Here is a 111,093-nt window from a genome sequence, read left to right on the forward strand (position 1 = left end):
GAGGCCCGGTGCCAGCTGGCACCGGGCCTCCCGTCCGTCAGGTGCGTGCGTCTAGAGCGCGGCGAGCGTCGCGTTCAACGTGGCGGACGGGCGCATGACCGCGCTCGTCTTGGCGTCGTCCGGGCGGTAGTAGCCGCCGATGTCGGCCGGGTGGCCCTGCACGCCGTTCAGCTCCTCGACGATCTGCTGCTCCTGCGCGTCGAGCTTGCCCGCGATCTCGGCGAACGACGCTGCGAGCTCGGTGTCCGTCGTCTGCGCTGCGAGCTCTTCCGCCCAGTACTTCGCCAGGTAGAAGTGGCTGCCGCGGTTGTCGATCGAGCCGAGCTTGCGGCCCGGGGACTTGTCCTGCTCGAGGAAGGTCCCGGTGGCACGGTCGAGCGTCTCACCGAGGATCTTCGCCCGCTCGTTGCCCGTCACACCGGCGAGGTGCTCGAGGCTGACCGCCAGGGCGAGGAACTCGCCGAGGCTGTCCCAGCGCAGGTAGTTCTGCTGCACGAGCTGCTGGACGTGCTTCGGGGCGGAGCCACCGGCACCGGTCTCGAACAGGCCGCCGCCACCGAGCAGCGGGACGACGGAGAGCATCTTCGCCGACGTGCCGAGCTCCATGATCGGGAACAGGTCCGTCAGGTAGTCGCGCAGGACGTTGCCCGTGACGGAGATGGTGTCCTCGCCGCGGCGGATGCGCTCGAGCGAGAAACGCATGGCGTCCTCCGGCGAGAGGATCTCGATCTGCAGGCCCTCGGTGTCGAGCTCGCCCAGGTACTGGCGGACCAGACCGATCAGGTTCGCGTCGTGCGCCCGGGTCTCGTCGAGCCAGAACACGGCCGGGGTCTCCGAGGCGCGGGCACGGGTGACGGCGAGCTTGACCCAGTCGCGGATGGCGATGTCCTTGGTCTGGCAGGCGCGCCAGATGTCACCGGGCTCGACGTCGTGCTCGATGACGACGTCACCGGCGGCGTTGGTCACGCGGACGGCGCCGGCGCCGGGGACCTCGAAGGTCTTGTCGTGCGAGCCGTACTCCTCGGCCTTCAGCGCCATGAGGCCGACGTTGGGCACGGAGCCCATCGTCGCCGGGTCGAAGGCGCCGTTGACGCGGCAGTCGTCGATCACGGTCTGGTAGATGCCGGCGTAGCTCGAGTCCGGGATCACGGCGAGGGTGTCGTGCTCGTCGCCGTCCGGGCCCCACATGTGGCCGGAGGTGCGGATCATCGCGGGCATCGAGGCGTCCACGATGACGTCGCTCGGGACGTGCAGGTTCGTGATGCCCTTGTCCGAGTCGACCATCGCGAGCTCGGGGCCCGCGGCGATGCCGTCGGTGAAGGCCTGCTTGATCTCCGCGCCGTTCGGCAGGGCGTCGAGCCCCGCGAGGATCGAGCCGAGGCCGTCGTTCGGGGTGAGTCCGGCGGCGGCCAGGTCGGCACCGAAGCGCTCGAACACCGACGGGAAGAACGCCTTGATGACGTGGCCGAAGATGATCGGGTCGGAGACCTTCATCATCGTCGCCTTGAGGTGCACGGAGAACAGGATGTCCTCGGCTGCGGCGCGCTGGATCTGGTCCTGCAGGAAGGCCTCGAGTGCGGCGACGTGCAGCACGGTGCCGTCGACGACCTCGCCCTGCACGACGGGGATCGACTGCTTGAGGACCTGGGTCTCGCCGCCCTCGGCGACGAACGTGATCGTCAGGACGTCGTCGGCGGGCGCGATCCAGGACTTCTCGTTCGAGCGGAAGTCGTCGACGCCCATCGTGACGACGTTCGTCTTCGAGTCGCTGCTCCACGCACCCATGCGGTGCGGGTGCTTCCGGGCGTAGTTCTTGACGGACAGGGGAGCGCGGCGGTCGGAGTTGCCCTCGCGCAGCACGGGGTTGACGGCGCTGCCCTGGACACGGCCGTAGCGGGCACGGGCGTCGCGCTGCTCGTCCGTCGTGGGCTCGTCCGGGTAGTCGGGGAGGTCGTAGCCCTGCGACTGCAGTTCCTTGATCGCGACCTTGAGCTGCGGGATCGACGCCGAGATGTTCGGCAGCTTGATGATGTTCGCCTCGGGGGTCTTCGCGAGCTCGCCGAGCTCGGCCAGGGCGTCGTCCACGCGCTGCTCGTCGGTGAGCCGCTCCGGGAACTGGGCGATGATCCGGCCGGCGAGCGAGATGTCGCGGGTCTCGACGTCGACACCAGCGGTGCCGGCGAAGGCCTGGATGACCGGGAGGAAGGAGTGGGTGGCGAGGAACGGTGCCTCGTCCGTGAGGGTGTAGATGATCTTGGCCATGCTGGCGGGTACTCCCTTGTTCGACCGTCGGTACGTCCACGCTACTCGTGGTGCGGGATGTCTCGACATCAAGATACATGGTCCGGCCTGCGTCCGGCAGGTACTCGGCAGACGTCCTGGAGGCGCACTGTCGGCTCATAGGAACGCTCGGTGGACTGGTCTTCCGCAGTTCCAGAGCCGCAGGAGGGCGATCATGGCGACGACACGTGTGACACCGGAGGACTTCGGGTGGGCCGCGGAGGACCTCCGCTCGGCCTACGCCTCGGACGGCAGCGGCCCGTACCGGTACGCGCCGGATGGCAGCGGACCGTTCTCGTACGACGACGACGGTTCCGGTCCGTGGCTCGTCGGGCCGGAACCCCGCCGCGGGCTGGCCCGGTTCGCCCCACGCGACCGCGGTGGACGCTCCCGACTCCGCCGCATCGGCACAACGGTGAGCGCCGGGGCCATGGCGCTCGGGCTCGCCGTCGGCAGCGTCGCGGTCGTCGCCCACGTCGCTCCTCCACACCCTTCGGTCCAGGCGGGGTCTCTCCACAGCCCGGACCGAAGGGACCTGATCGCGCGGACGGTCGCGCCCACCGCACCGTGCCGGTTCCGCCGTTCGGTGCGAGGATGACCGCCGCGTGCGCGCCTGCTGCGCCGCACCGCGCGGCCAACCGCGCACGGGATGACGACGCACGCACCGTGCGGACAGGAGGCACGCGGCCACGCCGCCACGGGCCTCCCGTCCGTCCGGCGGTCGCGCCCACCGCACCGTGCCGGTTCCGTCGTTCGGTGCGAGGATGACCGCCGCGTGCGCGCCTACTGCGCCGCACCGCGCCACCAACCGCGCACGGGGTGACGACGCACGCACGGTGGTGCCACGCTGGGCCGGTGACCGAACTCCTCGTGGTCGGCGTCATCGCCGTCATCGCCATCGCGGGCGCCGCCGTGCTCGGGCCCCGCATCGGGGTCGCGGCGCCACTCGTGCTCGTCGCCGTCGGGGTCGTCGCGAGCCTGCTGCCCTTCATCCCGAACGCGGAGATCGAGCCCGAGTGGATCCTCGCCGGAGTCCTGCCGCCGCTGTTGTACTCGTCGGCGGTGTCGATGCCGTCGATGAACTTCCGGCGCGAGTTCGGTGCCATCAGTGGGCTGTCGGTGCTGCTCGTCGTCGCGAGCAGCCTCGTGCTCGGGCTCTTCTTCGCCTGGGTGGTCCCGGGCCTCGGCTTCTGGTGGGGGATCGCCCTCGGTGCGATCGTGAGTCCCACCGACGCCGTCGCGACGTCGATCGTCAAGCAGACCTCGGTGTCGCGCCGGGCGATCTCGATCCTCGACGGTGAATCGCTCCTCAACGACGCCACCGCACTGGTGCTCCTGCGGACGGCCATCGTGGCCGCTGCCGCGTCGTTCTCGTTCTGGGGAGCGCTCGGCGACTTCGCGGGCGCCGTGGTCATCGGCTGGTTCGTCGGCTGGCTGAACGTGTTCGTGCGCTCCCGGGTGCCGAGCGCAGCGGTGAACACGGCGCTGTCCTTCGCGGTGCCGTTCGTCGCCGCGGTACCGACCGAGCACTTCGGCGGGTCAGGACTCGTCGCCGCTGTCGTCGCGGGGCTGTTCACCGGCATCGTCGGACCGCGCAAGCTCCCGCCGGGGCACCGACTGTCCGACGCGCAGAACTGGCAGACCATCGAGCTCGTGCTCGAGGGCGCGGTGTTCCTGACGATGGGGCTCGAACTCGCGACGATCCTCCGCGACGTGCAGGAGGACCACTCCGGCATCGGCCCGGCGCTGCTCATCGCCGTCGGCGCCCTCGTGCTCACCGTGCTCGTCCGGACCGCGTACGTCGTGCCGCTCCTGTTCGCGCTGTCGGCGGCCGCCAAGCGCGGTGAGCGGATGCAGGACCGCTTCGCCGAGATGCACGCCGGCGACCGCGACGCGATGAGCGAGGTGATCCGCGAGCACCGACCGGGCAACCGGGCGCCGTCGGAGCGCGAACTCGACCGGTTCACGACACGCGTCCGGCGAACCCTGGCGGACATCGCGTACTACACGACGGCACCGCTGGGCTGGCGCGAGGGCACGGCGGTGGTCTGGGCGGGCATGCGCGGCGCGGTGACCGTCGCGGCGGCGCAGACCCTGCCGACGGACACTCCGGAACGGTCGCTCCTGGTGTTCGTCGCGTTCGCGGTGGCCCTGCTCTCGCTCGTCGTGCAGGGCAGCACGATCGGCCCGCTGCTCCGTCGGATCGCCGCACCGGTGCCGGACACCGCCGCGAAGGACACCGAGGAACGCGGGCGGTTGCTGGAACTCATGCGGACCGCGGCGGAGCAGGTCCCCGGTACCAGCGAAGCCGGCCCCCGGACGCGCGAGGAACTGGAGGCAGCCGATCCGGCGGAACTCCGCGCGTGGATGGGCCGCGAGAAGGCACGGCGGCTCGCCGTGCTCGAGGCACAACGCGCCGCGATCCTCGACGCCCGCGACGACGGCACCTTCGACGCCGAGGTGCTCGAGTCGATGCTGCAGAACCTCGACGCCGAGCAGATCGCCCTCGAGCTCCGTGGAGCACCTGCCCGCTGACGGCAGTCCCGTGCCCGCTGACGGCAGTCCCGCCGGTCAGGTGCCGATCGACACGCGGAACACCCGGACGCCGGCGGCCCGGAGTGCTGCGAGCCCGAGCCGCATGCGCATGCTGCGGAACGGCCGCTCGAACCCCGACGGCGCGGATGCGGCATCGATCTGGTGGAGCACCTCGGACGTCAGGGTGCGCTCGACCTTGGGCGCGAGCCGTGTCAGTCCCGAGACCGTCACCACGATCCGGACCGCGTGCGGCACGAGCAGCGGATCGATGAGCTCAGCGGCCGCCTGCGCACGGTGGAACGCGGGGTCGTCACCGGGGCGCCGGATCGCGATGACCGCGAGTTCGGCGTCCCAGGTCTCCTCCGGGTCCGGCAGGTCGTCGACCCCGATGACCCGCATGCGGGCGGCGTCGATACCCGCGCGCACCGCGGCGGCGCGGAGCACGGGCAGGAGTTCCTGGGTGCCGGCGAGCACGACGTCGGCGGTGCCGAGGTCGACCTGCGCGGGCCGCTCTCGCGGCGATCGGGCCATGGTGCGGGTCCTTCCGTCGCTTTCCCACGACGGTACCGATGTCGGACCGTCGGGGGACGTCGGGGCCCGCGGTGATCAGGTGCCTCCCAGCCCCGCGGTAACGAAAAGATCACGGTGAGGCCTGTACAAAGCGACAGAGTCGTGCAGAATGGTGGGCGGCCATGACGACTGCACCCGAACTCGACCAGCACCCGGAGACCCCGGTGGTGCACCTGTCCCGTCGCGCTGCCCTCGAGGCCGAGCGTGCCGCAGCCCGGAAGCCCCAGCGCCGAGCGGAGAAGCCCGCCAAGGCAGTGAAGGTCGCGAAGCCGGCCAAGGTCGCGAAGCCCGTCGGCCGCCGCGCCACCGCAGCCCGCGCGACGACCGAGCACGTCGACACCCGCATCACGCGCGTGGTCCGCCGTCCCGCTCCCACCGTGACGAGCGTCACGAAGGCCCCACGGGCCTCCCGGTCCGGTCGTGCCGGACGGATCACCCTGACCAGCGCGGCTGCGGCGATCGCGATGTTCGCCGCCTCGGCGATGCCCGCCCACGCCAGCGCCGGCACCTCGATGGCGACCTCGACCATCGCGCCGATCGTGCGCACCCAGGACTACGCGGTCACCCAGGCGGTCACCGCGACCGGGCTCGACCGCGACGGGTTCACCGTCGGCGGCGGCACGACGCGCCGGATCGTCACCACCGGCGGCACGGCCGACACGAGTGGCATCGCGGGCGAAGCCGTCTCGTACGGCGGCGCGGTCCGCTCCCCGTTCCCCGGCCCGGTGCAGATGAGCTCGGGCTTCGGCTACCGCTCGGCACCGTGCGGCGCGTGCTCCTCCCTGCACCAGGGACTCGACTTCACGCCCGGCATGGGCACGGCCATCGGTGCCGTCGCCGCGGGCACCGTCCGGATCTCGGGCACGTACTTCTCGTACGGCAACGCCGTGATCATCGACCACGAGATCGACGGCCGCCAGGTGTCGACGCTCTACGGGCACATGATCCCGGGGTCGTCGCCGCTCAAGGTCGGCGACCAGGTCGAGGCTGGCGAGTTCATCGGACTCGTGGGGTCCTCCGGCGTCTCGACCGGTGCGCACCTGCACCTCGAGGTCCTGATGGACGGCGTGACCCCGATCGACCCCGAGGCGTGGCTCGAAGCCCGCATCGGCCGCTCACTGACGACGTAGCCCCCGACACCACCCACTGCGGACGCACAGCAGACGTCGAGCGCTGGTGGGGTGACGTCCCAGCTGCCCTGTGCAGACTCACAGGCATGGACGATCACCACAGACCGCCCGCCCGTCGTCGATCCGAGGAAGCTGCCCGCTGATGGGCGCCGACACCTGGATCGCCTTCGGGCTCGTCATCCTCTTCGTGCTCGTCGGCGGGGTCTTCGCCGCCGCCGAGATCGCACTCGTCTCGCTCCGTGAGTCGCAGCTGCAGCAACTCGAACGCCGGGGCTCCCGTGGCTTGCGGGTCGCCGAACTCGGGCGTGACCCGAACCGGTTCCTCGCGGCCGTGCAGATCGGCGTGACCGTCGCCGGGTTCTTCTCCGCCGCGTACGGCGCCTCGTCGATCGCGCCCGACGTCGCACCCGTGTTCACCGGGCTCGGGCTCGGCCAGGGAGCTGCCGAGACGGTCGCTCTCGTGCTGATGACCCTCGTCATCGCCTACCTGTCGCTCGTGTTCGGCGAGCTCGTGCCGAAGCGACTCGCCCTGCAGCGGGCCGAGGGCTTCTCGATGCTCGTCGCACCGACCCTCGACCGCTTCGCGACCCTGATGCGCCCGGTGATCTGGGTGCTGTCGGCCTCGACGAACCTGGTCGTCCGCGCACTCGGTGGCGACCCGAACGCCCGCAGTGAGTCGATGAGCACCGAGGAGCTCCGCGGCCTCGTCGACGAGCACACCGGCGTCGACGAGCAGGGCCGCCGGATCGCCCGGAGCGCGCTGGACGCCGGTGACCGGATCCTGCGCGAGTCGATGCGCCCCTGGTACGACGTGTCCACGATCGACGCCGCGCTGACCATCGCCGAGGCCACCGACCACGCGATCGAGGTCGGGCACACCCGGTACCTCGTGACCTCCGGCGGACGCGACGAGGTCGACGGCTTCGTGCACCTCCGCGACCTGCTCCGTCCGAGCGACCCGTCCGCACCGGTGTCGACCCTGGTACGCCCGGTGCTTGCACTGCCGGAGACGAAGTCGCTGTCGAGCGCGATCGCGGACATGCGGACCGACGGGCACCAGATCGCCCTGGTGGTGGACGAGTACGGCGGCAGTGCGGGCATGGTCACGCTCGAGGCGCTGCTCGAGGACCTCGTCGGCCGTATTCGCGACGAGTACGACGAACCCACGGCCGAGCACGACGGCGTGGACGGGTCCACGGTGCTCGAGGACCTCGTCGCCGACGGCGGTCCGGCGCTGCCCGACGGTGACTACGAGACCGTCGGCGGCCTCGTCCAGGTCCACCTGGACCGCGTGCCGGAAGTCGGCGACGTCGTCGCCGCCGGTGGACACCGCCTCGAGGTGACCGCCATGGACGGTCACCGCGTGGCGCGCGTCCGGATCACGGCCGACGTCACGCTCTGAACTCCGCGCAGCTGACCTGGAGGCCCGTGGCGGCGCCGCCACGGGCCTCCCGTCCGCCCGGCGGGTACCGCCAGTGCCTGCCGGACGGACAGCGCCGCCACGTACGCTCTCCCCATGGGTATCGACGTGCGCAACGAGATCCGCGACTTCCTGTCCTCCCGGCGAGCGCGGCTCACCCCCGAGCAGGTCGGCATGCCGTCGTTCGGCGGCGGGGTCCGACGCGTCCCCGGGCTGCGACGGCACGAGGTCGCGATGCTCGCCGGCGTGAGCGTCGACTACTACACACGGCTCGAGCGTGGATCGCTCAAGGGGGTCTCGGACAGCGTGCTCGAGGGCCTCGCGAGCGCCCTGCAGCTCGACGAGGACGAGCGCGTCCACCTGTGGGACCTCACCCGACTGGCGAACTCCGGCGTCAAGACGATGCACCGCACCGTCCCCACCCGGGTCCGCCCCGGCGTCCAGCGCCTGCTCGACGCCATCACCGGCGCGCCTGCCTGGGTGCGCAACGAACGCGGTGACGTCGTCGCGACGAACGAGCTCGGTCGCGCGCTGTACTCGCCGATGTTCGCCGGCCCGGGGCGTCCCGTGAACACCGCACGCTTCACGTTCCTCGACCCCGCTGCCCGTGACTTCTTCCCGGACTGGGCGCAGACCGCGAAGGACGCCGTCGCCGTGCTCCGGGCAGCCGCGGTGTCGAACCCGTGCGAGCCCGGACTCATCACCCTGGTCGGGGAGCTCTCCACGCGCAGCGAGGAGTTCCGCGGCTGGTGGGCCGCGCACGACGTCCGGCTGCAGCGCGCCGGCGGGAAGCGCATCGACCACCCGATCGTCGGCGAGCTCCGGTTGTCGTACGAGGCGCTCGACCTGGTCGCCGACCCCGGCCTGACGTTGTTCACGTACTCGGCCGAGCCGGACAGCGAGTCCGAGCGGTCGCTGGCCCTGCTCGGCACCTGGGCCGCGACGGAACGGGCCGAGCAGTACGCGGCCCTGCGCGCGGCGGAGTCCGAGTCCGAGTCGATCGACTGAACCGCTGGTCGGCCCGGCGCACGGTTCGTAGGCTGGGGACGTGACGAGGACGACGGACGGATCAGCGGGGGACGCCGACTACGCCCGCATCGGCCAGGACTACCGGCAGTACCGCCGCCCCGAACCGACGTTCGCCCGGGCGATCGCGAAGGCCCTCGGCGACGCCCGCACCGTCCTCAACGTGGGTGCCGGTGCCGGATCCTACGAGCCGACCGATCGCGACGTCACGGCCGTCGAACCCTCGACGTCGATGCGCGCCCAACGACCGGCCACCCTGTCGACGGCGATCGACGCCACCGCCGAGGACCTGCCCTTCGACGACGACACGTTCGACGCCGCGATGACGACGTTCTCGGTGCACCAGTGGGGCGACCTCGAGCGCGGGCTGGCCGAGCTGCGCCGGGTGACCCGGGGTCCGATCGTGATCCTGACGTGCGACCCGGCCCGCGTCGAGGACTTCTGGCTCGCCGAGTACGCACCCGAGGTGATGGCGACCGAGGCCCGGCGCTACCCCGCGCTCGACCGCATCGCCGCCGCACTGGGCGACGACACCGTCACGAACACCCCGCTGCCGATCCCGTTCACGTGCGTCGACGGCTTCTCCGAGGCGTACTACGCCCGGCCGGAGCGCCTGCTCGACCCCGGCGCCCGGAAGGCGAACTCGGCGTGGAGCTTCGTCGACGAGCTCACCGCACGGCGATCGGTGGCCGCCCTCCGTACCGCGCTCGACGCCGGCGAGTGGGACCGGCGGCACGGGGCGCTGCGGATCCGGCCGACCTACGAGGGCGCCCTCGTCCTGGTGACGGCCGTCCCCGCGCTTGACACGTCGACGTAGGCTGTTGGCGTGAGCTTCCAGGAGGTGGTCGGCGCCCGTTTCGCCGGCATCAGGGCGTGAGGCCCCCGGTCGTGCCCGCAGGCACGGCCGCCCTCGTCGAACCCTGACCTCCCTTCGCCCGGCGCGGTGTGCGTCCGCACGCCCCGGGCCCGCTCGAAAGCGATGCACCATGCTCCCCATCACGGAGAAGACCCTCCGCACGTCCTTCGTCAACGCCTCCCGCAAGGAGACGACCGACATCACGCTGCCCGCCGACTTCGAGGCGATCGACTGGGACGCCCTCGACTTCCTGGGCTGGCGCGACCCGAAGATCGGTCGGCGTGCGTACGCCGTCGTGCCGACGCTCGAGGGAACGCTCGTCGGCATCGTGTTCCGGCAGGCCGAGGCCTCGTCGCGCTCGCGCGCCCAGTGCTCGTGGTGCCAGGACGTCAAGCTGCCGAACGACGTCGTGTTCTACAGCGCGAAGCGGTCCGGCAAGGCGGGGCGGAACGGCGACACCGTCGGCACGCTCGTCTGCCAGGACTTCCAGTGCTCGCGGAACGTCCGGAAGCTGCCGCCGCCCGCCTACGAGGGCTACGACGTCGAGGCCGCGCGCCTGCGGCGCATCGAGGACCTGCAGCTGCGCGCAGCGTCCTTCGCCACGGAGGTCTGAGCCGCCGAGGTCTGAGCCGCCGGCGTCTCGCGTCCGCAACGCGACGGACGGCGGACGGGAGGCGCGGGGCGGGGCCGCCACGGGCCTCCCGTCCGGCAGACGCGACCGTTTCAGGGCCGCGGGTCGCGTTGCGGGGGAAACCGCCCGGTAACGCGGGTGAAACGGTCGTTCCGTAGCCTCGCCACATGGACCTCGGCGACCTCGACGACGCGACCGCCCCCGACGCCGCGGCGGTGATCCGGAGCTGGGCCGACGTGCCCGCCTGGGTCGACGCCCTGGTGGCCGCGCGCCCCTTCGGCTCGGTACCGGCGCTGCTCGACCGGGCACGTGCCGAGTCGGCGTCGTGGGGTGGGCCGGAACTCGACCACGCCCTCGCGCAGCACCCGCGGATCGGGGAGCGGACGACCGATGCCTCGTCCGCCCGCGAACAGTCGTCGATGCGCACCGCCGGCGACGAGGTGGCCGGCCGGATCGCCGACGGCAACGTCGCGTACGAGCAACGGTTCGGGCGGGTGTTCCTGGTGCGGGCCGCCGGTCGGACCCCCGAGGAGCTGCTGGCCGAGCTCGACCGGCGCCTCGCGGGCGACCCGGCGGTCGAGACGCGCGAGGCCGCCGCTGCCCTGGCCGACATCGCCCTGCACCGCATCCGTGCGACCTTCGCCGTGCCGCACCTGACCACGCACGTGCTCGACGCCACCACCGGCACCCCGGCGGTCGGCGTCGGCCTGACGCTCAGCACCGTGGACGGTGACGTCGTCGCGACCGGCTCGACCGATACCGACGGCCGTGCGGCACTCGGCCCCGACGTGCTCGCGCGCACCGACCACGTGCTGCGCTTCGACACCGGCCCGTACTTCGCCGCCGCCGGGGTGCCGACCTTCCACCCGTTCGTGACCGTGGCGTTCCGCGTCACGGGAACCGAGCACCTGCACGTCCCGCTGCTGCTGAGCCCCTTCGCCTACAGCACCTACCGAGGGAGTTGACCGCCATGTCGGAGACCACCGTCCACCTGGGACCGAACAAGTACGGCAAGGCCGAGAACCGCCTGGTGCGGGTGACCCGGCACGGCGACCGGCACGAGATCGCCGACCTGACCGTGACGTCGCAGCTCATCGGCGAGGCGTTCGCCGGGTCGTTCACCAGCGGCGACAACTCCCGGATCGTCGCGACGGACACCCAGAAGAACACCGTGTTCGCCCTGGCGAAGGAGCACGGCGTCGGAGCTCCGGAGGACTTCCTCGCACTGCTCGCCGACCAGTTCACGAGCGAGTTCGACTGGGTCGAGGGCGGGCTCTGGCAGGCGGAGGTGCACCCGTGGGAACGCATCACGGTCGACGGACAGCCGCACGACCACTCGTTCCGACGCACCGGCACGGGCACCCGCCTGGCGACGGTGCACGTCGAGGGCGGCGAGCGCCACGTCACCGGCGGGGTCAAGGACCTGGTCGTCCTGAAGTCGACCGGCTCCGAGTTCCACGGGTTCCCGCGGTCGCGGTTCACGACCCTGCCGGAGACGACGGACCGGATCATGGCGACCGAGGTCACGGCGCGGTGGCGGTACCTGCCGTCCGCCGTCGAGGCCGGGATCGACTACGACGCCCTGTACGAGGAGGTCGTCGCCGTGATGCTCGAGCAGTTCGCCACGGTGCACTCGCTCGCCCTGCAGCAGACGCTGTGGGAGATGGGGCGGGCGGCGATCGAACTGCGGCCCGAACTCGCCGAGGTGCGGTTCGCGATGCCGAACAAGCACCACTTCGTCGTGGACCTGTCGCCGTTCGACCTGACGAACGAGAACGAGGTGTTCATCGCGGCCGACCGTCCCTACGGGCTGATCGAGGGGACGGTCGTCCGCGACGGCGTGGCCGAGGCGCCCCGAGCGTGGGAGCACCTGCCCGCCTTCGTCTAGGCCGAGGGCTCCTCGCGCGGCAGTGCGATCGGCGCCGTCGACCGCACCCCGTCGTACGAACCGACCGCCGGGTCCTCGCCGTACCGCTCGGCCACGGAACGCGACCCGAGCAGCAGGTTGAGCAGGATCGCCGCGACGGCGCCGGCCGAGATCCCCGAGTCGAACACCAGCGTGAACCAGGTCGGGAACTGCCCGTAGATCTCCGGGGCGACGGTCGGCAGCAGCGCGATGCCGAGCGGCAGCGCCACCACGAGGACGTTCCGGTTGTCGAACCGCACCTTCGACAGCGTCCTGATGCCCGACGCCGCGACCATGCCGAACAGCGCGACACCGGCACCGCCGAGCACCGCGTGCGGGATCGCCTCGACCACCGCGGCCACCTTCGGCACCAGGCCGAGCACGACGAGGATGCCGCCAGCCGCCGTCGCCACGTACCGGGAGCGCACGCCGGTCAGTGCGACGAGCCCGACGTTCTGCGCGAACGCCGTGTACGGGAACGTGTTGAACACCCCGCCGACGACGGTGCCGAGTCCGTCCGCGCGCAGACCGTCGGCGAGCGTGCGCTTCGACACCGGGCGGCCGGTGACCTCGCCGACCGCGATCATGTCGCCGGTGGTCTCGGTCATGATCACGAGCCCGACGACGAGCATCGACACGATCGAGGCGAGGTCGAACGTCGGCAGCCCGAAGTGGAACGGCGTGACGAAGGCGAACCAGCCCGCGTCGCCGATGCCCGACCCGTCGACCATGCCGGGGACGAACAGCGCCACGACCGTGCCGAGCAGCAGTCCGAACAGCACCGAGACCCGGGCGAGACCGCGCGGGGCGAACCGTTCGACCAGGACGATCGCGAGCAGGACCCCGACTGCGAACGCGACGTCGAGCGGGTCGGCAGCACCGTCCTTGCCGCCGTCGGTGACCCAGCCGGCGGCGACGCTCATGAGCGACAGACCGATGATCAGGATGACCGTGCCGGTGACGATCGGTGGGAACAAGCGGACGAGCTGCGCGAACCACGGCGCGACGACCACCATGAACACGCCGCACGCGATCGTCGCCCCGTAGACGGCGGTGATGCCGTGCTCGGTGCCGATCGCGATCATCGGGCCGACCGCGGCGAAGGTGACGCCCTGCACGAGCGGCAGCCGGACGCCGAACCGCCAGAAGCCGACGGACTGCACGATCGTGGCGAGGCCCGCGACGAACAGGTCGGCACTGATGAGGAAGGCCAGGTCGGCGCTGTCGAAGCCGAGGGCCCCACCGACGATGAGCGGGACGGCGATCGCGCCCGCGTACATCGCGAGCACGTGCTGCAGGCCGAGCGGCAGGAGCCTGGCGAGCGGTGGGACGGAGTCGACGCCGTCCTCGGTCGGTGTCGCGCGCGGTATCTTCGTGGTCGTCATGGCGTCCCCTTCGAGCGGTGGTTTCCCTGTGCTCCGGACGCTATGCACCCCGTGTTTCCCCGGGATGACGGGCGTGGGTCGCGTCGGTCACCGGACCAGCGCCCGAAACGCACGCAGAGACGGCCGGGAGGCCCGTGGCGGATCCGCCACGGGCCTCCCGGCCGTCATCCGGTTGCGTCAGCGACCGATGGTCGACATGTCGGGGTAGCGGTCGCCGCTCGGGACCGGGAGCGCCGACAGGCGCGTGACCTGGTCCGCGGTGAGGGTCAGGTCGGCGGCACCGACGTTCTCCTCGAGGCGCGACACGCGCTTCGTGCCCGGGATCGGCACGACGTCGTCGCCCTGGGCGAGCAGCCAGGCGAGGGAGACCTGGGCCGGGGTGGCTTCGGCCTCGGTCGCGATCGCCTTGACGGCGTCGACGATGCGCATGTTCTGCGCGAACGCCTCTTCCTGGAAGCGCGGGTTCGCCAGGCGGAAGTCGTCGGAGTCCAGGTCGGACGGCTTCGTGATCGCACCGGTCAGGAACCCGCGGCCGAGCGGCGAGTACGGCACCAGTCCGATGCCGAGCTCGCGCAGAGTGTCGAGCACCGCACCCTCGGGGTCGCGCGTCCACAGCGAGTACTCGCTCTGCAGGGCAGTGATCGGCTGCACGGCGTGGGCCTTGCGGATGGTCTCCGGACCCGCCTCGGACAGGCCGATGTGCCGGATCTTGCCCTCCTGCACGAAGCCGGCGAGCTGCCCGATGACGTCCTCGATCGGGACGGCCGGGTCGACGCGGTGCTGGTAGTACAGGTCGATGTGGTCGGTGCCGAGGCGCCGCAGGGACCCCTCGAGGGCCTCGCGCACGGACTCCGGTGCGGAGCTGATGCCGCGGCCGGTGGCGGGCGTCTCCTCACCGGCGGTGTGGGTGATGAGGCCGAACTTCGTCGCGATCACGACGTCGTCGCGGCGGTCGGCGAGGGCCCGGCGGAGCAGGTCCTCGTTCGTGTAGGGGCCGTACGCCTCGGCCGTGTCGAACAGGGTGACGCCGAGGTCGATCGCGCGGTGGATCGTGCGGATCGACTCCGCGTCGTCGGTGCCGGCGCCCGTGTAGAAGGCGCTCATGCCCATGGTGCCGAGGCCGACGGGTCCGACCTCGAGGTCTGCGAGCTTGCGTGTCTGCATGGTGCAGGTCTACTCCGGGAGCACCGCTCGGAGGAAGGCACTGCCTGTGCCGGTCAGACACGGGCACCGTTCGTGTGGATCCTCCAAGGTCCACGCGGGGCAGCGCGGCCTTCTGGTGTGATCGGGGCGTGAACCTGTACTTCCGGCTGTTCCTGTTGCGCCTGCGTGTCCGGCTCCGCCCGACGACGGGTGGACGGCGGCCGTCGCTCTGGGACGAGGCACGCACACCGTTCCGCGTGACCCTGACCGACCTGGACCCGCTGCGGCACGTCAACAACGGGAAGTACCTGTCGATGCTCGACCTCGGGCGGCTCGACCTGATGCTGCGGTCGGGGTTCTGGAGCGCGATCGCGGAGCGCGGCTGGTACCCGGTCGTCTCGGCGCAGACCATCACGTACAAGCGGTCCCTGACGCTCGGGCAGCGGTTCGAGCTCGTGACCCGGGTGCTCGGCGTCGACGACCGGGCCGTGTACCTGGAGCAGACGTTCGTCCGTCGCGGAGCCGTCGTCGCCCGTGCCGTCGTGCAGGCGCGGTTCCTGCGACGCTCCGGCGGGACGGTCCCGATGACGGACCTGCTCGACGCCGTGGGCGGAGCACCGGCTGACCGCGAACTGCCCGAGTGGGTGCACGGGTGGGCGGGCGCCGTTCGGATCAGCAGCGCGGCGTAGTCACGGCGGCGGTACGCTCGGGGGACGGGGTGGACGCCCCGGGACGGAAGGGGAACGTCATGGTCGTCGTGTGGATCGTCATCGGAGTGGTCGTGGCCATCGCCGCGCTGCTCACCGTGCTCGAGGTGCAGAACCGCCGTCGTGCGAAGCGCCTCGCCCACCTCGAACCGGTCGACCCGACACTCGGCGCCCGCTCCCTCGCCGACGCCGAAGCGGCGCACTCGATGACCGAGGGCCTCGCGAAGTCTGCACACCCCGGCATCACCGGTGCCAGCGGGGGACTCGCCGGCTCGTGAGCCGCACGTCGACCCGGCGCGCCCTGCTCGCCGGGGGCGTCGGACTCGGGCTCGCCGGGGTCCTGGCAGCGTGCAGCCGGCCGGGTCCCGCTCCGTCGGGTTCGCCGAGACCGACCGCCAGCAGCTCGCCCGAGCCGACGAGCACGCCGACACCCGGTGGCCCCGACTCGTGGGACGCCCTCGCCGCCGCCGTCTCCGGCACGGTGCTCCGGTCCGGGTCGAACGGGTGGGACAGCGCGCGCGTGCTCGAGAACCCGCGCTTCGACGACGCCGACCCGCAGGGCATCCTGCGCGTCGCCGGGGTCGCGGACGTGCAGGCCGGTCTCGCGTTCGCGCGGAACACCCGCACCCCCGTCGCACTGCGAGCGGGCGGGCACTCGTACACGGGCTGGTCCGCCGGCGGCGCACCCGGGACCGACGTCCCGCGGTCGCTCGTGATCAGCACGCAGGACCTCGACGACATCGAACTGCACGACGACGACACCGTCACGATCGGCCCGGGTGCGCAGCTCGGTGACGTCTACGCCGCGCTCGCGAAGGCCGGACGGGCGATCGGCGCCGGCTCCTGTCCGACCGTCGGCATCGGCGGGCTCACCCTCGGCGGTGGGGTCGGCGTGCTCGTCCGCTCGTTCGGGCTGACCTGCGACCAGCTCACCGGCGTGACGCTCGTCACTCCGGACGGCGCCGTGCACGAGGTCTCGACGTCCAGCGAACCGGACCTGTTCTGGGCCTGCCGCGGTGGGGGCGGTGGAACCGTCGGCGTCGTGACCGCACTGACGTACCGGACGCAGGCCGCGCCTCCCGTCCTGCTCTTCACAATCACGTTCGCGTGGTCGGCCGCCGCTGCCGTGGTGCGCGCCTGGCAGGACTGGGCGCCCACCGCCGACCCGAAGCTGTGGTCGACGCTCAAGCTGCTGAACGGCAGTCGGCACACCGCGCCGACGGTCACCGTGACCGGCGTGTGGACCGGATCGAAGACCGGCGCCGACACCTCCGTCGACGGTTTCATCGCCGCCACCGGTGCGAAGCCCCTCGCCCACACCGGGCAGGTGCTCACCTACGGCGCCGCGATGTCCGCGCTGGCGGGGAAGCCGCAGCGGGTGTCCGAGGCAGCGACGTCGTCGATCGGATCGGTGAAGCTCACCGACGCGCAGATCGACGTGCTCGTCGCCCGGGCGGCCGCGGCGGGCGACGTCGACGGCAACCTCGAGGGCGGGGTCGCGCTCGACGCCCTCGGCGGCGTCGTGGCGGACATCGGCCGGACCGACTCGGCGTTCCCGTGGCGATCCGCGCTCATGACCGTGCAGTACACGGCGGTCTTCGCCGACGGCGCGGACCCTGCACCGTTCGACGCGTACGTGCGGGGGTTCCGACGGGCCATGCGGCCGGCGTGGGGCGACGCGGCGTACGCGAACTACTGCGACGCGGCGATCACGGACCCGTCGGCGTACTTCGGGGACAACACCTCGCGCCTGCACCGCATCGCCGAACAGGCCGATCCGACGGGCGTGCTCGACCAGCCGAACTGGGTCTGACGCCGCACGAGTCTCGGCCCGACGCACGCGAGTCTCGGTGTGGGCGACAGTTCTCGTGGCGCGCACCGCGCGGACTGTCGCCCACGCCGAGACTCGGGCAGGAGCCGGGGCCGGCCGGCCGGGCCGGGGCCGTCCTACGATGACCGCATGGACATCGTCGACCTGGTGCTGCCGGACGTCGGCGCGTGGCGCGCGTGGCTCGACGCGCACGAGGGCGACGCCGACGGGGTGTGGCTCGTGCTCGCGAAGAAGGGCGTCACCGAGCCGACGACCCTGACCTACGACACCGCCCTCGACGAGGCACTGTGCTCCGGGTGGATCGACGGGCAGCGGCGTGGGCGGGACGACACGACCTACCGCCAGCGGTTCACCCCGCGGCGGAAGGCCTCACTCTGGTCGCAGCGCAACCTCGGACTCGTCGCGACGCTCATCGCCGACGGCCGGATGCGCGAGCGCGGGCAGGCCGAGATCGACCGGGCGAAGGGCGACGGCCGGTGGGACCGCGCGTACGCCGGGCCGGCGACCGCCACCGTCCCCGAGGACCTGCAGGCCGCGCTCGACGCGTCACCCCCGGCCGCCGCCCTGTTCGCCGAGCTCGACGGCACGAACCGGTACGCCGTGCTGCACCGGATCACGACCGCGCCGAGTGCGACCTCGCGGACGAACCGGCTGACGAAGCTCGTCGCAGGGCTGGAACGGGGCGAGACGCCGCACCCGCGTCCGGACCGGTCGGAGCGGCGGGGGACACCGACTCAGGGACCGGCAACGCCTCCGGCGTAGACCGGGGACATGACCACTGGCACCGACACCACGAACCGTCCGGCCGCCGCCTCCGGCACCTTCCGCATCGGCGGCGACCTCGAGGTCCACCGCCTCGGCTACGGCACCATGCAGCTCACCGGCCCCGGCGTCTGGGGACCCCCGAAGGACCACGACGAGGCCGTCCGCGTGCTGCAGCGCGCCGTCGAGCTCGGCGTGGACTTCTTCGACACCGCCGACTCGTACGGCCCCTACGTCGCAGAGGAGCTCCTGCACGAGGCGCTCCACCCCTACGGCGACGACGTCGTCATCGCGACGAAGGCCGGACTCACCCGGACCGGCCCGAACGAGTGGCCGCCGGTCGGCCGTCCGGAGTACCTGCGTCAGGAGGCCGAGATGAGCCTCCGCCGTCTGGGCCTCGAGCGCATCGACCTGTTCCAGCTGCACCGCATCGACCCGAAGGTCCCGCTCGAGGACCAGGTCGGCGAGCTGAAGAAGCTGCAGGACGAGGGCAAGATCCGGCACATCGGCCTGTCCGAGGTGTCGGTCGACGACGTCAAGGCTGCCCAGGAGATCGCGACGATCGTCTCCGTGCAGAACCTGTACAACCTGCAGAAGCGCGACGCCGAGGAGCTCCTCGACTGGTCGACCGAGCAGGGCATCGCCTTCATCCCGTGGTTCCCGCTCGCGACCGGCGGGCTGACCGGCGAGGACTCCCCGCTCACCGAGATCGCGTCGCGGAAGAGTGCGTCCCCGGCGCAGCTCGCCCTCGCGTGGCTGCTCAAGCGCTCGCCCGTGGTGCTCCCGATCCCGGGTACCTCAAGCGTCTCGCACCTGGAGGACAACCTGCAGGGCGCGACCATCGAGCTGACCGACGACGAGTTCGAGGAGTTGTCGAAGCTGGGTTCCTGACCCCGGGGTCGCGGACGCGACCGAAACGGCGGACTGGAGGCCCGTGGCGACACCGCCACGGGCCTCCAGTCCGTCTTCTGGTTGCGCATGCATACGCGGTATGGGCATACTCGGTATGTCCATGGTGGACGAGAGACGGGGGAAGTGTCATGAGCGTACGGATGGGCGTACTCGCGCTGCTGGTGGGGGGACCCGGGTACGGGTACCAGCTCCGGGGGGAGTTCGAGCACCGCACCGGCGGGAGCTGGCCGCTGAACATCGGCCAGGTCTACACGACGCTCGACCGCCTGGAACGCGACGGCCTCGTGGCCCGCGGCGACACCGACGACGACGGCCACGTCGTCTACACGGTGACCGACGCGGGTCGCGGGGAAGTGGCGCGCTGGTTCAGCGAGCCGGTGCCCGCCAAGCGCGGGCGTGACGAGCTCGCGATCAAGTTCGCCCTGGCCGTGACGGTGCCCGGCGTCGACGTCGCGCGCCTGGTGCAGGTGCAGCGCGGTGCCGCGATCCGGAACCTGCAGGACCTGACCCGGCTCAAGCGCACGACCGATCCCGCGACGGACCTGGCGTGGTCGCTCGTGCTCGAGTCGATGGTGTTCCAGGCCGAGGCCGAGGTGCGGTGGCTCGACCACGTGGAGTCGACCGTGGCGCGGTACCGGCCGGAGGAGCACCCGGCGGCCGACGCTGGCTCCTCGTCCCCGACCGCCGCCGACACCGCGCGGAGTGCACGGTGAGCGCCGCACCGCTCCTGCAGCTCGACGCCGTCAGCGTGCACTACGGCTCCGGCGCGAAGGCCGTCACGGCGCTGGCCGGCATCGACCTGGCCGTCCAGCGCGGCGAGATGGTCGCCGTCATGGGGACCTCGGGTTCCGGCAAGTCGACGCTGCTCGCCTGCGCCGGCACCCTGCTGCCGCCGACGAGCGGCGAAGTGCTGATCGACGGCGAGTTCGTGTCCGACCGGCCCGCCAAGGAACTCGCGGCCCTCCGCCGTCGCCTCATCGGGTTCGTGTTCCAGGACTTCAACCTGATCCCCTCGCTCACCGCGGTCGAGAACGTGGCGCTGCCGCTCGAGCTCGACGGCTGGAAGGCCTCGCAGGCCCGCCGCGCCGCGGAGCTGGCACTCGACAACGTCGAACTCGCACACCGCGCCGACGCCTACCCGGACGACCTGTCGGGCGGCCAGCAGCAGCGCGTCGCGATCGCCCGGGGCGTGGTCGGCGAACGTCGGCTCGTGCTGGCGGACGAACCGACCGGCGCCCTCGACTCGCAGACCGGTGAGGTCGTGCTCCGCATGCTCCGGCGTCACGTCGATGCCGGAGCCGGAGCGCTGCTCGTCACCCACGACGCCCGGCACGCTGCCTGGGCGGACCGGATCGTCTTCCTGCGCGACGGTCGCGTGGTCGACGAGACCGTGTACTCGGGCGTCGAGCTCGCCCTGTCGGACCGGACCGCGTCGTGAGCCGGCGTCGGCGTCCCGGTACCGGCCGGACGCCGTTCGCACTCCGACCGGCGCTCCGTCTGGGGCGTCGGCTGGCCTTCGCGAAGGCCGGTCGGGCGGCGCTGATCATCGCGCTCATCGGCATCCCCACCGCCGGGTTCGCCGCGGTGGCGGTCGTCGTGCAGTCGACGCAGCCCACCACCGCGGAGTCGCTGGACTACGACCTCGGCAAGGCAGCGGCGCAGATGCGGGTCTCCGGCCCGGACCTGCCCGGCATGCGGCAGGACCCGGTGCAGTGGCAGTTCACCGACGCGAAGCGGAACAGCCCGGTCACGGAGGCCGACGAGGACCCGCCGTTCGCGAACGTGCTCGCCCACGTGCCGGACGGTGCGCTGTCGATCCCGGTCGGCGGCACGCCCGTCGTGGTGCAGGGCCCCAGGGGACCTGTCGGCCTGGCCGCGGTGGAGGGCAGCGTCTGGGACCCGTCGCTCGACGGCCACTGGCGCGTCCTCGACGGGTCGGCGCCGACCGCGCGCAACCAACTCATGGTCACGCCGGCGACGCTCGACCGGCTCGACGCCCACATCGGTGACACCGTCGACATCACCGATCCCGTCACGAAGCGGTTCACGATCACCGGGACGATGCGCGACCTCGGCTCGGCGCCCAGCGAGCAGGGCGTGTTCCTGCCGTGGGGGACGACCCTGTCGACGACCGAGACCACTGACGACGCGGGTCTGACCGACGTCACCGTCTACCTGCCGTCGGACGCGCCGAGCTGGTCGGAGATCCGGCAGCTCAACGCGCACGGCATCGTCGTGCAGTCCCGCCCGGTCGTGCTCGATCCGCCGGATGCCCGCTTGCCCGGCGGCCAGATGAGCTCGTCACTCGGCTGGTACCTCGGCGCGATGGCACTGCTCGGGGTCTTCGCGATGTTCGAGGTCGCGCTGCTCGCCGGGGCCGCGTTCCTGGTCGGCACCCGGGCGGACACCCGTTCGTACGCGATCGTCACGAGCGTCGGCGGGGACAAGCGGTTCGTCCGGACGATCGTCGCCGGGTCCGGCCTCGTGCTCGGGTCCATCGGCGCCGTCCTCGGCGTCGCGGTGGGCACCGGGATCGGCGTCGCGGTGTTCCGCCTGATCGACAACGGCGACGTCGTGTCGTTCCCCGGCTTGCACGTGCCACCGCTCCTGCTGCTCGTGGTCGCGGCCGCCGGCGTCCTGGCCGGGCTGGTCTCCGCACTCGTCGCCGCTCGGGCCGCCACCCGCATCAACGTGCTCGCGGCGCTGCGGGGTTCACTCCGACCCGCGCCCGTCGACCGTCCTGCTCGTCGTCGGCGACGCATCTGGGGGCCGGTGCTCATCATCGCGGGTGCCGTGATGACGCTGGCCTGCGGCGCCGGGGTGCTCATGCTCAACGACCGCCGGGTGCAGGACGACCACTGGGCCTGGGTTGCCGGTGCCGGGGTCGCGCTCGGGCCGTGCCTGATGCAGCTCGGCATCGCGATCTGCTCGCCGTGGCTCCTGGCCCTGGTGTCCCGGATGTCCGCACGCCTGGGCCTGTCGGCTCGGTTGGCCGCCCGCGATGCCCGGCGCAACCCGGTCCGGACGGTGCCGGTGCTCGCCAGTGTGATGAGCGTCGTGTTCGTCGCGTCGGTCGTGATCACGTGGAGCGCGTCGAGCCACGCGCAGTACGTCCGCGGGTACGAGTACACGACGGCGGTCGGGGTCGCGACGTCCGAGGTGCAGCTGTCCAGCGAGGACGGTGCCGCCAGCGGGCACGACGCGGCGTTGACCGCCCACGCGGCGAAGGTCGTCGCGCGGGTGCTCGACCACGACCGGATCCGGGTGCTCGGCGTGGCCGAGGGCTGGGCGGGCGACACCCCGTCGTCCGTGACGATGCCGCACCGGTGGACGGACTTCGACTGCGACGGCTACGACTCCACGTCCTGCTCGTACTACCTCGACACCGCTGACGCGACCGTCCCGCACATCTGGACGGGCACCGTCGACGACTACGCGGTGCTCACCGGACACCGACCTACTGCTGCCGTGCGGGATGCACTCGAGGGCGGCAAGGCGGTGTCACTGTGGCCGGAGTACGCCCACGACGGTGCGGTCCGCATCGACACCTTCCACGACCGCACGTGGGAGAGCCCGACGATCACGACGACGACGAAACCGGACGCCAGCGTGTCGATCCCGGCCGTGCTCGACGTGCAGTCGCCGCGGATCCAGGTCGGCGTCTTCATGACGAAGGCGACCGCGGCGCAGTACGGGGTCCGCGCCGTCGACGGCATGCTCGTCACGACGCTGCCCGGGGACATCGCGCCCGAGCAGTGGGACGAACTGAGTTCCGCCTGGCAGAGCTTCGGCGGCGCGGACCGCGCTCGGTGGGACGGCCCGCAGTTCGCCTACGAGGCCGGCCCGGTGGACAACGGCGCGCTGATCCGGGCGATCGTGCTCGCGCTCGCTGCGGCGGTGACGATCGGTGCGACGGCGGTGGCCATCGGGCTCGCGCGGTCCGACGGGCGCCGAGACGACGAGGTGCTCGACGCGATCGGTGCCGCACCACGACTGCGGCGTCGGGTGTCGACCTGGCAGGCGGCGATCCTGGCCTCGGTGGGCGCGGTGATCGGCACCCTGCTGGGGCTGCTGCCGATGCGGGCACTCACCCTGCGGTTCACGGAGCCAGCGGTCGGGTCGAACCACATGCCGTTCGTGCCGGACTGGTCGATGCTGGCCCTGCTCGGAATCGGGTTGCCGCTCCTGGTGACGGCCGGGGCATGGCTCACCGCGCACGGCCGACGCCGGGTGGCGGTGCGGCGGGCGCACTGAGGTACGGGGCGGCGCTGCACGTGGCGCCGTCCCGGTGCAGCCTGGTCAGGCGCCGGGCTGCACCACCATGAGCACGGCGACGACGACCCACACCAGGTTGAACAGGCCGACCAGGGCCGCGAGCTTCCGCGGCGAGCGCTCGGTCCCGTTCCCGCGCAGGACCTCGCGCTGCTCCGGCAGGACCCCGAGCGCGAGGATCCCCGCAGCCACCGCGGTCAGACCGATCGAAACGAGCAGCCATGCCTCGTCGAGTGCCCCGACCTCGAACGCCAGGGCCATGCCGAAGGTCGGGACGGCGAGCGAGATGATCGAGTACACGTGGCAGATCCGGTGCAGGACCCTGGCGACCGCTCGGGCCCCCTGGTCGCCCGGATCGACGACGAGCGCGCGGGCCGGCTTCGGGAACATGCTCCCGGCGACCGCGACGGGCCCGAGGGTGAGCAGCGCCGCCACGACGTGCACGGTGAGGAGGACGCTGGACATCGCTTCCAGCCTAGGGCGCGGTACTTCGTGAGCAGGAATGGTCGGGTGGCCGTCGGCGGACTCGACCATTTCTGCTCACGAAGTGGTCACACGTTCGGGATGGGCACCTCGGCCAGCACGACCTCGTCGTCCATCGGGATCGGACCGCGCACCCGGGGGACCCCGTCGACCCACTCGACCGGCACCCCCGCAGCTGCGAGCCCCTCGACGCTCAGGTCGATCCGGAGCAGGGGCAGCGCGAGGTCGCCGTACCGCTCGGTGACGACCTCGGACACCCGGTCGGGCGTGGTGGCACGGACGTACCCGCCGGGCTCGAGCGGCACACCACGGGTGGACACCTCGTACTCGCCGAACCCGCGGCTCATCTCCCAGTCGTCGGCGATCGCCACGTGACAGACCACATCGGTCATGGACCCTCCTCGGTAATGAAACGGGAGCGTATCATTACCGTTAGGATGGGTCCGTGAACAAGCTTGGACGTCCGACCGCCGACGAGCGGATCGCCCGTGACGAGCGGATCCTCGACGTCGCGACCGAGCTGTTCCTGGAGCACGGGTTCGCGGGAGTCGCACTCGACCGCGTCGCCGCAGAGGCGGGGGTCACGAAGCGCACGCTCTACACGGCGTTCGGCGACAAGCCGGCGATCCTCCGAGCGGTCGTCCGGCGGCAGCACCCGTACGCCGCCCAGCCCACCGGGGACCTCGTGTCCACGGCCACAGCGATCGGCAGCGCGTTGCTCTCGGACCGTGCGGTCGCCCTGCACCGACTCGTCATCGCCGAGTCGACGCGGTCACCCGAGCTCGCCCGCGAGTTCCACGAGGCCGGACCGCTCGCCGCGCAGCAGGCCCTGGTCCGCGCCGGAGCCACTCCGGAGACCGCCGCCGAACTCTTCACCCTGCTGCTGGGAGAGCTCCACCGCGAGCGCCTGCTCGGCCTGGCTCCGGCCCCGACGGCGGCCGCGGTCGCCGCACGCGCCGCGCGTGCCGTCGCGGTGCTCTCGACGTGACCCCAGTGGCGGACGGGAGGCCCGTGGCGGCGTCGCCACGGGCCTCCCGTCCGCCACTCCGGACATCCGCCACATGGTGAGCAGAAATGGTCGGGTGGCCGTCGCGGACCCGACCATTCCTGCTCACGAAGCGGCGAGCGACGCGGCGCGAGCGGCGAGCGACGCGGCGCGAACCGCGCTCAAGCGGGGTCGGGCAGCGCCTCCGCGTACGTGCGGAACTCGCCGCGCTCCGAGTGGATGGCCCACAGACGATCCGCGATGGACTCGCCGGAGTGCTCCGGCTGCCCGTCGTCGATGCCGAACGGGATGATGAGCTGACCGACGTGGACCTGCTCGTCGCGCACGGCGTCGTGCAGGAGCTGGGCGTAGGCGCTCTCGGCAGCGAAGGCGACCGAGGTGCCGGTGACCCGGGCACCGGGACGCACCGCACTGCCGCCGTTCACGTACAGGATCGTGCCGTGGCCGATCGCGCGCATGCCGGGCAGCACCTGGCGGACCGCGTTGACCGAGCCGTAGACCGAGAACTCGATCGGGCCGACCAGGTCGTCGGCGGTGGTCTCGAGCACCGGACGCATGTACTCCTTGGCGGGGAGCGGGCTGTACTGCAGCACCTCGATGGGGCCGAGCTGCTCGGTCGCACGCTCGAGGGCGCTGCGGAGCGAATCGCCGTCACGGACGTTCGCGGCGAACCCGGCGGCCGTGATGCCCTGCTCGCGCAGCGACGCGGCGAGGCCGTCCAGGCGGTCCTGGTTGCGGGAGACGAGGGCGATCGAGAAGCCCTCGCGGCCGAAGCGCTCGGCGACGGCGAGACCGAGGCCCTTGCCGGCCCCGATGATGGCGATGGTGGTCATGCGGAGTACTCCTCGTCGGTGACGTGCTCGAGCCAGGTGGTGGTGGTCGCCGGGTCGTCGGCGAGGTCGAGCATCGCGAGGTGCTCCATGTAGTCCGTCGGGGTCGCACCGTGCCAGTGCTCCTCACCCGCAGGCGTGTAGACGGTCTGGCCCGGCTGGACCTCGACCACGCCGCCGTCGCGGGTGCCCATGCGCGCGACACCCTCGGTGACGTGCAGGGTCTGGCCGTTGGCGTGCGAGTGCCAGGCGGTGCGGGCGCCGGGCAGGAACCGGACCTTCGCGACGGTCATCGACTGGCCGGCTTCCTTCGGGCTGGCGATGGCGTCGAGGTACACGTCGCCGGTGAACTGCGCGGCCGGGTTCTTGACGGTCGGCTGCTTCGGTTGGATCTCCATGGCCCCGACGGTAGGCCGATGTGCGCACCGGAGGGAGGTGCCGGCCGTACCCCTCAGCCGTTTCCCGAACACGACATGTGTGATCGACGCACGATCCGGGAGGACCACCGTGGACAGCAGCGAACACCCGACCCAGCAGCCGAGCCCGACCCGCACCCGACGCGGCTGGTCCGCTGCGGGCATCGCCGCCGTGGCCGCCCTCGCCCTGAGCGGCTGCGCCGATGCCGCACCGGACGACGACCGCGGCTCGTCGGCGAGCGCCCGCGCCACCGCCCCCGCCGACCTGCCCACCGGGCAGGTCGCGCTCGACGGCGACACCAGCGACGTGGTCACCGGACTCGAGGCACCGTGGTCGGTCGTCCGCACCGGCGACGACGGCGACGCCCTGGTCAGCGAACGCGACTCCGCGAAGGTCCTCGAGCTGCAGGACGACGGCACGACGCGCGAGGTCGGCACCGTCGACGGCGTCAGCCACGGCGGCGAGGGCGGCCTGCTCGGGCTGGCCCTGCACGACGACGACCTGTTCGTGTACTCGACGGCCGACGACGGCAACCGGATCCAGCGGTTCGAACTGACGGGCAGCGCCGGGTCGTGGGCGCTCGGTGACGCCACGACGATCATCGACGGGCTGCCGTCGAACACGTTCCACGACGGCGGCCGCATCGCGTTCGGCCCCGACGACATGCTCTACGCCAGCGTCGGGGACGCCGGCACGAGCAGTGACGCGCAGGACGAGGACTCGCTCGCGGGCAAGATCCTGCGGCTCACCCCGGACGGCGACGTACCGGACGACAACCCGTTCGACGGGTCACCCGTCTGGAGCCTCGGGCACCGCAACGTGCAGGGGTTGGGATGGTCATCGGACGGCACGATGTTCGCGTCGGAGTTCGGCGAGAACACCCTCGACGAGCTGAACGTGATCGAGGCGGGCGAGAACTACGGCTGGCCCGAGGTCGAGGGTGAGGGCGGCGAGGACCAGGGCTTCGTCGACCCGGTGCAGCAGTGGTCGACGGACGAGGCGTCCCCGAGCGGCCTGACGGTCGTCGACGACACCGTGTTCGTGGCCAACCTGCGCGGCGAGGTGCTCCGGGCGATCCCGGCGGACGACCCGGGGACGTCGACCGAGTACTTCCCGGGCGACTTCGGCCGGATCCGAACCGTGCTCGAGGGGCCGGCGGACACCCTCTGGTTCGTCACGAACAACACCGACGGCCGTGGTGACCCCGCAGCGGGGGACGATCGCATCGTCTCGGTCCCGCTCACGCGGTCGTGACGACCCCACAGGGGTTCCGGCAGCCCCTCGCTCGCACGCTGTCCAGCCGGTTACCGTGACGGCATGAACCACCGCGACGAAGCCCGCGACTTCCTGTCCAGCCGTCGCGCCCGCATCACCCCCGAGCAAGCCGGGGTGGAGACGTTCGGCACCCGCCGTCGGGTCACCGGGCTCCGGCGCGAAGAGGTCGCACGGCTGGCCGGCGTCAGCATCGACTACTACACGCGGCTGGAGCGGGGGAACCTGCAGGGCGTCTCGGACAGCGTGCTCGAGGCCGTCGCCGGTGCACTGCAGCTCGACGCCGCCGAGCTCGAGCACCTGCGCGACCTGTCCCGGCACCAGAACGCGACACCGCGGCGCGCGGGCAAGGTGGTGCCGGTGGCCGCAGTCCGCCCGGAGCTGCAGTACCTGCTCGACGTCATCACCGATGCGCCGGCGATGATCATCAACAACCGGCAGGACATCGTCGCCGCGAACGCGCTCGGCTACGCGATGCACTCCGACCTGGTGGCGGCACCGGCCCGGCCGATGAACTTCTCGCGCTTCATCTTCCTCGACCCGCAGGCCCGGAACTTCTACCAGGACTGGCAGCGGGCGGCGCACACGAACGTCGCGATCCTGCGGCGCGAGGCCGGCCGTACACCGAACGACCGCGACCTCGCAGCACTCATCGGCGAGCTGTCGATGCGGAGCGACGACTTCCGCGCCCTGTGGGCGGCGCACGACGTCCGCCGCCACTACGCCGGCGTGAAATCCTTCCGGCACGCTGTCGTCGGTCCGCTCGAGCTGCACTTCCAGACGCTCGAACTCGCCGAGGACCCCGGGCTCGCGCTCACGATCTACCCGGCGACCCCGGGCAGCCCGACCGCCGATGCGCTCCGCCTGCTCGCATCGTGGGCGGCGACGGAGCAGATCGCGGAACGTGCGCGCAGCGCGGTCAGCCCCGGATGAGCGGTGCCCCGCGGAGCGTCAGCCCCGGATGATGTCGTCCGCGATCCGTGCGGCGTCGTCGATGGGCACCGCGAAGCCGATGCCGATGTTGCCGGAGGAGTAGCCGAGTGTCGCGATCGACGTGTTCACCCCCACGACGCGGCCGTCGAGCCCGACGAGCGGCCCGCCGGAGTTGCCGGGGTTGATCGACGCGTCGGTCTGCACGAGCGGCTGCGCCGATCGCTGCGAGGTCCGTTCGAGGGCGCTGATGATGCCCGAGGTGACGGTGCCGTTCAGGCCGAGCGGGGACCCGACCGCGATGACGGACTCGCCGATCCGCAGGTCGGCGCTGCGTCCGAGGTCGGCTGCGGGCACGGTCAGGCCGGTCGCCTCGATGACCGCGATGTCGCTGTCCTCGTCGCTGCCGACGACCCGGCCGTCGGTGCTGGTGCCGTCGGGCAGTACGAGCCGGACGGCCGACGATCCGTCGACGACGTGGTGGTTCGTCATGACGTGTCCGGCGTCGTCGATGACGAAGCCGGAGCCGCTCCCGCCGGTCGTGCGGACCTGCACGACGCTCTGCAGCATCCGCTGGGCGGCGTCCTCGGCGTCGGTCGCAGTACCGCCGGACGAGCCGGACGTCCCCGACGAGCCGGACGTACCGGACTGCTGCCGACCGGCCACCGGGGCGCTGACCGGGGAGTCCGGGGTGACGAGCAGGGCGCCGGTGACCCCCGCGGTGCCGCCGAGGACGAGCGCGGCGACGAGGACGGTCGCGGTCCGGCCGCCGCCCCGCCGCTCGCGGCGCGGTGCCGGCTCGTCGAACTCGGACCGGCGGGTGGCCGGGTCCGGTGGGGGGCCCTGGACGGGCGTGGGGACGGACGGGAGGCCCGTTGCGAGCTGGTCCCGGGCCTCCCGTCCGCCGTCTGGTCGCGCAGATCGCTCGGGCGGTGCGCCGGTGGACCAGTGCTGTGGACCTGCGGGCCGGCCGATGCCGGGAGGGGTGTCACTCATGGTCGTGTCCTCGTGTTCAGACGATGCGGGCGAACCAGCGGAGGGAGAGCGCGCCGGCGGTGAGGGCGAGGAGCATGCCGAGCAGGGCGAGCCACGGCGTGATCTCGACGGGTTCCTCGTGCCAACCGATCGACGAGCCGATGTCCTGGTAGACCTCGCGGAGTTCGTCGGTGCTGGACGCCCGGTAGAACCGTCCGTCGGTCTCGTCCGCGAGCTGGCGGAGGGAGGTCTCGTCGACGGGGACGGCCTGCTGCGTCCCCCAGAGGTTCGCGACCCCGGAATCGGTGCCGTAGGCGATGGTGGAGACGGGCATGCCGGCTTCGCGAGCTGCTTCGGCGGCCGCGGCGGGTTCGCGCCCGGTGGTGTTCGCGCCGTCGGAGAGCAGCACGAGTCGCGCCGGGATGCGCTCCGGTTCCCCGGACCCGCCGGGGGTCGGGGACGGCGACGCCGAGCCGGTGGCACCCTCGTCACTGAGGCGGTCGACCTCGCCGACCGCCTCGAAGACGGCCTCGCCGATCGCCGTCCCACCGCCGCCGTCGTCCATGCCGGCGATGGCCTCCCGGACCGCTTCGTGGTCGCGGGTGGCCGGAGCCAGGACGTCCGCGCCGCCGGCGAAGGCGATCGCCCCGACGTTGAACGTCTCCGGCATCTCGGCGACGAAGGACTCGGCGGCGGACTTGGCGGCCTCGAGCCGGTTCGGGTCGACGTCGTCGGCCTGCATCGAGCCGGACGTGTCGATCGCGACGATGACCGTGGCACGCTCGTCCGGCACCCGGACGTCGATCTCGGGGCGCGCACCGGCGAAGCCGAGGGCGGTCAGGCCGACTAGGACGAGCGCCGCGGGCAGGTGCCGACGCCACCGGGGCTGCTTCGGGACGAGCTTGTCGAGCATCGGCAGGGTCGCGAAGCGCACGGCGTACCGCCGGCGTCGGCGCTGGACGAGCAGGTACGCGACGGCGAGCGCCGCCACCGGCACCAGGGCGAGCAGGAACCAGGGTGTGAGGAAGGTCATCGGGTCCTCCGTGCCGATCGGGCGGGCGTGCGGTGCCGGCGGTGGATGAAGCGGGTGAGTTCGCGGCCGAGGTCATCGTCGGTGCGCAGGACCAGGTGGTCGGCCCCGGCGGCGCGGACGGCGGTGGCGGTGGCCGCGCGGTGGGCGGCTGCTCCGGCGGCGTAAGCGGTGCGGAGTGCCCGGTCCGAGGTGGCGACGACGCGCTGGGCGCCGGACTCCGGGTCGACGAAGACGACGTCGCCGACGTCGGGCAGGTCGAGTTCGCGGGGGTCGAGCACCTCGACGACGATGACCTCGTGGCGTGCCGACAGCCGACGCAGGGCGGGCTCCCACGGCAGCCGCGCGCTGTCGGTCGCCGGCTGGTCGAGCAGGTCACTGATGACGACCCGCAGACCGCGGCGGGGCGCCTGGGCGGCGAACACGCGGAGCGCTGCGGACAGGTCGGTCGTCGGGACGCCGTCGCGGGGGCCTGGATCGGCACGGAGCACGCGGCGGGCGGTGGTGCGACCGGCGCGCGGAGGGGTCCAGCGGATCCCCTCGGTGCCGACGACGCCGAGTCCCACCCGGTCACCCGCGCCGGTGGTGAGCAGGCCGATCGCCGCCGCCGTCCAGGTGGCGACGTCGGCCTTCTCACGGTCGGTGGTGCCGAAGGCCATGCTCGGCGAACGGTCGACCAGCACCCACGTCTCGAGCGCGTGCTCAGCGCGGGTGAGCCAGACGTACGGTTCGCCGGCGCGAGCCGTGGCGTTCCAGTCGATCCGGCGGACGTCGTGCCCGGGCTGGTAGCGCACGAGTTCCTCGGGGTCGCTGCCCGTGCCGAGGGACAGGCCCTGGTGGTCGCCGTGCACCGTGCCGTCGACGCGGCGCCGGACGGTGAGCTCGAGGCGGCGGAGCCGTGCGTCGTCGCTCACGGGGTCGCCTCGTACGGGGTGGAAGCGGCCGCGGCGGGGGACTGCGCAGCTGGGGGGTACTGCGTGTCACCGCCCGCCGCGACCGCGCTCGGGTCCTCGGACGACGCGATCCGAGGCTGCGGGACGGCCGCGAGCACGGCCTCCACAGCGGTCCTGGGGTCGACGCCGTCGGCGACGGCGTCGAAGGTGAGCACGAGGCGGTGCGCGAGCACGTCGGAGGCGACGTCCGCGATGTCACCGGGCAGCACGTAGTCGCGGCCCCGGAGGAGCGCGAGCGCACGGGCCGCGGCGACCAGGCCGAGCGACCCGCGGGCACTGACGCCGTACTCGAGCACTCCGTCGAGGGTGTGCACGCCGTACCGGTGCGGGTGGCGGGTCGCCATCACGAGCTGCACGGCGTACATGGCGACCGCGTGGTGCACGAAGACCTGCTCGGCTTCGGCCTGCAGCCGGACGATGTCGGGCACCGTCAGGATCTGCTGCGCGCGTGGCCGGTCGGCGCTCATCCGCTGCACGATGGTCAGCTCCCCGAGCTCGTCGGCATGGTCGACGTCGACCTTGAGCAGGAAGCGGTCGCGCTGCGCTTCGGGGAGCGCGTACACGCCGTCGTTCTCGATCGGGTTCTGGGTGGCGAGCACGATGAAGGGGTCGGGGAGCCGGTGGGTCTGCCCACCGATCGAGACCTGCTGCTCGGCCATCGCCTCGAGCAGCGCCGACTGCACCTTGGCGGGAGCGCGGTTGATCTCGTCCGCGAGCACGAGGTTGGCGAACACCGGTCCGGGTTCGACGTCGAAGGTCTCGGTGGACGGCCGCCAGACCCGCGTGCCGACGATGTCGGACGGCATCAGGTCGGGGGTGAACTGCAGGCGGACGAAGTCCCCGCCGACGACGGTGGCCAGGGTGCGCACCGCGAGGGTCTTCGCGACGCCGGGGACGCCCTCGAGCAGCACGTGGCCCCGGGCGAGCAGCCCGATCATCATCCGTTCGACCATGGCGTCCTGGCCGACGACCACGTGCTTGACCTCGAACAGTGCGCGTTCGAGGACGGCTGACGCGGACGGCGTCGTGAACGGGTCGGCGTGGGCGGCTTCGGTCATGGTGTCCTCCTGTCGTTCGGGTGCGTCCCACTCCAGTCGCCAGGGGCGAAAACGACGGGAAGCCGGATCGAAACCGGACCGAAAAGGGGGAACGGACAGTACCTGTCAGTCGCCCAGCCGCCCTGGTTACCGTGAGGCATGCGCGTGCTGATGGTGGAGGACGAAGCCGGTCTGGTGACCGCGTTGCGCGTCGCCCTGCAGCGTGAGGGGTACGCGGTCGACGCCGCCGGCACGCTCGGGGACGCCCGCGCGAAGCTCGCCGTCACGCACTACGACATCGTCCTGCTCGACGTGAACCTGCCGGACGGGGACGGCTTCGAGCTCGCCGGCGAGCTCCGGTCGACCGGCGAACCCGGTGGGTCCGGTGGGTCCGGTGGCCCCGGCCCACGGATCCTCATGCTCACCGCCCGCGGCCAGCTGCGCGATCGGGTCCGCGGGCTCGACCTCGGTGCCGACGACTACCTTGTGAAACCGTTCGCGCTCGTCGAGCTCACCGCCCGGATGCGCGCACTCACCCGGCGCTCGGGCGAGGCCGCGTCCTCCGTGCTCGTCGACGGCCCGATCGTCGTCGACACCGCGCGGCAGCTCGCGCGCCGTGGCGACCGCGAACTCGCGCTGACCCTGAAGGAGTTCGGGGTGCTCCGGTACCTGCTCGGCCGTGTCGGCTACGTGGTGTCGGCAGAGGAACTGCTCGAGCACGTGTGGGACGAGAACGCCGACCCGTTCACGCAGACCGTCCGGGTCACGGTGGGCACGCTCCGCCGGAAGCTCAGCGTCGCGGACGAAGAGCCGGCGATCGAGACCGTCGTCGGCCGCGGGTACCGGCTCCGGGAACTCACCGAGGACGGCACCGGGGACTCGTCGACGCTCGGAGCGCCAGCCGCGCCGGTACGGGCGGTCGGCGCTGCCGGCGCTGCCGGCGCTGCGTCGTGAGCGCGCTCGACCGCGCCAGGCGCGAGGTCGGCCACCGCCGGTTCCTCCGCCTGCCGGCCTGGGCACGCACGATCCGGATGCGCCTGACCCTGACGTACAGCGCCGTCCTGTTCGGGATCACCGCACTCGCCCTCGCCGCCGTCTACGTCGCCCTGTCGAGCACGGTCAGCGCCGAGCCCCTCAACCCCGTCACGGTGAAGAAGTTCTACAAGGCCGCCGACGGCACGATCGTCTACAAGCCCGGCGAGCAGTTCCAGGTCGCCGACCTCGAGACGGTGCAGCGCGCCGTCAACTACACGTCCCTGCAGTCGCTGCAGCAGTACTCGATCATCGCCCTCGTCGTGATGTTCGTCCTGAGCCTGGCGATCGGCTGGTGGGTCGCCGGCCGCGCGCTCCGCCCCGTCGGTGCGATCACCCGGGCGACGCAGGAGATCACCGCGACCGACCTGTCACGCCGCATCGACGCGTCAGGACCTCCCGACGAGCTGCACACCCTCGCCGACACCATCGACGGGATGCTCGACCGGCTCGACCGCGCGTTCCGGGCCGAACGGATGCTCGTCGAGGACGTCTCCCACGAACTGCGGAACCCCGTCGCCGTCGTGCAGTCGAACGTCGAGGCCGTCCTCGCCGACGACGCCGCCACCCCGGCCGAACGGCAGGCGTCAGCCGACGTCGTGCTGCAGTCCACCCGGCGGATGAGCCGCCTGCTCGAGGACCTGCTCGCGACCGCCCGCACCCGGTCCGAGGCCTTCACCGACCGCGACGTCGACGTCGCGCGGCTGGCCGCGTCCGCTGCTGCGGAGTACGGGATCCTGGCGAGCCGCCGCGACCTCACGATCCGCGAGCGGATCCACGGTGGCCCGGTGGTGTTCGCCGATCCCGACGCCCTGTCGCGCGCACTCGGCAACCTGCTCTCGAACGCCGTCCGGCTCGCACCCGTCGGCTCCACCGTGACGATCGGCGTCGGGAGCGTCCGTGGGTGGGCGTGGCTCGCGGTGCGTGACGAGGGCCCCGGCATCGCCGACGATGCCCGGCCACGGGTGTTCGACCGCTTCTACCGGGAGTCCTCGGACGCCTCCACCGGCAGCGGCCTCGGGCTGTCGATCGCGCGCCAGATCGTGGAGAGCCACGAGGGCCGCCTCCGCCTCGAGAGTCGCGGCTCCGACGGGTCGACCTTCGTCATCTGGTTGCCGGAGCGCGCCGTGCCGGGCGCCCCGACGAGGACGGACGAGCCGCCGGACGGCGACCCGCTCGCCTGAGAGCCGACCCCGTGACGGCCAGGAGGCCCGTGGCGGCGCCGCCACGGGCCTCCTGGCCGTCTCCTGGTCGCGTCAGGCCTCCGGGATCACCCGCTCGAAGCGGCTCGTGTCCGCACCGTCGGGGTCCGGGCCGTTCCGGCGGCCCGTGTCGAGCGCGTCCAGGGCCCTGAGGTCGTCGTCGGACAGCACGAAGTCGAAGACGTCGAAGTTCTCCGCGATCCGTCCGGGGTTCGTCGACTTCGGGATCGCGTTCCGCCCCTGCTGCACGTGCCAGCGGAGCATCACCTGAGCCGGCGTCTTGCCGTGCGTCTGGGCGATGGTCCGGATCGTCGGGTCGTCCATCACGCTGACCCGCTCGTCACCCCAGCCCGGGTAGAAGGTGATCCCGCCGATGGGGGACCACGCCTGGTCGAGGACCCCGTGCTCCGCGTCGGCGCGCTGCACGTCCGGCTGCGTGAAGTACGGGTGCAGCTCGACCTGGTTGAGCGCCGGGATGACGTCGGTCGCGTCGAGCAGCGACTGCAGGTGGTGCGGCATGAAGTTGCTCACGCCGATCGCTCCGACCCGACCGTCGGCGTACAGCGTCTCGAGCGCCTTGTACGCCTGCACCGTCCGTTCGAAGCGGTCCGGCGCGGGCTGGTGCAGGATCAGCACGTCGACGCGGTCGAACCCGAGCTTGCCGGTGGCCTTCTCGAACGCGTGCAGGGTCTCGTCGTAGCCGTAGTCGGAGACCCAGATCTTCGTCTCGACCACGATCTCGTCGCGGTCGACGCCGGAGGCGCGGATGCCCTCGCCGACCTCGCGTTCGTTGCCGTACGCGGCGGCGGTGTCGATGTGGCGGTACCCGGTCTCCAGTGCCGTGCGGACCGCGTCCACGGTCTCGTCGGGTGCGCTCTGGAACACGCCGAAGCCGATCGCGGGGATCTCGAGTCCGTTGTTGAGGGTGAGTGTGTCCATGCCCACGACGCTAGGCCGGTGCCCCTGACCCTGACGGGTACCAGCAACCCCTTCTTCCCCGCCCGGCACCGTCCTACCGTGGACGCATGGACACCAAGAGCGAAGTGCGCGACTTCCTCCGCACCCGCCGCGAGCGCGTCACGCCGCAGCAGGTCGGCCTGCCCGACTTCGGTGGCGCCCGACGGGTCAAGGGTCTCCGCCGCGAGGAGCTCGCGCTCGTCGCCGGCATGAGCGTCGACTACTACATCCGCCTCGAGCGCGGGAACCTCACCGGCGTCTCGGAGAGCGTGCTCGAGTCGCTGTCGCGTGCGTTGCGCCTCGACGACGCCGAGCACGCGCACCTGTTCGACCTGGCCCGCGTGCAGAACGCCTCGGCGACCACGCGGCGGAAGCCCCCGACGTCGAAGGTCCGACCGAACGTGCAGCGCATGCTCGACGGCATGACCATGCCCGCGTGGGTGCGGAACGGCCGCTCCGACTTCCTGGCCGGCAACGCCCTGGCACGTGCGCTCTACTCGCCGCTCTTCCTCGACCCCGCCGGCACCCCGAACACCGCCCGCTTCGCGTTCCTCGACCCGCGCGGTCAGGAGTTCTGGCGCGACTGGGACGTCGTCGCGAGCGACATGGTGGCCGTGCTCCGTGCCGAGGCCGCCCGGTCGCCGTACGACAAGGGACTGACCGACCTGATCGGCGAGCTCTCCACCCGCAGCGAGGAGTTCCGGCAGCGCTGGGCCGCGCACGGCGTCATGCGGCACCTGAACGGCTCGAAGCGCGTGCACCACCCCGAGGTCGGCGACCTCGACCTGACGTACGAGACGATGGAGCTCGCGACCGACACCGGTCTGACGCTCATCGCCTACGGCACCGAGCCGGGCTCACCGTCCGAGGAACGCCTGCAGCTGCTCGCGAACCTCGTCGCCACGACGGCCGCAGCCGTCCCGGAACCGGAGGACGCATGAGCGAGACCGAGTCCGTCCCGACGACCGCAGCCGCCGCGCCGCTCGGGTTCCTCGGCCGGTTGCGGTTCCGCTGGCGCGCGGAGCAGGAGATCCACGACCTGACCCGCGACCGTGCGCTCGAGGAGCGCGTGCGTGCCGAGGCCGCCGTGCGGCTCGCGCCCGGCCCGTGGCACCTCGGCGAGCTGTTCCGACGTCGTTGACGCATCGACAGGGCGGACGGGAGGCCCGTGGCGATGCCGCCACGGGCCTCCCGTCCACCACTCGGTCGCGTCTCGGTCAGCCGCGTGCGTCCGCAAGGTCCTGACGGACTGCCGCGGGTTCCGCGTCGAGCGGCTGGTTCTCCTGGTCGCGGACCCCGTCGACACCCGTGTCCGGGTCGAGCGCCGCGAACACCGGCCCGAGGTCGGCCTGCTCCGGACCGCGCTCGGCGACGAGTTCGAGCGTCCGGCCGACAGCGGTCTCCGTGGTCAGGGCGTCGACCAGGACCCGCGCGATCTGCCGCCGGGCGATCACCCCGTCCGCAGGGCTGCCCGCGTGACGGGTGTCACCCTGCAGGAACGTGACCTCGAGCTGGTCCGTGCCGTTCATGTCGAACCACGACGGCCGGACGATCGTGTACGCGTTGCCGGAGGCGCGGACGAGTCGTTCACCACGGCGCTTCCAGTCGTGCGTCGTACCGCGTCGCGTGACGCCGATGCTCGTCATCAGCGCGATGCGCACCGGGCGACCGTCGAGCGCGGTCAGGACGTTCCGGACCGCGCCGTAGTCGACCGCCTCGGCGTCGTCGCTGCCGTAGGCCGCACCGTGGGTGAACACCACGGCGTCGATGCCAGCCACCGCGTCGCGGAGCGAGTCCGCGCGGGTGAGGTCGCCGACGACGACCTCGGCGGCCGGGTCGAGCCGACCGGCCCGCGACCCATCACGCACGAGGGCACGGGTGGTGTGCCCCTGGCGCACCGACTCCGCGACGACGAGGCGACCGACGCTGCCGGTCGCCCCGACGACGAGGACCGTCACGCCGCTCACCGGCGACGTGCGGCGGGTACCAGGGTGTGCTGCCCGTAGCTGTTGTCGTCGGGGTTGATCGTCACGCCCGGTGCGACGAGCTCGTCGATGCGGTCCAGGACCTCGTCGCTGAGCACGCGGTCGGCGGCAGGGAGCTGCGACTCGAGCTGCTCCATGGTTCGCGGGCCGATGATCGCGCTCGTGACGCCGGGGTGCCGGATCACCCACGCCAGCGACATCTCGATGAGGGACATGTCCTGCGACTCGGCCAGGAGTGCGAGTTCCTCGACGATGTCGAGCTTCCGCTGGTTCGCGGGCGTCGACATGTCGAACCGGGCCGCGGGGCGGTGCTTCGCCGTCGGGGTCCCGGGAGCGTCCTTGCGCCAGCGGCCACTGAGCCAGCCGCCGCCGAGCGGGCTGTAGACGAGGGTGCCCATGCCGTAGCGCTGCGTGGTCGGCAGGACGTCCTCCTCGATGCCACGCACCAGGATCGAGTACGGCGGCTGCTCGGTGCGGAAGCGCTCCAGGCCACGGCGCTCCGAGGTCCACTGGGCCTCGACGATCTCGGCGCCCGAGTACGACGACGATCCGATGTTCCGGACCTTGCCCTGGCGGACCAGGTCGGTCAGGGCGCCCAGGGTCTCCTCGACGTCCGTCGTCGGGGACGGACGGTGCACCTGGTACAGGTCGATGTGGTCGGTGCCGAGGCGGCGCAGGGAGTTCTCGACCTCCTGCATGATCCAGCGGCGCGAGCCCCCGGAGCGGTTCGGGCCCTCACCCATCGGCATGAAGAACTTGGTGGCGAGCACGACGTCGTCACGGCGGTCCTTGATGGCCTTGCCGACGATCTCCTCGGAGACGCCGTCCGAGTAGGCGTCGGCGGTGTCGACGAAGTTGATGCCCGCGTCGAGGGCACGGTGGATGATCCGGATCGAGTCGTCGACGTCGGCGTTCGCCCACGGGCCGAACATCATGGTGCCCAGAGCGAGCGGGCTCACCTCGACGCCGGTGCGTCCGAGCTGGCGGTACTCCATGGTTTCCTCTCCGTGCCCGCGGGTCTCGCCGGGCACGGCTGCCACGCTAGGCCGGTCACCCACGGTGAAAGGGGGGAGGCCCTTACCTCCCTCGGTCGGCGGGGCGGTCGTAGCGTCGGGGACATGACGTTCGCCGAGACCGACCCCGAGTTCGCCCAGTACCACGCCGACTTCGTGGACGAGACGCTGCAGCACGCGTCGCTCAGCGGCCACGACCGCGCGGTCGTGCAGCTCGGCGCGATGATCGCCGCCGGCGCGCAGACCGCCTTCCGACAGCTGCTCGGCACCGCGCTCGACGAGTCATTGACCCCGGTCGAGGCGAAGGAGATCGGCTACCAGGCCGTCGCCTACGTCGGGTCCGCGCGCGCCTCGGACTTCCTCACGATCACCAACGACGTGCTGATCGCGCGCGGTGTCGAGCTCCCGCTGCCGGGCCAGTCGACGACCACCCCCGACGACCGACTCGAACGGGGCCGTGCGGTCCAGAGCGCCGTCGTCGGCGCCGGACGTGTCGACGCGATGTACGAGAACGCGGCCGACGACACCGTGCACTTCCAGCGGTTCCTGTCCGGCAACTGCTTCGGCGACACCGTCGGACGGGACGGGCTCGACCTGCCGACGCGTGAGCTGCTGACGTTCGCGGTCCTCGTCGCGCTCGGTGGTGCGGACGCGCAGGTCACGGGACACGTCGCGGGCAACCTGCACGTCGGGAACACCCGGCAGCAGCTGCTCGACGTGCTCACCGTCCTGGTGCCGGTGATCGGCTACCCGCGGACGCTCAACGGGCTCGCCGCCGTGAACGAGGGTGCGCCCGCCGCTTGAGGTCGCGGCCGGTCCCTCAGGCGACGAGGGGGCCGGCGACCTCGAGCTGGTCGTGGTCGACCTGCCAACGGACGGCGTCGAGCACCGTCTGTTCGGCGGTGAAGCCCGGCGTGTAGCCGAGCAGACGGCGGGCCTTCTCGACGCTGAACACCTGGCTGCGTGACAGGTGCTCCCAGCTGGCGCCAGCGTGCTCTGGAGTGGTGGTCTCGCGGAACCGGTCCCAGCTGACGGGCTCGAGCCGGGCCTCCTGGCCGAACCACGACGCTGCCAGGTGGGCGTACCCACGCGCGGTGAGCGCCGTCGGGGCCGTGATGAAGAAGTCCTCGCCGACCGCCGCCTCGCGGTGTTCGACGGCGAGCTGGAAGGCCTGCGCGACGTCGTCCGCGTGCACGTGGGCCATGGTCTCGGCACCGAGACCGGGGACCTCGATCGCCTCGCCGGCGGACAGCCTCGTCAGCACCGACGGGTCGAGGTTGCCGAGCGGACCGATCGGCATCCAGCCCGGACCGCTGATGTGACCCGGGTGCAGCGTCGTCGTCGCCAAACCCCCTGACACGGTTTCTTCCTTGAGCATCCGCGCGATCGCGTCCTTCTGCACGCCGTAGTCGCCGAAGGGCGGCGTGAAGTCGTCCTCGGTGATCGGCAGCACACGGGATGCACCCGCGCGCCAGATCGAACCGCAGTGCACGACGTGCGTGCCCGTGCCGCGGAGCGCTTCGACGAGGGCGGCGGCGGACGGCTCGGTGAAGCAGACCAGGTCGACGACGGCATCGGCGTCGAGCGCAGCGATCCGCGTTCCGAACGTGCCGTCGCGGTCCTCCTGCTCACGGTCCGCGGTGACGCGTTCGACCCGCTGCCACTCGGGGGAGTCGGCGTAGGGGGTGCTGGTGCCGCGACTGATGGCGACGACCTCGTGACCGGCGCGGACGAGGCGGGGGACGAGGAACGTGCCGATGTGGCCGGTGGCTCCGATGACGACGATGCGCATCAGTCGGCGGTGATGACCTTCACGGAGCCGGCGATGGTCGCGGCGTCCTCGGCGAGCGCCACGACCGGGTCGGGCAGGCGGGTGGTGGCACCGACGAGCTTGCGGGCACCCCACCCGACGAACGACCCGACGATCGCACCGACGCCGCCGAGGATCGCGCCCTCGATGCGCAGGTCGCGCTTGCCGGTCGTGCCGAGTGCCGCGCCGACGAGCGCACCGGACCCGATGCGGCCGATCAGGCCGGCGGGGGAGATGCGGTTCGGGGTCATCGGCAGCTTGTCGCCGATGAGTTCACCGACGGCCGAGGCGACGAGGAGTCCGCGGCCGAGCGGGGTGCTGAAGACCTTCCAGTCCTGCCACGACCCCTTCAACGAGGACCGGTCGTGGTTCAGCGCCAGCACCGCGAGTGGGGTGGCACTGCGGCCGCCGCTCAGGATGCCGAGCACCAGGGTGCGGACCAGGGTGTGCTGCTCGTGCTGCTTGCTCATCGTGTCTCCAGTCGTGATCAGGTCCGACCGTACGCACGCGGGCCGCGAGCGCTCCGAGGGTCCTCACGGACTGCGGGTACTGAGCCGGCCCGAGTAGCGTCCGCCGCATGAGCAACGTCATCGTCTTCGGCGGCCACGGCAAGGTCGCACTCCTCACCACCCGCATCCTCAGCGACCGCGGCCACTCGGTCACCTCGGTCATCCGCGACGCGGACCAGTCCGACGAGATCCGCGCCCACGGCGGCGAACCCCGTGTCGCGGACATCCAGCAGCAGTCCCTGACCGACTTCGCGGAGCTCGTCCACGGGCACGACGCCGTCGTGTGGTCGGCCGGTGCCGGCGGCGGGTCCGTCGACCGCACCTGGGCGATCGACCGCGACGCCGCGATCCTGTCGGTGCAGGGCGCGAAGCAGGCCGGCGTCGACCGCTACGTCATGGTGTCGTGGTCCGGGTCGCAGCTCGACCACGGGGTTCCGCAGGACAACGACTTCTTCGCCTACGCGCAGTCGAAGGCGATCGCCGACGCCGTGGTGCGCGACTCCGGTCTGCAGTGGACCATCGTGGCGCCGAGCACCCTGACGGACGACGACGCCACCGGCTCGGTCGACTGGGCGGGCTCGTCGAGCGACGTGCCGCGCGGCGACGTCGCACACGTGATCGCCGACGTGCTCGAGACCCCCGGCACGGCGGGCAACACCATCCGGTTCAACTCGGGATCGACCCCGATCGCGGACTTCCTGCGCGCCGACGCCGTCTGACGACGGGGCGCGGTCTGACGACGCCGACGCGGTCTGACGACGGGGCGCGGCCCGCGGCCGCGCTTCAGTAGATCGCTGCGATGCCGGTCATGTCGCCGAGCCCGAGCGTGCGTGAGCCGGTGTCGCAGTACCCGCCGGACGGCTCCATGACCTGACCGGTCCCGGTCTTCACGTGGCCGAGTCCGTACAGGTGTCCCCACTCGTGAGTGGCGACGGCCTGGGTGTCGAACCGTGCGCCCGAGCAGGTGGTCGTCGAGCTCCACTTGTAGCTGGTGGCGTACCGCTGGTCGGACTCCTTCGCGACGCCGTTGCCGTCGTACCAGACGCACGTCACGCCGAGGGTGCCAGAGGGCAGCTTGCCCCATCCGACGACGCTGTAGCCGTTGCTCTTCGAGCAGCCGCCCTTGTCGGTGAGCCCGGGCACCTGGGTCGCCAGGCGCACGTAGGAGTTCCGGGCCGACGAGGTCACCGTGCGGTCGCACGACGCGATCGTGCCGGTCCACGCGTTCGCCGCCTTGCGCAGGGCGTCCTTGGCGTACGACGACTTCTGGCCGGACTCGTTGTAGTACCACTGCACCGTGCTCGACCAGCGGTAGGGGTTCCGTTCGTTGGCCGTGCTGGTGCACTTGGTGGTGGCCGCGGTCGTGGCGGCCGGCGCTGCGGGTGCGTCGGCGGCACCGCTGGCTGCCGCGCTCCTCGCCTGCTCGCGGCGCACGGCGGGCGCCGAACCGCTCCAGGTCTCGTCGATGCGGACCGCGACACCGCCGGTGCCGGTGTTCGCGATGACGACCTCCGCCAGCTCCGGAGCACCCGGCGCCGCCGAGCTGCTGGCCATGACGCTCTCACCGGGCGCCGGCACGGCGAACGTGCGGCCGTCGGGCAGCGCGACCGTGCCCGACGAGACCGTGCACCCCGACCGGAGCGTCTGCACCGAGAGCGTCCCCGTGGCGCAGCGGGTTCCGGCGGCCGGCGTCGATGCCCCCGGCGTCGCCGCCTGCGCGGGTGCCGCCGTCGCGGTGAGGCCGACGACGAGTGCGATGACCGCCCCGGTGGTGAGCGTGTTCCTGACAGGACGCATGGTTGCCTTCCCGCGGTGGGCCCCTGTGCCCGCCGTCCCTGATCGGGTCCATGCTCGCCGATGAGCCCCGTCAGGTCCAGGGCTGCGCCAACAGGACAGGAAGCGCCCAGCCGTCGGGGTCGGTCAGCGCAGCCGCTCGACCATCGGACACGCGAACGGGTCGCGAGCCGCCAGACCGACCTCGTTGAGGTAGCGGACCACGATGACGTAGGAGTGCACCAGCGTCGTCTCGGTGTACGGCACGCCCTGGTCGGCGCAGTACTTCCGGACCATGTCCCGGGCGGCCCGCAGGTTCGGTCGGGCCATGCTCGGGAACAGGTGGTGCTCGACCTGGTGGTTCAGACCGCCCATGAAGTACTCGACCCAGGCGCCGCCGCCGATGTCGCGCGAGGTCAGGACCTGGCGTGAGAAGAAGTCCACGCGGCGACCGGGTTCGATGACGGGCATGCCCTTGTGGTTCGGCGCGAACGCGATCCCCATGAGGAACCCGAACACGGCGAGCTGCACACCGAGGAACGCGAAGGCGATGCCGACCGGCAGGAACCAGAACACGACCCCCAGGTAGAGCACGAACCGGCCGACGAAGACGGACCCCTCGGCCCACCGCCGCTTCACCGGGCCACGGCTCGTGTACGTGCGGATCGACTGCCAGTGCAGGTTCACGCCCTCGACCAGGAGCATCGGGAAGAACGCGTACCCCTGCACGCGGACGAGCACGCGCAGGAACCCGGTCCGGCTGGCAGCGTCCTCGGGCCGGAACGAGATCGCGTCGAACGAGATGTCGGGGTCCTTGCCGACGGTGTTCGGGTTGGCGTGGTGCCGGGTGTGCTTGTTCATCCACCACGCGTAGCTGATGCCGGTCAGGAACGTGCCGGCGTACCGGGCCGCCCGGTCGTTCCAGTGGTGCGACGCGAACACCTGTCGGTGGGCGGCCTCGTGCGACAGGAACGCGAACTGCGTGAACAGGGCGCCCAGCACCCCGGCCACGATCAACTGGTACCAGGAGCCGCCGAGCACGGCGAACGCCCCGCCGGTGACGCCGAGCAGCGCGGCGAGCACTGCGATGAGGCCCCAGTACCAGCCCGTGCGGCGACCGAGCAGCCCAGCGGTGCGGACCTGCGCGAGCAGCGCGGTGTACGTCGAGGTGGTGTCGGTCCGAGGCGACCGTCGTTCGGTCTTCCGGTAGCCCGTCGGTACGACCAGTTCGTCGCCCATGCTTTCCTCCTGGATCCAGTGCTGCGCCTGCAACCGGGGTCCGGGGCTACGACTTGCTCGTGATCGTACGCCGGCCCGGACCGGGGACACACGGGATCAGGCGGGGAGGACCAGGCGGCGTTCGACGATGGCCCGGGCGACGTCGGCGAGGCGCTCCTGGTTCGACCGCGCGTACTGCCGCAGCAGTTCGAACGCCGCCTCGGTGTCGACCGAGTGCGTGTACGCCACGAAGCCCTTGGCCTGCTCGATCACGACCCGGCTGTCGAGGGCTCGCTGCAACTGCGCCTGCGTCAGCGCCGCGTGCTGCAGGGTCCGCTGCTGCAGGATGCTGATGGTCGCGACGTCGGTCAGGGCCTGAGCAGCCAAGGCATCGTCGCGGTTCAGCGCACCCTCGGTCTCGCGGAACAGGTTCAGCGACCCGAGCGTGGTGTCCCGCAACCGCATCGGGATCGCGTGCACCGACGCGTACCCCGACTCGGCGGACGCGGCGGCGAACGTCGGCCACCGGCGTTGCATCTCCGCCTGGTCACTGACGGACACCGGACGCCCGGTCGCGAAGCACTCCACGCACGGCCCTTCGCCGGCGTCGAGCTGGAGGAGTCCGACGAAGCTGGACCGCTCACTGGTCGACGCCACGACCTCGAGTTCCTGGTGCTGGTTGGCCAGCAGGATGCCGGCCGCCGAGGCGTCGAAGATGTCGACGACGCTGTCGACCAGGTTCTGCAGCAGGTCGACGACGTCGTACTCGTCGACGAGGGTGTCGGTCAGCGTGACGAAGGTGTCGATGAGCCGGCGCTCGCGGGTCGGTGCCATGGTGCGTGCTCCTCAGTTCTCGGAACCGTACGGCCGGGCGAGGTCGATGCGGCGAGCGATGACGTCGTTCGAGACGTCGCGGACGGTGCGTTCGGTGGCGAAGGCGTGCGCCTGCAGCACGAGGAGGGCGTCGGTGACGTCCACCCCGAGCTGTGCTGCGACCATGCCGGTCGCCTGGTGCACCTCTCGTCGGGAGTAGCGGCTGGTACCCATGTCGGCACGGCCGTCGGCGGCCGCGGCGAGCAACGCACCACGGAGCACCCGACGGGCTGCGACCTCGGTGAGCTCCACGGCGCCGCGGATCTGCCCCACGGTCAGGGTGCGCTCGCTGTCCACGGAAAGGTCGACGGCGCCGACGGGGATCGTCCCGATGCGCATCGGGAACGAGAACACCGCCCCGACCCCGGCGCGCAGGAGTTCCTCGAGCGCGAGCGGCCAGTCGGTGTTCGTCGTGCCGGACAGGTCGGACTCCAGGACCGGGCGGCGGGTCGTCAACGCCTGCCAGCACGGGCCCTCGCCGAGGTCGAACTGGATCTCGTCGATCCGCGCGGCGCGCGCGTCGCTCGCGCACACCGTCGCCGACCCGAGCGGGTTGCCGAGGGTGGAGATGCCGACCCCGGTGACGGGCAGCGTCGTCAGGAACGGCGGGCACATGTCGGCGCCGTCGGGTGCGGCCTGCAGTGCGGAGACTGCCGTCGTGAAGTCGTTCATCGCGAGGAAACCGTCCGGGTCCGTGAACGCGGGGCTGATCCGGCCCCCGCGTTGTGCAACGCTAGCGCAGTGCCCCGCTGGCGTCGCCCGCCGGGCACGTCGACCCGCGCGGACACGGTCAGCCCGCGCTGACGCGCGACGGCTCCGGCACGAAGTGGATCCGCTCCGCCGCCCGCGTGACCTCGCGGGCCCGGGCCGTGCGGTCGTCGAACTCGATGCGCGCTGCGTCACGGACCTGCTCCTTGTCGAACAACGACGCCCGGCTCACGACGTCGACGATCGTCGCGACCACCGTGGCGAGACCGCGTTCGAGCTGTCCGAGGTTCGTGTTGCCGATGACGAGACGCCGGTCCTGCACGTCGAGCGTGACGTCGGGGTAGCCGGCCGTCACGAGCTGCGCGTGTCCGTCGGCACCGCGCAGGCCGGCCATCTCGGCTGCGTCGGGTCGGCGGTTGAACACCGCCGGGACGTCGTAGTACTTCGCCGCCGTGGGCTTGCCGAGCTCGGTGGGCAGGCCGGAGGCCACCACACTCGTGAGCGCGAGCGGCGTCGAGGCCGCCTCGGACTGGTCCGTCATGATGACTCCCTTGGCGGATCCCCGCGGGAGCTCGAGAGGATCTCGGACTCGGTACGGCGACACCGTGGCGTCAGTGTGGGACCCGCGGATGTGAGCACTCCCAGCCGCGGCCCGACGCCGGGGCTCCACCACGCCCCGGCGCCACCCCGCTCAGGCGAACTGCGCGTAGAACGCCGACGGGTCCTGCGACAGCGACGCCTTCACCGCACTGCTCCACTCGTCGACGACGACCTCGGCCGCGCCCCGCTCGACGCCGTCCAGCGCGGCCCGCGCCACGTCGGCCGGGTCGACCTTCGGCCCCTCGTAGCCGTCCATCATGTCCGTGTCCGCCGCCCCGAGGTGCAGCCCCTGCACGCTGATCCCCTTGCCGGCGAGCTCCAACCGGACGGCGTTCGTCAGGTTCCACTCGGCGGCCTTCGCCGCCGCGTACGCGCCGGATCCCGGGTAGACGAACCAGGACAGTGCGGACAGGACGTTCACGATGCCGCCGCCGCCGTTCCGCTCGATCACCGGCGCGAACGCCCGGATCATCGCGAGGTTCCCCCAGTAGTGCGTGTCCATCTCGCGGCGTGCGTCCGTCAGGTCGTCGGTGAGCAGCGAGCCCGTCGTCGAGATGCCCGCGTTGTTCACGAGCAGGGTGACGTCGCCGGCGGCTGCGGCCGCCGCCTCGACCGACGCCGGGTCGGTGATGTCGAGCGGCAGCGCCACGACGCCCTCGATGTCCACGAGCTCGGGTCGGCGTGCGGTCGCGTAGACCTTGGTGGCGCCGCGCTCCAGCAGCTGCAGGGCGAAGCGGCGTCCGATGCCCCGGTTCGAGCCGGTGACGAGTGCGACCGATCCAGCGATGTCCATGGTGTCTCCTCCTGCCGCGCGGGTCTCTCCCGCAGCGGCTCGGTTACGCTAAGACCTCACATCCATGTCAGGGGCAAGCCCCGGATCGGAGACCGCATGCGGATCGGCGACCTCGCCGCGGAGACGGGTGCCAGCGTGCGCTCGCTGCGGTACTACGAAGAGCAGGGACTGCTCACCGCGTCGCGGACCACCAGCGGGCAGCGCGTCTACGACACCCCGGCGGTCGAGCGCGTCCAGCTCGTGCAGCAGCTGTTCGCCGCCGGTCTGCCGAGCCGCACCATCGTGCAGCTGTTGCCGTGCGTGGACAGCGGGCACGCGACGCCGGAGTCGTTCGCGCTGCTCGTCGCCGAGCGCGACCGGATCACGGCGCAGATGGCAGAGCTCGAGGCCGCGCGTGGCCGGCTCGACGAGGTCATCGCCATCAGCGAGCACCCGACTGCCGAGCACTGCCCGGCGCTGCGCGAGCCGGCAGACGGAGCGGTCGCGGCCTGAGACGGAACGCCAGAACGGACGGGAGGCACGGTGCGCGCCCGCCACATCCTCCCTCGCAGGCTCGGTCGGCGCACCCGCGCGACGCTTCGCGTCGCCGCCGAGCGGGTGCGCCCGTCCGCCACCTGGTCACGACCAGGGCAGCAGGTGCGGCGTCAGGGCTGGAACACCTGGATCTGGTCCAGCTCCGCGAAGCCCGTGCCCTTCGTGAAGGTCAGCGTGTTCGCGCCGGCCTTCAGGGTGACGGTCTTCTGCGCCCACCCGAAGCGCCCCCAGTTGACGGTCGGCGCGTAGCTGACCGTCCCGGCCGACGTTCCGTTGACGGCGAGCGCGTGCGTGCTCGTCGCCCCGGTGCCGTTGTCGTACCGGACGTTGACGGTGTACGTCCCCGCGGTCGCCGCCTGCACCGTGAACTGCACGGAGCTGGTCGCGTTGTTGATGTTGCCGACCTTCGCACCGCCGACGGCGTCGGCCTGGGTGACCGTGCTCGTGTCGCTCCGCACGGCCGACTCGGCCTCGTACCGCAGCGCGTTGATCGGGATCGACCCGACCCGCACGTCGTTGTAGGTCGTCGTCAGGTTCTCGACGTTCGTCGCCTGGTAGAGCGTCTTGCCGTCCGCGCTCGAGTCGAAGCCCTGGGCGAAGCCGCTGAACGTGCCACCTTCGGCGTCGCGGGCGTCGTACGTGACCGCGTAGGGCAGTTGCTCCCACGAGCCGGAGCCCTGGTTGCGGTTGACGACGAAGTTCTGCCCGCCGTCGATGTTGCCGGCGCTGTCGAGCGACCACTTCGACGACACCACGATCATGCCGTTCGCGTTGCCCGTCGTCGGGACCCAGCGGACTTCGGGCGAGGAACCGACCCCGCGGCCGTCGGGCAGTGCGATCTTCGTCCCGATGCTCATCTCCGGGCTCCAGGTCAACCCGTCGGGCGAGGTCTTGAAGTACACCGGCGCCGTGTTGTTCGTCTGGCTCGGTCGGTTGACGACCTCGAACGTCGCCACGTAGTTGCCGTTCGGGATCCGGGTGACCGTGATCATGCCGGGCCGGTCACTCTTGTTCGTCGGCGCCGAGACGTTCACCAGGCCACCCCAGGTGAGACCGCCGTCCGTCGACCGTCGGTAGCTGACGGCCTGCAGGACGTTGTTCGCCTTCTGCCGCTCGTCGGAGAAGTACGTCACGAGACCGCCGTTGGCGTCGACCGCGAGGGACGGCTCCCAGACCGTCGAGGTGGTGGACGTCGGACTCGGGTCGTAGGTGGCGGGCCCGCCGGTGTCGACGGTGCTCACGAACGACCAGGTGAGACCGTGGTCGAGGCTCTTGTACATGACCAGACGACTGCTCGACCGGTCGGTCGGCATGATCATGCCGCTCAGCAGCAGGGTGCCGGCGGGCATGGTGCCGAGCTGGATCGGGGTCTCGTACAGCGAGGGCTGGGCGGTGCGGGTGAGCGTCGGGAACTGCGTGCTCGGCTTCACGGTGGCGACGCGGCTCCACGAGGTGCCGTTGTCGGTGCTGCGGTAGATCGGGTAGACCTGCACGCCGTTCTCGAGCACGAGCTGGTCGAAGGTGACGAACTGCTGGCCGTTCGCCGAGCCGCTGTTCTTCAGGACGATGTTCTTGGCGTAGGTCGTGCCGGCAGCACGTCCGCCCTCGGGGTTGAAGGCGGTGCCCGCTGCCGGCGAGTACACGAGGGCTCCGTTGCCGGTCGTGACCGCCTGGGCGGGAGCGGGGCCGGTGACACCGGCGACGAGGGCCGCCGCAGCAGCGGCAGCGGTGACGACGAGCGCGAGCGTTCGGCGTCGACGAGGCGCCGGAGCGGCGCCGAGGCGGAGGGACATGGTGCTCCGTTCGGTTGGTGGTGCAGTGGTGGTGCGCGGAGACGGACGGGAGGCGCGGGACCGACCCGACCCGCGCCTCCAGACCGTCACTGGGTCGCCGACAGGGCCGCTGCCACGGCTCGTTCCTGCCGCGCATGCGCGGCGAAGGCGTCGGCGACCGGGTTGCGACGGCGGTCGAGCCCGCCGTCGCCGTCTTCGACGAGGTCGAAGAGGCCCATCGTGAGCAGGTGCTCCTGGCGGGGTGCGTCCGTGTGCCGCCAGGTCCACTCGTACATGTCGAACAGCGGCCACCAGGTGTACCCGACCACCGGGACGCCCTCGGCACGGAGCTCGTGCACGGCGGCCACGGAGGCGTCGAGCCAGCCGATGCGTTCGTCGACGGACCCGGTGACGCACGTCTCGGTCAGCATGACCGGGGCGCCGTACCGCTCGGCGTACGTCGTCAGCACGTCGCGGAGTCCCTCGGCCCCCGTGTCCCGGTACGGACGCGGGTCGGCGAAGCCGCCGCCGTGGTGGACGCCGGCCTCGAAGACCTCGGTGGAGTGCAGGGGGTAGTAGTTGACGCCCATCACGTCCGGCCGGACCGCGTGCTGGCGGAACCAGTCCAGGTCAGCGTCGGTGACCCCGCCGGAGCGCAGCCGTCCGACGAGCGGATGGTGGTCGTCGACGCCGCCGGTCACGAGGTCCTCGACCAGGAACGTCTGCGCGCGGAGCCGCGCCACGGTGTCGCGGTGCTCGGGGGCATCGACGTCGCCGACGTACCGGATGCCGGCGTCGACGTGCACGAAGGTGGCGGCGTCTCCGAGTTCACGGGCGATCGCGTGCTGGGTGGAGACGAACCCCTTCGCCAGCGCCGAGGCGATCCGGGCAGAACCGTCGGCACCGGTCAGGTACGGGGGCCAGTACCCGTACTCACCCGAGAACAGGGCGTGGATGACGGGCTCGTTGACGGGCGTGTAGTCGGTCGCGACGTCGCCATACCGGGCGGCGAACCGGGCGGCGTACTCCGTGACGTGCGCCGGGTAGTCGGGGTTCGCGAACTGACCGTCGAGCCAGAGCGGTGTGCCGTAGTGCAGCAGGTCGATGACGGGCCGGAGGCCGGTCTCACGGAAGCGCTGCATGACACCGTCGACCCACGACCAGTCCCACTCACCGGGCTCCGGGGCGACCCGGTACCAGGGCACGCCCCAGCGGAGCAGCTCGGCGCCGACGTCGACCGCCAGGCCGAGGTCGGCGGCGTACTGCCGGTAGTGGTCGGTGAGTTCGTACTCGTCGATGGGGCGCTCGCCCGGACGGGCCTGCGGGACGAAGGTGTCCTCGATGCCCAGGGCGAAGTGCAGCCGTCCGTCGTCGGACCAGTGCATGGTGTCTCGTTTCGTGGTGGGCGCGTCCCCGAGGGGACCGCGCGGGGTCGTCGTCACTTGAGCCCGGTGCTGGCGACGCTCTCGATGAAGCGGCGTTGCACGAGCAGGAACATGACGGCGAGGGGCAGCACGGCGATCAGGGCGCCGGCCATCATCACGCCCTGCGGGATGATGCCGCCGGGTCCGGTCAGCAGGGTCAGCCCCGAGGTGATGGTCCCCATGTCCTGGTCCGTGGTGAACACCAGCGGCCAGAGCAGGTCGTTCCAGTTGTTGACGAAGGTGAAGATGCCGAGGGTGAGCAGTGCCGGTACGGCGTTCGGCAGGATGACGCTCCGGAAGATCCGCCACTCGGACGCACCGTCGATGCGCGCCGCGTTGTCGAGGTCGCGGGGGAGCGACACGAAGAACTGCCGGAGGAAGAAGATGCCGAAGGCGTCCGCCGCCCGCGGTGCGATGAGGCCGGCGAAGGTGTTCACCCACCCGAGGTCGGACACGAGCTGGTAGATCGGGATCAGGGTGGCCTGGAACGGGATCATCAGGCTGGCGATGATCACGATGAGCAGGACCTTGCTGCCCCGGAAGTCGAGCCGGGCCAGCGCGTAGGCGGCGAGCGCGTCGAACGCCAGCGCGAAGACCGTCACCCCGCCGGCGAAGGCGAAGCTGTTCAGGATGAGCCGGCCGAACGGCAGCTGTGTGAAGATCGCCCGGAAGTTGTCGAGCGTCCACGTGTGCGGGAACAGCGTCGGCGGGTAGGCGTTCACCTCGCTCGCCGGCTTGAACGCCGTGAACACGATGACGAGCACGGGGAGCAGCACCGCGAGGGTGACGATGAGCACCGCGGCGAAGCCGAGCCAGCGCATCGACGGTGCGCGACGGGCGACGGTCCTGCGCCGGACCGCGGTGGCCGGACGGGGGAGTGCGGTCATGATGCGGTGTCCTCTCCGCGCTTGCCGAAGAACAGGAACTGCACGAGGCTCAGCAGCAGGGTCGCGATCAGCAGCACGTACGCCAGTGCGGATGCGAAGCCGAGGTCGAGGTCCTTGAACCCGGACTGGTAGATCTGCATGACGATCGTCTCGGTTGACCGGTACGGCCCGCCGCCGGTCAGGACGTAGATCTGGTCGAACGCCTGCAGTGCGGCGATGAGCGCGACGATGACGACGAACGCCATGGTGTTGCTGAGCATCGGGAACGTCACGTTCGCGAACCGCTGGCGGCCGTTCGCGCCGTCCAGCTGCGCCGCCTCGTACAGGCTGGTCGGGATCTCCTGCAGCCCCGCCAGGAAGATGACCATGTAGAAGCCGAAGTTCTTCCAGACCGCGACGAGCACCACGGTCGGCATGGCGAGCGTCGGGTCCTGCAGGACGTTGCCGAGCCGGATGCCGCCCACCTGGAGCCAGTGGTTCAGCAGGCCGATCTGCGGGTCGAGCAGGTACGACCACGCGAACGCGGCGACCGCCAGGGACACGATGAACGGCAGGAACAGCGCCGAGCGGAAGAAGCCGCGGAACGGCAGCGCCGGGTGGTTGAGCGCCAGGGCCAGCACCAGCGCCACGGCGATCGCGACCGGCGTGAACAGCACCGAGTACAGCGCCGTGTTGCCGATCGAGCGGACCACGTCCGGGTCGGTGAAGACCCGGACGTAGTTCGCGAAGCCGACCCAGCTCGGGTCACCGAAGCCGCTGGCGTCCGTGAAGGACAGCCGCAGTGCCGAGAGCATCGGCCACAGGACGAACGCCCCGAGGATGACGATCGCGGGTGCGAGGAAGCCGACGACGGTCGCACGGCGGCGGAAGGTCCCGTTCAGGGGCGTCCGGCCGCCGAGCTGTCCCGGGGGTCGGTACCGACGGCGTCGGCCGAGTTGCTGCGTGGTCATCGTGGTCCTCTACTTCAGGGCTGACTGCACGTCGGTGTCGGCGGTGCCGAGGAGCGACTCCGGGTCGCCGCCCGCGATCGACTTCTGCGTCGCGGTGTCGAGCGCGGTGAGCACGTCACCGCTGTTCACGACGCCCGGGAGGAGCGGGATCGTCGTGCCGGGCAGACCGGTCAGTGCCGCGACGGTGGGGTTCGCGTCGACGTCGGCGGCGGTCACGTCGGTGCGCAGGGACGGCCAACCCGACCCGAGCGCCCACTTGGTCGCGACGTTCTTCTCGTTGAAGTACCGCAGGAAGTCCTCGGCAGCGGCCTGCTTCGGGTCGTCGGTCTGTGCGGTCACGCCGAGCGAGATGCCGATGGCGGAGGCCACCTGCGCCTTCGGCCCGGCCGGGATCGCGGCGATGCCGTAGTCGATGTCGGACGCCTTCGCGACGCCGGCCATCCACGGGCCGCCGATCTCCATGGCGGTCTTGCCGGCGGTGAAGAGCTTGTCGGCCGCGATGCCGTCGACACCGGTCGGCGAGATCTTGTCCTGCCGGATCGCCTTCGCCCAGTACTCGAGCGTCTCGACGTTCGCAGCGGAGTCGATGGTCGACTTCGTGCCGGCGTCGTTCGTGATCGAGCCGCCGTTGCCGGCGAACAGGCTCGGCCAGATGCCGTTGCCGACCGTCTGGTGGTCCGGCAGCACGAGCCCGTACTGCTCCGGGGTGCCGTCGCCGTTCTCGTCCTTCGTCAGCTTCTTCGCGTCGGCGACCCACTCGTCCCACGTCGTCGGGAACGCGTCGATGCCGGCCTCGGCGAAGAGCTTCTTGTTGTAGATCACGGACAGGGGCACGAAGCCGCTCGGGACGCCGTACTCCTTGCCGTCGACCTGCTCCATCGCGACGGCCTGCTCCTTGAGCTCGCCGGTGTTGCTGGTGTCGTCGTCGTAGAAGTCGCTCAGGTCGACGAGGGCCTTCTTCTCGGCGTAGACGGGCAGTCGGTCCGAGGTCATCGCGACGATGTCCGGGCCCTTCTTCGCCGTCAGCGCGGGGAGCATCGTGTCGTCGATGACCGCCCACGTCTTCGTCTGGGTCGTGATCGTGACCTTGTCCTGCGACTCGTTGAAGTCCTTGACGATGCCGTCCAGGACCTTGCCGTCGGCCTCGGTGTACCCGTGCCAGAACGTCAGGTCGACGTGGGCGTTCGCGGACAATCCGGGGGAGCCGGCGCATCCGGCCAGGGAGATCGCCGCCGCTGTTGCGAGCGCGACGACCGCGATGTGCTTCTTCATCGAAAACCTGCCATCCGTCCCGCACTTCGGTGTGCGAGACCTCGTCCATGCCGGATTTACACCGGTGTAAATCTGGACAGTAGTCCGTGCTCGACGGGCAGGTCAAGACCTCAGGCGGAGACCGTGCGTTCCACGGCGACGGGCGCCGACGACGCCCGCACGACCAGCGCATGCGGCGAGCGCAGCACGCCCGGACCGACGGCCGCGTCCTCCTCGAGCTGCTCGACGAGGACCCCGACCGCCGTCGCCGCGACCCGGTCCAGGTCGGCCGACACCGTGGTCAGCGCGGGCGTCGCGTACGCCGACTCCTCGATGTCGTCGAAGCCGACGACCGCGACGTCGTCCGGCACGGTCCGACCGGCGAGCTGCAACGCGCTCATCGCCCCGAGCGCCAGGGCGTCGTTGCAGCAGACGATCCCGTCGACCTCGACGCCGGAGTCGAGCAGCGCTCGCGCCGCCGCTGCCCCCTCGGCCCGGTGCCAGAGCGCCGTGGGGACGACGAGTTCGGGTCGGAACACCACGCCCTGCTCGGCGAGCGCCTCGCGGTACCCGCGGAGCCGCTCCTGCGCCGTCCGTACCGGCCCCGACGGTTCGGAACCGATGAAGGCGATCGAACGACGGCCCGCGTCGAGCAGGTGCGCCGTCGCGTCGTGCAGCGCGTCCGCGTTCGACATCGTGATGAACGTGACCGGGCTGTCCGGGATCGGCTCGCCGAGCACCACGAGGGGGAACTTCACCTCGAGCGCAGGAGCATCACTCGACCGCACCGTCAGCGGGCTGTAGATGATGCCGTCGATCGAGTGTTCGCGCATCCGGGTGATCGCGTCCGCCTCACGCACGCCGCTCGCGGTCTGCTCGATGAGCACCGTGTAGCCCACGGCACCGGCGGCGCGGATGACGGCGTCGGCGAGCTCGGCGAAGTACGCCTGCCGCAGCTCCGGCACCGCCAGGCCGATGACCTTCGACCGGCCGGCGCGGAAGTTCCGGGCCGAGACGTTGAGCTCGTAGCCGAGTTCGTCCACCGCCGCCATCACCCGGTCGTGGGTGCGGGCGGAGACGTGCTCGTAGCCCGCCAGGACGTTCGAGACGGTCTTCTTCGAGACGCCCGCGACGGCTGCGACGTCACTCATCGTGGGGGGCGAGCGGTGTCCCTGGGCCATCCGCGCTCCCCTCTCGCGTCCGGAATGCGTTGGGCAGGAACCTACCGCACCAGCGTGGTGCGGCCCGGACGTGTCGGTCCGGTCACGGCTGGCGGGCCCTGGGCGGCGTCCACGCCGGAGCTGCGTCCACTGCGTCGCCGATGCTCCGCGCGATGACCCCGAGGTGCCGCGTCTGGGTTTCGGTGAGTGTGTCGAACACCAGGCGCTCGACCAGGGCATGGTGCGCGGGCGTCGACTCGAGGACCTTGCCGTGCCCGTCATCCGTCAAGACCGCGAGGGTGAAGCGGCCGTCCGTCGGGTCGACCACGCGGCGCACCCACCCCTTCGCCTCGAGCCGAGTCACCGCGCGGGACAGTCGCGAGAGCGTCGAGCTCGCGTACCCGGCGAGCGTGCTCATCCGCAGGGTCCTGTCCGGCGCGGCGTCGAGGGCCGTGAGGACCCCGAGTTCGAAGTGCGTGAGGCCACTGTCTCGTTGGAGTTGGGCGTCGAGGGCGACCGGGAGCCGTTCGAGCATCGTCGCCACGGCTGCCCAGATCTCGAGTCGTTCGCCGCGCAGGCCGTGTGGTTCATCGGGCTGTGCCATCACGGCATCGTACGTCCGGTGACTTGCCTGAGCAAGTAAACGACCGTACGGTGACTTGCTCAGGCAAGTCACCGGGTCGAGTGACGCGGGACGACGAAGGAGGATCCATGGACCTGCAACTCCGAGGCAGAACGGCGTTCATCAGCGGATCGACGCAGGGCATCGGGTACGCGATCGCCTCCGCACTCGCGGCCGAGGGCATGCGCGTGATCGTCAACGGCCGGGAGGACGCCCGGGTCGAAGCAGCCGTCGATCGCCTGCGGCGTGACCAGCCGGGAACCACGGTGTCCGGGATCGCGGCCGACTTCGGAGACCCGGGCGACGTCACCCGACTGCTCGGGTCCCTCGACGACGTCGACGTCCTCGTCAACAACGTCGGACTCTTCGGCCTCGCCGCCTTCGAGTCGATCGCCGACGAGGACTGGTCCCGGTACTTCGAGGTCAACGTGATGAGCGGGGTCCGCCTGTCGCGGCACCTGCTCGGCGGGATGCTCGAACGCGGGTGGGGTCGCATCGTGTTCATCGGCAGCGAGTCCGGCGTGAACGTCCCCGCGGACATGGTGCACTACGGCGTGACCAAGGCCGCGGTGATCGCGCTCGCGAACGGACTCGCGAAGCAGACACGTGGGACCTCGGTCACGATCAACACCGTCCTCGGCGGTCCCACGTACTCCGACGGTGTCGCGACGACGGTCGAGGCGATCGCCGAGGCGCAGGCTCTTCCGGTCGAGGCGATGCAGGCCGCGATCATCGGTCAGAACCGGACCAGCCTGCTCGAGCGCTTCATCGACCCCGCCGAGATCGCGGCGCTCGTCACCTACCTCGCGAGCCCGCTGTCCTCCGCGACGAACGGCGCCGCGATCCGGGCTGACGGCGGCGTCCTGACCGGGCTCCTGTAGGTGGCACGTCAGCCGAGGTGTGCGTAGTCCGGCAGGTCGATCGCGTCGGCCGGTGGCGTGAAGAACCGGTCGCCGAGCCGACCGATGAACGGGGTGGAGGCGACCCGGACCGCAGCACCGAACGCGGCGATGCCGAGCCGGCTCTTCGGGTTCGCGACCCGCGGCACCCCCGGCGGGAGCTGCTGCGCCTGGGCGACGTACGGCCTCATGATGCGCTCGTAACCGCGGAATGCATCGCGGTGGTCGACGTGTGCGGCGAGTTCACCGGCCAGCACGTACGCCCCGGTGAGCGACAGGCTCGTGCCCATGCCGCTGACCGGCGAGGCGCAGTACGCGGCGTCGCCGACGAGCGCGACCCGACCCTCGGACCACCGCGGCGCACGGACCTGCCCGATCGACTCGGAGTACAGGTCGTCGGCGCTGTCGATGCCCGCGAGCACACGACGCGCTTCCCAGCCGGCGTCGGCGAAGACCTCGTGCAGTCGGCGACGCTGCTCCTCGATCGACCGTCGCTCGGAGCCGGCGCGCTCCCGGGTCCGATCGGTCACGAACGACAGCGTCGCCCGGATCGTGCCGTGCGGGTCCGGACGGAGGGTGATCGACCGACCACCCGGTGCGTTGTACCAGCGCCACCAGTCGTCGTCGGCATCGGTGCGGGGGATCGTCGCGTAGGACGTCTCGAGGCCGAGGGACCGGATCTCGGGCTCGTCGCCGAAGACCAGTCGCCGGGTACTCGACCCGATGCCGTCCGCCGCCACCACCAGGTCGAACCGCTCGTCGGCGGCGTGCTCGAACTGCACGGTCACGCCGTCGCCGTCGCCGTCGTCGTCCGCGATGCCGGTGATGCGGTCGCCGAACCGGTACTCGGTGGTGTCGGTGGTCCGGCCGACCAGCAGCTGCGCGAGGTCACCGCGCAGGATCTCGAGCTCCGCGGTGGCGCCGCCCGAGTCCGTGGTTCCGGCCGGGAACTCCGCGATGACCGAACCGGAGCGGCCGATGAACCGCGTGCCGACCTCACCGGTCGTGGCGGCACGGATGTCGTCCTCGATCCCCATCCGCCGCGAGACCTCGCGCCCGGCGCCCCGCACGTCGACGTTCTGGCCGCCGGCACGGAGCTCCGGCGCGCGCTCGACGATCGTCGTGTCGTAGCCGTACCGGTGCAGCCAGTAGGCCAGGGCGGGTCCGGCGATGCTCGCACCGGAGATGAGGACGCGCTTGCGGTCGGTCGACATGTTGCCTCGAATCTTGATTACCAATGAGATTGGCAATCTACATGACTACCATCGACCTCGTGCCGCACGACGAACCGACAGCGCCCACCGACGGACGACGAGACCGCGACGCCCGGAGCGACCGCGAGGACCGACGCGACCGCGAAGCCGCCCGTCGCGACGGACGACCGCTGCCCGACGACGACATCCGCGCCCGGGTCCAACAGGTCGGGGTCCGCCAGCAGCGCTTCGAGCGACACCTGGCCCGGGCACTCGACGTCGACGCGGCCGGGCTCGAGGCGATGGACCACCTCATCACCCACGGACGGTCCACCCCGACCGAGCTCGCGCGGCGACTGGAGATCTCCACCGCCGCCATGACCCTCGTGCTCAACCGACTCGAGTCCGCCGGCCACGTCACGCGCGAGCGGCACCCCAGCGACGGCCGGAAGCTCGTGGTCACCGCAGCCGAGCGGTCGTCCGACCGTGCGTACAACCTGGTGCTGCCGCTGATCGAGGGGATCGAGGACGTCGTCGCCGACATGGACGACAGCGAGCGCGCCACGGTGCAGGCGTTCCTCGACCGTCTGATCGGGATCTACGACGACGCGATGGACTGATCAGTCGACTCCGTCGGGTGACCACGGTCGCTCACCGAGGCTCCACCGCGCCATCGCCTCGACCTGTGCCTTCGCGCTCTCCAGGCTCGTGTGGTCGCCGAAGACCTCGCCCGACCACCCACGGACCTCGTACCGGTTCGTGAAGACGACGGTTCCGATGTGGGACCGGCCGGAGCGGGCTTCCCACCGGCCGACCTCGAGCGCGGTCCAGCTCGTCGGGTCGTGCTGGTGTGGGAGATCGGTCTGCGAGGAGGACATGGCGTTTCCGGTCGGCATCGGACGAAGAGATCGTGCCGGCAGCCGGGGGCCTGGGTCACCTGCGGTCGACGGTAGTCCCCGGCCGACACAACGGCTCAGGTTCGTCCGCCGGTCTGTGCGATCAGTGCGCCACGCGCGTGAACGTGCGGTGCACGACCCCCGACGGCGACGCGACCGTCTCGACGGCGAAGCGCTCCTCGATCCCCTCGAGTCCGGCCCAGAGCCGCTCGCCGCGGCCGAGTACGATCGGCACCTCGACCAGGTGCAGTTGGTCGACCAGGTCGGCCTGCAGGAACTCGCGGACGGTCTCGACCCCGCCGCCGACCCGGACGTCCCGGCCCGGTGCGGCCTGGCGGGCGAGCTCGAGCGCTTCCGCCGGGGTGGCGTCGACGAAGTGGAAGGTCGTCCCGCCCGCCATCTCGAGGGGCTCGCGCGGGTGGTGGGTGAGCACGAACACGGGCGTGTGGAACGGCGGTTCGTCGCCCCACCACCCGGTCCAGCCGTCGTCGGGCCACGGTCCGCGCTGGGGTCCGAACTTGTTCCGCCCCATGATCTCGACACCGATCTCCGGCCCCCAGGCGCGCGCGAACTCGTCGTCGACATCGGTGGTCCCGCCGGACGCCCCTTGCATCGCACGGAAGGTGGCCGTGGCGGCGAACCACCCCATGAGTCGGCCGTCGGCGTGCCCGAACGGCCGGTCGATCGACTGGTCGGCTCCGGCGCCGTACCCGTCGAGCGAGATCGCGAAGTTGTGGACCCTGACCGTCGACATGGTGCTCCTGTCCTGCTTCAGAGGGTGATGCCCGTCGCCGTCGCCAGGGCGTCGACGAGTTGGCGGCGGAACTGCGGGTCAGCAACCGCCTGGTGCGGCTCCTGCCGCTTTCCGTGGAACCAGTAACCACCGCTGAGGGTTGCGTCGGGGTCGGTCACGAGGGCTTCCTGGGTACGGTGCCCGAGCTCGAGGTCGTCCGACGCCCCCGCGCCGCCCATCTTGGTCGGGACCCAGCCCGGGTCGACGGCGTTGCTCAGGACACCGGGCCGGCGCTCGGCGACCTCGGCTGCGAGCGCGGTCACGAAGAGCTTGGTGTCCGAGTAGGTGTTCGTCTCCGCGGTGCCGTCCCAGTCGACGCCGTCCAGTCGGGGCCGGCCGCCGCGGTGCATCCCGCTGCTCAGGTACACGTGCCGGGTCGGCGCGTGGAGCAGCGCGGTGAACAGGTACGGCGCGACGACGTTGACCGGGATCAGCGCACGGCCGGAGATCACGCCGGCGTTGTGCACGACCGCGTCGATCGGGTCGCCGGCGTCGAGGTCGCGCGCGGCGGCGATCACGGCGTCGCGGTCGGACAGGTCGGCGACGACGAGCGTGGCACCACGGTCGAGCAGGTCGGCGACTGCCTCCGCCCGTGCCGTGCTCCGGGCGTGCACGACGACGTCGTGCCCGTCGCGGAGCAGGGTGTCGGCGGTCGCCCGCCCGAGGCCGTCGGTCGATCCGGTGACGAGGATGCGGGACATGCGTTCATCATGCGCCGGGTGGCGGGGGCGTGTGCGGCAGGTGGACCAGCAGCGGGGCGGACGGGAGGCGCGGGGCGGGCCCGCACCGCGCCTCCCGTCCGTCTCGGCCCGGCCACACGGCTGCAGTACGGTCGCAGCATGAGCAGCTTCCTCGACCCCGCGGACGCCGTCGCCGTCGGCGACGCGACGATCGTGCCGGACGCGACGCGTCCGGTCGCAGCGGTCGTCACGGGTGACGACGTGCGGTGGGTGACGTGGCCAGACGCCCCGTTGCCCGACGGTGCGGTCGACGACGTCCGCGTCCTGGCGACCACGGATGGCGCGTGGATCGTCTACGGGTCGAACGGTGACGGTGACGACGCGGTGTCCCGGTCCGCCGTCCACGTCACGCCGACCGGTGTGACGTGCGCGGTCGAGCTCGGGGATCGTCGGCCGCACGGTGCCGATGTTGACGGGTTGTGGATCGGTGACCCGCGACCCGCGTCGATGTGGGACGGCGAGGACGACGACGTGGACGTCGATGCGGATGCCGGTGGCTCCGACGACTCCGACGACGCCGACGCCGACGCCGACGCCGACGCCGACGATCCGCTCGACGGCGTCGACCCCGAGACCCTGCCGTGGGCGCCGGCCGAGCCGTTCTGGCCGACACCAGAGGAGTGGGCGGCGACGCTCGAGACCGAGGCCGCCGCCGAGCACGATCACGACGACCCGGAACTGCTCGACGACGAGGACGACGGTGGCCCGTACACCTGGAGCATCGGCTTCGGCGACGAGTCCGACGGCTTCGTCCCGTCGATGGAGCCACTCGCCGACCCGGGTCCGCCGCTGCCCACCCCGGCGACCGACCTGGTGCTCGTGCGGCCGGACGGCACCCGCGCGACGATCGCTGTCGACCACCTGGTCGACGGCGTCGGTCGCGAGGGCTCGGTGCTGACCGTCCGGTACGCGCCCACCGGGCCCCGGCGGACTCCGGACTCCGCGGGCGGGCTGGACTACACGTACCAGTACCGCGAAGTCGACGTCGACCTCTCCGATGGCCTGCCGACCACCATCACCACCGATGCCCTGCCGGCGCGGACGGTGGACGAGGACGAGGACGAATCGTCGTGGGAGGCTGAGGAAGCACGGCTCGAAGCGGCTCGCGCCCCGTGGATCGGGCGGCTCGACCTCACCGGGGTCGAGGGCGCCCGGTGGCCGCTCCACGACACGGACGACTCGACGAAGGCGCAGGCGGTCGCCGCACTCGTCGGGGTGTTCGAGTCGCTGGCCGAGCCGGGCATCCTGTGGACCCGCGAGCACCCGGAGCCCCGCCGTGCGGCGAGCGCCTACCGGGCCGTCGAGGTCGTCGTCGAGGGGGAGTGGCCGGCGACCGAGGTCGTCGTGTCGTTCGAGCACAGCGACGTGCCGTACCTGCGGCTCCGTCGGCGCTACCGGGTGTTCGACGACGCCGGCCACGTCGAGGACTGGACGTACGTGACGGTGTACCTCGAGGAGGACATCGCGACCCGGGACATCCCTGCGCGTGACGCCGCCGTGGACGGCGTCCTCGACATCTGACGGATCGCGCCCGTTCCGCAGCCTCAGCCGATGATGCCCGTGTGCTCGAGCACGATGTTCACGCCGATCAGGATGAGCACGACACCGCCGGCGATCTCGGCCGGCTTGCCGAACCGGGCTCCGACGCGGCGCCCGACGACCACGCCGGCGAAGGACAGCACTGCCGTCGTCACACCGATGAGCAGCACCGCGCCGCCGATCGACACCGGCAGGAACGCCAACGTGACACCGACGGCCAGGGCGTCAATGCTCGTCGCGATCGCCAGGACCAGGAGTTCGCGGATCGGCAGGCGGTCGGTGTCCTGCTCGGTGTCCTCGTGCTTCGAGAACGCCTCCCACAGCATCTTGCCGCCGATCAGCGCGAGCAGCCCGAACGCGATCCAGTGGTCGAAGGCGGCGATGTACTGCGCGAACGCCGAACCGAGCAGCCAGCCGAGCAGGGGCATGAGCGCCTGGAACGCACCGAACGTCAGCGCGATGACGAGCGCGTGCCGCACGTCGAAGCGCTTCATGTGCAGGCCCTTGCCGAGGGCGACGGCGAAGGCGTCTGCGGAGACGCCGAGCGCGATGAGGAAGAGGGCCCAGAACGACATGGGGGCGGCGCCTTTCGAGACGGTCGGACGGAGACGCCGACGTCTCAGGACCTGACGATCCTGGCATGGTTCCGAGGACGAAAAGGCCTGATCAGCGGTATTCGTCGTGCCGAATCCGGGGGTTGGTGCGCCCGCCCCGGCCCCCCGTGGTCGCCGCCGGTCGCGCCTCCGGTCCTCAGCGAGCGACGGACAGGGCGAAGGGCGCGAAACCGATTGCGCCGAGCAGGCTCGGCACCATCAGCGCCATCGACTCCGGGCCGGACGCGGTGGCGATCGGGCCGAGGTCCACGACCCACCCGTCCTGCCAACCCAGGCTGCGAAGCAGGTCGCCCACCGTGGCCTTCGCCGCGGCGTCGTCCCCGGAAACGAAGGCGGTCGGCGGGGTGGCGAGTGCCGCCGGCGCGGTCATGACCGAGAACAGCATCGTGTTGAGGCTCTTCACCACCCGGGTCTCCGGCAGGGCTGCCTGCAGCCGCTCGCCCAGGCTGCCGTCGACGTAGGCGAGTCCGCCCGGCAACCCGTCGGCGGTCCGGGTGGTCGCGTTCGAGACGTCGAGCAGGATGCGTCCGGCGAGTCCGGCTCGCAGTGCCGTCAACCGCTCCAGGGTCGTGTCGCCGGGTGTGGCGTTGACCACGACCGCGGCGGACCGGATCGCGGTCTCGATGTCGGCGACCTCGACCCCGGTGTCGGCCCAGTGCGGCCGGACGGACTCGGGGTCGCGGATGCCGATGGTGACGGGGTGGCCCGCGGCGGCGAGGCCACGCGCGAGCGTGCCCCCGACACGTCCGGATCCGAGGACGGCGATGGTGGTGGTGCTGGTGGTCATGGGGTGTCCTTCGTGGTCAGGTGCGACGGGTGGGTCAAGGGGTTGGGGTCAGCGGCTCAGCGGCTCATCGGGCGAGCACTGCTGCGATCGGGCGGGCGAGGTCCGGCGCCGCGGCGATGCAGTCCTCGCTCGCCAGCGTCCAGGGAGCACCGGTCGTATCGATGACTGCGCCGCCCGCCTCGTGCACCAGCAGGGCTCCGGCAGCCAGGCCGGACCGGACCTGCCCGAACTGCCAGAAGCCGTCGACGTGCCCGGTGGCGACCTGCACGAGCTGCACCGTCGCGGGGACCGAGGCCGACACGAGCAGTGCGGCGTCGAGCATCCGGTCGATCGAGTCGCTCATCCGGCGACGGACCGCCGGTGCCTCGCCCGGCTTCGCCTGACCGGTACCGACCAGGGCGGCTCCGAGCTCGGTCTTGTGCGAGGCGCTGATCGGGGTCCCGTTCAACCGCGCACCGGCCCCGCGGACGGCCGTGAACACCTGGCCGAGCGCCGGCAGGACGACGGCGGTCAAGACGGGGACGTCGTCGCGCACGAGCGTCGCCGTCACGCCCCAGTTCGCGGATCCGTGGACCAGGTTGACGTTGCCCTCGGCGGCGTCGGTCACCCACCACTCGCCTGGGCCGAGGGCGCCGTCGCCCTCTTCGTCGTCGTCCCACCGCGCGTCCGGGCGGAGCCGTTCGAGCGCCGGTCGGAGCACCGCCGTCGAGGCCGCGTCGTTCGCGTCGATCGCAGTGAGGAGCGACCGAACGTCGTCGACCCGGTTCGCGGTCGAGAAGCGCTCGAGGAGCACCTGCGCGGCCGCGGTCACCGCCTCGGTCACGCCGTCGAGCAGCTGGTGGTCGTCCATGGTCGTCTCCTGTCCCGGCCGACGCGGTCCGTCGATCCAGGAGCAACGCTACGAACGTCGACCATTGCGCACCAGTACATTCCGCGCACCGGTAGATTGCGTCTCGTGCAACTGGATCTGAACCTTCTCACCGCGCTCGACGCCCTGCTCGAAGAGGAGAGCGTGACGGGCGCCGCTGACCGACTGCACCTGTCGGCACCGGCCATGAGCCGCGCGCTCGGCCGCATCCGGATCGCCGTCGGAGACGAGGTCCTGGTCCGCAGCGGCCGGGTCATGCGGCCCACGCCACGCGCCCTCGCGATGCGCGAGGAGGTCCGGTCGCTCGTGCTGCGCAGCCGGCAGGTCCTGACACCCGAGACGACCTTCGACGCCGGCGCCCTGCACCGGACCTTCACGATCCGTGCGCACGACGCCCTGGTCTCCGTGCTCGCCCCGTGGCTCGTCGAGCACACGCACCGGATCGCCCCGGGCGTCGGCCTGCGGTTCCTCGGCGAACCGGACGACGACACCACGGACCTGCGGCGGGGCGTCGTGGACCTGGAGATCGGTTCCGCCGAGCCCGCGACCGCCGAGATCGACCACCGGCACATCGCGACCGACCCCCTGGTCGGGCTGGCACGCCGCGGGCACCCGCTCCTGGCCTCGGCCACCGCCGACGTCGACCTGGCTGCGTGGGCAGGTGTGCCGCACGTCGTCGTCTCCCGCCGCGGCCGGTTCGGCGACCGGATCGACGAGCTGCTCGCCGTGACCGGGCGGTCACGGTCGGTGGTCGCGTCGGTCGCGTCCACGAGCGCCGCCGTCGAGATCGTGCGCGCGACGGACGCGGTCGTCGTCATCCCGGCGTCGGTGGCGTCACGTGCCGTCCGCGCGGACGACACCGTGGTCTTCACGCCGCCCGTCGAGCTGCCGGCGGTTTCGGTCGTCCTGACCTGGCACCAGCGCTCCACGTCCGACCAGGGGCACCGGTGGCTGCGCGGCCTCGTCGAGCAGGCGCTCGTCGGCACGCTGGAACCCTGACCGGCTTCGGCGACCCGGCTCACGTCTTCGACGTCAGCCGGATCGGACGGGAGGCCCGTGGCGGGCCTGCCTCGGGCCTCCCGTCCGCCCTGCGGCGCGTCAGCGACCGGCTGCTGCGTGCGCGGCGACCTGGCTCGCGGACAGTTCCGTCCCGTAGACGGCCGCGTACCGCATGGACCCGGTGAAGTAGGCGTTGGCGGGCGAACCCGGCCATCCGCCGATGGTGTCGTAGCCGATCCGGAACCAGCCGGTGTAGTTCTCCGGCGTCTTGTACGTCGCGTTCGACGCGACCAGCGTGCCGTCGACGTACAGGCGCATGCCGTTGGTCGGCGACATCGTCGTCACGGCGTGGTGCCACGTTCCGTCGGTGTACACCTTGGGCGAGGTGACGACCTGGGTCGTGCCGTTGTAGGTCCCGAAGACGAGCTGTCCGCTCGTGTTGAGGTAGAGCTTCCGGTCGTGCTGCCCTGATCCGCCGGTCTGGCTGCTGCCGAAGCCGATGAGCTGTCCACCGGCGACCGTGGTCTTGAACCAGACCTCTTCGCTGAAGGTCGTCGGGTTGGCGTACGAGGTCGGGGTCGAGACGTAGCTCGTCGACCCGTTCAGCACGTAGGCGCTGCCGCTGTCCCGCGGGCAGGCGATCGGGGTCGCCGTGGCCGCGGTCATCGCGCCCTGGTACGTGCCGTTCGCCCCGCGGCCCGACCAGTCAGTCGCGGTCTTCGCGTTCGTCGACTCGGTGAGCCGGTACGCGAACAGGGCGTTCGCGGTGTCCGCTCCGACGGCTCCCGTGCAGGTGAAGTACGGCGCGGTCGCAGCGGTGTTCGTGTCGTTCCGGACGGTGGCGCTGTACGCCGAGCGCGTCGGGGCGAACTGGTTCAGCAGGACGACGACGGCCAGGGCGACCACGAGCAGGAGGGCGACGACACGGCCGTCACGCAGGTGACGGAGGATCACGAGGGACGCACCGCCTCGACGCGGCCGACGGCCAGGCAGGCCACGAGCGGCACCAGGCACACGGCGATCAGCGCCACCCACCCGAGCGGGTCGAGGTCGATGTTCGAGGTCAGCTGGTAGTGCCCGTTCTTCGTGAGCTCGTGGATGACCACGCGGCCGACCTCACCGTCGACCAGGTGCACGGTGTTGCCGCCGTGGGCGTCGATGCGCACCGGGAAGATGCCGGACGAGATGACGGTGGCCTCGACACCCGTCGGGCTCGAGGTGTTCGTGATGGTCGTCACGTTGACGAACGGCTTGAGCACGAACGCGGCGTACGAGACCGTCAGCGCGGAGCCGGCGATCCGGAGGCACGTGCGGGTGACCCGGTCGGTGAATGCACTGGTCAGGGTCAGGATCAGCAACGTGCCGATGAGCAGGATCGGGGCGGCGCGGAACAACCAGCCGAGGTGCGGGACCAGGAGCGCCGGGGTGCCGATCACGTCGGCCTGCGACAGCGTCCACGGGTCGACGGCGCCGTTCACATCGCCGCGGGTGTGCAGGCCACCGTCGGCGTCGATCGCGATGATGCGGTGCGTGTAGACGACGTCCGGGTTGGCGGAGGTCTCGAACGAGACGACGTCGCCGACGCGCAGGGTGGTGACGTCGACCGGCAGGTCGAGCACGAGGGTGCCGACCGGGGCTGCTTCACCCATCGAGGGCGTCTCGACGACGAACCAGCGGCCGCCGGCGGACAGGAACAGGACGGCGGCGGTGAGCAGCAGCGCGGCGACCAGGGCGAGCAACCAGGCGAGGACGGTCTCGGAGCGGGTGACCGCACGACCGCGGAGGACCGGACGGTCGAGCGTGCCGCTGAGCGGGATCGCTGCGGTCTGGCTCATGTCGTGCTCCTGCGGCTCGGTGGGGTTCGGCTACTGCGCGTGGTGGAACGGGGGTGGCGACGCTCGGCCGGAGGGGGGTCGGTCGAGCGTCGCCGGTCTGGGGTCACGGGACGTCCCGGGACGGCTGGGGGAGCCGGCCCGGAGCGGGATCAGGCCGTGAACGTCCAGGTCATGGGGACCGAGGCTGCGAGGCCCTGGTACGTGTTGCCCGCCGAGGAGTCGAGGGTCACCGCGAAGTTGAACGGCGTCGAGGCGCCGGCGGCCGGAGCTGCGGGCATCGTGAAGGCCGACGCTGCGGCGCCCTTGAAGCTGGCGAGCGTGCCGCTGAAGACCGTGGTCGAGCCCGAGGTGATGACGAGGTTCATCTTGCCGCAGAGGTCGGTCGCGGTTCCGTTCGAGGAGCCGTTGTTCGACTGGGTGCACGTGCTGCCCGGCGTCAGGGTGAAGGTGCTCGCGGCAGCGGTGCCGGTGTTCTTGATCGAGATCGCCGTGTTGACCGTGTTGCCCGGCGTCATCGTCGTGCTGCCGCCGAACTTGTTGATCGTCGAGCAGGTCGCGGAGTTCGTCGAGACCGAGCCGCCGTCGGTGCTGAGGCAGGTGACGGTCGCGCCGGCGTTCTGCTCCTGCATGATCAGCGTGCCGCTGGCGGCGGTGTTGCTGCTGTTCGTGATGCTCGCCGCGAACCCGGACAGGGTGCCGGTGAGCGAGAGGGAGAGGAGCACGGCGGCGAAGATGCCGGCGAGGAGCGCCACGGGGGCGAAACGGATCCGCTTCAGCGCGGAGGTGCGGAGCTTGGTGGACACGGTGTACCTCATCGGTTCGGTGGTTCGCAGTGGTTGGGGGAAGCAAGTCCCTCGGGCGGATTTGCTTCAATCATTAAGATAGTCACCGCTTGACCAAGTTAGCCACTCGCACACCTACCCCAGTGCGGGGGACGCTCCCGTCCCCCGGGTTCCCGACATGGAAGGATTCCCCCCGTGACCCCCGCCGCACCCGATGACGACGCCGCCGACCTGATGGCCGCGTTCACCGCTGTCGTGCGCGCGAACGCGAGCCTGGTGAACCAGCTCAGCGCCCGAGCCGGGGTGCACGAGAACGCCCTGCGAGCACTCGTGCTCATCAGCGACACCGGGTACTCCACGCCAACGGAGGTCGCTGGCTACCTCGGCCTGACCTCGGGCGCGGTGACGAACATGATCGACCGGATGAGCACCGCCGGACTCCTCGAGCGCGCGCCGAACCCAAACGACCGTCGTGGGTCGTTGCTGCGGCTGCTGCCGAGTGGCGAGGACGTCGTCGCGGACTACCGGCAGCGCTACGCCGCCATGCTCCGGGCGGTCGACGGCGCGCACGGCGGCGAGCTGCACGAGGTGCTCAACGACCTGGCGACGAGTTTGTACCAGCAGGCCGCGGCAGCGGGGGAGTAGGGCGCCGAGCTCGCGTGCTCGCGCGCTCGGGTGCCCGTCAGACCGGCTGGAGCGCCTGCTGCTCGCCGGCGGGGAGCTCGACCCGGATGCGGTCACCCGTCCGGACGACACCGCCGGTCACGACGACGCTCATCACGCCGCCCTTCCGCACGACCGACCCGTCCTCATCCCGCCCGAGCACTTCGCGCAACAGGCCCGGCTCGAACCCGTTGATCTGCTGGCACGGGTTGCGCAGCCCCGTCACCCGGACGCACGCCGCGTCGCCGAGGTGCAGCAGCGTGCCGGTGGGCAGACCGAGCAGGTCGACACCGCGGGTCGTGACGTTCTCGCCCATCTGGCCGGGCTCGACGCGGTACCCGGCCTCGGCGACCTCGTCGAACACCTCGGCGTGGAGCAGGTGGACCTGCCGCAGGTTCGGCTGCGAGGGGTCACGTGCCACGCGGGAACGATGTTGGACGGTCGTCCCGGCGTGGGCGTCGCCCTCGATGCCCCAGCCCTCGACCAGGGTCACCTCGTCGACGACGGGCTTGCTGAACCGATGGACGTCGTCCCGGCTCACGGCGATCACACGCGGCTGGTCGTCACGGTTGTCGGTCATGGTGCGATTCTGGCGCAGGTTCGGTTTCGACGCAGCCCCCGGTCAGTGTCCGAGCTCGACCAGGAACACCCCGGCGATGATCAGCGCGATGCCGCCCAGCATGAGCAACGTCAACGGTTCGCGGAACAGCACCCGCCCCAGGATCGCCGTCAGCGCGACACCGGTCGCGGCCCAGATCCCGTAGGCGACACCGATCGGCAGGCCGAGCGTCAGGGCCACGGCGAGCAGGCTGAAGGCGACGAGGTACCCCAGGACGACGGGCACGAAGAACAGCTTCTTGCCGTCGGTGGCGAGCTTGAGGCTGATCGTGGCACCGACCTCGGAGACGATCGCGACGGCGAGCAGAACCCACGCCATCAGAATGCCCCCCGCTTCCGTGCGGCGAGGGCTCGCTGCGAGCCGATCTCGACCAGCAGCACGCCGGCAGCGATCAGCACGATGCCGACGACCATGGTGAGCGTGAGTGCCTGCCCGAACAGCACGGCCGCGAGCACCGCGGTCAGGGCGACACCGGAGGCTCCCCAGATGCCGTAGGCGACCCCGACCGCCATCCCCGCGCGGAGCACCAGGATCAGCATCGCGAACGCGGCGACGTAGCCCACGACGACGAGCGCGTACCACCCGGGCTGGTCCACAGCGGCCTGCATCGAGAGCGCTCCGGTGACCTCGGCGACGATCGCGGTCCCGAGGAACAGCCACCTCATGCGCCGGTCCCGTCCGCCAGGGCCGCGATCGCCCGTGCCGCGACCCGGACGGTGGCCTGTGCGGCTCTGTCGTCCCGGTCGGCGAGCCACGTCGAGCTGATGCCGTCGGCCGTCGCGATGAGCAGCCGGACGACGTGCTCGACCGGCACTGCCCAGCGGATGCCGTCCTCCGCGGTCCACTCGTCGACCTGCTCGCGGACCGCATCGAGGTACGCGTGCTGCTCCCACGCGGCGAGGTCCTGCAGGTCGGGGTCGCGCCGTGAGTGGGTGACCAGCTCGACGACGGCGAGTGCGGTCGCTGGGTCGTCGCGCGTCTGCGCGAGGTGGGCCGACAGGCCGGAGGTGATCCGGGCCTCCAGGTCGAGCCGCGTGACCGGTGGTGCGAACGCGACCGCCATGGCGGTGCGGAGCTGGCGTTCGAGCACGGCACGGAAGAGCGGCGCCTTCGATGCGAAGCAGTAGTGGAAGGCGCCGTGCGGCAGGCCCGCGCGGGCGGTGACCGCGCGGGTGGTCACGGCGCTGATGCCGCCGTCGCGCAGGACGGCGATCGCGGCGTCGACGAGCTGCTCGCGTCGTTCCTCGACGCTGCGGTGCTCTTGCTGGAGGGTCATGGTCCGACCGTACGGCGAACTTGGCCATGTGGCCGAGTCAGGCGGTGAACTCTCAGTGTGGGATGGGTTCGCGCCAGCACCACGGTCCACAGCAGAACGACCCTCGGCCAACCGGCTGAGGGTCGTTCTGTGGTGCGACGTGCCTACTTGTGGCTGGAGCGCTGCGTGAACTTGGAGTTCACGATGCCGTAGAGCACCCAGACGACGACCGCGACGAGGGCAACCGTGCCGACGGTTGCCGGCAGCATCCCTTGCGCGAGGAACGGGACGAGCAAGAGGCTGGCCACGCCGAGGACGGCGAGGGTGATCTTGTAGCTGCGAGGAGACATCAGACCGTCCTTACTTGCACTGGCTGGCACTCTTGTCAGCTGGTGTGGAGAGAAAGACAAAGTGTCGTATCCGTCAGCGACTCATCAGAGATAGAACGTCATATCGTCGCGGCGGCCTGAGAGTCAAGTTGTCGCAAACGCGTAAGTGAACTGGAGCGGCATACTTGAGCGGCTTCGGCGTGCCGCCCACTACGGGTCCCGGCGCGGATAAGAACCGTCCCGCTCGCGCACTAGCGCGGGGGCGCACCATCCGCGCCTCGCCTTAACGGGCGGCCCGGGTGTGCTCTCGTCTGCTATGAACGGGAGCTCGTCGAGCGTCTGGGGCGACGACGACCCCTTCCGCGCACGTCGAATCTCCGAAGAGGCATACTCGTGCCCCTCGGCGCCGATAAAGCGCCAGACTCAATCGGCACTGCCCCTCACGAGGGCTGAATTGACCGCTCCCAGACCACATCATAATTCACGCCGAACCTCGAAACAGCGGCGGCGACCGCACTCCCCGGCCTTTGCTCACCGACAATCACGTGCACCTGCGGGACAACGAACCCTCCGGAGCCAACGAAGACGTGCCTGTCGTGCAGATCGTAATGGTCGGCCGAGGTTATGAAACGCGCTTCTACGCCAGGGATGAGGTTCAACCGAAGCATCTCAGCCCTAGAAATCTCGCGATCCCCTATGGCGCGAGCGCCAAGCAAGCGAATTTGGCACCCAGCAGTCGGTACCACTGCTTGCAAGAAGCTTCGAAGGGGCTGAATGTCCCTATACATATAGCGGTCACACCAGGTGACAGTTTCAGCACCTGCGACCATATCCGCGAATTTCTGCACGCTACCAGCAAGGACACTCGGCCATCGTGGGTCCATGGATGGCGGCGCTTGCAGAGATGCTTCCAGCCGCTTGAAGAGCAAGGTGGGCCCCGCTCTTGTGAAAAGACCGTTCGCGGCGCTTCGAGCGCCAACTGAATCGAACTCCTCATCGATGCTCTGCCGTCGAAGCACCTCAGGTGCGGCCTCGCGAACGTCTTGTAAGTAGGACCGATCTTGCTCACAGCGATCCGCGACGGTATTGGGTGAGAAGTCCTCGGTACTGAGCGCTTGGTCCGCGAGGAGTGAAGAATCGCCAAACCATTCTTGTACTTCCGGCGCCACGTCTGCAATTGGGCTGACACCGAGCTTTGGCGGATCAATGGGTGAAACCCGAGAGAGGAGCGGACTTCCGGCACCCGGCCTCTCAACCTGAGTTGAGCATCGCGCAGTGAACATTGCCCCAATGTCCTGCGCATTGACACCATCAATCAAACGACGGCTCAACCAGTTTTGTAAGCGCGCTCCGCCTGGACGAGACACCGCCGTGTCATAGGAATCGAAGAGCACTTGTGCTCCGCCTGGCCCCTTTACCGTTTCCTCAATCCGGCTAGCCAGGGCTTCGAGCTCGGCCTTGTGGGTCATATCAGTGAAGGCATGACCGTCAACATATATGGCACTCGAACCAATGAACTCCGCGAGCTCACGAACCAGATAAGTCTTTCCTACCCGTGGCGGAAGCCGCAGTATAAAACGCTGGCCTCCCACAAGCTTATAGGCAACCTCTTCAATCCAAGCACTGGTCGAGCTGGTCATGAGCTTGTTCTATCGAGTGCGGAAATAGCGGCTGAAATCCGCGCACTATAATCCGGGAAGCACAGTCCATAAGCGATTGCATGGGCCAGCGCGTCCGGCTCCTCCCGGAGGATTTCGCGACCACCCTCAGCCTCACCTACATCCTTGGAAAAGTAGAGATGTAGTAATGCAGATTCATCCGGGAACCACTCAGTGAATGATTCCAGTACATCAGCAGCTTCCTCGCGCGGTCCACTATACGCCCGCGTTTCGATCGCACGGTTTAGGATCTCAGTTGTGAGATGGAAAGGGAGCGATTCGGCCGTTCTAGCTTTAGCCGCTATCGAGCACGCTTTTCGAGTAAGCAGCGGATGGCCCCCGAACTGCGCAAAGAGGGAATCTATGGTTTTGTGGTCACGGATGCGCACACCCATACGCCGTCCGAGAGAGCGAACCATCGCCGCCATCTCGTCGCGAGGCATCGGCGCGAGCCATAGGAGACGTACTAGTTTGTATAGCAAGTTGTCTCGACCATCGAAAAGTGGTCGCTCGAATAGCGCCGGGTCGACGCCGGCGCAGAGCAACACTAATGACTCTTGCTCCTGCAGAAGGCTGCGTAGCTGCACCAGCGCGGTGTACAACGCGCGCGCCTCGTCCGGCTCCAAGTTTGATCTCAGCGGAAAGGCCTGATCTATCTCATCCACGACCAAAGCGGCAGGGGACTCAACTTCGCCAAGTATCTCACGAATGTCTTGCACCCAGAAAGGTGCTGAATCTGGGACATCCATCTTCCGAGTTCCTGACCGCGTTAGCGTCCGCAGACGTGGGGAGAACTGCTCCGGCGAGGAAAGATCTTGAACCGCGGACCAGAGTTTCTCTAGCACCGCCGAGCGAAACTGCTCAGCGGTGACAATCTCACTGACGTCGATGTGGATAGTCACGTGGCCGCCTTCGTTGTTGCGGAGCGTGGTAACAGCGTTCAGAAGAGAAGTCTTCCCTGCCTTCCGCAGACCGAAAACCCCGACAGAGACGGCCCTCTTCAAATCCGCGGCGATTGACTCGACCTCCGCCGTACGTCCGTAGAATCCGCTGGGGTCCCGGATGGCCGTTGTTACATCGTAATGATCAACGGTCGCAACTGCTTCGGCTATCAGCTCATGCAGTCCTGGCGGATTATCGCCGGCAAAGGCAGCAGGTTCAACTGCGATGATCGCCATCTCACCGGCGCGCCGCCGAGCCTTATCTCTTGCACTTGCATCATTGCTGATAAGGATTGCGAGGTCCGACTCTACTCGGATATCCTTTCGAACTCGCTCATGTATGACCGCAAGCGTCCGAGGCTCGACACGTTCGTAATCGGTGAAGAGCACCTTGATCTCTCGCTGCAGATCAAATATATTTTGCTGATGCTGTGGCAATGTTACATTCAACCACCAGCGTGATGGGTTGCTGTCCGGTTCAACGCGCCAGACCCCGACCTCACTTGCCGCGAGGTAGTCTAGAAACTGGCTTGCAGCGACGCTGGATCGACGAAAACGCAGCTTATGGTCGTCAAGTGCCGCCTGGTTGTGGGTTTTTCCTCTTCGCCTTTGGGGATCCGTCACTTCGATAGCATAAGCCCTTCGCGCAGCCTGCGGGAGACCCGATCTGGCTATCTAGGTCCAGGCCCGCCTACGGCCCTGGACTACTCACTGCAGATCACGGTCAGCTTCGAGAGCGCCGTTTCACTGAGGTACATATCGACGCTGGCGAGGAGTTCGAGCTGGTTGTGCTTGACGAGCTTCTTACTGAGACCAGGTTGGGCCATCACGATGTCGAGGCGAGGTCGGAGCGCGTCAGATCTTTCGTAGAGTCGTTGAAGGTCCTCGATGGTTCCGAACACGAACCCCGTACGGTTCGACGCAGCGCGCGTTCGTTCTCGGCGAATCAGCCGCTGCATCATCCGCTCAATGTTCCTCCGCCAGCCAGCGGATCGCTGCGCTTGGCCAGATAGCTCGTAGAGATCAACGAGCCTGGCGCCGGGCTGATCCTCGCTCGAAAACTTGCAATGCGTCAGCTGAACGACGAGCGTCCCATCAATCTCTCGAAGGGCAACGATGTCCGCGACCTCGCCGGATCCATCATCGTCGAGCACCACGTCCCACGTTCCCTCCAGAACAAGCGCCATGGCTCGCCCCTGGACGGTGTTCGGATCGCGATCTTCGCCCCACGACTCCTTCCGGATGTTGACGCCGCCCCAATCGAGTGGCGTGAGTCGATCTGCCGCGAACGGCGGCACTTCTCGATTGGGCTGGAGGAGGAGGCCGGGAGGCTCGATGACTGCATCCTTGTCGAGCAAAACACGGATGCCGAGTCGGTTCGCAAGTTCTGAGAGCGGCTGGGTCTTCCGCGTTCGAACGATCCCGACTTCCCGGGCAGGATCTGCTGGCTGGACGGTCAGTCCGGACGCCGTGAGGCGCATCACGTACTGCACGATCCATAGCGGCGATTGAACCGTGAACCACAAATCGGACGGATTCGTGCGCTCACCCACGACGAGTGATACATCCGCGAACTGAACAGAGACGTCGTCGACGGTCACGTCGGCTGGTTCAAGTACGTCGCCAAGCGCCATGCTGAGTTCCAGGTCGAGAACGATCCGATCCTCAGGCCACGCGTCCACTGTCACAGGACGGATGAACCCGCTCATGATCTCATCAACACTGATGGTGGGGTCGATGATCTTCGGCCCCACAACGTCGCACCACTCCGTCCATTGCTTCAGCCCGTTCGCGGTCCGGTGGCTCCACACCCGACCTTTCAACGATGCTGCTATGGAGTACTGCGCGCCGTTCAAGAACCCGGTTCCTGCGATGTGCGTCTGTGTCTTGGTCTGAGCCTCCGCCGCGGGGAAGGCTTCCGTGACATCGCTCCCGTGATGACTCGTGTAGCGGCGGCTGCGGTTCCGGGTATCAAGGAGTCCAACGTTGTTGGGCGTCAGGCGCTGCACTTCGTGGAAAACGCGGAAGACATCCTCGCCGCTGAGGGGACCGATGCCTTGTTGACGCGTTACGGCGGCAGCCAGTTTCTCGTGAACGGAGCTGTTGTCGGAGCTGTGGATGTACAGCAGCCCGTGCTTCTCGTCCCAGTACACGACGAAGAGGTTGTACTCGATCGCGTCAACGTTGTCGACCATGCCCCAGCGCGGTTCGCTCCGTGAGGCCGTGACGTACCAGAGCACGTGATCGCGCTCATTAGTTGGGATCGGGTAGGTGACCAACCGGTCGGGCGGCACGAACTCGCTCGCGCCCTGAGGATGCCAGGTGAGCGTCGTCGGTTTGTAGACGACCGTGCTCAGCGCCGGAGTGATCGAGTGGATCGAGATCGCGTCGGGCAAACTGCCAAAAGCCTTTGTGAATTCGTCGATTTCTTGCTGTTCCTCCACCGCTCGAGCGGTGAGGTCCTCGATGATGAGGTTCCAGTCGGCGTCTTCCGCGTACAGGCGACGGAGCGCGTCGTTGTGCCGTACTTCGCTTCGAGCGGCCACGACTGTCGCGGACCCCATCGTTGCGCCACCGCTTCGCGCGAAGCGGCCAACGAACTGGAGGGTGATGCCGAGGCTACGGTGCTGGTCGTGCATTGCTGCGATTTTCAGCTGAGGGAGGTCGAACCCCTCGCCGAACATGTCGACGCAGACGAGGATTCTCGACTCCCGGGATGCGAGGTTCGTCAGCGCCGACTCCGTATCGGCCTTCTTCGTTCCACTGTGCACTAGCACGGGGCCGAGGTCGGCTGCTTCGGCCTCGTAGATCGCGAGTATCGCCTGTGCGCGGATGACCGTGTTCGCACGCGCCATGACGAGATGATCGAGGCCGGCGGCAAGGTCTGCGCGAAGCGCAGCGATGGCACGCCTCGCGACCGCAACGTCGGGGTTCACAAGCTCGAGGACGGATGCGAAACGAATCTTCGAGAAGTAGCCCTGTCGCTGCGCTTCGCGCAGTGGGAACGCGTAAATGAGGCTTCCACCGAGGTGCTGACCGTCGGTGCGATGGGGCGTAGCCGTGAACTGAACGACAGGCTTTGGAACGAATCCGTCGCGGATTGTCCGCCATGTGCGAGCGGACACGTGGTGGGCTTCGTCGATGAAGAGGTGTGTGAACCGCGACAGAAACGCGGATCGCACCTCGTCGGAAGTGTTCGTCAGAGCGTTTGGTGTGGAGATCACGACGTTGCACGTGTCGGCAAGGTTGTTCGCGTCCGCGATGTCGTCGAGTCGGCCGAACAACTTTCCAACGACGGGCATTGCGGCAGATTCGGGAACGAGGTCGAGCGCTGGGAGTACCCCGAGCGTTGCGAACTTCGCGGCGAGTTGATCCCGGAGCGCGTCGGAGGGGACGACGACTAGAAGACGCTCGGTACGCGTAGCGACCATAGCAGTCACCATCGTGTCCGTCTTTCCCGTGCCGGTCGGCATCACGATGGTGGCGGGGACTCGGGGATCCGTTGTCCAGTACCCGAGGAGTGCGTGGACCGCGCCGACTTGGGGTGTACGAAGTCCCGGGCGGCCTGGACTCTCTTCGGCGAGGGCAAAGTTCGCTGGCCAGGTGTCGATCACTGCGGCCGGAGCCATCGGCTGAGTGTCGGTGCCGTTCGCTCGCGCCAGTAGCTGGCTGGCTCGCCACTTCGACCCGCGGAGCTCCGTCGAGCTGCGCGGTTCTTTGTCAGTCCGGTTGGCCATTTCTCCCCCCCCCATAGGAATATAGCGAGAAACAGCTTCGAACACGGCCTTCGGCACACAAGAACGCCCACGTATACCCGCCGGCCATGCCCGCTTCCTCGATCATCACCCAGCCGCGAGGTGCGTGGACGCCTGCGTCCAATCGATCTGCTCCACGGTTGCCTCACTTGAGTGGGGTCTCGCATCGCCCGCCCAAAGGCAGTGACGAATACTCCTGCGCAGTTCCTTGGCGAGACGGGACTCGGTACAGCCTTCCGCGCGAAGGGTGTGGAGCCTTAGCCAGTCGATATCGTCCAGCTCCCTCCCCAACCTTGTAGTGCGAGCGAGCGCCCGCGAAGGTGCCCAGACGCTTGGTTCGTCGATGCCCGATGACCGCAGGATCCCGAACAGGTATGCGTCGAGGCCCTGCTGAAGCTCGAGGGTGACTGCCGCGCGAAAGCTGGAGTACTCAGCGGCGTCCTGCTTGTGCCGTCCGATCGCCAGTCCAGGTGGCAGCGCACGGGGGTTGGCTTGGGTAGCTCGCTTGAAGAGGTATCGCTGAGCATTGCGGAGGCGGACCTCACCGCCTGGGTTGTGCGCCGCAGCGTCGCAGATATCCACCCAGTGGGTCTTCAGCAGGATTCGGTCCCACGGTAGCTGAGTGCGTCTTACGTAGTTGATCGGACAGGGACGGGCGCTAAGGAGCATCGCGAGTTCGGTGATAGCGCGCACGAGCCCGATCGGCGTCTTCAGGAGAGCCGACCATCTTGGGCCGTAGAAGGCGCGTCAGGCGACGGACACGGTCCTCCGATCGCGCGTCGGATGTCCTAGTACGGTCGATGTACTCCGGAAGCTGTTCTCCCTTGTCAACCGTCTGGAGCGCGGCGCTCAGGGCCGATCGCAGCGCCCACTCCGTGGCTGCGCCGCCCCCATCGAGCGGTGTCGCCCATTCCGTCCAGAGGAGTTCGGGTACTTGCTGCGACTGGACGAACGGTCGACCGTCTTCGGCGGCGGTCGGCGCGGCGTATCTCCGCACGGATGACAACGCGGAGCCATAAACGAGGCGCTGCGAGATGGTGAAGTCCTGGTCGTGCGCGGCGAGGATTTTCTCCCGCATCGCTCCGTCAGGTTGACCCCATTTCGCGAGTAGTTCGCGGGGACTTCCTGGTCCGTATCCGGCGCCGCGGGGCACTGGTGCGGGAGGTCGAGAGAAAGTCACTCGTCGGATCCAAGGTCCGATGCTTGCATCGTTGGCCTTGGTGAGCATGAATGCTGCTGTCACGAGTGCGGCGGTGGCAAGGGCGTTGCTTGGCGCGGTGGCGCCGACACGCTTTTCCGTCTCGATGAGGCCGGCGAGATCTTGCAGCGGCAGGCCGCTAAGCGTCGCGATGAGGTCGACTTCGCCGGCGGCGCGAAGGGCAGACGCGTTTCCGCGAAGGGTGTGGAACAGGCCGCCGGCGCTGTGCACGCGGTCAATGGCTCGTGAGATTTGTGCTTGGGCGAGAAGGACAAAGCTGCGGTCGGGGAGCCGTGATTCGTCCCATGCGACCGTGAGGTCCGCACCGCATCGGCTGACCGGTAGTCCTCCGCTGATGTTGGCTCGACATCGGTTTGGGTCCCACAAGTACCGGCTTCGCCCCGTGGGCTCTGAGAGCGGCAGCAGGCACTCTGGACATGAGTCGAGGAGGATCCGCTCGTGCCGTACGCATGCGAAGGTCCAGTTCAGACGCCATGCGGCATAGAACACGCCGGGGTGTTCGAGGAGGCAGTCCGGACAGTAACGCGTGCCAGTGCGCCGCGCCCACAGGTATCGAGATGCGATCGAGGGAGCACTAGTTCGGGAGATTTCCGGTCCGCGGGTGGCACCTTCCATGGTCATTCGATGCAGCACATCTACGGGCAGTCCGATCGATTCTTCGATGTTCTCGAGCACGTCTTCGCTTGCACGGTGGCCCAAGTGACGAATCTCGTGCTCGCTCAGCTCAGCGAGCCCGAATGCGTCTAGAAGAGTGCCGCGTGAGACTCCGAATATTGACCATGCCCATCGGGTAATGGCCGACTGCAGCCACTCTCCGCGGTAAACCCGCGGTCGAACCGACAGCACCGTTGGCTGCCGAAGCAGCCCTGACCGTTCAGGCATCGGTGTCGGCGGTGAAGTCGTACTGCTTGCGGTCAAGGAGGGCCAGACGCGCGGGTCGTCCAGATTGTACGTGTTCCTCGAGGAGGATCTCGTCGAGGACGGCGCGGGTGATGTGCTCGGTGCCGTCCCATGCAACCGCGGCGGCTGCCGAGTCAATCAGCGTGGCGAGACTGTTCATGTATCCGAGGGTCGACACCCAGAGATAGTCAACAAGCTCTGCCGACAGCCAGCCTGCGCGGCGCGGTTGGCCGGGCAACCGTAAACGGTCTTCGTACTCGACCAGCAGGTCGCTCCATGCCTCCCGCTCGAGCGTCGACTGATAACCCATTGGTCGGACCGGAATCGGTATCCATCGGCCCTTTCATCCTCGACGAGAAGATTCGATCGGTCGTTTCGGCGGGTCGGTGAGCATCCAGCCGATGTCGTTCCCGCAGAGCACGACTCGCGTTCCGATGTTCGTCAACCACTTGAGCGCAAGATGCACGTGGCGGCCGGTCTGGCCATCGAATTTGACGTTGTGGATTTCGTCGAGCACCAATAGGCGTGTTCGGCAAGCCCGCAGGGCACGCTGCACCTGGACGGACGGGTCGCGGCGTTCTGCTGGCCACCCGAGCTCGCGAAGAATCGTGAAGTACATGCCTCGCACGTCGACGCCGTCCTCTAGCACGATGTAAAGCGCAGAGCGCTCGATGACGTCGAAATCGCGGGATGGGCTCGGCTGCACGCCTCGTATGTGGTCGAGCCGAGCGAGACGTCGGAGTTCGTTGGCTGTGAACTGCCGAACGATGAATGACTTCCCAACACCAGGAGGGCCTGAGACGACGGGAACGCCGCGCTGGTGGATCGGCTTGTTTGTCGCCGTCAGGGCGCTCACGGTCAGTGAGTTCATCACCGGTGTCGCTGTCGCCGTGTAGAGGAACGGCATACTCGCGTGCCACTGTGCCCGTTCGTACTGGTAGAGCATGCGATCGTCTGGGGTCATTGAGGCCATCTGCTGCATTGTGCGGAGGCCTGGGTCCGGCGTCGATGGGTTCTCGGTTTCATCTATGAAGGCTCGGTCCGCCTCGCTCAGCCGTTGGAGGTGCTCGTCCTCGTCGGCTGCTGCGGTTTCTGCGTTGCCGCTCACCATCCGTTCGTCCTCGACTCTGCTCGACGAAGGCGCTGCCGCGGGTGGAGTGGCGTCACGGGCGCGAGGGTCGATCCGATTGGCTCCGGCGCAGCGGCAGGAGCAGCTTCAACTAATGGGATGCTTTCGGCGGGTGGATCTTGCTCGGTGTCATACGGTTCGACGCGGTCGTCGATGATGGGTTCGAGGTCTTCGTTGCGGAACTTGTCCGTCTGACTTCCGACGATGCGCTCCCCGATGCTCTTCCGCCGGACCGCGACGGCTTCAGGGGTGTCGGAGTCGATCTCGTCGAGGAGGTCGAGGAGGCGTTCAGTGAATTGTGCCTGGGTCGGCGGTTTCTCGAGGAGCGCCGTATCGATCCAGTTCGTTGCGGTCTCACCGAATCTCGGCGTGTGCGCGGTGAGCTTGTCCCAGCGCAGGGAGTGCAGCATGCCGTCGCCGTCGAAGCAGTAGGTCCGGCGCAGGTCGGATGGGTCGTAGTAGACCCTGATCTTGTTGCCGTCGAGTGCGCGGCCGTCGCGCTGGATCTCGCGAAGGTGGGCGCTTCTGTACTTGAGCTTTCTCGCGGTGAGTGAGCTGGCAGAGATGGTCGCCTGCACGGACGGGAGGAAGCGAATCCACTCGTGCGCGGCGGTGACGTCTGGCAGCATGCCCGTTTCTTCGAGGGAGAGCGCCCACATCACGTAGGGGCTGAGGTCGACGTATGGGTCGCGCTCGTGGCGGAGTCCGGTGTGCAGGCGGTGGTTGTAGAGGTCGATGAACTGGCGCATGCGGCGCTCGTACTCCTCGCCGGTCCAGACTGCTTCCGCACGGGGATCTTCGCCTTTCTCATGCACGGATCCGCCCGTGAAGGCCGAGAGCATTGACTCGAAGAGGTCCTTAATTGTCCGGAACACTCGCTCGACCTGCGCCTTGTCCGTCGGCGTCAGCGCGCGCTGCGGCTCGAGGGAGGTTCCGATGCGGGCCATCTCGCCTGATGTGGCCGTTGCTCGGAAGGGCATGCCGTTGTCGACGCCGACGGCTTCCGGGTGAAATCCGGGGAACCAGGCGACTCCGGCGGGGACTCCGATGAACGTCTGGAGCGCGGGCTGTTCGCCAGATTCTGTCCATTCGGCCACGAGTTCGGTCGTCTTCGGACGGAGGACATCGGCGAGGCAGAGGACGACTCCAAAAGCGGAGGTCGTCTTCGTCACGCTCATACCAACGATCGCGCGGGTGTAGTGATCGAGCGCGATGGTCAACTCTGGACGGTATGTTTCGCGTGTGACGGGGTCGATGACCCACACGTTCACGGTGGTGGTGTCGAACAGGACGAGTTCCCCGGCACGGCTCGTCAACCGCTGGAGCTCCGCCGGGTCGGGCCGCTTTCCGGCGGAGATTCGGGCCGACGCAGATCCGCGGAACTCTTCCCGACGAGCCATCAAGAGGTTAATGCGGCTGCGGATGGTGCGGTCAGTTGGCAAGTTGGGGAAAATGCCGTTCTTACGACAGTGTTTGCGGAAGAGCACGATCTTCGCCGACACGGTCGTCGTCGATTTCACGCGACGATCGTTGAGGAAGGTTGTGAGCTCGTCGAGGAGTGCCTCACCGGTCTGGATCTTCCGTGGCGCGATGTATCGAGGATCGATGAGCGCCTGCGATCCGCCTTCGCGGTATCGCTTGAGGAGGCGCTCGAGGCGGCGCCGTTCCGACAACCAGTCCACTCGGTGCTTTTTCTGCCGGCCGTTCTTTCTCGGCTTGCGGGCCCGCATCTTCGCCAACGTCGTGGTCCGCTCCGCCAACGTGTGGAACTTCGGGTTCAGCGCGGGCTGAGGGACAGTGTTGACCGGATCTGAAGGCTTAAGCCCGGTCTGCAGCAGCAAGAGCATCGCCTTGTCCTTCTCGAACCGCTTCAACGCCCGCGAGGTCATCTTCTTCTCGACGGCGAAGGACCGAGGCCGGTCCAACGCCGGCAGGTTCGTGCTTCGGACGGAGAGAGCGAAGTCGCAGACGGGGACGTCCGGCAGCCGCTCGCCGTTGAGGTCCGCAAGCTGCACGGTCGTCCCCATGCGCAGGATCTTCGCTTCCCGCCCCTGCCAGGTGATCTGACGATCGTCGCGAAGCCACCGCACCCACTGGTTCATGCTGCGAACACTCGGCTCTTTTGCGTAAACGGAATCGTGAGGTCCGTTCTCAGGTGCCGGTCCCAGATCAGACTCCGAACGACGACGAGGGCGATCGATCGGGGCTGCGCTGTGCGACCACTGCTGGCTGGCCAGTCACCGATCCACGGCGCGATCTCCGTGGCGAGCTGACCGGCGGCAATGCCTCCGCGGCTGTGCTGGACAGCGCGAGCCCGGACCGTAGTGGCGACGGCCATAGGCACCTTCGACGACGCGAGAAAGGCAAGGTTCTCGATCACCGTACGATCGTGGCCGGTCCATACGACGTGTCCTATCCCTGCGCGATTCAGGATCTTGCGGACACGCTCGTGCCGAGCAATCGCTTCCGGCCTGGCCGCCTCGGAGGGCGTCTTCACGTCCACAGCGACAGGTACTCGACCGAGTGCCAGAACGACGAAGTCCACGGTGTGTCGGCGGAGCTCGTCGCCTGGCGGGAATTGGATCGCGACCGACTGCGCGCCGATGTGCACGACCCGTGGGTCGTAGTCGGCGACGAGGACGAAGGAACGCTCGAGTCGGGATTCGCAGTTGACCAGGTCGCGAACGGTCGTGCTGTAGAACGCGATCGGCTTGTTCTTCTGCCGGGGTCGACGGGAGAAGTCGCGCAGCGGGTGAGCCTCGGTGAAGTCGCTCCATCGGACTGATTCGAGGTCCCGAGGATAGGTGCTGTAGCCATCCGCGCTGAACACCAGTCGCGGGCTGCGCAAGCCCATCGTGTCGGGAAAGTCGAGATGGCGCACCCCGCGGATCGAGCGCGCCAGTCGGGCTCGAGATCCATGGCGATGCCGCTCGAAGCCTGCGTGTCGGGCGAGGACCTGTTCGAGGTTCTCGCCGCCGAGTTGCAGTCCTGTCACCGCGCCCGGCCAGTACTCATCCGCCCATGCGTCCAGCACGTCGCACATTCGCCATCACCCGCTTCGTCACCGATACGGTCAGCGTAGGCACAACGCCAGGTTCACAGCAATAGATGCTGGAAAGTCAGCCGTCCTTCTGCTGAGATGGTGCCGAGGGGCCGCGTTCGTCGCGAGCCCTCCGAATCCATAGGGAGACCGTTGTCTGCTTGGACCCGATTGCCTCTGCGATGTTCGAAGCCGTCACGCCGAGCTCCGCTGCCTCCAAGGCGAGCCGACGGCGACGCTCGGCGCCTCGGATCTGAGCGAGATGCTCTTGCCTCAGCTCCGCAAGGATGCGGGCGGCCTCGTCAGGGTCGGAGACACTCCGCCGAGGTCGTCCGCCAGGTTTGGGATTCAGGTCTGACACTGCGCTGGTTCCTTCAGTCCGTGAGACGAGCCCGAGTTGTCACATGCCAGACAGCGTGCGAACATCCCGGGACGGAACCGAGGAACGGAGTGAGCGCGTCGCTGCTTCACAGGCAGCGACGAAAACTGAACGCAGACTGGACAGTGGAGCCCTGGCAGACTCCTCACGTCCGAAGCACGGGCGGCCAAAGCCGGCCCGACGTTTCGCGTGCCTACGTTCGAGGCTCAAGTGTAACCACCCTCTCGGCAGCGAGGTCGTGTATCGATCCCACCGTTCTCGGACCTGACTATGCCGTAGATTCGTCCGTTTCTGCTCGTAAACGAGCGGATCTCGGCGGATTCGGTGGCGATCGGATCGTGGTCCCGGCGGCGAGTGCCCAGCTCGTCGCCGCCCATTCCGGTTCCTCACTCCAACTGCCCGCCGGTCCGACGTCTCGGCTGGCCCTCCTTAACGCGCAGAGATGATTCATCAGAGGGAGTGAGTGTCGTGAACATCCCCAACCTGAGCTTCGGGTCCATGGTCGGTGTCGTCGCTCATGGCCGCGACTACGGACGAATCGACGAACCTCAGAGCGGACCACGCGGAAGCCAAGCGACGCCTGAGGACGAGGACTTCCTCGTCCGCTCCGGCAGCATGACCCGCGCCGAGTACGAGGAGTCGAAGGCGGCAGTCGCTCGCGGCGAGCTGGAGGAGATTGAACGCCGCACCGAACTCGAGGGCCTCATCGCCTCGCTGACAGCCGACGAAGCCGCGGAGTGGCTGGGCGTCAGCAACGTTGAGCTGCATGCGCTCCTCCTTGTGGGGGAAGTGACCGCCTTCGTTTGGGACGGTGAGTTGCGGTACCCGTCGTGGCAGTTCACCGATGACCCAGCGATGCCGGTCCTTCGCGGCCTCGCACGGCTCACGTCGGCGTGGGGGGATCAGAAGCATCCGTCCACAATCCTCGGCTTCATGTACAACGCGGACCTCGAAATCGAAGGGACCGATGAGTCCTTCACGCCCATCGAGTGGCTGGCGATCGGTGGTGATGTGCAGGTCGTCCTCGACTACATCGAAGCGGAGAGTTGGCGATAGGACTCCCTCGGGATCACCCGACACACCGCTCCGGAGCATGCCGTTGCCGTCCCGCACCACTCCTCCCGGGGGCAGCGGGAACAACTCAGAAGCAGAACAAGAACGGAGTACCCGATGACGACACGGCTTCAAATCGCGCGCGCACGCGCACGTGTAGCTCTCGCCGTCCGGACGGGTGGGGACTTGCCGGAGAGCGTCCGAACGGTGGCCGCGATGGACTTCGCGGATGCCGACGACGCGGTCCTTGTCGCACGGGACCGCGAGCTCGACACGCCTCGGTTGGATGGCGCCTTTAGGCGGCTCACCGGTGTCCACGCCGGCGGCCACGATTTCGGGCCGCGCCACAATCCGCCGCGCCCTCGAACCGGCCGCGATCTCTCGCCAGACGAGGAGGACGTCCTCATCGATGCCGCGTTCGGTATGCGGGAGCGATACGAGAAGGCGAAGGCTGCGGTCGCGCGTGGTGAGCTCGATGCAATCGAGCGCCGTTCATGGCAGCGCGGACTGAGCGCCGCACTGATCTTGGAAGACGCAGATGACTGGCTGGACGTCGGAACGGGACGGGTCCTCACGCAGCTCGCGTTGGGCGACCTGTTCGCGTTCGTGTGCGACGACGAGCTTCTGTTCCCGGCGTGGCAGTTCACCGATGACCCAGACCAATCAACACTGAATTACTTATCGTGGTTGGTCGAAGCGTTCGACGACGACATGCACCCGACGTCGATCCTCGGGTTCATGACGAGGCCACACCCGTACACCCGCATCCACGGCAAGCCGGCGACACCCGTCGAATGGCTCACCGCCGGCCGCCACGTGCAGCCGCTCCTGGAACTGCTTGAGACCCGACGCTTGAGATAATCCCTTGGCCGAGGAGCCCCTCAGCCCATCGGCGCTGTCCCTCATGCACAAAAGCGGCACGCCGCCCGGCGCGCTCTTGGAGCCGGAAGTGGTCGAAAGATGATGTTGACTGGTCTCGCAGCATCGACATGTCCTCGTCAGGATGTACGCGCAGCATGCGATGCGCCGTTCGCCGATTGGCTCCCACCGCTGCCGACGGCTCATCGCTGCGACAAGCTGCGCCCTGACCAATATCTAGTGGGACCCGACCGCGGGAACAAGTTCCTTGACCTTGCGGGGCCCGTTTAGAGCGCTAGGGCGAGGTCCTCGGAGCACGGATCTGTGTGGACCCTCGTGATTGCGTCTCGGTGGCCGTCATCGAGGTATCGAAAGCTCTGCGCTGGTTCCACACCGACGAGATCCCGGAGCTGATGAAGCGGCACCGGGGCAGCCCATACGACGGGCTTGCTCACCCGCAGGATTGCGGCATGCTCGCAGTTCGCGAGGTACTCCTCGAGCGCTGGCCGCGAGATCTGGATGCGGTGCTCGTACTGCTGCCAGACTTCCTCCACTGCGGGGCGATCGATTCCGTCCAAGCGGAGTGTGCCGAGGACCGCACGCTCTGGGGTGCTGGAGTACACGTAGATCGTCGTCCCAGCGGGCTGCTCGGGGAATCGTCGGCGAACTTCGGCGGTCTTTGCCCCCGTGAGTAGTCCCGCTGCGTAGACGGGGCGAACCGAGAGAAGGATGGCAGTCACTCGCTGTTACTCCGTTGACTCATGATGAGGTCGTCGAACACTGCCGACGGCACTCGACGGAACGACTGTATCGGTTGCTTCACGCCCCGCTTGGCGAAGAGGTCCTGCAGGACACGGCCGCCAACAGGTGTCGGCAGTACCTCAGTGTCCTCGAAACGTACGACAGTAACGCGGCCATACTTGTCGGCTGCGCCGTGCACGTGATCTCGACCCAGGACACCGATCTGTCGGTTTGCTCGGTAGGCGTCGCCGGGCCTCATCCGCTCGCATCCGAGGCTCCGGGAGTATGCCACGACCGCTCGCACTTGCTCTGTTTGATCTGCTGTGGCGTACCAGATGATGCGTGAGCCTCGGGTCGGAAGCGATCTGCTACTCCCGCTGTAGTAGACGTGTTCGCGGGACAGCCCGAGTGCTCGCGGCCGATCCAGATCGACGAGGGTGTCCCGCGGAGCGCCGAACAGGGGATATATGAACCGCGGTTGAATGGGGACGATGTAGGTGGGCGCGTTCGTGCGGATCAGTGCCAGGGGCCAAAAGCGTCTTTCGACGTCGCGGAGGTGGCCAGTGTGTTCGAGGGGAATATCGGGATGGGCTCGCACGAAATCGCGGAGTGTCGTGGGCGCGTTGATGAGGGCGGCGTGCATCGTGTCGTCTTCGCGGAAGCCATCCGCGAGGAGGGACTCCCGCATCATCTCGGAGAGGTTCTGGTCGTCGATGAGCACTTCGGAGAGCTCGTTCTGACGCGCGATGTGACGCGTGTGTCGTGCAAGCTGAAGGGCGACGGTGCTCGCCGCCTCACCCCGAGCTACCCGGACGATGGGCACCCGAAGCTCGCCACCCGCCCGGTGTTCAGCAAGCAGGGCCCAAGTGCGATTGTCCTGATCGGCAAGCACCCTGGTGCTCCGAGGATGTTGAGCGATTGCTGCCCGAAGCGCCCGCGTGAGGTCCTTGCCTCGTTCTCCGCGATCATGGCTCACGAACGCGTCGACGAGTTGCGACATGGGAAACTCTGTCGCCGGACTCCAGCGAAGGTCGACCGCTTCGATGAGTCGCGACTGGAACAGCGGCTGGCCCAAACGTTCGTCGATGGCTCGAACGACCTCGTGGGGTCGAAGTATCTTCAATGAGGAGTCGGCCGGAAGAGCAGCCGGGGCCGTATTGAGAAGACGGGTGTCGTTGGTCACCAGGTAGGCCGCGCCGGCGGTGAGAGCGTCGGCGACATGGCAGAGGTCGTCGCGGAGCGACGGATCCGCGGCCAATACAACTTCACCAACGCTTCGGAGTAGTTCCTTTAACACCCCCGATCCCTCATGTCGCAGAGACCGGAGACGCGTGATATGCGCGATCGCATCCCGTTGGCGAGCTCGCTCGGCCTGATCGTCGATACGGTCCAGTTCGACGTCAACCTGAGTCGAAAGAACGGGCGTCACTTCCGCTTGGAACCAGTCCGCCAGGAGGCCCAGGGATGCCTCACGATCGGGCCGGACAAGCTCAAGTGAACCGAACAGGTCCGTCACGATGTTCGTGTCGTAGACAACGAGTGGTCGGCCCGCACCGAGGGCGGCATCCTCGAGCAGGTCAAGGTCACCGAGCTGCATCCACCACCGCGTTAGGACCGAGCCGCTGAGGGCGCGCCCGGGCCGCTCGCCTCGTGGAGAAAGTCCGACGGACGACCAAAATCGGTCTAGTCCGTAATCGCGACGGCAGTAGGCGACCACACCCGTCGCACCAGGGTGCGCCTCGATTGCCGCGTCGACTAAGAGCTTTCCAATGGAACGGCCCCGCGCCCCAACGCAAACGTGAACGAGCTTGATGTAACCCGGCCGTGGCACGTCGTACAGGCAATACCCGACGAGCGTTCCTTCCACCTCGGCGACGACAAGCGTCCCTCGGCGCACCCGATCCATGAACGCGGAATCGGTCAAAAATCCGAGGGTGCTGCGGTGCACCTTCGCGAGTTCAAGCACGGCCGGCCACTCAGGCGGGCGCACGTCACTGACGATGTGCCGAACTTCAACGGGTGCTCCATCCATGGTCCCCTCATAGTCACGAACAAGGGATGTGAGCAAGACTTGCCGCGCCGTGAGTGAGGCAAGCCGTTCGTTCGACTTGCGTGAGCCCGTTGAACGACGGGAAAATGTGCCCGAAGACCTAGGACCAGTTGACTTAGCAGCCTCCGCGCGTCGTAGCCGATTGCTTCCATTTTCGGTGCTTCCGCGTCGTGCGTAAGCGTCCGGTCGACGACCGGCCATCGAGTCGCTTGTGTCCGGCGGGCAGGCGAGCGTTGCGAGGGTGAGGGCGGCCGCAGGACGGAAGGTCCCTGCAGGCGACGTGAGGTTGCGAGCGACGCGAGCCCTTACTCGTCCGGCCAGATGCTCGAAGTGACAGGCTCCATCGACCGGTACGCCCGCTGCCAGGCTGTGCCCAATAATTCGGTATGACGTGGCTGCTTCCCATAGAAGGCGATGAAGCGCCAAGCGATCGCATGCATTGCACCCATTAGCGTCGCCGCGAAGTGCACTACGGCTGCCCGTGGTGCGGCAAGCCCCGCGACTTCGCCGCCTGCATCTGTGACGATGAAGTTGTTGAGGCCGTGCCGATGCCCGTGAGCCACGGCGGACAGGGCCGAATACTGATCCCGCCCTTCTCTGTCCTCAAACGACTTATCGAGCATCGTCGCAACGAGCGCGGTCAGCTCGATCTTGGCGGGTACGGGTAGGCCGAAGCGCTTCAGCTCGTCCGCGAGCTCTTGCCGCTTCTCGGCGGGGCTGACGGCGTCGCCGTTGCGTGTCCGGAGGGGTTCGTTGCGGTTTTCGGGGATACGAAGGTCTGACCGCAGCAGTGAGATCGCTCGGTGGAGGAAGTCGTCCTCATCCGACCCATCGAGTAGATACCAGGTGCGAGCGAGCGACTCGTGGGCGCCGCGGGCGACTGTCGCGAGTGCAGTTGACCGGACCGTGGGTGTCCGGATAAGCGCTACGAAGGCTCGGACGTGGTCGAACGTCGAGAGGTTCGCGAACTGCATCGTGATCATGCCATCGTGAGCGTGCTCGGGCGATCGGCCCCGCCACAGCCGGAAGGCGCCGCTTCCCGGCGGCGGCGGGGAAGCCGCCGTCTCGAACGTGATCTGTTCGAACTTCGAAACGAGTAGGAGCAGCGCTCGGCTGATCCGCTGCACGTCGTCGGCGGACAGTTCGAGGGGGCCCTGCGCACCCGGGGTTGGGTCGACTCCCCATCCACCGCTGCCCGCCGAAGGTACCTTCATTTCCCGCGCATCCGGTCGATTGCTTCCTGAACGGCGTAGTCCTCGGCCAGTTCGTCGAGCATCGCAGACAGCCGATTTGAGAGCTGGCCGCCCAGGGATCGGAGCCGGTCTGTGTCGACCAGGTTGAACAGAGGGCCGTCTGGACTCCATGAGGCGATCGCAAGCGGTCCGAGGCGGTGCAGAGCTCGGGTGACCGTCTTTTTGCGAGGGTCGCTGCGGTCGGCGTGTGCGTAGTCGTTGTCGTCGAACACCGCTTCATCAAGGTGTTCGAGGGCGTCTCGTAGGGATTTCAGGTCGGGAACCGGGTCAGGCTCGGGATCGTCAGCTTCCCGTGCGAGCCGGACTAACCATCGCTCGACTTGAGATGCGGTCCACACGACGGAGGCGTTGGCCGTCCACATGGCTCGGAAGCCCTCGGCCAACGAGTCGTCTCCTAGCCCCCATTCGTCGCCGCGGTCGTAGGCGCGGACGGCTTCGGCGAACCGCCGGCTGGCCTCGATCGCCCTGGGGAGTTCCGCGCTGAGCCGCTCTCCCCACGCCAGGGCAAACATCAACGCGTTGTCGCCATCGGCGGAGCCCGTGGTGACCGACCCGCTGATGTTCGGCGTCAGCCCCATCGTCAGTCCTGAGCTTCGCGAGCTGCTCGCTCGTCAAAGCGAGCCCACCAACGGTCGTCGACGGTCACATCGAGGCAGAGCTGGTTGAGAACGTCCGCGGTGCCGTTCAGGAGACGGACGCCAATGACGGTGGCTGTGCCGTGGGAGTTCGTTGCTTCGTCGTATAGCTCGATCGTCGCTGCCAGGGGAAGTGGGAGCCGGCCGTCGAGGTAGGCCACTTGGCGCTGTCGGTCGACGTCGAACACGAGTGTTTGGTCGTTGAGGGAAAAGGTGGGCGCCTGGCGCTTCTCGTACATGCGGTGACAGTAACTCACGGAGTCCGGTGGAACCGGCGTGTGCGCGACTTGGCGAAGCTGCCATCTTGGTGCCATCTGCCGACCTAGGAGACGCGGCGGGGTGACGACGGGTTCGTTTCAATCGCGACGAGTTGACTTTCAGAACGACAACATGTCTTTCAAATCACAGCTGGCGGGCGGCACCCGCCTTACTGCGGCATGTCCACGAACCGCGAGAACATCCCGTGGAACGCCACGGTGATGGTGTCCGTCGGCCCGTTACGGTGCTTCGCCACGATCAGGTCGGCCTCACCCTGCCGCGGGTTGTCCTTCTCGTACGCCGACTCGCGGTGCAGCAGGATGACCATGTCGGCGTCCTGCTCGATCGACCCGGACTCTCGCAGGTCGGAGATCGCCGGCTTCTTGTCGGCACGCTGCTCGGGACCACGGTTCAGCTGGGACAGCGCGATGACGGGGACCTGGAGCTCCTTCGCCATCAGCTTCAGTGCACGCGAGAACTCGGAGACCTCTTGCTGGCGGCTCTCGACCTTCTTGCCCGAGGTCATCAGCTGCAGGTAGTCGATGACGACGAGCTTGAGGTTGTGCTGCTGCTTGAGTCGACGGCACTTGGCGCGGATCTCGACCAGCGTCATGTTGGGGGAGTCGTCGATGAAGAACGGCGCGTCGTTGATGCGCCCGCGGGTCTGCGCGATGGTGGTCCAGTCGCGGGAGTCCACGGTGCCCTTGCGCATGTTCTGCAGCGGCACGCTGGTCTCGGCGGACAGCAGACGCATGGCGATCTCGGCGCGACCCATCTCGAGCGAGAAGAAGGCGGCGGTCTGGTCGTGCTTGATCGCCGCGGCGCGGCACAGGTCGAGCGCAAGGGTGGACTTACCGAGGGCGGGTCGAGCGGCGACGATGATGAGCTGCCCGGGGTGGAAGCCGTTCGTCAGGCCGTCGAGCTGCGCGAACCCGGTCGGCACGCCGGTCATCTGGCCGTCGCGGCCCTTGGCCGCTTCGATCTCGTCGAGGGCGGCGGAGATGGCGTCGGTCAGGGGGACGTAGTCCTCGGTCTGCACGCCACCGGCGACGTTGTAGACCTCGGCCTGCGCGCTGTTGACGAGGTCGGTGACCTCGCCTTCGGACGCGTAGCCCATCTGCACGATGCGGGTGCCGGCGTCGACGAGGCGACGGAGGACGGCCTTCTCGGCGACGATCCCGGCGTAGTACCCCGCGTTCGCCGCGGTGGGCACCATGCTCGTGACGCTGTGCAGGTACTCGGCGCCACCACCACGGGACAGCAGACCGGTCTTGGTCAGTTCGTCGGTGACGGCGATGACGTCGGTGGGCTCGCCGTGCGAGTACAGCGAGAGGATCGCGTCGAAGATGACCTCGTGCTTGGGGACGTAGAAGTCCACGCCACGAGCGGTCTCGATGACGTCGGCGACGGCGTCCTTCGACAGGAGCATGCCGCCGATGGTCGACTGTTCGGCCAACAGGTCGTGCGGCGGGGTGCGTTCCATGCCGCGCTCCGCGTACTCCTGCGGTGCGGGCTCAAGATGCGCGATCGACACACTCTCTCCTCTGTTGAACGACGCAGGGCTGGACACGGTGGTCCGACACCTGCAACGACTTTCTACCCCCAGCGACCGACATCCCCGAGTCGCTGGGCCAAGCTACGGCCGCAGAGTTATCCCCAACAAACGGCCCTGTGGATAACTCTGTGGAGGGATTGCGGAACACGCCGGAATGCTGTGTGGAGAACTGTGGACGAGCCTGTGGAAACATGGCCATGGGAACACACTTTCGACCACTTGACCAGGTGTTTTCATGTTCACACGGTGTGTGGAAAAGTGGGGTTCAAGTAGGCATTGAAGGTTCCGATTTGACACGTTTCTGCTGTGTAAAACGACTTGACAAGCACCCCTCCTGTGAGAAGTGTTCTCGGGCCGCTCCCAGCAAGCCGGGCCGTGCCTGAGAGGTAACCAGCCAGCCAAGCCGAGCCCACCCGTGCAAGCCGAGCCGGGCCTCCCGGCCGTTCTGGACGACCGTGCGTTGATGGTGAGCAGAAGATGTCGAGTGGGGGATCGGGACCCGACCTTTTCTGCTCACCAAGTGAACCCCGCACGCCCCGCAACCCCAACCCGACCCCGCCCCCGCCAACGCAACGACGGGCGGGCCTCCCGGAGGAGACCCGCCCGTCGTGGAGCGGAACGTCAGTGCTACTTGGCAGCGACGACCTTGAGCGAGATCACGGCAGTGATGTCCTCGCGCAGACGCACGGTGGCCTCGTGGTCACCGACGGTCTTGATGGTCGCGGGGACCTCGACCTTGCGCTTGTCGAGCGAGCCGACGCCCTGCGCCTGGACGGCGTCAGCGACGTCGCCCGGACGGACGGAGCCGAACAGACGACCGTCCTTGCCGGCCTTGACAGCCAGGGAGATGGTCGCGTTCTCGAGCTTCATCTTGAGGTCCTGTGCCTCTTCGATGGTGGCGAGCTCACGCGCGGTGCGCGCGGCACGGATCGACTCGACCTGCTTCTCGCCGCCCTTGGACCACGCGACAGCGAAGCCCTGGGGGATGAGGTAGTTGCGGGCGTAGCCGTTCTTGACGTCGACGACGTCACCAGCGGAACCGAGGCCGGAGACCTCGTGGGTGAGGATGAGCTTCGACATGTGTCGACCTCCGATCAGCGGCCGGAGCCGGCGTAGGGGAGGAGCGCCATCTCACGGGCGTTCTTCACGGCACGGGCGATGAGGCGCTGCTCCTGGACGGAGACGCCGGTGATGCGACGGGCGCGGATCTTTCCACGCTCCGAGATGAACTTGCGAAGGGTCGCAACGTCCTTGTAGTCGATGACGCCGACCTTGATCGACTTCGCGGGAGCGGCGTTCTTGCCGCCCTTGCCGCGAGGCTTCCGGCGGTCGCCGGTGCTCTTTCCAGCCATAGTGATTTGTCCTTAGAAGAAAAGTTGTGTGTCCGTCGGAACCGAGAGGATCAGAACGGGGTCTCGTCGTCGAAGTTGCCGCCGGGGGTGCTCCACACGTCGTTCGACTGTGCGTTGCCGCCGCCCTGCTGGCCACCCTGCGGGGACCACGGCTCGTCGGACTGGCCACCAGCGGAGGCGTTGCCGCCACCGTTGTTGTTCCAGCCGCCGTTGCCGCCGCCCTGCTGACCGCCACCGTTGCCGCCGCCGACCTGGCCACGACCGCCGCCGCCACCCGCTGCGCGGGTGATCTGTGCGGTCGCGTACCGGAGCGACGGGCCGATCTCGTCGACCTCGAGCTCGATGCTCGTGCGCTGCTGACCCTCGCGGTCCTGGTAGGAACGCTGACGCAGACGACCCTGCGCGATGACGCGCGAGCCCTTCGTCAGCGACCCCGCCACGTGCTCGGCGAACTCCCGCCACACACTCGCGCGGAGGAACAGCGCGTCGCCGTCCTTCCACTCGTTCGCCTGACGGTCGAACGTGCGAGGCGTGGAGGCGATGGTGAAGTTCGCCACTGCGAGCCCGTTCTGCGTGTACCGCAGCTCGGGGTCCGCGGTGAGGTTGCCCACCACCGTGATGACGGTTTCGCCGGCCACGGGTTACTCGGCGCTCGCGGTCGCGGTTGCGGAGGCGTTGGCAGCCTTGCGGGCTGCGCGTGCCTCGTCGCGCTGCTTCTGGGCGGCGACCTGCGCGATGCCCTCTTCGGCGCGGAGGACCTTCGTGCGGAGCACGGCCTCGGAGAGACCGAGCTGACGGTCGAGCTCCTTGGCGGCCTCGGGCGAGGACGTGAAGTCGACGACGGCGTAGATGCCCTCGGACTTCTTGGCGATCTCGTAAGCGAGCCGGCGACGGCCCCAGACGTCCACGTTGTCGACGGTGCCACCGTCGTTGCGGATGACAGCGAGGAACTTGTCCAGGCTGGGAGCGACGGTGCGCTCATCGATCTCGGGGTCGAGGATCGCCATCAGTTCGTACTGGTGCATGCGGAACCCACCTCCTCTGGTCTCAGCGGCCCCGGGCAGTTCCCGGGGCAGGAGGGTTGATGCATGTGCCACAGCGCGCAGACACGCGCCGGGCAACCTGCACAGACTACCCGACGGCCTGGAGGCGCGCCACCGGTCTGTGCAGAACCGTCGCGTCCGTCAGGCGGTCGCGTCTCGGGCGTCGGTGGCGCGTCAGGAGCTGGTCGCGTCCCGCGCGGCCCACCAGTCGCGCAAGCGCGCCTCGGCAGCGTCGGCCCCGAGCGGCCCGTCGTCCATCCGCGCCTCGAGCAGGAAGCGGTAGGCCTCGCCCACGGCACGCCCCGGCGGGATGTCGAGGATCCGCATGATGTCGTCGCCGGTCAGGTCGGGCCGGATCGAGTCCAGTTCCTCTTGCTCGGCCAGGACGCGGATCCGCTCCTCGAGGTCGTCGTACGCGAACGCCAGGCGGTCGGCCTTGCGGCGGTTCCGGGTGGTGACGTCCGAGCGGGTCAGCTCGTGCAGCCGTTCGAGCTGCGGGCCGGCGTCGCGGACGTAGCGCCGGACGGCTGAGTCGGTCCAGGCACCGTCGGTGTACCCGAAGAACCGCAGGTGCAGCTCGATCAGGCGGGACACCGCGGCGATCGTGTCGTTGTCGAAGCGCAGGGCACGGAGCCGCTTCTTCGCGAGCTTCGACCCGACCAGGTCGTGGTGGTGGAAGCTGACGGCGCCGCCCGGCTCGAGCTTGCGGGTGGCGGGCTTGCCGATGTCGTGCAGCAGCGCCGCGAGCCGGAGCACGGTGTCGGGCGGGTCGCCCGCGTGCCGCTCGGCCTCGTAGCCGATCGCCTGTTCGAGCACGGTCAGGGAGTGCTCGTAGACGTCCTTGTGGTGGTGGTGCTCGTCGATCTCGAGCTGCATCTCGGGCAGCTCCGGCAGGAACCGCTGCGCCAGTCCGGTGTCCACGAGCAGGCGGATGCCCGGCACGGGGTCGCTCGTGTTGAGCAGCTTGACGAGTTCGTCGCGCACCCGCTCGGCGGACACGATGTCGATGGAGTCGACGAGGTCCTGCATGGCGGCACGGACGTCGTCGTTGACGGTGAACCCGAGCTGCGACGTGAACCGCGCCGCCCGCATCATCCGGAGCGGGTCGTCGCGGAACGACACCACGGCGGCCTGCGGGGTGCGCAGGCGGGCGGCCAGCAGGTCCTCGACGCCGCCGTGCACGTCGACGAGCTCACGGGCCGGCAGCCGGAGCGCCATCGCGTTGACGGTGAAGTCGCGGCGGAGCAGGTCGTCCTCGATGGTGTCGCCGAACGCGACCTCGGGCTTGCGGGTCTCGCCGTCGTACACGTCACTGCGGTAGGTGGTGATCTCGACCTGCTCGCCGCCGACCCGCGCGGCGATGGTGCCGAACTGGCGGCCGACGTCCCACGTGGCGCTCGCGATCGGCTCGACGATGCGCAGGATGTCGTCCGGACGGGCGCTCGTCGTGAAGTCGAGGTCGGTGACCGGACGACCGAGGAAGGCGTCCCGCACGGGTCCGCCGACCAGGGCCAGCTCGTGTCCGGCGTCGGCGAAGGCCCGAGCGAGGAGGTCGACGGGCTCGGTGGTGGCGAGTGCGTCGAGTCGTTCGACGGCCTGGGCAACGGACTGCATGACGGTGCTCATCCTCCCAGATCGAGGCCCCGAGTTCTCCACAACCCCGCGCGCACGGGACCTGTTCATGGTCGCGCCTCATACACTCGTGCTCGGCCCGAACCGACCCCGTGGCCCGCTTCCGTATGCACATCCTCCGCACCACGCTCGCCGCAGCCGCGTCGACCCTCGTCGCGCTCGGCCTGGTCGTCGCGCCCGTCAGTGCCCCGCACGCCAATGCCGCGACGGTGTCGTCGGCCAAGACCCATCTCGCCGATCCGGCTGCTGCCGATGCGGGCAAGGCCACGATCTCGGTCGCTCCCGCGCACCGTGGGATCGTCCAGCGCGACCAGGACCTCACCCTCTCGGTGACCGTCACGAACGACACCGACACTGCACTGCCCGCCGGCAGCGCGGAGTTCGACATCTTCCGCTCCGTGAGCACGCGGGACGTCCTCGCCGACTGGCTCGCCGACACCACCACGACCGGTTACCTCGGCGCCCCGATGGACTCCGTTGACATTCCGGAGGTCCCGGCGCACCGATCGGTCACCATCGACTCGGTCGAGATCGTCTCGGGCAACGTGGCACTCGGCGGGTACTCGTCGTTCGGTGCGCGGCGCATCGCGGCCGAGTACACGGCCGGTGACACCTTCGCCGTGGCCCGCTCCGCGATCACCTGGTACCCGGACTTCGAGCAGGTGCCGGTCAGCGTCTCGGTGGCGATGCCGGTGACGGTCCCGAAGTCCACCGACGGCATCCTCACCGCGGCCGTCCTGGCCTCCGCCACCTCGGTCGACGGCACCCTGACGCAGCAGCTCGACGCGGCCGAGGACCACAACGTCGCCGTCGCCGTCGACCCGCGGATCATCGCCTCGATCCGGATCCTCGGCGAGAACGCGCCGTCCTCCGCGACCGCGTGGCTCCAGCGCCTCGAGTCCCTGCGCAACGAGACCTTCGCGTTGTCCTACGCGGACGCCGACGTCACCGGTCTGCGCCAGGCCGGGTCGGACGGCATCCTCGCGCCGATCTCGCTCGACCAGTCCGTCAAGTCCGAGAACTTCCCGGGTGCCGAGACCCCCGCACCGACCCCGACCGCCACCCCCGGCCAGACGACGACCCCGAGCAGCTCCGCGTCCCCGAGCGACGACGCCACCACCGACGCCGAAGCCGACTCGGGTGCGGGCGAGCCCACGGAGACACTGCCCACGACCGAGCAGCTGCTGGACTTCCCCTACTCGATGGACTCCATCTCCTGGCCGACCGAGGGCACCGTGTCGTCGTCGGACCTCGAGGCACTCGAGCGGGCGGGCACGAAGACCACGATCGTCTCGAGCGGGAACACCTCCGCCGGCGCGAACGCCACGATCTCGGCGTCGGAGAAGATCGGTGACGACCACGTCCTCGTGTCGGACCAGTCGATGTCGTCCCTGCTGCGCAAGGCCGCGACCGCACCGGACCGCCAGAGCTGGTCGTCGGCGATGTCCGAACTCACGGCGACGCTCGCCACCTCGGCGCGCGACGGCACCGCCACGGGGCCGATCCTGCTGACCCTCGGTCGCGACTGGCCCTCGGACTCCGCTCGCCTCAGCCAGACCCTCGACGCCCTCGAGACCACCGCCTGGGTGGCGCCCGCCGACCTCTCAACGGCGTCGAACGCCGTCGCCGGGTCACTCACGCTCACCAGCGCGTCCACCGGGGCCGGCCGCATCGCACAGCTCAAGCGCCTGGTGCAGGGCGAACAGGGGCTCTCCGCGTTCGCCACGATCCTCGACACCCCCGCCGAACTGACCGCACCCGCACGCCTCCGACTGCTCGCCATCGCGTCGAACGCGTGGCGGGGGGACAACGACGGGCTGACGGCCGCCGTCGACGCCCGCACGGCCGCCTGGGCGAAGCAGACCACCGAGGTCGGGATCGTCGACTCGAGCAGCCTGACCCTGCTCGGCGACCGGTCCTCGCTGCCGGTCTCCATCCGCAACAGCTCCGACTACCCGGTGACGGTGCACCTGGCCGTCCAGCCGTCGAACTCCGCCCTCCGGGTCGTCCGCAACGACATCGTGGTCGAGATCCAACCGGACTCGTCGACCCGAGCGACCGTCCCCGTGCAGTCCGTCGCGAACGGCAAGGTCGAGCTGACCATGTCGCTGTCGAGCCCGACCGGCGTCGCGATCGCCCAGCCGGCCACCGTCGAGCTCAACGTCCAGGCGCAGTGGGAGACGGTCATCACCGCTGCCGCAGCGGTCGCTCTGATCGCGATCTTCGGCTTCGGCATCTTCCGCAGCATCCGGAAGCGCATCCGCCGTCGCAACGGCGAACTCGACGACGAGGACGACGACGACCCCAACCGCCCGCTCGCCGTGCAGCCGGGTGCGCCCGGTGCGCCCGGTGCGCCCGCCTCGCCCGCGGGATCGGTCGTCGGACCGGGAGGCCCGGATCACCGCGCCGAGCCACCCACCGCGTTCGCCGTGACCGGCTCCGGTGCGGCCGCTGTCGCGGCTCCTGGAGGCGACCACCTGCAGGACGCGATCGCCCGAGCCGGAGTCGAACCGGGCCTCCCGTCCGACGCCCGTACCAGCCCTGTCGCGGACGCCCGCGACCCCGAGGAGCCGACCATCAGCGCCACCCAGCCCCAGCCCGACGTCGATGCGGAACCGGTCGCCGAGCGCAGCCTGGGGCGTGCGAGTGCGATGCTCGCGGCGGGGACGATGCTGTCGCGCATCCTCGGATTCGCGAAGACGTTCGTGCTGGCCTACGCGATCGGGCAGTACAAGAGCCCTGCCGGAGACGCCTTCGCGATCTCGAACCAGCTGCCGAACAACATCTACGCCCTCATCGCGGGCGGCCTGCTGTCGGCGGTGCTGATCCCGCAGATCGTCCGCGCCATGAAGAACGGGACCGACGGCGGCCAGTCCTACGTCAACAAGATCGTGACGCTTGGTGGCTCGGTGTTCATCGTCATCACCATCGTCGCCACCCTCGCTGCTCCGCTGCTGGTGCGCCTGTACAGCTCCCAATCCACCTCGGGTGGCAAGGGCCTCTCACCCGAGGCGTACGACCTCGCCGTCCTCTTCGCCTTCTGGTGCCTGCCGCAGATCCTCTTCTACGCGATGTACTCCTTGCTCGGCGAGGTCCTGAACGCGAAGCAGGTCTTCGGACCGTTCACGTGGGCGCCCCTGCTCAACAACGTCATCTCGCTCGCCGGTCTCGTCGTCTTCATCGCGATGTTCGGCGGCAGCGCCGCGAACTCGGGCGTCGACGACTGGGACGCCACGAAGATCGCGGTGCTCGCGGGCAGCGCCTCGCTCGGCGTCCTCGCCCAGGCAGCCTTCCTGCCGTTCTTCTGGCGCCGAGCCGGCCTGAGCTTCCGTCCCGACTTCCGCTGGCGGGGCGTCGGTCTGAAGGCAACGGGGACCGCGGCCGGATGGCTGTTCGCGATGATCCTCGTCACCCAGCTCGCCGGCATCGTACAGTCGCGCGTCGCGTCGCTCGGCTCGGGTGCGGCCGGCAACGCCGTCCTGCAGAACGCATGGCTGCTGTTCATGCTGCCGCACTCGATCATCACGGTCTCGATCGCCACCGCCTACTTCACGCGCATGAGCCACGACGCGGAGCGCGGCGACCTCGGCGCGGTCCAGAAGAACCTGTCGCTCTCGCTCCGCATCGTCGGGCTCTTCACGGTCTTCGCGTCCGTCGCACTGATGGTCGTCGCCGTGCCGTTCGGACGGATGTTCTCGGACACGTTCGACGGCGCGCTGTCGATCGGCGCCGTGCTCTTCGCCTACATGCCGGGCCTCGTGCTCTTCAGCATCCTGTTCATCATCCAGCGCGTGTTCTGGGCCATGCACGACCACCGCACGCCGTTCCTGATGCAGTGCGTCCAGTCCGTGTTGTTCGTCGTCGGCGCGCTGGCGGTGACCACGCTCCCCAACGAGACGATCGGGGTCGCGATCGCCGCATGCACCACGTTGGCCGGCACCGCGCAGACCATCGTGGCGCTGGTGCTCGTCCGCAAGCGCCTGGGTGGCATGGAGGGCCCCGTCGTGACCCGTTCGCACGTGCAGTTCATCATCGCCGCGCTGATCGCCGGCGTGGTCGGTCTGGTGGTCGCGAACTTCCTCGGGGCGTTCTCCGCAGCCGGGTTCGCGATGTCGGACCGCACCGGGGCACTCATCACCATCGTCCTGACCGGCGCCGTCATGGTCCTCGTGTACTTCGGGGCGCTCGTCGTCGCCAAGAACGGCGAGATCAAGAACGCCGTCGGCATGGTGAAGAGCAAGCTCGGTCGCTGACCGCACGGTTCCCGGACGTCGCGGAATGCCGCGCCGGTACCATGTGTTGACCCGGTCAGCACGCAACGGAAGGGCAGTCAGGCATGCGCCAGCTCATCATCATCGGTTCCGGTCCGGCCGGGTTCACCGCCGGCATCTACGCCGCGCGCGCAGAGCTCAAGCCGCTCATCGTCGCGTCCAGCGTCGAGACGGGCGGGGAACTCACCAAGACGACCGAGGTCGAGAACTTCCCGGGCTTCCCCGAGGGGATCCAAGGTCCCGACCTCATGATCAAGATGCAGGAGCAGGCCGAGAAGTTCGGCGCTGAGGTCCTGTACGACGACGCCGTCTCCGTCGACCTCACCGGCGACGTGAAGAAGGTCACCGTCGGCTCCGGCGAGACCTACGAAGCCCTCGCGGTCATCTACGCGACCGGTTCGGCGTACCGCCACCTCGGCATCGCCGACGAAGAGCGCCTCTCGGGCCACGGTGTCTCGTGGTGCGCGACCTGCGACGGCTTCTTCTTCCGCCAGAAGAACATCGCCGTGGTCGGCGGCGGCGACTCCGCGATGGAAGAAGCGACGTTCCTCACCCGCTTCGCCGACAAGGTCACCGTGATCCACCGCAAGGACACCCTCCGCGCGTCGAAGATCATGCAGGATCGCGCCCACAACGACCCGAAGATCGAGTTCGCGTGGAACAAGGAGGTCATCGGCATCCAGGGTGACTCCGCCGTGACCGGCGTGACGCTCAAGGACACCGTGGACGGCACCGAGAGCGAACTCGCCCTCGACGGTCTGTTCATCGCGATCGGCAACGACCCCCGCGTGCACCTCGTGCACGGTCAGCTCGAGCTCGCTCCCGAGGGCACCATCGCCGTCGAGGGCCGCACGTCCAAGGCGGTCGGCGTCCCCGGGGTCTTCGTCGCGGGCGACGTGCTCGACCACACCTACCGCCAGGCCATCACGGCCGCCGGTTCCGGTGCGGTCGCCGCGCTTGACGCCGAGAAGTACCTCGCCGACCTCGAGGACACTCTGACCGACGCTGCTGCGGGCGAGACCCCGGTCGAGCCGGTCACCATCTCCGCCTGACCCGTACGGCCCCGGAATGCCGGGGGCCCGTCCGCGGTTCCACACCCAGTACCGACTTCTCACGAAAGGACACCCATGTCCAACGCAAAGGCTGTCACCGACGCCACTTTCTCGGACGAGGTCCTCAAGTCCGACAAGACGATCCTGGTCGACTTCTGGGCCGAGTGGTGCGGCCCGTGTCGCGCCGTCTCGCCGATCCTCGACCAGATCGCCGAAGAGCACGCCGGCAAGATCGAGATCGTGAAGCTCAACGTGGACGACAACCCCCAGTCGGCCATGAACTACCAGATCACCTCGATCCCGGCGATGAAGGTCTTCAAGGGCGGCGAGGTCGTCAAGACCGTCATCGGCGCCAAGCCGAAGCCCGCGCTCGAGGCCGACCTCGCCGAGTTCCTCGCGTAGGTCGCACCAGCACCACCGAACGCCCCGTCCTCGTCCTGCTCAGCAGGCGCCGGCGGGGCGTTCGCATGCCACCCGTTGCGGATCGGCCCCCGCCGCGGAGCCCGGGTTTCCGGGGTCGATGTCGTAGTGTGGCGGGAATGTCTCACTGATCGGAGCACGGTATGACGAACGGCAACAGCCTCGACCCCTGGTACGACTCCTACGCCCAGCGCACCGCCGGGCTGAGCGCCTCCGAGGTCCGAGCCCTGTTCGCCGTCGCCTCGCGCCCCGAGGTGGTCTCGCTGGCCGGCGGCATGCCGTTCGTCTCCGCGCTGCCGAGAGAGCTCGTCACGGGCTCCCTGGACCGCGTGATGAACGAGCATGCGGCCATGGCGCTGCAGTACGGCGGCGGACAGGGTCTGCGGTCCCTCCGCGAGCACATCGTGGACGTCATGAGCCTCGAGGGCATCCGTGCCAGTGCCGAGGACGTCGTCGTGACGACGGGCTCGCAGCACGCGCTCGACCTCGTCACGCGTCTGTTCATCGATCCGGGCGACGTCGTCCTCGCCGAGTCCCCGTCCTACGTCGGTGCGATCGGTGTGTTCCGGTCGTACCAAGCCGAGACCGTCCACGTGACGACCGACGAGCTCGGTCTGGTGCCCGAGGCACTGCGTGAGGCGATTGCGAACCTCCGCACGCAGGGCAAGCGGATCAAGTTCCTCTACACGATCCCGAACTTCCACAACCCGGCCGGCGTCACCATGAGCCGGGAGCGCCGCATCGAGGTGCTCGACATCTGCCGGTCGAACAACATCCTGGTGCTCGAGGACAACCCCTACGGACTCCTCTGGTTCGACGAGCCGGCACCGCAGGCGATCCGTTCCATCGACGAAGAGGGCGTCGTGTACCTGGGGTCCTTCTCGAAGACCCTCGCACCCGGCTTCCGCGTCGGCTGGGCGCTCGCACCGCACGCCATTCGCGAGAAGCTCGTGCTCGCCAACGAGTCCGCCGTCCTCGCCCCGAACTCCTTCGGTCAGTACGTCGTGAACGCGTACCTGGACGCCGCGGACTGGAAGGGTCAGGTCGACACCTTCCGAGGCATCTACGCAGAGCGCCGTGACGCCATGCTGTCCGCCCTGGGGGAGTTCCTGCCGGACCTGTCCTGGACGAAGCCCAACGGTGGCTTCTTCGTCTGGCTGACGCTCCCCGAGTCCCTCGACTCGAAGGGCATGCTGCCGCGCGCGGTGAAGGAGCTCGTCGCCTACACGCCCGGGACGGCCTTCTACGCCGACGGTCGCGGCGGCGGGCACATCCGTCTGTCGTTCTGCTACCCGACCCCCGAGCAGATCCGCGTCGGCGTGAAGCGGCTCGCCAACGTCGTCAACGACGAACTCGAGCTGATCGAGACGTTCGGCCCGACGACTCGGCCGAACAGCGTCGTCCGCGAGACGTCCTCGGTCAGCGCTCCGCCGCCGAACATCTCCTGATCAGCGCTTTTCCGCGGTGCGTGGCCCACCAGCACCGTCGTTCCATACCGGAGGACCCCCATGGCTGAGCTCACCCGTCGTCACGTCGTCGTCGTCGCCGGAGGGATCTCGCACGAGCGTGACGTCTCCCTGCGCTCCGGTCGGCGGGTCGCCGACTCGCTGACCGGGTACGGCTGGCAGGTCGACCTCCGCGACGCCGACGCGCTGCTGCTGCCGGCTCTCGCCGAGTCCCGCCCGGATGTCGTGTGGCCGGCTCTGCACGGCGCCTCCGGTGAAGACGGGGCCCTGCGGGGCATCCTGGAGGCGGTGGACATCCCGTTCGTCGGCTCACGTTCCACGTCGGCCCGGTTGGCATGGGACAAGCCCACGGCGTCAGCGCTGGTCGCGCGGGCGGGCGTTCGTACCCCTCGATCCGTCACGCTGTCCCACGACGTGTTCCGCGAGCTCGGTGCCGTCGGGGTGCTCAAGGCCATCGCGGGGGAGCACCCGGTCCCGCTCGCTGTGAAGCCGGCACGCGGCGGGAGTGCGCAGGGAGTGACCCTCGTCGACGACGTCAACGACCTGCCACGAGCCATGGTCACGGCCTACACGTACTGCGACGACGTCGTGGTCGAGCAGCTCATCCGCGGCACCGAGGTCGCGGTCGGCATCATCGACACGGGCGACGGGCCGGTGGCACTCTCCGCGGTGGAGATCGTCCCACGGAACGGCATCTACGGCTTCGAGGCGCGGTACAACGCGGGGGAGACGACGTTCTACACCCCCGCTCGACTGTCCGACGAGTTCGCGACCGCTGCAGCCGACGCCGCCGTCGCGGCACACGCGGCACTCGGCCTCCGCCACCTGTCCCGTGTGGACCTCATCGTCGACGGCGCCGGTACGCCCTGGTTCCTCGAGGCCAACGTGCTCCCGGGCCTGACCGAGACGTCGCTGCTGCCGCAGGCACTCTCCGCGTCCGGTTTCGATCTCGGGTGGACGTACGCAGAGCTCGCCGAACAGGCGATCCGCGACCACCACGCCTGATCCGCACGCTCCCACGGTCCGCGTTCCACGTGGAACACGGGCGTTCGCAAGCGTCGATGTTCCACGTGGAACGTCGGCACCCGCGGTTCGCTGCTGAGAGCTGATCTGCTCTGAGCAGCATCGCATGCGTCTGGTCATCTGCCGGCGCACGGTGGACGCATGACCGATTCACCACCCCCCCCCGCAGCCTTCACGACCGAGTACCGGCGAGCCCTTCTCGACCAACGCGTGCTCGTACTCGACGGCCCCCTCGACGACGACAACGGCACCGTCCTCATGACGCAGCTGGTACAGCTCGCGACGTCGGACCCCTGGAACGACATCGCGCTCTGGATCCATTCGCCCGGAGGCTCGGTCCCGGCGATGCTCGCACTCCGGGACCTCATGCGGGTGATCCCCAACGACGTCAGCACGCTCGCGTTCGGGATCGCCTGCAGTGCGGGGCAGTTCCTCCTGTCCTCGGGTACTCCTGGCAAACGGCGAGCACTGCCACACAGCCGGATCCTGATGCACCAGGGATCCGCAGGGATCGGGGGGAGTGCGGTGGACGTTGCGCTGCAGGCAGACCACCTCCGTGACACCCGCGACACCGTGCTCGGACTCATCGCAGCGGACACCGGACAGACGGTCGACCGCATCTTCGAGGACTCGCTGCACGACCACTGGTACTCCGCCGAGGAGGCCCTCGACTACGGGTTCGTCGACCTGATCGTCGACGACTTCTCGGTGATCCGGCCCCAGCAGCCCCGTTCCACGATGACAGGCTTCGGCGGACCTGTGGCAGGGGAGGGAGACTGTTGAGCGCGTACACGATCCCGAACGTCATCGCGCGGGACGCTCGCGGCGACCGGGTCTTGGACGTCTACTCGCACCTGCTCACCGAGCGGATCATCTACATCGGGACCGCAATCGATGCCGGCGTCGCCAATGCCCTCATCGCGCAACTCCTCTTCCTCGAGTCGGACAACCCGGACTCGGACGTGCAGCTCTACGTCAACTGCGACGGCGGCGATCCGAGTGCCATGCTCGCCGTCTACGACACCATGCGGTTCATCCGCCCCGCCGTCGCGACCACCTGCGTTGGGCAGGCAATCGGTGTCGGAGCCGTCCTGCTCGCCGCGGGCGCCGAAGGAAAGCGGTCGGCCCTGCCGCATGCTCGGGTCGTGCTCCACCAGCCCGCCGCGCAGGGACAGGGGGCCATTCCCGAGCTCATCCTGCAGGCGGACGAGGTCGTCCGGATCCGGGCCGAGATCGAGTACCTGCTCGCCGAGCACAGCGGCCAGAGTGTCGACCAACTCCGAGCCGACACGGATCACGATCGCGTCTTCACGGCCCATCAGGCCCTCCAGTACGGGCTCGTGGACCACGTGATCACTCGACGCTGACGGACGGCGCTGACTGTTGACGCCTCACGCAGCGAGGACGAACGCGCTCCGCACTTGTTCGCCACCAGTACCTGCGGAACGTGCTCGCTCGCGGAGCTGTTCTGCTGCGGCTGCGGTCAGGTCCAGCAAGGAGCTCTCGAGCGCGCCAGCCACTGCTGCCAGCATCTCGCTCGAGGGCTCCTTCCGCCCGCGTTCCATCTCCGACAAGTACTGCGGTGACACCCCTGCGCGACGAGCGACGTCGTGCAGGGTGTCCCCGCGGACACGGCGACGAGCGCGGAGTTCGCGACCGACGACATCACGCCAGAGCGGCTCGGGAATGCGGGATCTCATGATGCGAGCCTGACAGTGTTCCACGTGAAACGTACGGGCTTCCCGTTCGCTGCTCGTGAACTCGAACCAGCGGAACGGCTCCGCGCCCCGTGTCGGGCCGAACGACCCGTCGCTGCTCCAGGCACCCGCACCGGGCATGCGAGGCCCGCTACGGGGCGCACAGCGCCATTGACAAGCCGTCAGGACGAGACGTCGCTGATCCCCAGCTCCGACAGAATGCGATTGAGGTCGTCGCCGTTCGCGAAGTCGATCGTCACGGAGCTCTTCCGGGCACCGACGGCGATCTTGACCCGTGTGTTCAGCCGGTCACCGATGCGCTCAGCAAGGTCGTTGAAGTGCGCCTGGTTCCTGGAGGGCTGCGGCGTCGTCTTCGGAGGGGTCTTCGTCGCCAACTGCTGCGCGATCGCCTCGGCAGCGCGCACCGACAGGTCCTCGTTGACGATCTTCTCGGCGAGGTACTCCATCGCCTCCGCGTCCGGGGCAGCAAGGATCGCGCGGGCGTGACCGGCCGACAGCACACCGGCAGCGACCCGACGCTGCACGGGGGAGGGGAGCCGCAGCAGACGGATGGTGTTGGTGATCTGCGGACGGGAGCGGCCGATGCGCTGGCCGAGCTGTTCCTGCGTGATCCCGAAGTCCGCCAGGAGCTGCTGGTACGCCGAAGCCTCCTCGAGCGGGTTGAGCTGCGCCCGGTGCAGGTTCTCGAGTAGGGCGTCCCGGAGCATCGCGTCGTCCGGCGTCTCCTTGACGATCGCCGGGATGGTCGTGAGCCCCAGTTCCTTGGTAGCGCGGAGGCGCCGCTCACCCATGATCAGCTCATACTGCGGCTCCGTCCCCGCAGCCCCGGGGATCGGACGGACCACGATGGGCTGCAGCACGCCGATCTCACGGATGGAGTGGACGAGCTCCTGCAACTCCTCTTCGCGGAACTCCTTGCGCGGCTGCTGCCCGTTCGGGATCACGTCCAGCGGGTTGAGGTTCGCGAGTCGGGCTCCCGGAACGGCGACAAGCTCGTCCGCGGTGGGTGCCGACGCCGGCGACCCACCAGTCGGGAAGAACACGTCCACTGGGCGGTCCTGCTGGTCCGTCGCCGTCGGGATGAGCGCGCCGATGCCGCGGCCGAGTCCGGTTCGCTTGGGTGCCATCAGTCTTACGCTCCTCGTGCTGCGATCTCGGCGGCCGCTTCCAAGTAGGAGAGCGACCCGGTGGAGTTCACGTCGTACGCGACGACGCTCTGTCCGTAACTCGGCGCTTCACTCACCCGGACGGACCGGGGGATCATCGCCTTCAACACCTGATCACCGAAGTGCTCGCGGACGTCGTTCGCCACCTGGTTCGCCAGGTTGGTCCGACCGTCGTACATGGTGAGCAGGATCGTCGAGACCCTGAGGTTCGGGTTGAGGTGCCGCTCGATGAGCTCGATGTTGCGCAACAGCTGGCTGAGTCCCTCGAGCGCGTAGTACTCGCACTGGATCGGGATCAGGACTTCCTGGGCCGCCACGAACGCATTGATGGTGAGGAGACCGAGCGACGGCGGGCAGTCGATGAAGACGTAGTGGTACGGCTCGTCCAGCGACTGGAGGTACAGATCGAGCGCCGTGCGCAGCCGCTGCTCTCGAGCGACCAAGGAGACGAGCTCGATCTCAGCACCCGCGAGGTGGATCGTCGCCGGGACGCACCAGAGGGTGTCGGACTCGGGGGACCGCTGCACGGTGTCGGCCATCGCGGCCTCATCGACGATGACGTCGTAGATGCTCGCGACTTCAGCCTGGTGGTCGACGCCCAGGGCCGTCGACGCGTTGCCCTGCGGGTCGAGGTCGATCACGAGCACCCGTGCGCCACCGTGCGCGAGGCCCGCGGCCAAGTTGACGGTCGTCGTGGTCTTCCCGACGCCGCCCTTCTGGTTCGACACGGTGATGATCCGCGTCTTCGGGGGCAACGGGAACTGCTGAGTCGCGATCGCACGACGCCGGCGGTTCAGGTCGGCGATCTCGCGAGCAAGCGGAGTCGACGCGTCGTAATCGGTCGATGAGCTCAACGAGTGCCTCTTCCCCGGTTCGATGTTTCACGTGAAACGTGGAGCAGCAAGAGATCAGTCGTCCCGATCCGAGCCGCAGGGTCAGTCAACTGTAGCCCGGAAGACCCGCGTGGTCTCTGCGACCACACCGTCTCCGAGCTCGAGGACCTCAACGTCCGAGAGATGCTGGCGCAAGATGACCTTGCGTGCCTTCTCGATCTCATCGTCGACCCGCGCACCCTTCATCAGGATGAGCTGGCCACCCGAGCGGACGAGTGGAACCGTCATCGGGATGAGCTTCGACAACGCACTGACTGCACGCGCAGTGACCTGGTCGACCACGATGCCGTCGGAGACGTCCTCGGCGCGGCCGCGGACCACCGTCACGTTCGACAGGCCAAGCCGGCTCGCCTCGCTGGTGAGCCAGTCCACGCGGCGCTCCATCGGCTCGATGAGCGTGAAGTGCACGTCCGGACGGGCGATCGCGAGCACGAGACCGGGCAATCCCGCACCCGAGCCGACGTCGGCAACCCGGCCACGGGCCTCCAGGAGGGGTGCCAGCAGGGCAGAGTTGAGGATGTGTCGCGTCCAGAGCCGAGGCAGTTCGAGCGGGCCGATCAGGCCCAGCTCCTCGCCCCGGCGAGCCAGCTCGTCCGTGAACGACCGAGCCGTCTCGATCTGATCGCCGAAGAGCACGGACGCAGCCGCAGGCTCAGCCTCGAGCACCGGAGCAGCGTCCGAAGGCGCGGGAGCGGTGTCGGCTGCCACCGACTCGTCCGTCATCGGGTGACGACCGTGTGGCGGTCCCGACCCTCACCCTCGGACTCCGAGTGGAAGCCCTTCTCAGCGACGAGGTCGTGGACCAGCTTGCGCTCGTACGACGACATCGGGGGGAGTGCTGCGGACGAGGATCCGGCTTCGATGCGCTCGACGGCGGTGTCGACCAGTCGCTGCAGCTCGTCGGCACGAGCGTCACGGGAGCCGCCCACGTCGAGGATGAGCCGGCTGAACTCGCCCGTCTCCGCCTGGACGGCGATGCGGGTGAGTTCCTGCAGGGCCGTGACGGTGTCCGGCTTCGAGAGGACGCGGAGCGCCTCGCCGTCGTCGGTGACCGACAGGTAGACGCGACCGGCGCGCTCCTCGATCTCGATGTCTCCGTCGAGGTCGCAGATGTCGAGGAGTTCCTCGATGTAGTCCGCAGCGATGTCGGCCTCGTCACGGGCGTCCTCGTCCGGGGCATCGGTGGTGTCGACGGCTGCGGCGGTGTCCTGCTCGGTCACTTACTTCTTCCCGTTCTTCTTCGAGCGCTGCTTGCCGACCGGCTGCGAACGCTGGGTGGTGACGCGCACGGCCTCGATCTCGGCAGCACCAGCACCGGCACCGGCCTCGGCGAGCACCGGGTTGGCGATCCCACGACGCTGGGCCTTCTTGGCCAGACGTGCCTCTCGTGCCAGGGCCGCCTCGGAACCGGGCGTCGGCATGCTGCGGATGACGAAGTACTGCTGCGCCATCGTCCAGACGTTGGAGGCGAGCCAGTAGAACATGACGCCGAGGGGGAAGCTCAGACCCGAGATCACGAAGACCAGCGGGAGGATGTACAGCATCATCTTCTGCTGGCGGTACATCGGCGACGCCTTGGTCTCCGGCGACATGTTCTTGGCGACGAGCTGCAGCTGCGTGATGAACTGCGAGGCCGTCATGACGACGATCATGAAGCCGGCGATCGCACGCACTTCCCACCCGGAAGCGTTCGTGAACGTCTCGTGCAGGGGGGCACCGAACAGGGCCGCGTTGCCGAACGACGCCGCGAGGTCGTTCGTGAGCAGGCCGATACCGGTCTTGTTGATCTGCGCTTCGTGCAGCACTGAGTACAGCGAGAAGAAGATCGGCATCTGCAGCAGCAGCGGCAGGCAGGAGCTCAGCGGGTTGGTACCCGTCTCCTTGTAGAGCGCCATGGTCTCGCGGCTCATGGCCTCACGCGAGAACTGGTCCTTCTTGCCCTTGTACTTGTCCTGGATCTTCTTCAGCTGCGGCGCGACCTCGAGCATGCGGCGCTGCGACTTGATCTGCCGCACGAAGATCGGGATCAGCGCGGCGCGGACCACGAAGGTCAGGAAGATGATGGAGAGGACCCAGGTGATACCCGCGCCCGGGTCCATGCCGATGCTCTCGAAGATCCAGTGGAAGCCGACGAGGATGGCGGAGACCACCCATTTGAGCGGCCAGAGGATCGTACCGATGATGTCCATGGGGACGGCTACGCCTTTCGAGTGCGCTGGGGGAGCAGGACCGGCCGGGCCGTTCCGACCGCGGGGTGCGGCTGCTGCGGGATCGGCGCGAGGACGAACCCGAACCGGTTGACGACGAACGGGCGACGACGTTCCGTGACATCGTCGATCCCGCCTGCAGCCCAGGGGTTGCAGCGAGCGATGCGCCAGGCGCCCATCGCGGATCCGCGGACGACGCCGTACTGCTGGATCGCTTCGAGGGCGTACCGGGAGCACGACGGGTGGTACCGGCAGACGTTGCCGTACAACGGGGAGATCACTGCACGGTAGGCGCGGAGCACGACGACGCACGCGTTGCGTGGGAGCAACGCGGCGACCCAGGCCAGCCGGGTCCACAGGGTGCGGTTCATGCTGCCTTCTCCACCCCGCGCGCGAAGGAGCGCACGACGTCTTCGAGCAGGGTAGGCCATCCGGCCTGCGATGCGGCTGGCAGTGCGCGCACCACCACGTCGTACCCCACGGGGGAGTCGTCGAGGATGCCGTGCGCGATCGCCTTGAGCCGCCGCCTGATCAGGTTCCGGGTCACGGCGTTGCCGACCGTCTTCGCGACGATGAAGCCGAACCGCGACGGTCCGGTGGGGTCCGTCGAACGACGGACCACGGACACGACGACGTGCGCCGTGGCGCTCTTGCGACCACGACGCACGACGTTCCGGTAGTCGTCCCCGCGGACGATGCGGTTGGCGCTGGCCAACACTGCGATGCCGGGGTCAGACCGAGGACCGGATCAGGCGGTGAGCCTGATCAGGCCGAGAGCTCGGTGCGGCCCTTGGCGCGACGCGCCGACAGGATGGCGCGGCCGGCACGCGTCCGCATGCGGAGGCGGAAGCCGTGCTTCTTGGCGCGGCGACGGTTGTTCGGCTGGAAGGTGCGCTTGCTCATGATCTCTCCACACGGCTGCTCGCGGCGAGCCGTCACGTATGTATGTGTCATCGCTCGGTGTCGAACGACGCAGATGGGCGCGACCAATCGGCCGCAGTCAACTGGTTAACGGTACGTGACAGCAGCGAGCAGGTCAAACGCCGATCGGGCCGGCCTCGGTGCCGGAGGCGTCGAGGACACCGCTGCGGTCCATTCTCCACATTGGGGACAACTTCCGTTCGGTGCCACCCGGCCCGGTCCTTTACAGTGGGGTCATCGATCGGCCCCGCGCCCCGGTACGACAGGGAAGTACTCCTGTCCGACGGAACCGGGCGGTCGTGGACAACACTGTGGACAACCC

At 69.3% G+C, this 111,093-nt stretch carries 113 protein-coding genes and 2 pseudogenes; 41 read left to right on the top strand and 74 right to left on the bottom strand.

Annotated elements, in window-relative coordinates; translation table 11 throughout:
* Positions 1 to 51: 51 nt before the first annotated feature.
* A complete protein-coding gene (locus ITJ69_RS09415) occupies positions 52 to 2,262 on the bottom strand; it encodes an NADP-dependent isocitrate dehydrogenase (RefSeq protein WP_194672630.1) in 2,211 nt (736 codons plus the stop codon).
* Between the two features lie 193 nt (positions 2,263 to 2,455).
* Between ITJ69_RS09415 and ITJ69_RS09420 the strand changes: the two genes are divergently transcribed.
* Together ITJ69_RS09420 and ITJ69_RS09425 are read left to right on the top strand one after the other, a co-directional pair.
* Positions 2,456 to 2,878 (top strand): hypothetical protein, encoded by a 423-nt coding sequence (locus ITJ69_RS09420; protein ID WP_194672631.1) that lies wholly within the window; start codon positions 2,456 to 2,458, stop codon positions 2,876 to 2,878.
* Between the two features lie 257 nt (positions 2,879 to 3,135).
* A complete protein-coding gene (locus ITJ69_RS09425) occupies positions 3,136 to 4,815 on the top strand; it encodes a cation:proton antiporter (protein WP_194672632.1) in 1,680 nt (559 codons plus the stop codon).
* Positions 4,816 to 4,851: 36 nt separating this feature from the next.
* Here ITJ69_RS09425 and ITJ69_RS09430 read toward each other — a convergent pair whose 3' ends face one another.
* Positions 4,852 to 5,346, bottom strand: a complete 495-nt coding sequence (locus tag ITJ69_RS09430) for a hypothetical protein (RefSeq protein ID WP_111083592.1) — start codon at positions 5,344 to 5,346, stop codon at positions 4,852 to 4,854.
* Between the two features lie 161 nt (positions 5,347 to 5,507).
* Between ITJ69_RS09430 and ITJ69_RS09435 the strand changes: the two genes are divergently transcribed.
* The 7 genes from ITJ69_RS09435 to pucL all read left to right on the top strand — a co-directional run bounded on the left by ITJ69_RS09435 (position 5,508) and on the right by pucL (position 12,336).
* Entirely contained in the window at positions 5,508 to 6,515 is a 1,008-nt protein-coding gene (locus ITJ69_RS09435) for a M23 family metallopeptidase (protein WP_159572465.1), read from the top strand.
* Between the two features lie 142 nt (positions 6,516 to 6,657).
* Positions 6,658 to 7,917, top strand: a complete 1,260-nt coding sequence (locus ITJ69_RS09440; RefSeq protein WP_123339379.1) for a hemolysin family protein — start codon at positions 6,658 to 6,660, stop codon at positions 7,915 to 7,917.
* Positions 7,918 to 8,031: 114 nt separating this feature from the next.
* Complete coding sequence (locus ITJ69_RS09445) at positions 8,032 to 8,943, top strand: helix-turn-helix transcriptional regulator (protein ID WP_194672633.1); 912 nt, start codon at positions 8,032 to 8,034, stop codon at positions 8,941 to 8,943.
* A 40-nt stretch (positions 8,944 to 8,983) separates the two neighbouring features.
* Entirely contained in the window at positions 8,984 to 9,778 is a 795-nt protein-coding gene (locus ITJ69_RS09450; RefSeq protein ID WP_194672634.1) for a class I SAM-dependent methyltransferase, read from the top strand.
* A gap of 169 nt (positions 9,779 to 9,947) precedes the next feature.
* Positions 9,948 to 10,430, top strand: a complete 483-nt coding sequence (locus ITJ69_RS09455) for an FBP domain-containing protein (RefSeq protein WP_123339376.1) — start codon at positions 9,948 to 9,950, stop codon at positions 10,428 to 10,430.
* A 185-nt stretch (positions 10,431 to 10,615) separates the two neighbouring features.
* The gene (gene uraD, locus ITJ69_RS20950) at positions 10,616 to 11,413 is read left to right on the top strand and encodes a 2-oxo-4-hydroxy-4-carboxy-5-ureidoimidazoline decarboxylase (RefSeq protein ID WP_131920906.1); all 798 of its coding nucleotides are present in this window, start codon (positions 10,616 to 10,618) and stop codon (positions 11,411 to 11,413) included.
* 5 nt (positions 11,414 to 11,418) lie between these two features.
* A complete protein-coding gene (gene pucL, locus ITJ69_RS09465; RefSeq protein WP_132099188.1) occupies positions 11,419 to 12,336 on the top strand; it encodes a factor-independent urate hydroxylase in 918 nt (305 codons plus the stop codon).
* Here pucL and ITJ69_RS09470 read toward each other — a convergent pair.
* Positions 12,333 to 13,739, bottom strand: a complete 1,407-nt coding sequence (locus ITJ69_RS09470; protein WP_228505322.1) for a nucleobase:cation symporter-2 family protein — start codon at positions 13,737 to 13,739, stop codon at positions 12,333 to 12,335. The two genes, pucL and ITJ69_RS09470, sit on opposite strands and share 4 nt — an antisense overlap.
* A 177-nt stretch (positions 13,740 to 13,916) precedes the next feature.
* A complete protein-coding gene (locus tag ITJ69_RS09475; protein WP_194672635.1) occupies positions 13,917 to 14,903 on the bottom strand; it encodes an aldo/keto reductase in 987 nt (328 codons plus the stop codon).
* 128 nt (positions 14,904 to 15,031) lie between these two features.
* On the opposite strand from ITJ69_RS09475, the gene ITJ69_RS09480 reads away from it, so the two are divergent.
* The 8 genes from ITJ69_RS09480 (at position 15,032) to ITJ69_RS09515 (ending at position 23,348) form a co-directional block, all read left to right on the top strand.
* Positions 15,032 to 15,571, top strand: a complete 540-nt coding sequence (locus tag ITJ69_RS09480; protein ID WP_194672636.1) for an acyl-CoA thioesterase — start codon at positions 15,032 to 15,034, stop codon at positions 15,569 to 15,571.
* Positions 15,572 to 15,630: 59 nt separating this feature from the next.
* The gene (locus ITJ69_RS09485; protein ID WP_194672637.1) at positions 15,631 to 15,867 is read left to right on the top strand and encodes a hypothetical protein; all 237 of its coding nucleotides are present in this window, start codon (positions 15,631 to 15,633) and stop codon (positions 15,865 to 15,867) included.
* Positions 15,864 to 17,402 (top strand): FAD-binding oxidoreductase, encoded by a 1,539-nt coding sequence (locus tag ITJ69_RS09490; protein WP_194672638.1) that lies wholly within the window; start codon positions 15,864 to 15,866, stop codon positions 17,400 to 17,402. Before ITJ69_RS09485 ends, ITJ69_RS09490 begins: the two co-directional genes overlap by 4 nt.
* Before the next feature lie 147 nt (positions 17,403 to 17,549).
* Positions 17,550 to 18,182, top strand: coding sequence for a YdeI/OmpD-associated family protein (locus tag ITJ69_RS09495; RefSeq protein WP_194672639.1), 633 nt, complete (start codon positions 17,550 to 17,552; stop codon positions 18,180 to 18,182).
* A gap of 9 nt (positions 18,183 to 18,191) precedes the next feature.
* Positions 18,192 to 19,073, top strand: coding sequence for an aldo/keto reductase (locus tag ITJ69_RS09500; protein WP_159572485.1), 882 nt, complete (start codon positions 18,192 to 18,194; stop codon positions 19,071 to 19,073).
* A gap of 149 nt (positions 19,074 to 19,222) precedes the next feature.
* Positions 19,223 to 19,807 (top strand): PadR family transcriptional regulator, encoded by a 585-nt coding sequence (locus tag ITJ69_RS09505; protein WP_228505324.1) that lies wholly within the window; start codon positions 19,223 to 19,225, stop codon positions 19,805 to 19,807.
* A complete protein-coding gene (locus ITJ69_RS09510) occupies positions 19,804 to 20,532 on the top strand; it encodes an ABC transporter ATP-binding protein (RefSeq protein ID WP_111083605.1) in 729 nt (242 codons plus the stop codon). The genes ITJ69_RS09505 and ITJ69_RS09510 overlap by 4 nt, the downstream gene beginning before the upstream one ends.
* Positions 20,529 to 23,348, top strand: coding sequence for an ABC transporter permease (locus tag ITJ69_RS09515; RefSeq protein WP_194672641.1), 2,820 nt, complete (start codon positions 20,529 to 20,531; stop codon positions 23,346 to 23,348). The genes ITJ69_RS09510 and ITJ69_RS09515 overlap by 4 nt, the downstream gene beginning before the upstream one ends.
* Before the next feature lie 45 nt (positions 23,349 to 23,393).
* Here the strand turns inward: ITJ69_RS09515 and ITJ69_RS09520 are convergent, their stop codons facing one another.
* Complete coding sequence (locus ITJ69_RS09520; RefSeq protein ID WP_123937064.1) at positions 23,394 to 23,831, bottom strand: hypothetical protein; 438 nt, start codon at positions 23,829 to 23,831, stop codon at positions 23,394 to 23,396.
* Between the two features lie 86 nt (positions 23,832 to 23,917).
* Positions 23,918 to 24,241: a DUF952 domain-containing protein gene (locus tag ITJ69_RS09525; protein ID WP_194672642.1), complete on the bottom strand. Its 324-nt coding sequence runs from the start codon at positions 24,239 to 24,241 to the stop codon at positions 23,918 to 23,920.
* Between the two features lie 53 nt (positions 24,242 to 24,294).
* Between ITJ69_RS09525 and ITJ69_RS09530 the strand changes: the two genes are divergently transcribed.
* Positions 24,295 to 24,837: a TetR/AcrR family transcriptional regulator gene (locus tag ITJ69_RS09530; RefSeq protein ID WP_194672643.1), complete on the top strand. Its 543-nt coding sequence runs from the start codon at positions 24,295 to 24,297 to the stop codon at positions 24,835 to 24,837.
* A gap of 179 nt (positions 24,838 to 25,016) precedes the next feature.
* Here ITJ69_RS09530 and ITJ69_RS09535 read toward each other — a convergent pair whose 3' ends face one another.
* Together ITJ69_RS09535 and ITJ69_RS09540 are read right to left on the bottom strand one after the other, a co-directional pair.
* Entirely contained in the window at positions 25,017 to 25,688 is a 672-nt protein-coding gene (locus ITJ69_RS09535) for an SDR family NAD(P)-dependent oxidoreductase (RefSeq protein WP_159572491.1), read from the bottom strand.
* The gene (locus tag ITJ69_RS09540; RefSeq protein WP_131877835.1) at positions 25,685 to 26,083 is read right to left on the bottom strand and encodes a cupin domain-containing protein; all 399 of its coding nucleotides are present in this window, start codon (positions 26,081 to 26,083) and stop codon (positions 25,685 to 25,687) included. Before ITJ69_RS09540 ends, ITJ69_RS09535 begins: the two co-directional genes overlap by 4 nt.
* Before the next feature lie 109 nt (positions 26,084 to 26,192).
* Between ITJ69_RS09540 and ITJ69_RS09545 the strand changes: the two genes are divergently transcribed.
* Positions 26,193 to 27,356 (top strand): PQQ-dependent sugar dehydrogenase, encoded by a 1,164-nt coding sequence (locus tag ITJ69_RS09545; RefSeq protein ID WP_235035890.1) that lies wholly within the window; start codon positions 26,193 to 26,195, stop codon positions 27,354 to 27,356.
* 63 nt (positions 27,357 to 27,419) lie between these two features.
* Positions 27,420 to 28,307, top strand: a complete 888-nt coding sequence (locus tag ITJ69_RS09550) for a helix-turn-helix transcriptional regulator (protein WP_123937069.1) — start codon at positions 27,420 to 27,422, stop codon at positions 28,305 to 28,307.
* Positions 28,308 to 28,325: 18 nt separating this feature from the next.
* Here the strand turns inward: ITJ69_RS09550 and ITJ69_RS09555 are convergent, their stop codons facing one another.
* From ITJ69_RS09555 to ITJ69_RS09570, 4 genes are read right to left on the bottom strand one after another with little or no spacing between them, the layout of a single operon-like run.
* A complete protein-coding gene (locus ITJ69_RS09555) occupies positions 28,326 to 29,300 on the bottom strand; it encodes a S1C family serine protease (protein WP_131877841.1) in 975 nt (324 codons plus the stop codon).
* Between the two features lie 16 nt (positions 29,301 to 29,316).
* Positions 29,317 to 30,312, bottom strand: coding sequence for a VWA domain-containing protein (locus ITJ69_RS09560; protein ID WP_194672644.1), 996 nt, complete (start codon positions 30,310 to 30,312; stop codon positions 29,317 to 29,319).
* Positions 30,309 to 31,223, bottom strand: coding sequence for a DUF58 domain-containing protein (locus ITJ69_RS09565; RefSeq protein WP_133938153.1), 915 nt, complete (start codon positions 31,221 to 31,223; stop codon positions 30,309 to 30,311). Before ITJ69_RS09565 ends, ITJ69_RS09560 begins: the two co-directional genes overlap by 4 nt.
* A complete protein-coding gene (locus tag ITJ69_RS09570; protein ID WP_194672645.1) occupies positions 31,220 to 32,320 on the bottom strand; it encodes an AAA family ATPase in 1,101 nt (366 codons plus the stop codon). The genes ITJ69_RS09565 and ITJ69_RS09570 overlap by 4 nt, the downstream gene beginning before the upstream one ends.
* 138 nt (positions 32,321 to 32,458) lie before the next feature.
* Between ITJ69_RS09570 and ITJ69_RS09575 the strand changes: the two are divergent.
* Together ITJ69_RS09575 and ITJ69_RS09580 are read left to right on the top strand one after the other, a co-directional pair.
* A pseudogene (locus ITJ69_RS09575) lies at positions 32,459 to 33,148 on the top strand (response regulator transcription factor); the annotation flags it as partial.
* A 101-nt stretch (positions 33,149 to 33,249) separates the two neighbouring features.
* Positions 33,250 to 34,515, top strand: coding sequence for a HAMP domain-containing sensor histidine kinase (locus ITJ69_RS09580; RefSeq protein ID WP_323743077.1), 1,266 nt, complete (start codon positions 33,250 to 33,252; stop codon positions 34,513 to 34,515).
* A gap of 72 nt (positions 34,516 to 34,587) precedes the next feature.
* On the opposite strand, the gene ITJ69_RS09585 is transcribed toward ITJ69_RS09580, so the two are convergent.
* Positions 34,588 to 35,472 (bottom strand): aldo/keto reductase, encoded by an 885-nt coding sequence (locus tag ITJ69_RS09585; protein ID WP_131920877.1) that lies wholly within the window; start codon positions 35,470 to 35,472, stop codon positions 34,588 to 34,590.
* Between the two features lie 86 nt (positions 35,473 to 35,558).
* On the opposite strand from ITJ69_RS09585, the gene ITJ69_RS09590 reads away from it, so the two are divergent.
* Positions 35,559 to 36,431: a helix-turn-helix transcriptional regulator gene (locus tag ITJ69_RS09590; RefSeq protein ID WP_165901010.1), complete on the top strand. Its 873-nt coding sequence runs from the start codon at positions 35,559 to 35,561 to the stop codon at positions 36,429 to 36,431.
* Positions 36,428 to 36,631 (top strand): hypothetical protein, encoded by a 204-nt coding sequence (locus ITJ69_RS09595; protein ID WP_123671333.1) that lies wholly within the window; start codon positions 36,428 to 36,430, stop codon positions 36,629 to 36,631. The genes ITJ69_RS09590 and ITJ69_RS09595 overlap by 4 nt, the downstream gene beginning before the upstream one ends.
* Positions 36,632 to 36,707: 76 nt before the next feature.
* On the opposite strand, the gene ITJ69_RS09600 is transcribed toward ITJ69_RS09595, so the two are convergent.
* Together ITJ69_RS09600 and ITJ69_RS09605 are read right to left on the bottom strand one after the other, a co-directional pair.
* Complete coding sequence (locus ITJ69_RS09600) at positions 36,708 to 37,448, bottom strand: SDR family oxidoreductase (RefSeq protein ID WP_323743078.1); 741 nt, start codon at positions 37,446 to 37,448, stop codon at positions 36,708 to 36,710.
* Between the two features lie 5 nt (positions 37,449 to 37,453).
* Positions 37,454 to 38,470 carry an aldo/keto reductase gene (locus ITJ69_RS09605; RefSeq protein ID WP_123292981.1) on the bottom strand — a complete coding sequence of 339 codons (1,017 nt, stop codon included), beginning with the start codon at positions 38,468 to 38,470 and terminating at the stop codon, positions 37,454 to 37,456.
* A gap of 123 nt (positions 38,471 to 38,593) precedes the next feature.
* Here ITJ69_RS09605 and ITJ69_RS09610 point away from each other — a divergent pair, with 123 nt between their 5' ends.
* Positions 38,594 to 39,292, top strand: a complete 699-nt coding sequence (locus ITJ69_RS09610; protein ID WP_194672647.1) for a carboxymuconolactone decarboxylase family protein — start codon at positions 38,594 to 38,596, stop codon at positions 39,290 to 39,292.
* Between the two features lie 16 nt (positions 39,293 to 39,308).
* Here ITJ69_RS09610 and ITJ69_RS09615 read toward each other — a convergent pair whose 3' ends face one another.
* The gene (locus tag ITJ69_RS09615) at positions 39,309 to 40,280 is read right to left on the bottom strand and encodes an NAD-dependent epimerase/dehydratase family protein (RefSeq protein WP_194672648.1); all 972 of its coding nucleotides are present in this window, start codon (positions 40,278 to 40,280) and stop codon (positions 39,309 to 39,311) included.
* Positions 40,280 to 40,768 carry a DUF4126 family protein gene (locus tag ITJ69_RS09620; protein WP_111083622.1) on the bottom strand — a complete coding sequence of 163 codons (489 nt, stop codon included), beginning with the start codon at positions 40,766 to 40,768 and terminating at the stop codon, positions 40,280 to 40,282. Before ITJ69_RS09620 ends, ITJ69_RS09615 begins: the two co-directional genes overlap by 1 nt.
* 107 nt (positions 40,769 to 40,875) lie before the next feature.
* Between ITJ69_RS09620 and ITJ69_RS09625 the strand changes: the two genes are divergently transcribed.
* The gene (locus ITJ69_RS09625; protein ID WP_123292977.1) at positions 40,876 to 41,526 is read left to right on the top strand and encodes an SDR family oxidoreductase; all 651 of its coding nucleotides are present in this window, start codon (positions 40,876 to 40,878) and stop codon (positions 41,524 to 41,526) included.
* Between the two features lie 64 nt (positions 41,527 to 41,590).
* On the opposite strand, the gene ITJ69_RS09630 is transcribed toward ITJ69_RS09625, so the two are convergent.
* The 6 genes from ITJ69_RS09630 to ITJ69_RS09655 all read right to left on the bottom strand — a co-directional run bounded on the left by ITJ69_RS09630 (position 41,591) and on the right by ITJ69_RS09655 (position 46,772).
* Entirely contained in the window at positions 41,591 to 42,604 is a 1,014-nt protein-coding gene (locus tag ITJ69_RS09630; protein WP_194672649.1) for a matrixin family metalloprotease, read from the bottom strand.
* Between the two features lie 123 nt (positions 42,605 to 42,727).
* Positions 42,728 to 43,819: a fatty acid desaturase family protein gene (locus tag ITJ69_RS09635; protein WP_194672650.1), complete on the bottom strand. Its 1,092-nt coding sequence runs from the start codon at positions 43,817 to 43,819 to the stop codon at positions 42,728 to 42,730.
* 96 nt (positions 43,820 to 43,915) lie between these two features.
* Complete coding sequence (locus ITJ69_RS09640; RefSeq protein WP_123339354.1) at positions 43,916 to 44,632, bottom strand: GAF and ANTAR domain-containing protein; 717 nt, start codon at positions 44,630 to 44,632, stop codon at positions 43,916 to 43,918.
* Positions 44,633 to 44,644: 12 nt separating this feature from the next.
* Positions 44,645 to 45,343: a GAF and ANTAR domain-containing protein gene (locus tag ITJ69_RS09645; protein WP_123937080.1), complete on the bottom strand. Its 699-nt coding sequence runs from the start codon at positions 45,341 to 45,343 to the stop codon at positions 44,645 to 44,647.
* A 118-nt stretch (positions 45,344 to 45,461) separates the two neighbouring features.
* Positions 45,462 to 45,920, bottom strand: coding sequence for a hypothetical protein (locus tag ITJ69_RS09650; RefSeq protein WP_123339352.1), 459 nt, complete (start codon positions 45,918 to 45,920; stop codon positions 45,462 to 45,464).
* 150 nt (positions 45,921 to 46,070) lie between these two features.
* A complete protein-coding gene (locus tag ITJ69_RS09655; RefSeq protein WP_123292971.1) occupies positions 46,071 to 46,772 on the bottom strand; it encodes an SDR family oxidoreductase in 702 nt (233 codons plus the stop codon).
* Between the two features lie 96 nt (positions 46,773 to 46,868).
* On the opposite strand from ITJ69_RS09655, the gene ITJ69_RS09660 reads away from it, so the two are divergent.
* On the top strand, positions 46,869 to 47,264 hold the full coding sequence (locus tag ITJ69_RS09660) for a MerR family transcriptional regulator (RefSeq protein ID WP_131877865.1): 396 nt from the start codon (positions 46,869 to 46,871) through the stop codon (positions 47,262 to 47,264).
* 152 nt (positions 47,265 to 47,416) lie between these two features.
* Here the strand turns inward: ITJ69_RS09660 and ITJ69_RS09665 are convergent, their stop codons facing one another.
* The 7 genes from ITJ69_RS09665 to ITJ69_RS09695 form a co-directional block, all read right to left on the bottom strand.
* Positions 47,417 to 49,099: a CBM35 domain-containing protein gene (locus tag ITJ69_RS09665; RefSeq protein WP_194672651.1), complete on the bottom strand. Its 1,683-nt coding sequence runs from the start codon at positions 49,097 to 49,099 to the stop codon at positions 47,417 to 47,419.
* 86 nt (positions 49,100 to 49,185) lie between these two features.
* Positions 49,186 to 50,463 carry a family 1 glycosylhydrolase gene (locus tag ITJ69_RS09670; protein ID WP_194672652.1) on the bottom strand — a complete coding sequence of 426 codons (1,278 nt, stop codon included), beginning with the start codon at positions 50,461 to 50,463 and terminating at the stop codon, positions 49,186 to 49,188.
* Positions 50,464 to 50,516: 53 nt separating this feature from the next.
* Entirely contained in the window at positions 50,517 to 51,389 is an 873-nt protein-coding gene (locus ITJ69_RS09675; protein ID WP_194672653.1) for a carbohydrate ABC transporter permease, read from the bottom strand.
* A complete protein-coding gene (locus ITJ69_RS09680; protein ID WP_111083634.1) occupies positions 51,386 to 52,339 on the bottom strand; it encodes a carbohydrate ABC transporter permease in 954 nt (317 codons plus the stop codon). Before ITJ69_RS09680 ends, ITJ69_RS09675 begins: the two co-directional genes overlap by 4 nt.
* A 9-nt stretch (positions 52,340 to 52,348) precedes the next feature.
* Entirely contained in the window at positions 52,349 to 53,611 is a 1,263-nt protein-coding gene (locus ITJ69_RS09685) for an ABC transporter substrate-binding protein (protein ID WP_194672654.1), read from the bottom strand.
* 110 nt (positions 53,612 to 53,721) lie between these two features.
* Positions 53,722 to 54,741: a LacI family DNA-binding transcriptional regulator gene (locus ITJ69_RS09690; protein WP_194672655.1), complete on the bottom strand. Its 1,020-nt coding sequence runs from the start codon at positions 54,739 to 54,741 to the stop codon at positions 53,722 to 53,724.
* 112 nt (positions 54,742 to 54,853) lie between these two features.
* Positions 54,854 to 55,354, bottom strand: a complete 501-nt coding sequence (locus tag ITJ69_RS09695) for a MarR family winged helix-turn-helix transcriptional regulator (RefSeq protein ID WP_159572523.1) — start codon at positions 55,352 to 55,354, stop codon at positions 54,854 to 54,856.
* Positions 55,355 to 55,461: 107 nt separating this feature from the next.
* Between ITJ69_RS09695 and ITJ69_RS09700 the strand changes: the two genes are divergently transcribed.
* Positions 55,462 to 56,253: an SDR family NAD(P)-dependent oxidoreductase gene (locus ITJ69_RS09700; protein ID WP_131845123.1), complete on the top strand. Its 792-nt coding sequence runs from the start codon at positions 55,462 to 55,464 to the stop codon at positions 56,251 to 56,253.
* Positions 56,254 to 56,261: 8 nt separating this feature from the next.
* Here the strand turns inward: ITJ69_RS09700 and ITJ69_RS09705 are convergent, their stop codons facing one another.
* Positions 56,262 to 57,485, bottom strand: a complete 1,224-nt coding sequence (locus tag ITJ69_RS09705) for an FAD-dependent monooxygenase (protein ID WP_194672656.1) — start codon at positions 57,483 to 57,485, stop codon at positions 56,262 to 56,264.
* 41 nt (positions 57,486 to 57,526) lie between these two features.
* Between ITJ69_RS09705 and ITJ69_RS09710 the strand changes: the two genes are divergently transcribed.
* Positions 57,527 to 58,084, top strand: coding sequence for a MarR family winged helix-turn-helix transcriptional regulator (locus tag ITJ69_RS09710; RefSeq protein WP_194672657.1), 558 nt, complete (start codon positions 57,527 to 57,529; stop codon positions 58,082 to 58,084).
* Here ITJ69_RS09710 and ITJ69_RS09715 read toward each other — a convergent pair whose 3' ends face one another.
* From ITJ69_RS09715 to ITJ69_RS09725, 3 genes are all read right to left on the bottom strand, one after another.
* Positions 58,085 to 58,342, bottom strand: a complete 258-nt coding sequence (locus ITJ69_RS09715; protein ID WP_131920855.1) for a hypothetical protein — start codon at positions 58,340 to 58,342, stop codon at positions 58,085 to 58,087.
* 121 nt (positions 58,343 to 58,463) lie between these two features.
* Positions 58,464 to 59,114 carry a dihydrofolate reductase family protein gene (locus ITJ69_RS09720; protein ID WP_194672658.1) on the bottom strand — a complete coding sequence of 217 codons (651 nt, stop codon included), beginning with the start codon at positions 59,112 to 59,114 and terminating at the stop codon, positions 58,464 to 58,466.
* Positions 59,115 to 59,131: 17 nt separating this feature from the next.
* Positions 59,132 to 59,854, bottom strand: a complete 723-nt coding sequence (locus ITJ69_RS09725; protein ID WP_194672659.1) for an SDR family NAD(P)-dependent oxidoreductase — start codon at positions 59,852 to 59,854, stop codon at positions 59,132 to 59,134.
* A gap of 138 nt (positions 59,855 to 59,992) precedes the next feature.
* Between ITJ69_RS09725 and ITJ69_RS09730 the strand changes: the two genes are divergently transcribed.
* Positions 59,993 to 61,414 (top strand): hypothetical protein, encoded by a 1,422-nt coding sequence (locus ITJ69_RS09730; RefSeq protein WP_194672660.1) that lies wholly within the window; start codon positions 59,993 to 59,995, stop codon positions 61,412 to 61,414.
* Between the two features lie 23 nt (positions 61,415 to 61,437).
* Here the strand turns inward: ITJ69_RS09730 and ITJ69_RS09735 are convergent, their stop codons facing one another.
* From ITJ69_RS09735 to ITJ69_RS09745, 3 genes are all read right to left on the bottom strand, one after another.
* Positions 61,438 to 62,007, bottom strand: coding sequence for a manganese efflux pump MntP family protein (locus tag ITJ69_RS09735; protein WP_123937103.1), 570 nt, complete (start codon positions 62,005 to 62,007; stop codon positions 61,438 to 61,440).
* Between the two features lie 175 nt (positions 62,008 to 62,182).
* On the bottom strand, positions 62,183 to 62,833 hold the full coding sequence (locus ITJ69_RS09740) for an NADPH-dependent F420 reductase (protein ID WP_194672661.1): 651 nt from the start codon (positions 62,831 to 62,833) through the stop codon (positions 62,183 to 62,185).
* 64 nt (positions 62,834 to 62,897) lie between these two features.
* The gene (locus tag ITJ69_RS09745) at positions 62,898 to 63,683 is read right to left on the bottom strand and encodes an inositol monophosphatase family protein (RefSeq protein WP_159572537.1); all 786 of its coding nucleotides are present in this window, start codon (positions 63,681 to 63,683) and stop codon (positions 62,898 to 62,900) included.
* Positions 63,684 to 63,788: 105 nt separating this feature from the next.
* Here ITJ69_RS09745 and ITJ69_RS09750 point away from each other — a divergent pair, with 105 nt between their 5' ends.
* Positions 63,789 to 64,700 (top strand): LysR family transcriptional regulator, encoded by a 912-nt coding sequence (locus ITJ69_RS09750; RefSeq protein WP_194672662.1) that lies wholly within the window; start codon positions 63,789 to 63,791, stop codon positions 64,698 to 64,700.
* Between the two features lie 99 nt (positions 64,701 to 64,799).
* On the opposite strand, the gene ITJ69_RS09755 is transcribed toward ITJ69_RS09750, so the two are convergent.
* The 3 genes from ITJ69_RS09755 to ITJ69_RS09765 form a co-directional block, all read right to left on the bottom strand.
* Positions 64,800 to 65,654: a LamG domain-containing protein gene (locus ITJ69_RS09755; RefSeq protein WP_194672663.1), complete on the bottom strand. Its 855-nt coding sequence runs from the start codon at positions 65,652 to 65,654 to the stop codon at positions 64,800 to 64,802.
* Positions 65,651 to 66,535 (bottom strand): S26 family signal peptidase, encoded by an 885-nt coding sequence (locus ITJ69_RS09760; protein WP_123671314.1) that lies wholly within the window; start codon positions 66,533 to 66,535, stop codon positions 65,651 to 65,653. Before ITJ69_RS09760 ends, ITJ69_RS09755 begins: the two co-directional genes overlap by 4 nt.
* Positions 66,536 to 66,684: 149 nt before the next feature.
* Positions 66,685 to 67,350, bottom strand: a complete 666-nt coding sequence (locus tag ITJ69_RS09765) for a hypothetical protein (protein ID WP_228505328.1) — start codon at positions 67,348 to 67,350, stop codon at positions 66,685 to 66,687.
* Between the two features lie 162 nt (positions 67,351 to 67,512).
* Here ITJ69_RS09765 and ITJ69_RS09770 point away from each other — a divergent pair, with 162 nt between their 5' ends.
* On the top strand, positions 67,513 to 67,962 hold the full coding sequence (locus ITJ69_RS09770) for a MarR family winged helix-turn-helix transcriptional regulator (RefSeq protein WP_194672665.1): 450 nt from the start codon (positions 67,513 to 67,515) through the stop codon (positions 67,960 to 67,962).
* 37 nt (positions 67,963 to 67,999) lie between these two features.
* On the opposite strand, the gene ITJ69_RS09775 is transcribed toward ITJ69_RS09770, so the two are convergent.
* From ITJ69_RS09775 to ITJ69_RS09835, 13 genes are all read right to left on the bottom strand, one after another.
* A complete protein-coding gene (locus ITJ69_RS09775; RefSeq protein WP_194672666.1) occupies positions 68,000 to 68,560 on the bottom strand; it encodes an MOSC domain-containing protein in 561 nt (186 codons plus the stop codon).
* Between the two features lie 42 nt (positions 68,561 to 68,602).
* A complete protein-coding gene (locus tag ITJ69_RS09780) occupies positions 68,603 to 68,917 on the bottom strand; it encodes a DMT family transporter (protein WP_131845112.1) in 315 nt (104 codons plus the stop codon).
* Complete coding sequence (locus ITJ69_RS09785) at positions 68,917 to 69,264, bottom strand: DMT family transporter (RefSeq protein WP_123292953.1); 348 nt, start codon at positions 69,262 to 69,264, stop codon at positions 68,917 to 68,919. The genes ITJ69_RS09780 and ITJ69_RS09785 overlap by 1 nt, the downstream gene beginning before the upstream one ends.
* Positions 69,261 to 69,875, bottom strand: a complete 615-nt coding sequence (locus tag ITJ69_RS09790; RefSeq protein ID WP_131845110.1) for a TetR/AcrR family transcriptional regulator — start codon at positions 69,873 to 69,875, stop codon at positions 69,261 to 69,263. The genes ITJ69_RS09785 and ITJ69_RS09790 overlap by 4 nt, the downstream gene beginning before the upstream one ends.
* 143 nt (positions 69,876 to 70,018) lie before the next feature.
* Positions 70,019 to 70,204 (bottom strand): hypothetical protein, encoded by a 186-nt coding sequence (locus ITJ69_RS09795; RefSeq protein WP_159574224.1) that lies wholly within the window; start codon positions 70,202 to 70,204, stop codon positions 70,019 to 70,021.
* Between the two features lie 419 nt (positions 70,205 to 70,623).
* Positions 70,624 to 71,823 (bottom strand): hypothetical protein, encoded by a 1,200-nt coding sequence (locus ITJ69_RS09800; RefSeq protein ID WP_194672667.1) that lies wholly within the window; start codon positions 71,821 to 71,823, stop codon positions 70,624 to 70,626.
* Complete coding sequence (locus tag ITJ69_RS09805) at positions 71,820 to 73,406, bottom strand: ATP-binding protein (protein WP_194672668.1); 1,587 nt, start codon at positions 73,404 to 73,406, stop codon at positions 71,820 to 71,822. The genes ITJ69_RS09800 and ITJ69_RS09805 overlap by 4 nt, the downstream gene beginning before the upstream one ends.
* A gap of 80 nt (positions 73,407 to 73,486) precedes the next feature.
* On the bottom strand, positions 73,487 to 76,411 hold the full coding sequence (locus ITJ69_RS09810) for a DEAD/DEAH box helicase (RefSeq protein ID WP_194672669.1): 2,925 nt from the start codon (positions 76,409 to 76,411) through the stop codon (positions 73,487 to 73,489).
* A 784-nt stretch (positions 76,412 to 77,195) separates the two neighbouring features.
* On the bottom strand, positions 77,196 to 78,638 hold the full coding sequence (locus ITJ69_RS09815; RefSeq protein ID WP_194672670.1) for a TniQ family protein: 1,443 nt from the start codon (positions 78,636 to 78,638) through the stop codon (positions 77,196 to 77,198).
* The gene (locus ITJ69_RS09820) at positions 78,631 to 78,966 is read right to left on the bottom strand and encodes a hypothetical protein (protein WP_194672671.1); all 336 of its coding nucleotides are present in this window, start codon (positions 78,964 to 78,966) and stop codon (positions 78,631 to 78,633) included. The genes ITJ69_RS09815 and ITJ69_RS09820 overlap by 8 nt, the downstream gene beginning before the upstream one ends.
* 33 nt (positions 78,967 to 78,999) lie before the next feature.
* Positions 79,000 to 79,764, bottom strand: coding sequence for an ATP-binding protein (locus ITJ69_RS09825; protein WP_323743079.1), 765 nt, complete (start codon positions 79,762 to 79,764; stop codon positions 79,000 to 79,002).
* Positions 79,761 to 81,887 carry a Mu transposase C-terminal domain-containing protein gene (locus ITJ69_RS09830; RefSeq protein WP_194672673.1) on the bottom strand — a complete coding sequence of 709 codons (2,127 nt, stop codon included), beginning with the start codon at positions 81,885 to 81,887 and terminating at the stop codon, positions 79,761 to 79,763. The genes ITJ69_RS09825 and ITJ69_RS09830 overlap by 4 nt, the downstream gene beginning before the upstream one ends.
* Entirely contained in the window at positions 81,884 to 82,828 is a 945-nt protein-coding gene (locus ITJ69_RS09835; RefSeq protein ID WP_228505330.1) for a hypothetical protein, read from the bottom strand. The genes ITJ69_RS09830 and ITJ69_RS09835 overlap by 4 nt, the downstream gene beginning before the upstream one ends.
* A gap of 844 nt (positions 82,829 to 83,672) precedes the next feature.
* On the opposite strand from ITJ69_RS09835, the gene ITJ69_RS09840 reads away from it, so the two are divergent.
* Positions 83,673 to 84,260, top strand: a complete 588-nt coding sequence (locus ITJ69_RS09840) for a hypothetical protein (protein WP_194672675.1) — start codon at positions 83,673 to 83,675, stop codon at positions 84,258 to 84,260.
* Between the two features lie 204 nt (positions 84,261 to 84,464).
* Positions 84,465 to 85,118 (top strand): hypothetical protein, encoded by a 654-nt coding sequence (locus ITJ69_RS09845; protein WP_194672676.1) that lies wholly within the window; start codon positions 84,465 to 84,467, stop codon positions 85,116 to 85,118.
* A 284-nt stretch (positions 85,119 to 85,402) separates the two neighbouring features.
* Here the strand turns inward: ITJ69_RS09845 and ITJ69_RS09850 are convergent, their stop codons facing one another.
* The 12 genes and pseudogenes from ITJ69_RS09850 to ITJ69_RS09900 form a co-directional block, all read right to left on the bottom strand.
* Complete coding sequence (locus ITJ69_RS09850; RefSeq protein ID WP_194672677.1) at positions 85,403 to 85,855, bottom strand: hypothetical protein; 453 nt, start codon at positions 85,853 to 85,855, stop codon at positions 85,403 to 85,405.
* Positions 85,852 to 87,453 carry a hypothetical protein gene (locus tag ITJ69_RS09855; RefSeq protein ID WP_228505332.1) on the bottom strand — a complete coding sequence of 534 codons (1,602 nt, stop codon included), beginning with the start codon at positions 87,451 to 87,453 and terminating at the stop codon, positions 85,852 to 85,854. The genes ITJ69_RS09850 and ITJ69_RS09855 overlap by 4 nt, the downstream gene beginning before the upstream one ends.
* A 138-nt stretch (positions 87,454 to 87,591) precedes the next feature.
* Positions 87,592 to 88,107 (bottom strand): annotated as a pseudogene (locus tag ITJ69_RS21085) (GNAT family N-acetyltransferase); the annotation flags it as partial.
* Between the two features lie 104 nt (positions 88,108 to 88,211).
* Positions 88,212 to 88,889, bottom strand: coding sequence for a hypothetical protein (locus ITJ69_RS09860; RefSeq protein ID WP_194672679.1), 678 nt, complete (start codon positions 88,887 to 88,889; stop codon positions 88,212 to 88,214).
* Between the two features lie 227 nt (positions 88,890 to 89,116).
* Positions 89,117 to 89,737 (bottom strand): hypothetical protein, encoded by a 621-nt coding sequence (locus tag ITJ69_RS09865; protein ID WP_194672680.1) that lies wholly within the window; start codon positions 89,735 to 89,737, stop codon positions 89,117 to 89,119.
* A 2-nt stretch (positions 89,738 to 89,739) separates the two neighbouring features.
* A complete protein-coding gene (locus tag ITJ69_RS09870; RefSeq protein WP_194672681.1) occupies positions 89,740 to 90,033 on the bottom strand; it encodes a hypothetical protein in 294 nt (97 codons plus the stop codon).
* Positions 90,034 to 90,221: 188 nt separating this feature from the next.
* Positions 90,222 to 91,586: a replicative DNA helicase gene (dnaB, locus tag ITJ69_RS09875; RefSeq protein ID WP_111083664.1), complete on the bottom strand. Its 1,365-nt coding sequence runs from the start codon at positions 91,584 to 91,586 to the stop codon at positions 90,222 to 90,224.
* A gap of 648 nt (positions 91,587 to 92,234) precedes the next feature.
* Complete coding sequence (gene rplI, locus ITJ69_RS09880; protein ID WP_111083665.1) at positions 92,235 to 92,687, bottom strand: 50S ribosomal protein L9; 453 nt, start codon at positions 92,685 to 92,687, stop codon at positions 92,235 to 92,237.
* A 14-nt stretch (positions 92,688 to 92,701) separates the two neighbouring features.
* Positions 92,702 to 92,959 carry a 30S ribosomal protein S18 gene (rpsR, locus tag ITJ69_RS09885; RefSeq protein ID WP_017887834.1) on the bottom strand — a complete coding sequence of 86 codons (258 nt, stop codon included), beginning with the start codon at positions 92,957 to 92,959 and terminating at the stop codon, positions 92,702 to 92,704.
* Between the two features lie 50 nt (positions 92,960 to 93,009).
* Complete coding sequence (locus ITJ69_RS09890) at positions 93,010 to 93,597, bottom strand: single-stranded DNA-binding protein (protein WP_123311310.1); 588 nt, start codon at positions 93,595 to 93,597, stop codon at positions 93,010 to 93,012.
* Positions 93,598 to 93,600: 3 nt separating this feature from the next.
* Entirely contained in the window at positions 93,601 to 93,984 is a 384-nt protein-coding gene (gene rpsF, locus ITJ69_RS09895) for a 30S ribosomal protein S6 (protein WP_111083667.1), read from the bottom strand.
* Positions 93,985 to 94,176: 192 nt separating this feature from the next.
* Entirely contained in the window at positions 94,177 to 95,616 is a 1,440-nt protein-coding gene (locus tag ITJ69_RS09900; RefSeq protein ID WP_159574225.1) for a CCA tRNA nucleotidyltransferase, read from the bottom strand.
* Between the two features lie 110 nt (positions 95,617 to 95,726).
* Between ITJ69_RS09900 and ITJ69_RS20450 the strand changes: the two genes are divergently transcribed.
* The 7 genes from ITJ69_RS20450 to ITJ69_RS09935 all read left to right on the top strand — a co-directional run bounded on the left by ITJ69_RS20450 (position 95,727) and on the right by ITJ69_RS09935 (position 105,233).
* Positions 95,727 to 99,887, top strand: a complete 4,161-nt coding sequence (locus ITJ69_RS20450; RefSeq protein WP_323743080.1) for a DUF6049 family protein — start codon at positions 95,727 to 95,729, stop codon at positions 99,885 to 99,887.
* Between the two features lie 83 nt (positions 99,888 to 99,970).
* Complete coding sequence (trxB, locus tag ITJ69_RS09910) at positions 99,971 to 100,957, top strand: thioredoxin-disulfide reductase (RefSeq protein ID WP_111083668.1); 987 nt, start codon at positions 99,971 to 99,973, stop codon at positions 100,955 to 100,957.
* A gap of 75 nt (positions 100,958 to 101,032) precedes the next feature.
* The gene (gene trxA, locus ITJ69_RS09915; RefSeq protein ID WP_017887828.1) at positions 101,033 to 101,359 is read left to right on the top strand and encodes a thioredoxin; all 327 of its coding nucleotides are present in this window, start codon (positions 101,033 to 101,035) and stop codon (positions 101,357 to 101,359) included.
* Positions 101,360 to 101,520: 161 nt separating this feature from the next.
* Entirely contained in the window at positions 101,521 to 102,825 is a 1,305-nt protein-coding gene (locus ITJ69_RS09920; protein ID WP_123339332.1) for a PLP-dependent aminotransferase family protein, read from the top strand.
* Positions 102,826 to 102,885: 60 nt separating this feature from the next.
* Positions 102,886 to 103,848, top strand: a complete 963-nt coding sequence (locus ITJ69_RS09925) for a D-alanine--D-alanine ligase family protein (RefSeq protein WP_123339331.1) — start codon at positions 102,886 to 102,888, stop codon at positions 103,846 to 103,848.
* Positions 103,849 to 104,007: 159 nt separating this feature from the next.
* Positions 104,008 to 104,649 (top strand): ClpP family protease, encoded by a 642-nt coding sequence (locus tag ITJ69_RS09930; protein ID WP_194672682.1) that lies wholly within the window; start codon positions 104,008 to 104,010, stop codon positions 104,647 to 104,649.
* Positions 104,646 to 105,233: a ClpP family protease gene (locus ITJ69_RS09935; protein ID WP_194672683.1), complete on the top strand. Its 588-nt coding sequence runs from the start codon at positions 104,646 to 104,648 to the stop codon at positions 105,231 to 105,233. The genes ITJ69_RS09930 and ITJ69_RS09935 overlap by 4 nt, the downstream gene beginning before the upstream one ends.
* 24 nt (positions 105,234 to 105,257) lie before the next feature.
* Here ITJ69_RS09935 and ITJ69_RS09940 read toward each other — a convergent pair whose 3' ends face one another.
* The 9 genes from ITJ69_RS09940 to rpmH all read right to left on the bottom strand — a co-directional run bounded on the left by ITJ69_RS09940 (position 105,258) and on the right by rpmH (position 110,753).
* Complete coding sequence (locus tag ITJ69_RS09940; protein WP_159572908.1) at positions 105,258 to 105,566, bottom strand: helix-turn-helix domain-containing protein; 309 nt, start codon at positions 105,564 to 105,566, stop codon at positions 105,258 to 105,260.
* Positions 105,567 to 105,745: 179 nt separating this feature from the next.
* A complete protein-coding gene (locus tag ITJ69_RS09945; RefSeq protein ID WP_194672684.1) occupies positions 105,746 to 106,711 on the bottom strand; it encodes a ParB/RepB/Spo0J family partition protein in 966 nt (321 codons plus the stop codon).
* 5 nt (positions 106,712 to 106,716) lie between these two features.
* On the bottom strand, positions 106,717 to 107,604 hold the full coding sequence (locus ITJ69_RS09950; protein WP_131845076.1) for a ParA family protein: 888 nt from the start codon (positions 107,602 to 107,604) through the stop codon (positions 106,717 to 106,719).
* 81 nt (positions 107,605 to 107,685) lie between these two features.
* Complete coding sequence (gene rsmG, locus ITJ69_RS09955; protein WP_159572912.1) at positions 107,686 to 108,366, bottom strand: 16S rRNA (guanine(527)-N(7))-methyltransferase RsmG; 681 nt, start codon at positions 108,364 to 108,366, stop codon at positions 107,686 to 107,688.
* Positions 108,363 to 108,863 carry a protein jag gene (locus ITJ69_RS09960; protein WP_194672685.1) on the bottom strand — a complete coding sequence of 167 codons (501 nt, stop codon included), beginning with the start codon at positions 108,861 to 108,863 and terminating at the stop codon, positions 108,363 to 108,365. Before ITJ69_RS09960 ends, rsmG begins: the two co-directional genes overlap by 4 nt.
* A complete protein-coding gene (gene yidC, locus ITJ69_RS09965; protein ID WP_123292941.1) occupies positions 108,864 to 109,832 on the bottom strand; it encodes a membrane protein insertase YidC in 969 nt (322 codons plus the stop codon).
* 8 nt (positions 109,833 to 109,840) lie between these two features.
* Positions 109,841 to 110,221: a membrane protein insertion efficiency factor YidD gene (gene yidD, locus ITJ69_RS09970; RefSeq protein WP_165901008.1), complete on the bottom strand. Its 381-nt coding sequence runs from the start codon at positions 110,219 to 110,221 to the stop codon at positions 109,841 to 109,843.
* Positions 110,218 to 110,568, bottom strand: coding sequence for a ribonuclease P protein component (rnpA, locus tag ITJ69_RS09975; RefSeq protein WP_123339324.1), 351 nt, complete (start codon positions 110,566 to 110,568; stop codon positions 110,218 to 110,220). The genes yidD and rnpA overlap by 4 nt, the downstream gene beginning before the upstream one ends.
* Positions 110,569 to 110,615: 47 nt before the next feature.
* Complete coding sequence (gene rpmH / locus ITJ69_RS09980; protein WP_022889115.1) at positions 110,616 to 110,753, bottom strand: 50S ribosomal protein L34; 138 nt, start codon at positions 110,751 to 110,753, stop codon at positions 110,616 to 110,618.
* Positions 110,754 to 111,093 lie beyond the last annotated feature (340 nt).

Origin of the sequence: Curtobacterium sp. VKM Ac-2887 (assembly GCF_015350935.1) — a bacterium.
In the GTDB taxonomy this organism is placed as follows: Bacteria; Actinomycetota; Actinomycetes; order Actinomycetales; family Microbacteriaceae; genus Curtobacterium.

Bases quoted from the DNA above. Each gene is read 5' to 3' on its own strand.
- ITJ69_RS09415 (WP_194672630.1), bottom strand. From the start codon at position 2,262: ATGGCCAAGATCATCTACACCCTCACGGACGAGGCACCGTTCCTCGCC.
- ITJ69_RS09420 (WP_194672631.1), top strand. From the start codon at position 2,456: ATGGCGACGACACGTGTGACACCGGAGGACTTCGGGTGGGCCGCGGAG.
- ITJ69_RS09430 (WP_111083592.1), bottom strand. From the start codon at position 5,346: ATGGCCCGATCGCCGCGAGAGCGGCCCGCGCAGGTCGACCTCGGCACC.
- ITJ69_RS09435 (WP_159572465.1), top strand. From the start codon at position 5,508: ATGACGACTGCACCCGAACTCGACCAGCACCCGGAGACCCCGGTGGTG.
- ITJ69_RS09440 (WP_123339379.1), top strand. From the start codon at position 6,658: ATGGGCGCCGACACCTGGATCGCCTTCGGGCTCGTCATCCTCTTCGTG.
- ITJ69_RS09445 (WP_194672633.1), top strand. From the start codon at position 8,032: ATGGGTATCGACGTGCGCAACGAGATCCGCGACTTCCTGTCCTCCCGG.
- ITJ69_RS09455 (WP_123339376.1), top strand. From the start codon at position 9,948: ATGCTCCCCATCACGGAGAAGACCCTCCGCACGTCCTTCGTCAACGCC.
- uraD (WP_131920906.1), top strand. From the start codon at position 10,616: ATGGACCTCGGCGACCTCGACGACGCGACCGCCCCCGACGCCGCGGCG.
- pucL (WP_132099188.1), top strand. From the start codon at position 11,419: ATGTCGGAGACCACCGTCCACCTGGGACCGAACAAGTACGGCAAGGCC.
- ITJ69_RS09470 (WP_228505322.1), bottom strand. From the start codon at position 13,739: ATGACGACCACGAAGATACCGCGCGCGACACCGACCGAGGACGGCGTC.
- ITJ69_RS09475 (WP_194672635.1), bottom strand. From the start codon at position 14,903: ATGCAGACACGCAAGCTCGCAGACCTCGAGGTCGGACCCGTCGGCCTC.
- ITJ69_RS09485 (WP_194672637.1), top strand. From the start codon at position 15,631: ATGGTCGTCGTGTGGATCGTCATCGGAGTGGTCGTGGCCATCGCCGCG.
- ITJ69_RS09495 (WP_194672639.1), top strand. From the start codon at position 17,550: ATGGACATCGTCGACCTGGTGCTGCCGGACGTCGGCGCGTGGCGCGCG.
- ITJ69_RS09500 (WP_159572485.1), top strand. From the start codon at position 18,192: ATGACCACTGGCACCGACACCACGAACCGTCCGGCCGCCGCCTCCGGC.
- ITJ69_RS09505 (WP_228505324.1), top strand. From the start codon at position 19,223: ATGAGCGTACGGATGGGCGTACTCGCGCTGCTGGTGGGGGGACCCGGG.
- ITJ69_RS09520 (WP_123937064.1), bottom strand. From the start codon at position 23,831: ATGTCCAGCGTCCTCCTCACCGTGCACGTCGTGGCGGCGCTGCTCACC.
- ITJ69_RS09525 (WP_194672642.1), bottom strand. From the start codon at position 24,241: ATGACCGATGTGGTCTGTCACGTGGCGATCGCCGACGACTGGGAGATG.
- ITJ69_RS09535 (WP_159572491.1), bottom strand. From the start codon at position 25,688: ATGACCACCATCGCCATCATCGGGGCCGGCAAGGGCCTCGGTCTCGCC.
- ITJ69_RS09540 (WP_131877835.1), bottom strand. From the start codon at position 26,083: ATGGAGATCCAACCGAAGCAGCCGACCGTCAAGAACCCGGCCGCGCAG.
- ITJ69_RS09550 (WP_123937069.1), top strand. From the start codon at position 27,420: ATGAACCACCGCGACGAAGCCCGCGACTTCCTGTCCAGCCGTCGCGCC.
- ITJ69_RS09555 (WP_131877841.1), bottom strand. From the start codon at position 29,300: ATGAGTGACACCCCTCCCGGCATCGGCCGGCCCGCAGGTCCACAGCAC.
- ITJ69_RS09560 (WP_194672644.1), bottom strand. From the start codon at position 30,312: ATGACCTTCCTCACACCCTGGTTCCTGCTCGCCCTGGTGCCGGTGGCG.
- ITJ69_RS09570 (WP_194672645.1), bottom strand. From the start codon at position 32,320: ATGACCGAAGCCGCCCACGCCGACCCGTTCACGACGCCGTCCGCGTCA.
- ITJ69_RS09585 (WP_131920877.1), bottom strand. From the start codon at position 35,472: ATGGACACACTCACCCTCAACAACGGACTCGAGATCCCCGCGATCGGC.
- ITJ69_RS09590 (WP_165901010.1), top strand. From the start codon at position 35,559: ATGGACACCAAGAGCGAAGTGCGCGACTTCCTCCGCACCCGCCGCGAG.
- ITJ69_RS09595 (WP_123671333.1), top strand. From the start codon at position 36,428: ATGAGCGAGACCGAGTCCGTCCCGACGACCGCAGCCGCCGCGCCGCTC.
- ITJ69_RS09605 (WP_123292981.1), bottom strand. From the start codon at position 38,470: ATGGAGTACCGCCAGCTCGGACGCACCGGCGTCGAGGTGAGCCCGCTC.
- ITJ69_RS09610 (WP_194672647.1), top strand. From the start codon at position 38,594: ATGACGTTCGCCGAGACCGACCCCGAGTTCGCCCAGTACCACGCCGAC.
- ITJ69_RS09615 (WP_194672648.1), bottom strand. From the start codon at position 40,280: ATGCGCATCGTCGTCATCGGAGCCACCGGCCACATCGGCACGTTCCTC.
- ITJ69_RS09620 (WP_111083622.1), bottom strand. From the start codon at position 40,768: ATGAGCAAGCAGCACGAGCAGCACACCCTGGTCCGCACCCTGGTGCTC.
- ITJ69_RS09625 (WP_123292977.1), top strand. From the start codon at position 40,876: ATGAGCAACGTCATCGTCTTCGGCGGCCACGGCAAGGTCGCACTCCTC.
- ITJ69_RS09630 (WP_194672649.1), bottom strand. From the start codon at position 42,604: ATGCGTCCTGTCAGGAACACGCTCACCACCGGGGCGGTCATCGCACTC.
- ITJ69_RS09635 (WP_194672650.1), bottom strand. From the start codon at position 43,819: ATGGGCGACGAACTGGTCGTACCGACGGGCTACCGGAAGACCGAACGA.
- ITJ69_RS09640 (WP_123339354.1), bottom strand. From the start codon at position 44,632: ATGGCACCGACCCGCGAGCGCCGGCTCATCGACACCTTCGTCACGCTG.
- ITJ69_RS09645 (WP_123937080.1), bottom strand. From the start codon at position 45,343: ATGAACGACTTCACGACGGCAGTCTCCGCACTGCAGGCCGCACCCGAC.
- ITJ69_RS09650 (WP_123339352.1), bottom strand. From the start codon at position 45,920: ATGACGGACCAGTCCGAGGCGGCCTCGACGCCGCTCGCGCTCACGAGT.
- ITJ69_RS09655 (WP_123292971.1), bottom strand. From the start codon at position 46,772: ATGGACATCGCTGGATCGGTCGCACTCGTCACCGGCTCGAACCGGGGC.
- ITJ69_RS09660 (WP_131877865.1), top strand. From the start codon at position 46,869: ATGCGGATCGGCGACCTCGCCGCGGAGACGGGTGCCAGCGTGCGCTCG.
- ITJ69_RS09665 (WP_194672651.1), bottom strand. From the start codon at position 49,099: ATGTCCCTCCGCCTCGGCGCCGCTCCGGCGCCTCGTCGACGCCGAACG.
- ITJ69_RS09670 (WP_194672652.1), bottom strand. From the start codon at position 50,463: ATGCACTGGTCCGACGACGGACGGCTGCACTTCGCCCTGGGCATCGAG.
- ITJ69_RS09675 (WP_194672653.1), bottom strand. From the start codon at position 51,389: ATGACCGCACTCCCCCGTCCGGCCACCGCGGTCCGGCGCAGGACCGTC.
- ITJ69_RS09680 (WP_111083634.1), bottom strand. From the start codon at position 52,339: ATGACCACGCAGCAACTCGGCCGACGCCGTCGGTACCGACCCCCGGGA.
- ITJ69_RS09685 (WP_194672654.1), bottom strand. From the start codon at position 53,611: ATGAAGAAGCACATCGCGGTCGTCGCGCTCGCAACAGCGGCGGCGATC.
- ITJ69_RS09690 (WP_194672655.1), bottom strand. From the start codon at position 54,741: ATGAGTGACGTCGCAGCCGTCGCGGGCGTCTCGAAGAAGACCGTCTCG.
- ITJ69_RS09695 (WP_159572523.1), bottom strand. From the start codon at position 55,354: ATGGCACAGCCCGATGAACCACACGGCCTGCGCGGCGAACGACTCGAG.
- ITJ69_RS09700 (WP_131845123.1), top strand. From the start codon at position 55,462: ATGGACCTGCAACTCCGAGGCAGAACGGCGTTCATCAGCGGATCGACG.
- ITJ69_RS09705 (WP_194672656.1), bottom strand. From the start codon at position 57,485: ATGTCGACCGACCGCAAGCGCGTCCTCATCTCCGGTGCGAGCATCGCC.
- ITJ69_RS09710 (WP_194672657.1), top strand. From the start codon at position 57,527: ATGACTACCATCGACCTCGTGCCGCACGACGAACCGACAGCGCCCACC.
- ITJ69_RS09715 (WP_131920855.1), bottom strand. From the start codon at position 58,342: ATGTCCTCCTCGCAGACCGATCTCCCACACCAGCACGACCCGACGAGC.
- ITJ69_RS09720 (WP_194672658.1), bottom strand. From the start codon at position 59,114: ATGTCGACGGTCAGGGTCCACAACTTCGCGATCTCGCTCGACGGGTAC.
- ITJ69_RS09725 (WP_194672659.1), bottom strand. From the start codon at position 59,854: ATGTCCCGCATCCTCGTCACCGGATCGACCGACGGCCTCGGGCGGGCG.
- ITJ69_RS09730 (WP_194672660.1), top strand. From the start codon at position 59,993: ATGAGCAGCTTCCTCGACCCCGCGGACGCCGTCGCCGTCGGCGACGCG.
- ITJ69_RS09735 (WP_123937103.1), bottom strand. From the start codon at position 62,007: ATGTCGTTCTGGGCCCTCTTCCTCATCGCGCTCGGCGTCTCCGCAGAC.
- ITJ69_RS09740 (WP_194672661.1), bottom strand. From the start codon at position 62,833: ATGACCACCAGCACCACCACCATCGCCGTCCTCGGATCCGGACGTGTC.
- ITJ69_RS09745 (WP_159572537.1), bottom strand. From the start codon at position 63,683: ATGGACGACCACCAGCTGCTCGACGGCGTGACCGAGGCGGTGACCGCG.
- ITJ69_RS09760 (WP_123671314.1), bottom strand. From the start codon at position 66,535: ATGAGCCAGACCGCAGCGATCCCGCTCAGCGGCACGCTCGACCGTCCG.
- ITJ69_RS09765 (WP_228505328.1), bottom strand. From the start codon at position 67,350: ATGAGGTACACCGTGTCCACCAAGCTCCGCACCTCCGCGCTGAAGCGG.
- ITJ69_RS09775 (WP_194672666.1), bottom strand. From the start codon at position 68,560: ATGACCGACAACCGTGACGACCAGCCGCGTGTGATCGCCGTGAGCCGG.
- ITJ69_RS09780 (WP_131845112.1), bottom strand. From the start codon at position 68,917: ATGGCGTGGGTTCTGCTCGCCGTCGCGATCGTCTCCGAGGTCGGTGCC.
- ITJ69_RS09785 (WP_123292953.1), bottom strand. From the start codon at position 69,264: ATGAGGTGGCTGTTCCTCGGGACCGCGATCGTCGCCGAGGTCACCGGA.
- ITJ69_RS09790 (WP_131845110.1), bottom strand. From the start codon at position 69,875: ATGACCCTCCAGCAAGAGCACCGCAGCGTCGAGGAACGACGCGAGCAG.
- ITJ69_RS09795 (WP_159574224.1), bottom strand. From the start codon at position 70,204: ATGTCTCCTCGCAGCTACAAGATCACCCTCGCCGTCCTCGGCGTGGCC.
- ITJ69_RS09800 (WP_194672667.1), bottom strand. From the start codon at position 71,823: ATGACCAGCTCGACCAGTGCTTGGATTGAAGAGGTTGCCTATAAGCTT.
- ITJ69_RS09810 (WP_194672669.1), bottom strand. From the start codon at position 76,411: ATGGCTCCGGCCGCAGTGATCGACACCTGGCCAGCGAACTTTGCCCTC.
- ITJ69_RS09815 (WP_194672670.1), bottom strand. From the start codon at position 78,638: ATGCCTGAACGGTCAGGGCTGCTTCGGCAGCCAACGGTGCTGTCGGTT.
- ITJ69_RS09820 (WP_194672671.1), bottom strand. From the start codon at position 78,966: ATGGGTTATCAGTCGACGCTCGAGCGGGAGGCATGGAGCGACCTGCTG.
- ITJ69_RS09830 (WP_194672673.1), bottom strand. From the start codon at position 81,887: ATGAACCAGTGGGTGCGGTGGCTTCGCGACGATCGTCAGATCACCTGG.
- ITJ69_RS09835 (WP_228505330.1), bottom strand. From the start codon at position 82,828: ATGTGCGACGTGCTGGACGCATGGGCGGATGAGTACTGGCCGGGCGCG.
- ITJ69_RS09855 (WP_228505332.1), bottom strand. From the start codon at position 87,453: ATGCAGCTCGGTGACCTTGACCTGCTCGAGGATGCCGCCCTCGGTGCG.
- ITJ69_RS09860 (WP_194672679.1), bottom strand. From the start codon at position 88,889: ATGATCACGATGCAGTTCGCGAACCTCTCGACGTTCGACCACGTCCGA.
- ITJ69_RS09865 (WP_194672680.1), bottom strand. From the start codon at position 89,737: ATGGGGCTGACGCCGAACATCAGCGGGTCGGTCACCACGGGCTCCGCC.
- ITJ69_RS09870 (WP_194672681.1), bottom strand. From the start codon at position 90,033: ATGTACGAGAAGCGCCAGGCGCCCACCTTTTCCCTCAACGACCAAACA.
- rplI (WP_111083665.1), bottom strand. From the start codon at position 92,687: ATGTCGAAGCTCATCCTCACCCACGAGGTCTCCGGCCTCGGTTCCGCT.
- rpsR (WP_017887834.1), bottom strand. From the start codon at position 92,959: ATGGCTGGAAAGAGCACCGGCGACCGCCGGAAGCCTCGCGGCAAGGGC.
- rpsF (WP_111083667.1), bottom strand. From the start codon at position 93,984: ATGCACCAGTACGAACTGATGGCGATCCTCGACCCCGAGATCGATGAG.
- ITJ69_RS09900 (WP_159574225.1), bottom strand. From the start codon at position 95,616: ATGCAGTCCGTTGCCCAGGCCGTCGAACGACTCGACGCACTCGCCACC.
- trxB (WP_111083668.1), top strand. From the start codon at position 99,971: ATGCGCCAGCTCATCATCATCGGTTCCGGTCCGGCCGGGTTCACCGCC.
- trxA (WP_017887828.1), top strand. From the start codon at position 101,033: ATGTCCAACGCAAAGGCTGTCACCGACGCCACTTTCTCGGACGAGGTC.
- ITJ69_RS09920 (WP_123339332.1), top strand. From the start codon at position 101,521: ATGACGAACGGCAACAGCCTCGACCCCTGGTACGACTCCTACGCCCAG.
- ITJ69_RS09925 (WP_123339331.1), top strand. From the start codon at position 102,886: ATGGCTGAGCTCACCCGTCGTCACGTCGTCGTCGTCGCCGGAGGGATC.
- ITJ69_RS09930 (WP_194672682.1), top strand. From the start codon at position 104,008: ATGACCGATTCACCACCCCCCCCCGCAGCCTTCACGACCGAGTACCGG.
- ITJ69_RS09940 (WP_159572908.1), bottom strand. From the start codon at position 105,566: ATGAGATCCCGCATTCCCGAGCCGCTCTGGCGTGATGTCGTCGGTCGC.
- ITJ69_RS09945 (WP_194672684.1), bottom strand. From the start codon at position 106,711: ATGGCACCCAAGCGAACCGGACTCGGCCGCGGCATCGGCGCGCTCATC.
- rsmG (WP_159572912.1), bottom strand. From the start codon at position 108,366: ATGACGGACGAGTCGGTGGCAGCCGACACCGCTCCCGCGCCTTCGGAC.
- yidC (WP_123292941.1), bottom strand. From the start codon at position 109,832: ATGGACATCATCGGTACGATCCTCTGGCCGCTCAAATGGGTGGTCTCC.
- yidD (WP_165901008.1), bottom strand. From the start codon at position 110,221: ATGAACCGCACCCTGTGGACCCGGCTGGCCTGGGTCGCCGCGTTGCTC.
- rpmH (WP_022889115.1), bottom strand. From the start codon at position 110,753: ATGAGCAAGCGCACCTTCCAGCCGAACAACCGTCGCCGCGCCAAGAAG.